This window comes from Streptomyces sp. NPDC057287 (genome assembly GCF_042667905.1).
Lineage (GTDB): Bacteria > Actinomycetota > Actinomycetes > Streptomycetales > Streptomycetaceae > Streptomyces.
The window spans coordinates 537110-647297 of the sequence record NZ_JBHUYV010000002.1 but is presented as its reverse complement, the minus strand read 5'-3'; the positions used below and the strand labels follow the sequence as shown (position 1 = coordinate 647297).

General features: G+C 71.0%; 110 protein-coding genes, 1 tRNA gene and 4 pseudogenes (2 of these 115 cut by a window edge). 50 read left to right on the top strand and 65 right to left on the bottom strand.

Features of this window, described 5'->3' with window-relative positions; genetic code table 11:
* Positions 1-358: the end of a class A beta-lactamase gene (gene bla / locus ACFUNE_RS06280; protein WP_383562855.1), read on the top strand. The gene continues 593 nt to the left of window position 1, outside the view; 358 of the gene's 951 nt are visible here — the last part of the coding sequence; the start codon falls outside the window, past its left edge; it ends in the stop codon at positions 356-358.
* On the opposite strand, the gene ACFUNE_RS06275 is transcribed toward bla, so the two are convergent.
* The 3 genes from ACFUNE_RS06275 to hemC all read right to left on the bottom strand — a co-directional run bounded on the left by ACFUNE_RS06275 (position 346) and on the right by hemC (position 2653).
* Positions 346-732 (bottom strand): VOC family protein, encoded by a 387-nt coding sequence (locus ACFUNE_RS06275; protein WP_383562852.1) that lies wholly within the window; start codon positions 730-732, stop codon positions 346-348. The genes bla and ACFUNE_RS06275 overlap by 13 nt on opposite strands.
* A 66-nt stretch (positions 733-798) precedes the next feature.
* The gene (locus tag ACFUNE_RS06270) at positions 799-1242 is read right to left on the bottom strand and encodes an SRPBCC family protein (RefSeq protein WP_383562849.1); all 444 of its coding nucleotides are present in this window, start codon (positions 1240-1242) and stop codon (positions 799-801) included.
* Between the two features lie 475 nt (positions 1243-1717).
* The gene (gene hemC, locus ACFUNE_RS06265) at positions 1718-2653 is read right to left on the bottom strand and encodes a hydroxymethylbilane synthase (protein WP_383562846.1); all 936 of its coding nucleotides are present in this window, start codon (positions 2651-2653) and stop codon (positions 1718-1720) included.
* A 399-nt stretch (positions 2654-3052) separates the two neighbouring features.
* Here hemC and ACFUNE_RS06260 point away from each other — a divergent pair, with 399 nt between their 5' ends.
* On the top strand, positions 3053-3868 hold the full coding sequence (locus ACFUNE_RS06260) for an SAM-dependent methyltransferase (RefSeq protein ID WP_383562843.1): 816 nt from the start codon (positions 3053-3055) through the stop codon (positions 3866-3868).
* 40 nt (positions 3869-3908) lie between these two features.
* Here the strand turns inward: ACFUNE_RS06260 and ACFUNE_RS06255 are convergent, their stop codons facing one another.
* The 3 genes from ACFUNE_RS06255 to ACFUNE_RS06245 all read right to left on the bottom strand — a co-directional run bounded on the left by ACFUNE_RS06255 (position 3909) and on the right by ACFUNE_RS06245 (position 5630).
* Positions 3909-4817 carry a helix-turn-helix domain-containing protein gene (locus tag ACFUNE_RS06255; protein WP_383562840.1) on the bottom strand — a complete coding sequence of 303 codons (909 nt, stop codon included), beginning with the start codon at positions 4815-4817 and terminating at the stop codon, positions 3909-3911.
* Between the two features lie 108 nt (positions 4818-4925).
* Positions 4926-5162, bottom strand: a complete 237-nt coding sequence (locus ACFUNE_RS06250) for a DUF397 domain-containing protein (RefSeq protein WP_383562837.1) — start codon at positions 5160-5162, stop codon at positions 4926-4928.
* A 219-nt stretch (positions 5163-5381) separates the two neighbouring features.
* Positions 5382-5630 carry a hypothetical protein gene (locus ACFUNE_RS06245; protein ID WP_383563087.1) on the bottom strand — a complete coding sequence of 83 codons (249 nt, stop codon included), beginning with the start codon at positions 5628-5630 and terminating at the stop codon, positions 5382-5384.
* On the opposite strand from ACFUNE_RS06245, the pseudogene ACFUNE_RS06240 reads away from it, so the two are divergent.
* Positions 5532-5801: pseudogene (locus ACFUNE_RS06240) on the top strand (ATP-binding protein); the annotation flags it as partial. The gene ACFUNE_RS06245 and the pseudogene ACFUNE_RS06240 overlap by 99 nt on opposite strands.
* An 86-nt stretch (positions 5802-5887) precedes the next feature.
* Here the strand turns inward: ACFUNE_RS06240 and ACFUNE_RS06235 are convergent.
* The gene (locus tag ACFUNE_RS06235) at positions 5888-6520 is read right to left on the bottom strand and encodes an SGNH/GDSL hydrolase family protein (protein ID WP_383562834.1); all 633 of its coding nucleotides are present in this window, start codon (positions 6518-6520) and stop codon (positions 5888-5890) included.
* Between the two features lie 116 nt (positions 6521-6636).
* A complete protein-coding gene (locus tag ACFUNE_RS06230; protein WP_383562831.1) occupies positions 6637-6798 on the bottom strand; it encodes a hypothetical protein in 162 nt (53 codons plus the stop codon).
* A 168-nt stretch (positions 6799-6966) separates the two neighbouring features.
* Between ACFUNE_RS06230 and ACFUNE_RS06225 the strand changes: the two genes are divergently transcribed.
* A tRNA-Trp gene (locus ACFUNE_RS06225) sits at positions 6967-7039 on the top strand.
* A 44-nt stretch (positions 7040-7083) separates the two neighbouring features.
* On the opposite strand, the gene ACFUNE_RS06220 is transcribed toward ACFUNE_RS06225, so the two are convergent.
* Positions 7084-7494 carry an organic hydroperoxide resistance protein gene (locus ACFUNE_RS06220; protein WP_383562828.1) on the bottom strand — a complete coding sequence of 137 codons (411 nt, stop codon included), beginning with the start codon at positions 7492-7494 and terminating at the stop codon, positions 7084-7086.
* Between the two features lie 109 nt (positions 7495-7603).
* Between ACFUNE_RS06220 and ACFUNE_RS06215 the strand changes: the two genes are divergently transcribed.
* The 3 genes from ACFUNE_RS06215 (at position 7604) to ACFUNE_RS06205 (ending at position 10078) form a co-directional block, all read left to right on the top strand.
* Positions 7604-8083 carry a MarR family winged helix-turn-helix transcriptional regulator gene (locus tag ACFUNE_RS06215; RefSeq protein ID WP_383562825.1) on the top strand — a complete coding sequence of 160 codons (480 nt, stop codon included), beginning with the start codon at positions 7604-7606 and terminating at the stop codon, positions 8081-8083.
* A gap of 107 nt (positions 8084-8190) precedes the next feature.
* Complete coding sequence (locus ACFUNE_RS06210; protein WP_383562822.1) at positions 8191-9024, top strand: PP2C family protein-serine/threonine phosphatase; 834 nt, start codon at positions 8191-8193, stop codon at positions 9022-9024.
* Between the two features lie 64 nt (positions 9025-9088).
* Positions 9089-10078 (top strand): MASE1 domain-containing protein, encoded by a 990-nt coding sequence (locus ACFUNE_RS06205; RefSeq protein WP_383562819.1) that lies wholly within the window; start codon positions 9089-9091, stop codon positions 10076-10078.
* A 41-nt stretch (positions 10079-10119) separates the two neighbouring features.
* Here ACFUNE_RS06205 and ACFUNE_RS06200 read toward each other — a convergent pair whose 3' ends face one another.
* Complete coding sequence (locus ACFUNE_RS06200) at positions 10120-11409, bottom strand: D-arabinono-1,4-lactone oxidase (protein ID WP_383562816.1); 1290 nt, start codon at positions 11407-11409, stop codon at positions 10120-10122.
* Positions 11410-11443: 34 nt separating this feature from the next.
* Entirely contained in the window at positions 11444-12250 is an 807-nt protein-coding gene (locus tag ACFUNE_RS06195) for an SAM-dependent methyltransferase (RefSeq protein ID WP_383562813.1), read from the bottom strand.
* 304 nt (positions 12251-12554) lie between these two features.
* Here ACFUNE_RS06195 and ACFUNE_RS06190 point away from each other — a divergent pair, with 304 nt between their 5' ends.
* The 4 genes from ACFUNE_RS06190 (at position 12555) to ACFUNE_RS06175 (ending at position 16879) form a co-directional block, all read left to right on the top strand.
* Entirely contained in the window at positions 12555-12749 is a 195-nt protein-coding gene (locus ACFUNE_RS06190) for an antitoxin (RefSeq protein WP_383562811.1), read from the top strand.
* Between the two features lie 165 nt (positions 12750-12914).
* Positions 12915-14504 carry a sigma-70 family RNA polymerase sigma factor gene (locus ACFUNE_RS06185; protein ID WP_383562808.1) on the top strand — a complete coding sequence of 530 codons (1590 nt, stop codon included), beginning with the start codon at positions 12915-12917 and terminating at the stop codon, positions 14502-14504.
* A 137-nt stretch (positions 14505-14641) separates the two neighbouring features.
* Positions 14642-16477: an FUSC family protein gene (locus ACFUNE_RS06180; RefSeq protein ID WP_383562805.1), complete on the top strand. Its 1836-nt coding sequence runs from the start codon at positions 14642-14644 to the stop codon at positions 16475-16477.
* Positions 16478-16501: 24 nt separating this feature from the next.
* The gene (locus ACFUNE_RS06175) at positions 16502-16879 is read left to right on the top strand and encodes a VOC family protein (RefSeq protein ID WP_383562802.1); all 378 of its coding nucleotides are present in this window, start codon (positions 16502-16504) and stop codon (positions 16877-16879) included.
* Positions 16880-16919: 40 nt separating this feature from the next.
* Here ACFUNE_RS06175 and ACFUNE_RS06170 read toward each other — a convergent pair whose 3' ends face one another.
* The 3 genes from ACFUNE_RS06170 to ACFUNE_RS06160 form a co-directional block, all read right to left on the bottom strand.
* The gene (locus tag ACFUNE_RS06170) at positions 16920-17261 is read right to left on the bottom strand and encodes a hypothetical protein (protein WP_383562799.1); all 342 of its coding nucleotides are present in this window, start codon (positions 17259-17261) and stop codon (positions 16920-16922) included.
* Between the two features lie 36 nt (positions 17262-17297).
* The gene (ctaD, locus tag ACFUNE_RS06165; RefSeq protein WP_383562796.1) at positions 17298-19028 is read right to left on the bottom strand and encodes a cytochrome c oxidase subunit I; all 1731 of its coding nucleotides are present in this window, start codon (positions 19026-19028) and stop codon (positions 17298-17300) included.
* 182 nt (positions 19029-19210) lie between these two features.
* A complete protein-coding gene (locus ACFUNE_RS06160) occupies positions 19211-19762 on the bottom strand; it encodes a GH25 family lysozyme (protein ID WP_383563073.1) in 552 nt (183 codons plus the stop codon).
* Positions 19763-19951: 189 nt separating this feature from the next.
* Here ACFUNE_RS06160 and ACFUNE_RS06155 point away from each other — a divergent pair, with 189 nt between their 5' ends.
* Entirely contained in the window at positions 19952-20608 is a 657-nt protein-coding gene (locus tag ACFUNE_RS06155; protein WP_383562793.1) for an NADPH-dependent F420 reductase, read from the top strand.
* A gap of 175 nt (positions 20609-20783) precedes the next feature.
* Here ACFUNE_RS06155 and ACFUNE_RS06150 read toward each other — a convergent pair whose 3' ends face one another.
* A complete protein-coding gene (locus ACFUNE_RS06150) occupies positions 20784-22133 on the bottom strand; it encodes a radical SAM protein (protein WP_383562790.1) in 1350 nt (449 codons plus the stop codon).
* Between the two features lie 143 nt (positions 22134-22276).
* Between ACFUNE_RS06150 and ACFUNE_RS06145 the strand changes: the two genes are divergently transcribed.
* Complete coding sequence (locus ACFUNE_RS06145) at positions 22277-22819, top strand: SRPBCC family protein (RefSeq protein WP_383562787.1); 543 nt, start codon at positions 22277-22279, stop codon at positions 22817-22819.
* Positions 22812-23342 carry a GNAT family N-acetyltransferase gene (locus ACFUNE_RS06140; RefSeq protein ID WP_383562784.1) on the top strand — a complete coding sequence of 177 codons (531 nt, stop codon included), beginning with the start codon at positions 22812-22814 and terminating at the stop codon, positions 23340-23342. The genes ACFUNE_RS06145 and ACFUNE_RS06140 overlap by 8 nt, the downstream gene beginning before the upstream one ends.
* Before the next feature lie 10 nt (positions 23343-23352).
* On the opposite strand, the gene ACFUNE_RS06135 is transcribed toward ACFUNE_RS06140, so the two are convergent.
* The gene (locus ACFUNE_RS06135; RefSeq protein WP_383562781.1) at positions 23353-24216 is read right to left on the bottom strand and encodes a pentapeptide repeat-containing protein; all 864 of its coding nucleotides are present in this window, start codon (positions 24214-24216) and stop codon (positions 23353-23355) included.
* A 139-nt stretch (positions 24217-24355) separates the two neighbouring features.
* Here ACFUNE_RS06135 and ACFUNE_RS06130 point away from each other — a divergent pair, with 139 nt between their 5' ends.
* Together ACFUNE_RS06130 and ACFUNE_RS06125 are read left to right on the top strand one after the other, a co-directional pair.
* Complete coding sequence (locus tag ACFUNE_RS06130) at positions 24356-24835, top strand: hypothetical protein (protein WP_383562778.1); 480 nt, start codon at positions 24356-24358, stop codon at positions 24833-24835.
* 86 nt (positions 24836-24921) lie between these two features.
* Positions 24922-25149 (top strand): hypothetical protein, encoded by a 228-nt coding sequence (locus ACFUNE_RS06125; RefSeq protein ID WP_383562775.1) that lies wholly within the window; start codon positions 24922-24924, stop codon positions 25147-25149.
* A 154-nt stretch (positions 25150-25303) separates the two neighbouring features.
* On the opposite strand, the gene ACFUNE_RS06120 is transcribed toward ACFUNE_RS06125, so the two are convergent.
* Complete coding sequence (locus ACFUNE_RS06120) at positions 25304-26062, bottom strand: ArsR/SmtB family transcription factor (RefSeq protein ID WP_383562772.1); 759 nt, start codon at positions 26060-26062, stop codon at positions 25304-25306.
* 213 nt (positions 26063-26275) lie between these two features.
* On the opposite strand from ACFUNE_RS06120, the gene rhaI reads away from it, so the two are divergent.
* The 3 genes from rhaI to ACFUNE_RS06105 all read left to right on the top strand — a co-directional run bounded on the left by rhaI (position 26276) and on the right by ACFUNE_RS06105 (position 31108).
* Positions 26276-27442 carry an L-rhamnose isomerase gene (gene rhaI, locus ACFUNE_RS06115; protein WP_383562769.1) on the top strand — a complete coding sequence of 389 codons (1167 nt, stop codon included), beginning with the start codon at positions 26276-26278 and terminating at the stop codon, positions 27440-27442.
* A gap of 57 nt (positions 27443-27499) precedes the next feature.
* The gene (locus ACFUNE_RS06110) at positions 27500-29545 is read left to right on the top strand and encodes a bifunctional aldolase/short-chain dehydrogenase (RefSeq protein ID WP_383562766.1); all 2046 of its coding nucleotides are present in this window, start codon (positions 27500-27502) and stop codon (positions 29543-29545) included.
* 81 nt (positions 29546-29626) lie between these two features.
* Entirely contained in the window at positions 29627-31108 is a 1482-nt protein-coding gene (locus ACFUNE_RS06105; protein ID WP_383562764.1) for a rhamnulokinase family protein, read from the top strand.
* A gap of 121 nt (positions 31109-31229) precedes the next feature.
* On the opposite strand, the gene ACFUNE_RS06100 is transcribed toward ACFUNE_RS06105, so the two are convergent.
* Positions 31230-32288 (bottom strand): enoyl-CoA hydratase/isomerase family protein, encoded by a 1059-nt coding sequence (locus ACFUNE_RS06100; protein ID WP_383562761.1) that lies wholly within the window; start codon positions 32286-32288, stop codon positions 31230-31232.
* A gap of 179 nt (positions 32289-32467) precedes the next feature.
* Between ACFUNE_RS06100 and ACFUNE_RS06095 the strand changes: the two genes are divergently transcribed.
* Positions 32468-34561, top strand: coding sequence for a SpoIIE family protein phosphatase (locus tag ACFUNE_RS06095; RefSeq protein WP_383562758.1), 2094 nt, complete (start codon positions 32468-32470; stop codon positions 34559-34561).
* Between the two features lie 133 nt (positions 34562-34694).
* On the opposite strand, the gene ACFUNE_RS06090 is transcribed toward ACFUNE_RS06095, so the two are convergent.
* The 9 genes from ACFUNE_RS06090 to ACFUNE_RS06050 form a co-directional block, all read right to left on the bottom strand.
* Complete coding sequence (locus tag ACFUNE_RS06090; protein WP_383562755.1) at positions 34695-35336, bottom strand: LAETG motif-containing sortase-dependent surface protein; 642 nt, start codon at positions 35334-35336, stop codon at positions 34695-34697.
* Between the two features lie 202 nt (positions 35337-35538).
* On the bottom strand, positions 35539-36027 hold the full coding sequence (locus ACFUNE_RS06085; protein WP_383562752.1) for a GNAT family N-acetyltransferase: 489 nt from the start codon (positions 36025-36027) through the stop codon (positions 35539-35541).
* Between the two features lie 40 nt (positions 36028-36067).
* Positions 36068-37030: a DUF6397 family protein gene (locus tag ACFUNE_RS06080; RefSeq protein ID WP_383562749.1), complete on the bottom strand. Its 963-nt coding sequence runs from the start codon at positions 37028-37030 to the stop codon at positions 36068-36070.
* Between the two features lie 107 nt (positions 37031-37137).
* Positions 37138-37548, bottom strand: coding sequence for a roadblock/LC7 domain-containing protein (locus ACFUNE_RS06075; RefSeq protein ID WP_383563070.1), 411 nt, complete (start codon positions 37546-37548; stop codon positions 37138-37140).
* Between the two features lie 178 nt (positions 37549-37726).
* Positions 37727-38353 (bottom strand): ATP/GTP-binding protein, encoded by a 627-nt coding sequence (locus ACFUNE_RS06070; protein WP_383562746.1) that lies wholly within the window; start codon positions 38351-38353, stop codon positions 37727-37729.
* Positions 38354-38526: 173 nt separating this feature from the next.
* Positions 38527-39039: a DUF742 domain-containing protein gene (locus ACFUNE_RS06065; RefSeq protein WP_383563067.1), complete on the bottom strand. Its 513-nt coding sequence runs from the start codon at positions 39037-39039 to the stop codon at positions 38527-38529.
* 16 nt (positions 39040-39055) lie between these two features.
* Positions 39056-39493: a roadblock/LC7 domain-containing protein gene (locus tag ACFUNE_RS06060; RefSeq protein WP_383562743.1), complete on the bottom strand. Its 438-nt coding sequence runs from the start codon at positions 39491-39493 to the stop codon at positions 39056-39058.
* Positions 39490-42069: a nitrate- and nitrite sensing domain-containing protein gene (locus ACFUNE_RS06055; RefSeq protein WP_383562740.1), complete on the bottom strand. Its 2580-nt coding sequence runs from the start codon at positions 42067-42069 to the stop codon at positions 39490-39492. Before ACFUNE_RS06055 ends, ACFUNE_RS06060 begins: the two co-directional genes overlap by 4 nt.
* A 76-nt stretch (positions 42070-42145) precedes the next feature.
* Positions 42146-42943, bottom strand: a complete 798-nt coding sequence (locus ACFUNE_RS06050) for an MHYT domain-containing protein (protein ID WP_383562737.1) — start codon at positions 42941-42943, stop codon at positions 42146-42148.
* Positions 42944-43104: 161 nt separating this feature from the next.
* On the opposite strand from ACFUNE_RS06050, the gene ACFUNE_RS06045 reads away from it, so the two are divergent.
* Entirely contained in the window at positions 43105-43704 is a 600-nt protein-coding gene (locus ACFUNE_RS06045; RefSeq protein WP_383562734.1) for a class I SAM-dependent methyltransferase, read from the top strand.
* A 34-nt stretch (positions 43705-43738) separates the two neighbouring features.
* Here ACFUNE_RS06045 and ACFUNE_RS06040 read toward each other — a convergent pair whose 3' ends face one another.
* On the bottom strand, positions 43739-44644 hold the full coding sequence (locus tag ACFUNE_RS06040) for an oxygenase MpaB family protein (RefSeq protein WP_383562731.1): 906 nt from the start codon (positions 44642-44644) through the stop codon (positions 43739-43741).
* A gap of 207 nt (positions 44645-44851) precedes the next feature.
* Between ACFUNE_RS06040 and ACFUNE_RS06035 the strand changes: the two genes are divergently transcribed.
* Positions 44852-45745 carry a hypothetical protein gene (locus ACFUNE_RS06035; protein WP_383562728.1) on the top strand — a complete coding sequence of 298 codons (894 nt, stop codon included), beginning with the start codon at positions 44852-44854 and terminating at the stop codon, positions 45743-45745.
* Between the two features lie 227 nt (positions 45746-45972).
* On the opposite strand, the gene ACFUNE_RS06030 is transcribed toward ACFUNE_RS06035, so the two are convergent.
* From ACFUNE_RS06030 to ACFUNE_RS06020, 3 genes are all read right to left on the bottom strand, one after another.
* Complete coding sequence (locus tag ACFUNE_RS06030) at positions 45973-46515, bottom strand: MOSC domain-containing protein (protein ID WP_383563064.1); 543 nt, start codon at positions 46513-46515, stop codon at positions 45973-45975.
* Positions 46512-46694: a hypothetical protein gene (locus ACFUNE_RS06025; RefSeq protein WP_329237680.1), complete on the bottom strand. Its 183-nt coding sequence runs from the start codon at positions 46692-46694 to the stop codon at positions 46512-46514. Before ACFUNE_RS06025 ends, ACFUNE_RS06030 begins: the two co-directional genes overlap by 4 nt.
* A 108-nt stretch (positions 46695-46802) precedes the next feature.
* The gene (locus ACFUNE_RS06020; protein WP_383562725.1) at positions 46803-47867 is read right to left on the bottom strand and encodes a fatty acid desaturase family protein; all 1065 of its coding nucleotides are present in this window, start codon (positions 47865-47867) and stop codon (positions 46803-46805) included.
* A gap of 258 nt (positions 47868-48125) precedes the next feature.
* On the opposite strand from ACFUNE_RS06020, the gene ACFUNE_RS06015 reads away from it, so the two are divergent.
* The 3 genes from ACFUNE_RS06015 to ACFUNE_RS06005 all read left to right on the top strand — a co-directional run bounded on the left by ACFUNE_RS06015 (position 48126) and on the right by ACFUNE_RS06005 (position 52971).
* Positions 48126-51002, top strand: coding sequence for an SNF2-related protein (locus ACFUNE_RS06015; protein ID WP_383562722.1), 2877 nt, complete (start codon positions 48126-48128; stop codon positions 51000-51002).
* Positions 50999-52291 (top strand): SWF or SNF family helicase, encoded by a 1293-nt coding sequence (locus ACFUNE_RS06010; protein WP_383562718.1) that lies wholly within the window; start codon positions 50999-51001, stop codon positions 52289-52291. The genes ACFUNE_RS06015 and ACFUNE_RS06010 overlap by 4 nt, the downstream gene beginning before the upstream one ends.
* A gap of 98 nt (positions 52292-52389) precedes the next feature.
* Positions 52390-52971 (top strand): N-acetylmuramoyl-L-alanine amidase, encoded by a 582-nt coding sequence (locus ACFUNE_RS06005; RefSeq protein WP_383562715.1) that lies wholly within the window; start codon positions 52390-52392, stop codon positions 52969-52971.
* 134 nt (positions 52972-53105) lie between these two features.
* Here ACFUNE_RS06005 and ACFUNE_RS06000 read toward each other — a convergent pair whose 3' ends face one another.
* The 13 genes from ACFUNE_RS06000 to ACFUNE_RS05940 all read right to left on the bottom strand — a co-directional run bounded on the left by ACFUNE_RS06000 (position 53106) and on the right by ACFUNE_RS05940 (position 61641).
* Positions 53106-54770 carry an MFS transporter gene (locus tag ACFUNE_RS06000; protein WP_383562712.1) on the bottom strand — a complete coding sequence of 555 codons (1665 nt, stop codon included), beginning with the start codon at positions 54768-54770 and terminating at the stop codon, positions 53106-53108.
* Positions 54771-54988: 218 nt separating this feature from the next.
* Positions 54989-55663 carry a lytic polysaccharide monooxygenase gene (locus ACFUNE_RS05995; RefSeq protein WP_383562709.1) on the bottom strand — a complete coding sequence of 225 codons (675 nt, stop codon included), beginning with the start codon at positions 55661-55663 and terminating at the stop codon, positions 54989-54991.
* A gap of 105 nt (positions 55664-55768) precedes the next feature.
* The gene (locus ACFUNE_RS05990; protein ID WP_383562706.1) at positions 55769-55924 is read right to left on the bottom strand and encodes a DUF6131 family protein; all 156 of its coding nucleotides are present in this window, start codon (positions 55922-55924) and stop codon (positions 55769-55771) included.
* Positions 55925-56054: 130 nt separating this feature from the next.
* The gene (locus ACFUNE_RS05985) at positions 56055-56333 is read right to left on the bottom strand and encodes a gas vesicle protein K (protein WP_383562703.1); all 279 of its coding nucleotides are present in this window, start codon (positions 56331-56333) and stop codon (positions 56055-56057) included.
* Complete coding sequence (locus tag ACFUNE_RS05980) at positions 56330-56557, bottom strand: gas vesicle protein (protein ID WP_383562700.1); 228 nt, start codon at positions 56555-56557, stop codon at positions 56330-56332. Before ACFUNE_RS05980 ends, ACFUNE_RS05985 begins: the two co-directional genes overlap by 4 nt.
* A 2-nt stretch (positions 56558-56559) precedes the next feature.
* A complete protein-coding gene (locus tag ACFUNE_RS05975; RefSeq protein WP_383562697.1) occupies positions 56560-57384 on the bottom strand; it encodes a GvpL/GvpF family gas vesicle protein in 825 nt (274 codons plus the stop codon).
* A 22-nt stretch (positions 57385-57406) separates the two neighbouring features.
* The gene (locus ACFUNE_RS05970) at positions 57407-57745 is read right to left on the bottom strand and encodes a gas vesicle protein (RefSeq protein WP_383562694.1); all 339 of its coding nucleotides are present in this window, start codon (positions 57743-57745) and stop codon (positions 57407-57409) included.
* Complete coding sequence (locus ACFUNE_RS05965) at positions 57742-58821, bottom strand: SRPBCC family protein (RefSeq protein WP_383562691.1); 1080 nt, start codon at positions 58819-58821, stop codon at positions 57742-57744. Before ACFUNE_RS05965 ends, ACFUNE_RS05970 begins: the two co-directional genes overlap by 4 nt.
* A gap of 6 nt (positions 58822-58827) precedes the next feature.
* Positions 58828-59826, bottom strand: a complete 999-nt coding sequence (locus ACFUNE_RS05960; protein WP_383562689.1) for a histone H1-like repetitive region-containing protein — start codon at positions 59824-59826, stop codon at positions 58828-58830.
* A gap of 7 nt (positions 59827-59833) precedes the next feature.
* A complete protein-coding gene (locus tag ACFUNE_RS05955; protein WP_383562686.1) occupies positions 59834-60088 on the bottom strand; it encodes a gas vesicle protein GvpG in 255 nt (84 codons plus the stop codon).
* A gap of 1 nt (position 60089) precedes the next feature.
* Complete coding sequence (locus tag ACFUNE_RS05950) at positions 60090-60839, bottom strand: GvpL/GvpF family gas vesicle protein (protein ID WP_383562683.1); 750 nt, start codon at positions 60837-60839, stop codon at positions 60090-60092.
* Positions 60840-60842: 3 nt separating this feature from the next.
* On the bottom strand, positions 60843-61289 hold the full coding sequence (gene gvpJ, locus ACFUNE_RS05945; RefSeq protein WP_383562680.1) for a gas vesicle protein GvpJ: 447 nt from the start codon (positions 61287-61289) through the stop codon (positions 60843-60845).
* Positions 61290-61320: 31 nt separating this feature from the next.
* Positions 61321-61641 (bottom strand): gas vesicle protein, encoded by a 321-nt coding sequence (locus ACFUNE_RS05940; protein ID WP_383562677.1) that lies wholly within the window; start codon positions 61639-61641, stop codon positions 61321-61323.
* Positions 61642-61764: 123 nt separating this feature from the next.
* Here ACFUNE_RS05940 and ACFUNE_RS05935 point away from each other — a divergent pair, with 123 nt between their 5' ends.
* The 5 genes from ACFUNE_RS05935 (at position 61765) to ACFUNE_RS05915 (ending at position 65213) form a co-directional block, all read left to right on the top strand.
* The gene (locus ACFUNE_RS05935) at positions 61765-62199 is read left to right on the top strand and encodes a hypothetical protein (RefSeq protein ID WP_383562674.1); all 435 of its coding nucleotides are present in this window, start codon (positions 61765-61767) and stop codon (positions 62197-62199) included.
* Between the two features lie 2 nt (positions 62200-62201).
* Positions 62202-63221: a PHP domain-containing protein gene (locus ACFUNE_RS05930; protein WP_383562671.1), complete on the top strand. Its 1020-nt coding sequence runs from the start codon at positions 62202-62204 to the stop codon at positions 63219-63221.
* Positions 63222-63330: 109 nt separating this feature from the next.
* Entirely contained in the window at positions 63331-64293 is a 963-nt protein-coding gene (locus ACFUNE_RS05925) for an iron-containing redox enzyme family protein (RefSeq protein WP_383562668.1), read from the top strand.
* Between the two features lie 52 nt (positions 64294-64345).
* Positions 64346-65029: a HemK2/MTQ2 family protein methyltransferase gene (locus ACFUNE_RS05920; RefSeq protein ID WP_383562665.1), complete on the top strand. Its 684-nt coding sequence runs from the start codon at positions 64346-64348 to the stop codon at positions 65027-65029.
* A complete protein-coding gene (locus ACFUNE_RS05915; protein WP_383562662.1) occupies positions 65013-65213 on the top strand; it encodes a CDGSH iron-sulfur domain-containing protein in 201 nt (66 codons plus the stop codon). The genes ACFUNE_RS05920 and ACFUNE_RS05915 overlap by 17 nt, the downstream gene beginning before the upstream one ends.
* Positions 65214-65219: 6 nt before the next feature.
* On the opposite strand, the gene ACFUNE_RS05910 is transcribed toward ACFUNE_RS05915, so the two are convergent.
* On the bottom strand, positions 65220-66458 hold the full coding sequence (locus ACFUNE_RS05910; RefSeq protein WP_383562659.1) for an aromatic acid exporter family protein: 1239 nt from the start codon (positions 66456-66458) through the stop codon (positions 65220-65222).
* 129 nt (positions 66459-66587) lie between these two features.
* Between ACFUNE_RS05910 and ACFUNE_RS05905 the strand changes: the two genes are divergently transcribed.
* Positions 66588-66770 carry a DUF6480 family protein gene (locus tag ACFUNE_RS05905; protein WP_383562656.1) on the top strand — a complete coding sequence of 61 codons (183 nt, stop codon included), beginning with the start codon at positions 66588-66590 and terminating at the stop codon, positions 66768-66770.
* Positions 66767-67381 carry an endonuclease gene (locus tag ACFUNE_RS05900; RefSeq protein ID WP_383562653.1) on the top strand — a complete coding sequence of 205 codons (615 nt, stop codon included), beginning with the start codon at positions 66767-66769 and terminating at the stop codon, positions 67379-67381. The genes ACFUNE_RS05905 and ACFUNE_RS05900 overlap by 4 nt, the downstream gene beginning before the upstream one ends.
* 6 nt (positions 67382-67387) lie before the next feature.
* On the opposite strand, the gene ACFUNE_RS05895 is transcribed toward ACFUNE_RS05900, so the two are convergent.
* From ACFUNE_RS05895 to ACFUNE_RS05860, 8 genes are all read right to left on the bottom strand, one after another.
* A complete protein-coding gene (locus ACFUNE_RS05895; protein WP_383562650.1) occupies positions 67388-68137 on the bottom strand; it encodes a hypothetical protein in 750 nt (249 codons plus the stop codon).
* Between the two features lie 161 nt (positions 68138-68298).
* Positions 68299-68493, bottom strand: coding sequence for a hypothetical protein (locus tag ACFUNE_RS05890; protein WP_383562647.1), 195 nt, complete (start codon positions 68491-68493; stop codon positions 68299-68301).
* Positions 68494-68629: 136 nt separating this feature from the next.
* Complete coding sequence (locus ACFUNE_RS05885) at positions 68630-69511, bottom strand: phosphatidylinositol-specific phospholipase C/glycerophosphodiester phosphodiesterase family protein (protein WP_383562644.1); 882 nt, start codon at positions 69509-69511, stop codon at positions 68630-68632.
* A gap of 251 nt (positions 69512-69762) precedes the next feature.
* Positions 69763-70884 carry an acyl-CoA dehydrogenase family protein gene (locus tag ACFUNE_RS05880; protein WP_383562641.1) on the bottom strand — a complete coding sequence of 374 codons (1122 nt, stop codon included), beginning with the start codon at positions 70882-70884 and terminating at the stop codon, positions 69763-69765.
* Positions 70881-72071, bottom strand: a complete 1191-nt coding sequence (locus tag ACFUNE_RS05875) for an acyl-CoA dehydrogenase family protein (protein WP_383562638.1) — start codon at positions 72069-72071, stop codon at positions 70881-70883. The genes ACFUNE_RS05880 and ACFUNE_RS05875 overlap by 4 nt, the downstream gene beginning before the upstream one ends.
* Entirely contained in the window at positions 72068-73036 is a 969-nt protein-coding gene (locus tag ACFUNE_RS05870; protein ID WP_383562635.1) for an NADPH:quinone oxidoreductase family protein, read from the bottom strand. The genes ACFUNE_RS05875 and ACFUNE_RS05870 overlap by 4 nt, the downstream gene beginning before the upstream one ends.
* Positions 73037-73138: 102 nt before the next feature.
* A complete protein-coding gene (locus tag ACFUNE_RS05865) occupies positions 73139-73738 on the bottom strand; it encodes a helix-turn-helix domain-containing protein (RefSeq protein ID WP_383562632.1) in 600 nt (199 codons plus the stop codon).
* A gap of 94 nt (positions 73739-73832) precedes the next feature.
* Positions 73833-74564 carry a PIG-L deacetylase family protein gene (locus ACFUNE_RS05860; RefSeq protein WP_383562629.1) on the bottom strand — a complete coding sequence of 244 codons (732 nt, stop codon included), beginning with the start codon at positions 74562-74564 and terminating at the stop codon, positions 73833-73835.
* A gap of 213 nt (positions 74565-74777) precedes the next feature.
* Here ACFUNE_RS05860 and ACFUNE_RS05855 point away from each other — a divergent pair, with 213 nt between their 5' ends.
* Positions 74778-75350 (top strand): rhodanese-like domain-containing protein, encoded by a 573-nt coding sequence (locus ACFUNE_RS05855; RefSeq protein ID WP_383562626.1) that lies wholly within the window; start codon positions 74778-74780, stop codon positions 75348-75350.
* A gap of 46 nt (positions 75351-75396) precedes the next feature.
* On the opposite strand, the gene ACFUNE_RS05850 is transcribed toward ACFUNE_RS05855, so the two are convergent.
* Complete coding sequence (locus ACFUNE_RS05850) at positions 75397-76698, bottom strand: alpha/beta fold hydrolase (RefSeq protein WP_383562624.1); 1302 nt, start codon at positions 76696-76698, stop codon at positions 75397-75399.
* A 421-nt stretch (positions 76699-77119) separates the two neighbouring features.
* Between ACFUNE_RS05850 and ACFUNE_RS05845 the strand changes: the two genes are divergently transcribed.
* Entirely contained in the window at positions 77120-77944 is an 825-nt protein-coding gene (locus ACFUNE_RS05845) for an aldo/keto reductase (RefSeq protein WP_383562621.1), read from the top strand.
* On the opposite strand, the gene ACFUNE_RS05840 is transcribed toward ACFUNE_RS05845, so the two are convergent.
* Positions 77937-78347 carry a DUF2087 domain-containing protein gene (locus tag ACFUNE_RS05840; protein ID WP_383563061.1) on the bottom strand — a complete coding sequence of 137 codons (411 nt, stop codon included), beginning with the start codon at positions 78345-78347 and terminating at the stop codon, positions 77937-77939. The two genes, ACFUNE_RS05845 and ACFUNE_RS05840, sit on opposite strands and share 8 nt — an antisense overlap.
* Positions 78348-78427: 80 nt before the next feature.
* Here ACFUNE_RS05840 and ACFUNE_RS05835 point away from each other — a divergent pair, with 80 nt between their 5' ends.
* The 3 genes from ACFUNE_RS05835 (at position 78428) to ACFUNE_RS05825 (ending at position 81600) form a co-directional block, all read left to right on the top strand.
* Positions 78428-79402, top strand: a complete 975-nt coding sequence (locus ACFUNE_RS05835) for an acetylxylan esterase (protein ID WP_383562618.1) — start codon at positions 78428-78430, stop codon at positions 79400-79402.
* Positions 79403-79510: 108 nt separating this feature from the next.
* Positions 79511-80674: a Gfo/Idh/MocA family protein gene (locus ACFUNE_RS05830; protein ID WP_383563058.1), complete on the top strand. Its 1164-nt coding sequence runs from the start codon at positions 79511-79513 to the stop codon at positions 80672-80674.
* Positions 80671-81600 (top strand): PmoA family protein, encoded by a 930-nt coding sequence (locus ACFUNE_RS05825; protein ID WP_383562615.1) that lies wholly within the window; start codon positions 80671-80673, stop codon positions 81598-81600. The genes ACFUNE_RS05830 and ACFUNE_RS05825 overlap by 4 nt, the downstream gene beginning before the upstream one ends.
* 75 nt (positions 81601-81675) lie before the next feature.
* Here the strand turns inward: ACFUNE_RS05825 and ACFUNE_RS05820 are convergent, their stop codons facing one another.
* Positions 81676-82119 carry a nitroreductase family deazaflavin-dependent oxidoreductase gene (locus ACFUNE_RS05820; RefSeq protein WP_383562612.1) on the bottom strand — a complete coding sequence of 148 codons (444 nt, stop codon included), beginning with the start codon at positions 82117-82119 and terminating at the stop codon, positions 81676-81678.
* A 324-nt stretch (positions 82120-82443) separates the two neighbouring features.
* Between ACFUNE_RS05820 and ACFUNE_RS05815 the strand changes: the two genes are divergently transcribed.
* From ACFUNE_RS05815 to ACFUNE_RS05800, 4 genes are all read left to right on the top strand, one after another.
* On the top strand, positions 82444-83805 hold the full coding sequence (locus ACFUNE_RS05815) for an FAD-dependent oxidoreductase (protein ID WP_383562609.1): 1362 nt from the start codon (positions 82444-82446) through the stop codon (positions 83803-83805).
* A gap of 283 nt (positions 83806-84088) precedes the next feature.
* Positions 84089-84709, top strand: coding sequence for an L-threonylcarbamoyladenylate synthase (locus tag ACFUNE_RS05810; RefSeq protein ID WP_383562606.1), 621 nt, complete (start codon positions 84089-84091; stop codon positions 84707-84709).
* A 120-nt stretch (positions 84710-84829) separates the two neighbouring features.
* Complete coding sequence (locus ACFUNE_RS05805) at positions 84830-85021, top strand: DUF6381 family protein (protein WP_383562603.1); 192 nt, start codon at positions 84830-84832, stop codon at positions 85019-85021.
* A gap of 175 nt (positions 85022-85196) precedes the next feature.
* The gene (locus ACFUNE_RS05800; protein ID WP_383563055.1) at positions 85197-85586 is read left to right on the top strand and encodes a DUF2267 domain-containing protein; all 390 of its coding nucleotides are present in this window, start codon (positions 85197-85199) and stop codon (positions 85584-85586) included.
* 3 nt (positions 85587-85589) lie between these two features.
* Here ACFUNE_RS05800 and ACFUNE_RS05795 read toward each other — a convergent pair whose 3' ends face one another.
* Positions 85590-86597: an MsnO8 family LLM class oxidoreductase gene (locus ACFUNE_RS05795; RefSeq protein ID WP_383562600.1), complete on the bottom strand. Its 1008-nt coding sequence runs from the start codon at positions 86595-86597 to the stop codon at positions 85590-85592.
* A gap of 50 nt (positions 86598-86647) precedes the next feature.
* On the bottom strand, positions 86648-87034 hold the full coding sequence (locus ACFUNE_RS05790; protein WP_383562597.1) for an ArsR/SmtB family transcription factor: 387 nt from the start codon (positions 87032-87034) through the stop codon (positions 86648-86650).
* Positions 87035-87131: 97 nt separating this feature from the next.
* Between ACFUNE_RS05790 and ACFUNE_RS05785 the strand changes: the two genes are divergently transcribed.
* From ACFUNE_RS05785 to ACFUNE_RS05775, 3 genes and pseudogenes are all read left to right on the top strand, one after another.
* On the top strand, positions 87132-89141 hold the full coding sequence (locus tag ACFUNE_RS05785) for a heavy metal translocating P-type ATPase (RefSeq protein WP_383562594.1): 2010 nt from the start codon (positions 87132-87134) through the stop codon (positions 89139-89141).
* 17 nt (positions 89142-89158) lie between these two features.
* Positions 89159-89554, top strand: a pseudogene (locus ACFUNE_RS05780) (amino acid permease); the annotation flags it as partial.
* Positions 89554-90285 (top strand): annotated as a pseudogene (locus ACFUNE_RS05775) (arginine deiminase family protein); the annotation flags it as partial. The pseudogenes ACFUNE_RS05780 and ACFUNE_RS05775, both read left to right, overlap by 1 nt.
* A gap of 52 nt (positions 90286-90337) precedes the next feature.
* Here ACFUNE_RS05775 and ACFUNE_RS05770 read toward each other — a convergent pair.
* The 4 genes and pseudogenes from ACFUNE_RS05770 to ACFUNE_RS05755 all read right to left on the bottom strand — a co-directional run bounded on the left by ACFUNE_RS05770 (position 90338) and on the right by ACFUNE_RS05755 (position 95082).
* Positions 90338-91228 (bottom strand): endo alpha-1,4 polygalactosaminidase, encoded by an 891-nt coding sequence (locus ACFUNE_RS05770; protein WP_383562591.1) that lies wholly within the window; start codon positions 91226-91228, stop codon positions 90338-90340.
* A 183-nt stretch (positions 91229-91411) separates the two neighbouring features.
* Positions 91412-92362, bottom strand: coding sequence for an adenosine kinase (locus ACFUNE_RS05765; RefSeq protein ID WP_383562588.1), 951 nt, complete (start codon positions 92360-92362; stop codon positions 91412-91414).
* Positions 92363-92489: 127 nt separating this feature from the next.
* Positions 92490-93869: pseudogene (locus ACFUNE_RS05760) on the bottom strand (alpha-amylase family protein).
* Positions 93870-94323: 454 nt separating this feature from the next.
* Entirely contained in the window at positions 94324-95082 is a 759-nt protein-coding gene (locus tag ACFUNE_RS05755) for an IclR family transcriptional regulator (RefSeq protein WP_383562585.1), read from the bottom strand.
* A 255-nt stretch (positions 95083-95337) separates the two neighbouring features.
* Here ACFUNE_RS05755 and ACFUNE_RS05750 point away from each other — a divergent pair, with 255 nt between their 5' ends.
* From ACFUNE_RS05750 to ACFUNE_RS05735, 4 genes are all read left to right on the top strand, one after another.
* Positions 95338-95688, top strand: a complete 351-nt coding sequence (locus tag ACFUNE_RS05750; protein WP_383562582.1) for a hypothetical protein — start codon at positions 95338-95340, stop codon at positions 95686-95688.
* Between the two features lie 175 nt (positions 95689-95863).
* Positions 95864-95947, top strand: coding sequence for a putative leader peptide (locus tag ACFUNE_RS05745; protein WP_383563052.1), 84 nt, complete (start codon positions 95864-95866; stop codon positions 95945-95947).
* Positions 95948-96226: 279 nt separating this feature from the next.
* A complete protein-coding gene (locus tag ACFUNE_RS05740; protein WP_383562579.1) occupies positions 96227-97690 on the top strand; it encodes a hypothetical protein in 1464 nt (487 codons plus the stop codon).
* Positions 97691-97789: 99 nt separating this feature from the next.
* On the top strand, positions 97790-98530 hold the full coding sequence (locus ACFUNE_RS05735; RefSeq protein WP_383562576.1) for a class I SAM-dependent DNA methyltransferase: 741 nt from the start codon (positions 97790-97792) through the stop codon (positions 98528-98530).
* Between the two features lie 32 nt (positions 98531-98562).
* On the opposite strand, the gene ACFUNE_RS05730 is transcribed toward ACFUNE_RS05735, so the two are convergent.
* The gene (locus ACFUNE_RS05730) at positions 98563-99627 is read right to left on the bottom strand and encodes a protein kinase family protein (RefSeq protein WP_383562573.1); all 1065 of its coding nucleotides are present in this window, start codon (positions 99625-99627) and stop codon (positions 98563-98565) included.
* Positions 99628-99946: 319 nt separating this feature from the next.
* Here ACFUNE_RS05730 and argB point away from each other — a divergent pair, with 319 nt between their 5' ends.
* Both argB and ACFUNE_RS05720 read left to right on the top strand, forming a co-directional pair.
* Positions 99947-100822 carry an acetylglutamate kinase gene (gene argB / locus ACFUNE_RS05725; protein WP_383563049.1) on the top strand — a complete coding sequence of 292 codons (876 nt, stop codon included), beginning with the start codon at positions 99947-99949 and terminating at the stop codon, positions 100820-100822.
* Positions 100823-100870: 48 nt separating this feature from the next.
* The gene (locus ACFUNE_RS05720; protein ID WP_383562570.1) at positions 100871-102004 is read left to right on the top strand and encodes an alpha/beta hydrolase-fold protein; all 1134 of its coding nucleotides are present in this window, start codon (positions 100871-100873) and stop codon (positions 102002-102004) included.
* 1 nt (position 102005) lies between these two features.
* Here the strand turns inward: ACFUNE_RS05720 and ACFUNE_RS05715 are convergent, their stop codons facing one another.
* Both ACFUNE_RS05715 and ACFUNE_RS05710 read right to left on the bottom strand, forming a co-directional pair.
* Positions 102006-103709, bottom strand: coding sequence for an ABC transporter ATP-binding protein (locus ACFUNE_RS05715; RefSeq protein WP_383562567.1), 1704 nt, complete (start codon positions 103707-103709; stop codon positions 102006-102008).
* On the bottom strand, positions 103693-110188 hold the 3' portion of the coding sequence (locus ACFUNE_RS05710; RefSeq protein WP_383562564.1) for an amino acid adenylation domain-containing protein. The gene runs 4403 nt beyond the window's last position; only the last 6496 of its 10899 coding nucleotides appear in the window; its start codon lies beyond the right edge, outside the window; its stop codon occupies positions 103693-103695. Before ACFUNE_RS05710 ends, ACFUNE_RS05715 begins: the two co-directional genes overlap by 17 nt.

Here is a 110188-nt window from a genome sequence, read left to right as displayed (position 1 = left end):
CCGCGACACCAGCACGCCCCGCGCCCTGGCCACCGATCTGCGCGCCTATGCGCTCGGCGACGTCCTCGGCCCGGCCGAACGTGCCCTGCTGACCGACTGGCTCCGCCGGAACACCACCGGCGACGCGCTGATCCGTGCGGGTGCCCCGGCGGGCTGGCTGGTGGGCGACAAGACCGGTACCGGCGGCTACGGGACGCGCAACGACATCGCTGTCGTCAGGCCACCGGACGCCGCGCCCATCGTCCTCGCCGTGCTCTCCCGTCGGGACACCCGCGGAGCGAAGCCGTTGGACGCACTCGTCGCCAAAGCCGCACGCGTCACGTTCGCCGCCCTCGCCCGGGGCGCTCAGGGGCGGTAGCGCAGCGGATGGTCCGCGGGAACCTCGGTCAGGACGATGCGGTGCCCGTCCGGGTCGGCGATCCACATCTCGATCAGCCCCCACGGCTCCCGCAGGGGCGGACGCAGGACGCGCGCCCCGCGCTCCGCCACCTCCTCGTGCGCCGCCGCGCAGTCGTCGACCTGCATCCAGAGCTGCAGCGTCCCGGTCGGCGGGACATCCGAACGCCCCGAGACCTCGAGGAAGCCTCCGCCGAGGAAATACACCGTGCCCCGTTCGGGGCCCGTGCCGAACTCCCGGTAGACCGGCAATCCGAGCATCCGCCCGTAGAAGTCCCGTGAGACCTCCGGATCACCAGGCCTCAGCAATACCCTGCTGCTCAGTACATGCACCATGGTCCGACCCTACGCGGGCCGCCACGACGGAGCAGCGCTCCCCCACCCGTCCGGGAGTCCTGCGGCTCAGGACGCTTCCACCGCGGCCTTGATCCGCCGGCCGAACGCCGGGGCGTCCTTCCGCGCGGCGGCGACTGCGAGTCCGACAAGGAGCTTGCCCGCACGATGGCCCTCCAGGTCGTTGAAGATCCGCACCCTGGTTCGACCATCAGCCAAGGACTCGAGGTCGTAGCCACCTTCCCGTGCCGTGACGAGATTGGTCGACACTTCGTTCCAGCGGATGCGTGTCGGGGCGACGAGTTCGCTGATCCTGAATTCGCGCCGGGTCGTCATACCGGCGTCCTTGACCGTGCTGCGGAACACGGTGCCCACCGCTGTCGGACCGGACGGGGTCTTGGCGATGTCCTGGACACGCGGGCTGAACTTCCCGTCGTTCTCACCGTCCGCCAGGAAGGCGAACACCTCCGCGACGGGACGGTCGATGTCGACCGTCGCCTCGAACCGGGCCATGGGGGTCTCCTCTCGTACGACGGGCGCGGCACACGGCGCGGCACACCCGGGGTGACACTGCCTACCAGGATCCGCGCTCCCCGGCTCTTCGGCAGCCGGAAGGACACATCCGGCAGGCAATCGGGTGCCCAGGACAGCGGCCGGCCGGGGTGTCAGCCCCCACCACCCGCCGTCGTGAGCGGAGCGACGGAGCGGCCTTGCAGTCACCCAGCCGGACGGTTGGCGGCCGGCGACCGCCGGGGCCTCCCCTCCCGCTGGGCCTTGCAGTCACCCAGCCGGACGGTTGGCGGCCGGCGACCGCCGGGGCCTCCCCTCCCGCTTCCTTCCACCGGCCCACCACACACCCGACAGGGTCTGGTTCCGGGGTGACCTCTCGCGGGAGGGCTGCCCAAGCGCCGAGCGGAACAACGGAGTTCATACCGCCGGACGGCCACCGCCGCCCTCCCGCACGCGGTGCGCTCCTCGCGCCCGGGCTTCAGTGGGCGATGGAGTCGATCAGATCGCGTGCGCCCTGACGCAGCAGGGTGACGGCCACGGAGGTTCCGAGCGTGGCCGGGTCGAGCGGACCGGCCCACTCGTGCGCGTTGAGCACGGTCTTGCCGTCGGGGGTGAACACACAGGCGCGCAGCGAGAGGTCGCCGTTGCGATGGGCCGTGGCGTACCCGGCGATCGGGGAGTTGCAGTGGCCCTGGAGGACGTGGAGGAACATGCGCTCGGCCGTGGTCTCCCGGTACGTCCCCGGGTGATTGAGCGGGCTCACCGCGTCGATGGTCCCGGTGTCCCCCTCGCGGCACTGGAGGGCGAGGACGCCCGCGCCGATCGGGGGGCACATCCTCTCCGGGGAGAGGATGTCGCTGATCACGTCGGGGCGGCCGATGCGGTGGAGGCCCGCGACGGCCAGGAGGATCGCGTCCGCCTCTCCGGCAGCGAGCTTCGCGAGCCGCCGGTTGGCGTTGCCGCGGAACGGGATGCAGTTCAGATGAGGGTGCGAGGCCGCGAGTTGCGCGACCCGCCGTACGGAGGAGGTTCCGACGCGTGCACCGTCGGGAAGCTGGTCGAGCGTGAGCCCCTCCGGGTGGACCAGGGCGTCGCGGATGTCGTCGCGCTCGAGGAACGCGGCGAACATCGTGCCGGCGGGCAGCGGGCGGTCGGCGGGGATGTCCTTGACGCAGTGGACGGCAAGGTCCGCCTCCCCTGCGAGCAGAGCGGCGTCGACCTCCTTGGTGAAGGCTCCCTTGCCCTCGACCTGTGCGAGGTCGCCCATCCACTTGTCACCCGTCGTCCGGACGGGGACGACCTCGGTGACGGTGGCGGGATGGCGGGCCGCCAACTCGGTCCGGACGCGCTCGACCTGGGCGAGGGCCATGGGTGAGTCGCGCGAGACGATACGGATCAGCTCAGGGGCGGACATGGCACCCACGATAGACCGCCGGGCTCGCACAGTCGGCATACGACGCGGTCCCGCCCACCCGCTTCAGCACCGTCACGGCACCGGTTCCGGAGCATGGCTCTCTGTCGATTTCCAGCCGCATTGGAACGTCGCTCCGGGCAACCACACGGAGGTTCCACACTATCCCTTCAGCATGACAATCAGACCCCTACCAGCGCGAGTTGCCGCACAGCCGTCCCGGACCCACCACACCGGAACGGAGAGAGCGCGTGCCACACCGTGCGACCTTCAGCCGCATGTGGCCGAATCCGGCCCTGCGGTCCCGCCTCACTCCCCCGAGGACTGTCAGCTGCCCGGCGAGATCCCTAGCATGACTCCTCACGGACACCGACTTCACTCTCTCTGAACCGCGAGGGCTGGATGAGCAACGGGGACACCTCCATTCCGAAGAACATCGATGTGAACGTGCCGAGCGTCGCGCGGATGTACGACTACTACCTGGGCGGCAAGGACAACTATCCCGCCGACCGTGTCGCGTGCGAGCAGTTGCTGGAGGTCGTGCCGAGCACCAAGGTCCTGGCGGTGAACAACCGGCGGTTCCTTCGCCGCGTCGTGCACCACCTGGCGTCCGAGTACGGAATCCGCCAGTTCATCGACCACGGCTCCGGTCTGCCGACCCAGGACAATGTGCACCAGGTCGCGCAGTTGGTGGATCCCCGCGCCAGGGTCGTCTACATAGACAACGACCCCATCGTCCTGGCACACGGCAAGGCCATACTCGAGGAGAACGACAGGACCGCGGTCATCCAGGCGGACATGCGGGACACCGCCGGCATCTTCGGCCACCCGGAGGTGGAGCGGCTCATCGACTTCGACGAACCGGTGGCCGCGCTGTTCGTGTCCGTCATGCACTGCATCCCCGACGAGGACGACCCTGCGGGCCTGGTGCGCCGGGTCGCGGCTCACCTGGCTCCGGGTAGCTTCCTGGTGGTGTGTCAGCTGGTCAGCGAGGACGCCGCGACCCGCGACTTCGTCACGGAGTTCATGGCGAAGAGCACCGGGAACCAGTGGGGTCGGGTGCGCCGGCAGGAGGACGTCCACGGCTTCCTGGACGGCCTCGATGTCCTGGAACCGGGCCTGGTGGAGGTGTCGACCTGGCGTCCCGACTCGGATCTGGCGCCGAAGCAGACGACCCAGGAGTGGATCGAGTACGGCGGCGTCGGCCGCAAGTGGTGACGGGCCACCAGGGGGCGGGACAGGCAGAGGGGGCGGGCGGTCAGCTGTAGCGCTTGAGCGCTTCCCTGAGTATTCCCCTGCTCTCGACCGGACTCGGCGACTGCGCACTGAGCGAGTCCAGGATCCACCTGTACTCGTCCGTGCTCTCCTGCTTGTTCACTGACGTGGCGTTGGTCAGGTGCTCGATGTACGCGACATCGGGAAGCCCCTCCATGGCGAACCGCAGGTACGTGATGGCGTTGCCGGGAGACGTGTGGGCGGTCACCTCGAAGGGTGCCACCTGGACGATCACGTGGGGCAGCTCGGTCATCTGCAGCAGATGGGCGAGCTGCTCACCCATGACCCGGGCGCCGCCCGTCGGGCGCATCAGGACGGCCTCGTCCAGCAGCACCCAGAGCTTGGGCGCGTCGCGCCGCTTCAGCAACTCCTGCCGTCTGATCCGCAGTTCGACTCGGCGCCGGGTGAGCTCCTCCGATTCGAGGGCGTGGCCGGAACGCACCACCGCATGGGCGTAGTCGGCCGTCTGCAGAAGCCCCGGGACGTAGTGCCCCTCATACGTACGGATGGAGGCGGCGGCCTCCTCCAGGCCGACCAGGGGCTCGAACCAGTCCGGCAGCACATCGGCGTAGTTGCGCCACCACCCACGCTGCCCGGCCCTGCGCACGAGATCGATGAACTCGGCCGTCCTGGCGGCATCGGTCACGCCGTAGAGGGCGAGGAGGTCGACGGCGTCGCGCTCCTTGCACGGCGAATGCCCCGTCTCCATCCGGCTGATCTTGGCCGTCGAGCACCGGATGCGGTCCGCTGCGACGTCGGGAGTGATACCGGCTTCCCCCCGCATGCGTCGCAGCTGTGCACCCAGAACCAGGCGCAGTGCCGTGGGACTTGCCCCGGTGGCCGGGGTGAGCGTCGGCTTCGCTGACGGCTGGAGCTGTTCGATGCCGGGCATGCGGACTCCTGAGGACGGGCGTCTTGACGCCAGTGTGCCATCAGGAGCCCCACGCGGGCCCGGCCGATGCGGGAATGCCGTGCCTTTTCTGCTCGTTCCGGCCTGAGTTCAGCCGGTCATGATGTCGAAGTCGCCGTCCCTGACACCCGCCAGGAACGCGCGCACCTCGTCCCCGGTGTACACGAGGGCGGGCCCTTCGGGATGCCTGGAGTTGCGTACAGCCACGTCCCCGCCCGCCAGGAGCGCCATCTCGACGCAGTTTCCGCTGGGGTTGCTGTGATGGCTCTTCCTCCACTCCACGCCGGTCAGGGAGTCGGCGGGAACACCGTTGTCGATCTGCTGCATGCGTTCCATTCCTTGTCGTCGTGCTGAACCGTCCTGGCGTGCTGCCAGGGTCCGCGCCGGGTGAACAGATGTCCCCTGCTCACACCCCTGGGTGCAATTCCGGATGCAATTGCACCCAGGGACGGACGGCGGTGATACTAGTGGCCGTCCAGGATCCACGGCAGCACGAACCGGCCTTCGGCTAAGGGTGATTCAGCGCTCATGAACGCGGAGAGAGCACTACGTCACGGAGCGGCAGCCCCGGCGCCCGAACCTGCGGGTACACGTGCGGATCCGCACGAGGAGCTGGCCCTCGACCTCGGTATCGGGGCGCCCGGGTTCACCACGCGCGGAGTGAGCGCCGATCCCGACAGCCTGCGGCAGGCACGGGTGTTCGTCCGGGAGGCACTCGGGCGGTGGGGCCTGGCGTCCTGCGCGGACGATGTCGGCCTGGTCGTCGGCGAACTGGTGAGCAACGCGGTCTGCCACGGGCTTCGCTCCTCCGCCCAGCACGCCGGGCGGTGCACGGCGCGGCTCGGCCTCGCGTGCCAGGACGGGGAACTGGTCTGCGCGGTGAACGACCCCAGTCCCGACGTGCCCGTGGTGCGCCGGCCGGACGACTCCCTCGAGCGCGGTCGCGGCCTGCGCATCATCGACGCGATGAGCAGCTCGTGGGGATGGTCCCGGCCCACCGGGACGGGAAAGACCGTCTGGGCCCGGATTCCCGTCAGCCGGGCCCCCGCGTGCTACAGCCCGACCAGCGCGGTCCAGGCCTCCGCCAGGACCGCATGCCCGAGCGGGGTGGGGTGGACCCCGTCACCCGCGATGTACTCGGCGCCACCGGCGGCGCGTGCCGCCTGGTTGAGCAGGCCGTCCGCTGCCAGCAGCGTGGCGTCGAACTCCTCGGACAGCCGCCGCACCGTGTGAATCCTGGGGTCGAGGTCCTCACGCCACGCCCACTGCTCGTCCCGTACGGGCACGAGGAAGGGTTCGATCAGGATCAGCTGGGCGTCGAGCCGGTCCCGGACCTGCGTGAGGATCGCACGGTAGTCGTTCTCGTAGGCGCCTACCGAGGTGACGGCGCCGGAGTCGTAGCGGCGCCACGTGTCGTTCACGCCGATCATGATCGACACCACGTCCGGCTTGATGTCCATGGCGTCCTCACGCCAGCGAGCCCGCAGGTCCGAGACACCGTCCCCGCCGACGCCCCGGTTGACGAACGTGATGCCGGCGGCCGGCCGTGCGGACCGCACACGGTCGGCCGCCAGCCGGGCGTAGCCGTTGCCGAGAGGACTGTCCGGTTCCACGAGTCGGCCCACATCGGTGATGCTGTCGCCCTGGAACAGGACGGTTGCCGAGTCGCGCAGGCTGATGGTCACGCAGTGCTCCGTACGGTGAGGATCCAGAGGGACGCCGGAAATGATCCTGCCCACACAGCCGTCCGACATGATCCGGACCGATCCCGCGAGTGTCCGGCACCGCGTCGGGGCCAGGCCTAACGGGCAGCGGCCGGGGCGCGCACCGCACTGAAGTCCAGTGCGCTCTCCACCTCCAGCAGCGTCTCCTCCGCCACCCGTCGCACCTCGGCCGGAACGTCGCCCTGCTCCTCCACCAGACCGGCGTAGATCGGCGCGTCGGATGCCTCTGTGAAACTCACGTGAAACTGCCTATCGATCGGTTATGCCCGCCAATCAGCGGAAACGGGAGCCGAGTGTACGCGTTCCCTTCCAGCCACCGGCGGGCGGACCCGCAGACTGGGGGGGGGCGTGGGCGGCGGAAAACCGGTTGTCGGCACCGGTCGGCCACTGCGAGGCTGTCTCCGCCGAGGGGTGTAGCTCAGAGGCCAGAGCGCCGGTCTCCAAAACCGGATGCCGCAGGTTCGACTCCTGCCTCCCCTGCGTCACCGGTTCCCCACCCGTCGCCGGGTGGGGAACCCGGCCCGCTACTCGATGACGAGCTCGACCTCGATGTTGCCCCGCGTGGCCTTGGAGTAGGGGCAGTAGGCGTGCGTCGCCTCGACCAGACGCCGGCCGGTCTCCCCCTCGAGCGCCTCGGGCAGCTCGACACGCATGACGACCGCGAGGCCGAAACCCGTGTCGTCCTTGCCGATCGAGACCTCGGCCGTCACGGAGACGTCCTTCGTGTCGACCTTCATCTCGCGGGCGACCGCGCTCATCGCGCTGGCGAAGCACGCGGCGTATCCGGCGGCGAAGAGCTGCTCCGGATTGGTGCCCTCCCCGTTACCGCCCAGGGCCGGCGGAAGGGCGAGTGCGAGATCGATCTGTCCATCCGAACTCACTGCCCGGCCTTCACGGCCGTTCGCGGTGGCGGCAGCGGTGTACAGCGCGTCCATGGGGGACCTTCTCTCGTACGACGGTGACCGCGGACCGGCCACACCAAGAGAATTGCACACAATCAAATTGCGCACAACTCAATGACGAGCGGCAAGCTACCCTGGACTCATGACGTCACCACCGACCCCGGCCCCCGACCTCACCGATCTGCCGGACACGGAACTGCTCAGGCTGGACCACCAGGTCTGCTTCTCCCTGCAGGCGGCTTCCCGCGCGTTCGGCGGCGTCTACCGTGAGGCCCTGAGGGACCTGGGCCTCACCTACCCCCAGTACCTGGCCATGATGGTCCTGTGGGAGCACGGCCCTCTGCCCGTCAAGACGATCGGTGAGCGGCTGCACCTGGACTCGGGCACGCTGTCGCCGCTGCTCAAGCGGCTGGAGTCGGCCGGTCTCGTCAAGCGTGAGCGCAGCCCGGAGGACGAGCGGTCGGTCACCGTCCACCTCACCGATGCCGGGGCCGCTCTGCGCGAGCGCGCACTGCCCGTACCCCGCTCGATCCTCCGGGCCACAGGCATGTCGGTCCAGGAGGTGCTCGCCCTGCAGGAGACCCTGGGACGGCTCACCTCGTCCCTCGGGCAAGCCGGCTGACCCTCACCGGCCGGCGGGAGGAGCCGGCGGGGCCCGGTCGGCACAGCACTCGCCGGAGTTCCCACGCCGAAATATGATGCAGGAACTATCGCAACGCGGAGCGGCCCATGAACCGGCGTCGAACTCCCCGGTCGGCGAGCGCCGAGGACCTGCTCAGCACCCTGCAGCACCTGACCGCCAGAGCTCGGCAGGAGGTGGAGCTGCACCAGGCTCGTATGGAACTGGCCCAGGCCCTGCAGCGCAATATGCTGCCGACGGCACTGCCCGCCTTCCCAGGGCTGCAGACCGCCGCTCGCTACGCTCCCGCGCGCGACGGGCTGGACATCGGCGGCGACTGGTACGACGGCTTCGTGCTCCCGGACGGATCGCTGGGCCTCGCCATAGGCGATGTCCAGGGGCATGACGTGGAGGCTGCCGCCTTCATGGGCCAGATCAGGATCGCCATGCGCGCGATCGCCGGCTCGGCCACCGACCCGGGTCAGGTGATGAGCCGTGCGAACGATCTGATCCTGTCGATGGATTCCACCCTCTTCGCCACGTGCTCCTTCCTCCGGCTGGATCCGGAGACACGGGAACTGATGAGTGCCCGCGCGGGTCATGTCGCCTCCGTGTGGGCGACCGCCGACGGACGCTCCGGGATCACCGCCGACGCCGGGGGCCTTCCGCTGGGCATCGAGCTCGGTCAGCACTACCCCGTCACACGGCGCGATCTGGATGTCGACGGCGCGTTCGTCCTGCTCACCGACGGCGTCATCGAGGGACCGTCGCTGTCGATCGACGACGGCCTGGACCGGATAAGGCGCCTCGTGAGCGCATACGCCGGCGCCGATGCCGAGGAGCTCGCCGACCGGGTACTCCAGGCAGCGGCACTCACCGGCCACGAGGACGACGCGGCGGTGCTCGTCCTGCGCCACGACGGCACCCCCGCCGGCCCCGGGTGAGCACGAACCCCGCCGTGCGTGTCACCAACGGCGGGGCCGCCATGAGCGGTGTCTTATGAGATGCGTGATCCGCAGCGAAGAGACCAGACGTCGAGCCATGATCGTTCTGCAGATGCTGGGCATCGCCGCCGCCTACTACGCATCCGGGCAGCTCGGTCTGCGAAGGCAGGTCGAGGTGGAGGGGGCGATCGTCACTCCGCTGTGGCCGCCGTCCGGGATCGCCCTGGCGTCGCTGTTCTATCTGGGCGTCCGCATCTGGCCCGGGATCGCAGTCGGTGCCCTGTTCACCGTCATCTCGATGAGCGACGGCTTCTCGTTCTGGGGCCTCGCTGTCGCCGCGGGGAGCGCTGTGGCCCCGCTCTGCTCCTACCTGGCACTACGAGCGGTGGGGTTCCGCACAGAGCTGGACCGGCTGCGGGACGGGGTCGCCCTGGTCTTTCTGGGCGCCCTGGCCGGAATGATCATCAGCGCCACGACGGGCGCGGGAGTCCAGTTCCTGAGCGGGGCGCTGTCGGCAGCCGATTTCTGGCAGGTGTGGTCCGCCTGGTGGGCCGGAGACGCGATGGGCGTCCTGATGGTCACTCCACTGCTGCTGGTGCTGCGAAGGGCCCGTCCGCCGCGGCTGGACGACCGGTGGGTGGAGGCCCTGGCCCTCGCGGTCGTCACCGTGGTGTCGGCGATCCTCGCGACGAGGAGCCCGCTGTCCATGATCTACCTCGTCTTCCCGGTCCTGGTCTGGGCGGCTCTCCGCTTCCAGCTGGCCGGCAGTGCGCCCTGCGCTCTCTTCATCTCCGTCATGACGATCATCGCCGGTACCGACGGCGTGGGACCGTTCGCCGGCCACTCGGTGCTCGAAGTGATGTTCAACCTGTGCATCCTGAACGGCTGTGTGGCGCTCACCGCGCTCCTGCTCGCGGCGATCGTGACCGAGCACAACAACATCCGCCACGAGACGGAGGTGGCATGCGAGGAACTGGCCGCCCTGGTGGAGGAGCTCGCCCCGCGGCCGTCGGCGGAGGGCTGGTCCGACGAGTTGCGGGGCGATCCGGGCTGATCTCCCCCGACCGGAGCGGGGCCGGCCGATCGGGATGCCCCTCAGGCGGTACGGGGGAAGTGGTGGTCCAGGAAGTCGTTCCGGAAGGTGCCTGCGGGGTCGAGCCGAGCGGTCAGCCGCTCGAAGTCGGCGTAGTGGTCGTACAGCTCCCGCAGGGTGCTCGGCGGAGTGGTGAACACCTTGCCCCAGTGCGGCCTCGCTCCGAAGGGGGCGAGCGCCTCCTCGATCGCGCCGAGGACGGGGGTCACGGCTGCGGTGTCGGGCACCCAGGTGAAGTGGAACGCCACGGAATCCCTGCCCTGGGCCGGGCTGAGCCACAGATCGTCGCCGGCGACGGTGCGGATCTCGCCGATCTGGAGCAGCGGGGAGAACTGCTGCCGGATACGGTCCAGTGCCCGGTAGGCCGGCACGGCGTCGTCCCGGGCGACGAAGTACTCGGACTGCAGTTCCTCGCCGTTGCTCGGGGTGAATTCGAGGCGGAAGTGGGGCAGCCTGGCGTGCCAGGGGCCCGGGACGCCCTGCTGCTGCGTGCAGTGCTCCGGCGCCACACCGGGGACGGGGTGCCTCGGCCCCTCCGCGAGTGTCGCGCCGTGCCACCGGTGCGGGGCGGTGCGCGGCCCGTCGGTCCCGACCCGCTGCTTGAGCCACACCTGGTCGATCGGGCCGCCGTGCCAGCCGGTGAAGAGGCTCACGCTGTAGGCCTCGGACATGACCTCGTCGAACCGGTCGAACAGCCGCTCCTGCGGGAGCCCCTCGTAGACCCACTGCTGGACCTCGAACGCCGGCACGAGGTCCAGGGTCAGCCGGGTGACCACCCCCAGCGCCCCGAGGGACACGACCGCCCCGGCGAAGCCGGCGTCGCCCCGCCTCAGCCACATGAGTCCGCCGTCCGCGGTGACGAACTCGATCGCCCCGACGGCCCCGGCGAGGGAGCGGTTTCCCACGCCCGATCCGTGCGTGCCGGTGGCACAGGCCCCCGCGACGGAGATGTGCGGAAGGGAGCCCAGGTTGTGCAGCGCGAATCCGCTGCGGTGCAGCGTTCCGGTCAGCTCCCCGAAGCGCAGGCCGGCACTCACCGTCGCGGTGCGGGACTCACGGTCGATCTCGATGGTGCGGGGCAGGGCGGCGACGGAGACGAGTGCGCCGCGGGTGTCGGCGACGGTGTTGAAGGAATGGCCGGTGCCCAGTGCTCGCACGGCCGTCCCGGCGGACACGATGTCCTGGAGCTCGGCGACCGAGCTGGGTATGTGGAGCTGCTCCGCGCCGAAGGTGATGTTGCCGGCCCAGTTCGTCTGGCGGGCGGACGGGGCGTGCGCCGAATGATCGATCATGACTCCGGAGCTTACGCTCCGGCCGTCCGCGGGATCAGGGCTTGCGTCCCACACCGCTGACGGCGTGGCTCGGCGGTCCGTCCTGCGCGCTCCGGCCGGGTTCGGGGCGCCATTCCGACGTCCTGACGACGCCCGGCTCCACCAGTTCCAGCCCGTCGAAGAAGGCGGCGATCCGGGCCGGGCCGCGCAGGTGGTACGCGCCCGCGGAATGCGCGTTGTACGCCTCGATCGCACGGTTCATCGTGTCGCTGGTGTCCGTGCCGTCGGCGAGGGCGAGGTAACTTCCGGACGGGAGCGCCCCCATCAGACGGGCGACCAGGGCCCACGGGTCCTCGTCGTCGGGCAGTTGTCCCATGATCCCGAGGAGCATCAGGCCGACGGGCCGCCGGAGGTCAAGGGTCCGGGCCGCCTCCTCGACGACACGGCCGGTGTCGCGCACATCCGCGTCGACGTACGCACACGCGCCCTCCGGGGTGCTGGTCAGCAGGGCACGGGCGTGCGTCAGGACGAGCGGGTCGTTGTCGACGTAGACGACCCGGGACTCCGGAGCCGTCCCCTGCGCCACCTCGTGGGTGTTGTCGGCCGTGGGCAGCCCCGTTCCGATGTCGAGGAACTGCCGGATCCCCGCCTCCCCTGTGAGGAAGCGGACGGCCCGGGCGAGGAAGGCTCTCTGGTCACGCGCGATGCGTGCGACGTCCGGGAAGGCCTGGATGATCATCTCACCCGCCTCGGCGTCGGCGGCGTAGTTGTCCTTGCCCCCGAGCAGGTAGTTCCAGACCCGGGCCGAGTGCGCCACGTCCGTCCGCAGCCGGTCGGACGGTGGCCGTCGGTGATCACTCATGTCGGAAGCCTCACACCCCGTATCGACGGAGCGGTGCCCGCCCGGGGACTCAGTACGGCAGAGGCCGTCCGGACGGCGTTCGCAGATCCAGCGGGGGCGGCCCCGCGGGGGGCTGCGGACGGCGGACGATCTGGATGCGGCCCACGGCCACCACCTCCTCCTGGTAACCCGGTATCTGCCCACCCAGCCGCCCTTCACACGTCAGGGGCACCTCGGACCGCCGGGGCCCTCTCGCGGATGCGGACCTGGCGATGTCCGGTAACCCTGGATGGGTCAGGGAAGCCGAGGGCGAGGAGGATCCGCCATGTCCGCGTTGGACAAGATCAAGAAGATGCTCAAGGGCCACGAGGACCAGGCCGGGAAGGGCGTCGACAAGTCCGGAGACATGATCGACGACCGGACGCAGGGCAAGTACAGCAAGCACGTCGACACCGGCCAGGACAAGCTCAAGCAGCAGCTCGGCTCGGACCGGGACCCGGACAACCCGCCCCGCACCTGATCAACGGACACGCCCGCCCGTCCGGCCCCATGCCCGCGCAGGTGTGGGGCCGGATCCGGGAGCGGATCTCGAGCACACGACCGGATTCCTGTTATCGTCCCCGCCGCACAGCGTCTCCCGAGTGTGGGAAGTGACGGAACGGGATCCCGGAAGAGTGAGCACAGCATGGGCGAGGCACGCGAGACGGCGTTGATCAAGGCGGCGCAGAGGGGCGACACCGAGGCACAGGACCGGCTCGTCGCGTCCTACCTGCCGTTGGTCTACAACATCGTCGGCCGGGCGCTGAACGGCCACGCAGACGTCGACGACGTGGTCCAGGACAGCGTGCTGCGTATGCTCCGCGGCCTGCCCTCGCTGCGCACCCCGAAGAGCTTCCGATCATGGTTCGTGGCCATCACCATGAACGAGATACGCGGGCACTGGCGCGAGCGCAGCACCGGCAAGATGTCCGCGGACCGGATGGAGGACGGGTACGACGTCGTCGATCCCGCCGCCGACTTCGTCGAGCTGACGATCGTCCGGCTCGGACTGACGGGCCAGCGCAGGGAGGCCGCCGAGGCCACCCGGTGGCTGGACGACGAGGACCGCGAACTGGTGTCGCTGTGGTGGCTGGAGACAGCGGGGGAACTCTCCCGCGCCGAGGTCGCGAGCGCCCTCGATCTGTCGCCCCAGCACACCGCGGTGCGCGTCCAGCGGATGAAGGAGCGGCTGGAGGCCGCCCGCGTGGTGGTACGCGCCCTGGCTGCGGACCCCCGCTGCGTCCTGCTCGAAGACCTGACTGCCCGCTGGGACGGGGCGCCGTCGGCTCTGTGGCGCAAGCGTCTGGCGCGGCACGCACGTGAGTGCACGGTGTGCGCGGGGCACCGGTCGGGCCTGGTTCCGGCGGAAGGCCTCCTGGTGGGGCTGGCTCTGGTCCCGGTGGCGGCATCCGTCGCCGGTCCGGCGGCGGACGTCCTGCCGGCAGCGTTCCTGCCCGCCGCCGGCGCCGTGTCCGGTGCCGGACGTGCCGAGCGACGGCGTGACGGGGCGAGGCGCCGCCGCCGCACCACGGTCGTCGCCGGGCTGACGGCGGTCGCGGTGCTGGGAGGCGGCGGGGCGGCCGTGCACCTCTACACGGACGGCACTGGCGAAGACCCCGCGACCGCCGTCACGCCGCTCACCGGGCCGTCGGCACCCGTCAGCGACTCGTCGTCCCCGTCGGCGGCCCCCTCCTCCGCTTCCCCGTCCCCTTCGTCCGCCTCCCCGACACCCTCCGCGAGCGCGTCCCCCTCCGCCTCCAGGAGCCGGAGCGCGTCCCCCACGCCCAAACGGGCGCCGAAGCCACGCACCCCGTCGTCCGAGCCGGCTCCCGCACCGAAGCCCTCTTCGGCCCCCTCTGCCGCCGAAGAGGTCATCGCTCTCGTCAACGCCGAGCGCTCCAAGGAAGGTTGCGGGCCGGTGAGCAGCAACAGCTTGCTGACGAAGGCTGCTTCACGTCATTCCGCGGACATGGTGGCGCGGGACTACTTCTCCCACACCTCTCCCGACGGCACCGACCCCGGCGCGCGCATCACCGCTGTCGGATACCGGTGGAGCACCTACGGCGAGAACATAGCGAAGGGACAGCAGACCGCCGCGGCGGTGATGGACTCCTGGATGAACAGTGCCGGCCACCGGGCGAACATCCTCAACTGCGCGTTCAAGGAGATCGGGATCGGCAGGGAGGACTCGTCCGGCGGACCCGTGTGGACGCAGAACTTCGGCGCCGCCCTCTGACACCTGCGGTCCCGAAACCCGTCACGCGGCGGAAACGATCAGGTAGCACGCCCTCCACGTAAGGGATCTACGCTGGGTCCGAGCCCAGGCCGAAGGCGTCCGCCGGCGACACGACGTCTTCTCCCGCGGACTGGAGCATGGTGACCACGCCTTCTCTCCCCACCGATCGGCTCCCTCCATGGCTCGCCCACGTGCTGCGTGCCCAGCGCGGACCGGTCCCGTGGAACGCGGTACTGCGCGGGGCTCTGGCCGCCGCGCCCTTGCTCATGTCGGTGCTCGCCGAACGGCCGACCGCAGGGGTTCCCGCCGCACTCGGCGCGATGCTGGCCGGCATCAACGACCGGCCCGGCAGCCGCCGCGCCTCGGTCGCCCGGCTGGGGTTCCCCGCTCTGGCGGGCTCGGCGGGTCTGCTGCTCGGCACGGTGATCGCGGCCGCTGTGGGCGGAGGCCGGTCCCTGGTCGTCCTGCCGGTCGTGTTCGGCGTCCTGGGTCTGGTGGCGGGCGCGCTCAGCTCCACCGGGCCTGTCGCCTCGGCGTGCGGCACCCAGGTGCTGGTCGCGGTCGTGATCGGGGCCGGCATGCCGTTGCCGGAGCCCGGCCCGGTCCGTGCGCTGCTGTTCCTCGCGGGTGCGGGATGGCTCCTCCTGCTCAGGCTGCTCCTGCCCTCTCCGGGCGGACTCGGCAACGGGCCCTACCGGCTCGACGGGGAGCGGGAAGCCGTCGCCGCGGTCTACGAAGCCGTGGCCCGCCTCCTGGAGGCCACCGGCGGGCCGGGGGCGCGCGCCGAGCGCTCGGCGCTGAGTGCCGCGCTCGACCAGGCACAGGACGCACTGGCCGGGCCGAGGCTGCGGCGCTGTGCCGGCTCCGCCGCCGAGCGGCGGCTGCACGCGCTGTACGAGGCGGCCTTTCCGCTGGCCGAAGCCGCGACCGCGTTGGCATGGGCCGGGATCCCGCTGCCTGCCAGGAGCACGGAAGGCCCTCACAGGCTGGCGCGGGCCGTGCGCACCGGCGGGCCCTGCGGACCCCTGCGGGCCCCCGCCCGCACGGATGCCGGACTGCGAGCCCTGGACGATGCCCTCCTGCACGCAGCGGCCGTCTTCGACCGCCCCGGGGGACCGCCGCCGGGCAGGCGCGGGGAACGTCCGAACTCCTCCGTCCTCGGCCGGGCGTGGAGCCCGACGGGGCGTGAGTACGGCCTCCGGGTCGCCCTGTGCTGCGCGGCGAGCACGGTCGTGGCGCAATGGCTGCATCACGACCACTGGTACTGGCTGCCCGCCACCACCGTGTTCCTCGTCAAGCCCGATCTCGGGCCGCTGGCCTCGCGGGTGGTGTGCCGTGCCGTGGGAACCGTCGTCGGAGCCGCTGCCTTCGGCGTGGTGGCCCTGGTGCAGTCCGGTCCGTTGCCGCTGGTCGCGGCAGTGGCGCTCTGCGGCGCGCTCCTTCCGGTCGCGACCCGCCACTTCGCCGTGCAGACGTCGGTGGTCACCGTACTCGTCCTGTCCCTCGTCCTCCTGGGCGGTGAAGCGCCCGCCTCCTGGGGACGGGTGGTGGAGTCCCTTCTCGCCTGCGCGACGGTGCTGCTCGTCGGCCACCTTCCGCTGCCGGGGCGGCGGGGCCACACGGTGCGGGCCGCTCTCGACACGGCGGTGGGCGCGGCACACCGCTACCTGGGGCATGTCCTGAACGCCCCGGAGGACCGTGCGGAGAGGGCAGCGCTGCGCCGCGACGCGTACCGGTCTCTGGCGGTGGCGCGAACGGCGATCGACCTGTCCGCGGCCGAACTCCCGCCCGCGGCCAGGCACTCAGCCGGCTCCGAGGGCGTCGCGGGTGCGGTGGAGCGGCTCATCGACACCACGACGGCGTGTGCGGTGCAGTTGGACCGGCCTGCCGCCGAACTGCCCCCGTCGCACGCCGAACTGCTCGCCTCGCAGCTCTCCGAACTCGACCTGGCATGGGCGGTTCCCGCGCGGTGAGCGTCCGACTCTAGGATGCGGCGCATGATCGCTGAACTGCAGTGCGTGGTGCTCGACTGTCCCGATCCGGCGAGACTGGCCGGGTTCTACGCGGCGGTCCTCGGCGGGGAGGCCGACCGGCCCGACGGGCGGTGGGCCCTGAGCGAGGGGTGGGCCACGGTGCACACTCCGGCCGGCCCGGTGCTCTGCTTCCAGCGGGTCGAGGACTACCACCCTCCGCGGTGGCCGGACCCCGACCGCCCGCAGCAGTTCCACCTGGACCTCACCGTTCCCGATCTGGAGCGCGCCGAGGAGCAGGTGCTCGCGCTCGGGGCGACCCTCCTGGACGGGGGTGCGGGAGCGCAGGGCTGGCGCGTCTTCGCGGATCCGGCCGGGCATCCGTTCTGCCTGGTACGCCACTGACGTCGGGCGCCTGGATGCGGGCCAGGCGCCCGGGCCGTCGTCAGCGGCTGATCACTGCCACGGCCGCACAGACGCCGGCCACCGTGCCGACGGTCAGGACGGACTGTGCCACGCAGCGGGCCCTGAGCCGGTCGTAGCGTGCGGTGTACTCGCCCCGGAGTGCCACGGCGCGGTCGGCGATCCTTGTGAGCGTCTCCCGGCAGAGCTCGACCCTGTCCGCCACGTAGACGCGCTCGACGTCGTCCCGCTGGGCCGTGGTGAGCCACGGCAGGGCGTCGGTGAAGCGGCGTGCCTGACGGCGGGCCTGCTCGAGCTCGGCGTTCCAGAGCAGGTAGCCCTCGACCTGGGCCAGGCCCCGGGCACTCTCCTTGTCCGGCTTCACGCGGTCCTCCTCTCCTCGAGCCGTTGTCCCCGGGTGCTATTCCTGCTTGTCCCCGGGCGCCACGGTGACGGACTCGTGAGGGCGGTTCACCGCGTCTTCGAGAGCGCGGATCGAGGGGTAGTGCAGGTCGAACGCAGGCGATTCGGAACGGATACGCGGGAGCGTGAGGAAGTTGTGCCGCGGGGGCGGGCAGGACGTCGCCCATTCGAGCGAACGGCCGTAGCCCCACGGGTCGTCGACCTCGACCTTCTTGCCGTACTTGGCGGTCTTCCACACGTTGTACATGAACGGAAGCATCGACAGGCCCAGCAGGAACGAGGCGATCGACGAGATCGTGTTCAGGGCGGTGAAGCCGTCGGCGGCGAGATAGTCCGCGTAACGACGCGGCATGCCCTCGGCACCGAGCCAGTGCTGCACCAGGAACGTGCCGTGGAAGCCGATGAACAGCGTCCAGAACGTCATCTTCCCGAGGCGCTCGTCCAGCATCTTGCCGGTGAACTTCGGCCACCAGAAGTGGAATCCGGCGAACATCGCGAAGACCACGGTGCCGAAGACGACGTAGTGGAAGTGCGCGACGACGAAGTACGAGTCGGAGACGTGGAAGTCCAGCGGCGGCGAGGCCAGAAGGACACCGGTGAGCCCTCCGAAGAGGAAGGTGACGAGGAATCCGATGGCCCAGAGCATCGGCGTCTCGAAGGACAGCGACCCCTTCCACATCGTGCCGATCCAGTTGAAGAACTTCACACCGGTCGGTACCGCGATGAGGAACGTCATGAACGAGAAGAACGGCAGCAGCACGCCACCCGTCACGTACATGTGGTGTGCCCAGACCGTCACCGACAGGCCCGCGATGGCGATCGTCGCGCTGATGAGACCGACATAGCCGAAAATCGGCTTCCTGCTGAACACCGGGAAGATCTCTGTGACGATCCCGAAGAACGGCAGGGCGATGATGTACACCTCTGGATGGCCGAAGAACCAGAACAGGTGTTGCCAGAGCAATGCGCCACCATTGGCCGCATCGAATACATGTGCGCCGAATTTCCGGTCCGCTTCGAGCGCGAAGAGCGCGGCGGCCAGGACCGGGAAGGCCAGCAGGACCAGGACACCGGTCAGCAGGACGTTCCAGGTGAAGATCGGCATGCGGAACATCGTCATGCCGGGGGCCCGCATGCAGATGATCGTGGTGATGAAGTTGACCGAGCCGAGGATCGTGCCGAAGCCGGAGAAGGCCAGACCCATGATCCACATGTCGGCACCGACGCCCGGGGAACGGACCGCGTCGGTGAGCGGGGAGTAGGCGAACCAGCCGAAGTCGGCCGCGCCCTGGGGAGTGAGGAAGCCGGCCACCGCGATCAGCGAGCCGAAGAGGTACAGCCAGTAAGCGAACATGTTCAGCCGCGGGAACGCCACGTCGGGCGCGCCGATCTGCAGGGGCATGATCCAGTTCGCGAATCCGTTGAAGAGCGGTGTCGCGAACATCAGCAGCATGATCGTGCCGTGCATGGTGAACGCCTGGTTGTACTGCTCGTTCGAGATGATCTGGTCACCCGGACGTGCGAGTTCGGCGCGCATGACGAGCGCCAGCACGCCTCCGACGAGGAAGAACGCGAACGAGCTCAGCAGGTACAACGTACCGATGGTCTTGTGGTCGGTGGTGGTCAGCCACCTGATGATCACGTTCCCCGGCTGCCGACGCCGTACAGGCAGTTCGTCCTGGTAGGCGGCATCGGCCTCCGCCGATACTGAGGGACCCCTCGTCGTCACTGCGGCACTCCTTCGGTCGACGGCCGATTGCGGACTCGGCGACCAGGATGGACTCCCTGCGGCGGAACCGCAGGTCATCTCCGTGCGCACTGCACCAGTGGCTGGCAAAGGACACTCCACTGGCCGATGGTCAGGACCTCCTTGTTGACGACCTCGCCACGCCGTCGGAAGCGGGCTCCCCCTCAGGCCTTGGCCCAGTCGCGCATCGCCTCCCGCGAGGGGAAGTCCGCGACGTTCTTGTCGAGCGGGTCGTCGGTGTACTGATGGATGCGCCAGTCCGCGTCGATCCGTGGCGCCGCCGCCTTGCCGTAGTCGGCGATCCAGAGCCCGTCGCCGGCATACGAACTGTTGTCGTGGTTGATCCAGAACGAGCGGTTGCAGTAGAGCAGGACACGGTGATGCGGCCGCAGCCTTTTCACCTCCCGGATGAAGCGGTCCTTGTCCGCACTGCTCGCGCGCGTCCCGTCACCCGTCTGCTCCCAGTCGACGGCGAGGAGGTCGTCCTCCTTCTCCGGTGTGCTCTCGAGGAAGTACTCGGCCTGTTCCTTCGCGTGCCCGGGCCAGAGGAAGTGATAGAAGCCGACGACACACTCGGCATCCCTGGCCCGTTTCACCTGGCTCTTCAGCCTCGGATTGACATAGGAGCGGCCTTCACTCGCCTTGACGAAGACGAAGTCCAGGCCGTCCGTGCCGAAGTCCGTCTGGAAGGCGCTGACATCGACACCGTGCAGCACAAGCACCACCTCCAAGTGGGGCATTGCGGTTCCGTTTGTCTCTCCGATACGTGCCCAACTGGAACGCCCTCATCCGCCTTGCGACCGCTGAACCGATTCGGCAGACCCGGAATAGGTCTCTCTCCCACGGGGTTGGTGATCCGGCGAGACCCATTACTCCAGGCACTCGGCATCGGAAGGTCGGATTTCATGAAGATCGGCATCATTGGCGCAGGGAACATCGGCGGCAATCTCGCGCGACGGCTCACCGCGCTGGGACACGATGTCTCCATCGCGAACTCCCGGGGGCCCGAGACGCTCAAGGCACTGGCCGAGGAGACGGGCGCCACGCCTGTCACGTCGGTGGAGGCGGCGCGGGGGGCGAGCGTCGTCGTGGTGACCGTCCCCCTCAAGGCGGTCCCGGATCTGCCTTCGGGGATCCTCGACGGTGCGGCGGAGGACGTCGCCGTCATCGACACGGGCAACTACTACCCCCAGCGTGACGGACGCATCGCCGCCATCGAGGACGGGCTGACGGAGAGCCGGTGGACCGAGCAGCAGATCGGCCGTCCGGTGATCAAGGCGTTCAACGGCACGTACGCCGCGGACATCCTGGACAAGGGGCTCCCCCACGGGGCACCCGGACGGCAGGCCCTTCCCGTTGCCGGCGACGACGGCGCCGCCAAGCAGGTGGTGCGGGACCTGATCGACGAGCTGGGCTTCGACACCGTCGACGCGGGCGGACTCGACGAGTCGTGGCGTCAGCAGCCGGGCACACCGGTGTACGGAAACCGGGGCGACGCCGACGCCATCACGAAGGCCTTGGGCGACGCCTCGCCGGAGCGCACCGCCGAGTGGCGCGCCTGACCCACCGGAGGGGATCCCTGCGCCGCGCCGCGCTCCGGGGCGCGGCGCGGCCTCCGTCAGGGACGGCCGGGCGGACTTACGACGGTGACGGCCCCGAATCCCTCGGGCTCCCCGCCGGCCCGCATCCGGCGCCCGCCCGGCGGCCAGGAGCATTGCCGCGCAGGCCGGCCAGGGCTCACCGGCCGGCGGGGAGACTGTCCATGAACGAACTGACGGAGAAGACGGCCTTCCCCGGGCCCGCCGGGCCGTATCCGGGCGGTGACGACAGGCCGTACTCCTCCATGGTCGAGCGATAGGCGTCGAGCAGTCTGATGTGGTATTCGAGCGGCGCCCCGTCGGGGTTCGTCTTCCCCAGGGGCGTCGTGGGCTCGGGACACCAGGTGGTGAATCGCGGGGTGATGCCGTGCGACATGAAGAAGCGCAGGCCCTCGGTGGTCGACGCGATGGCCTCGTCCACCGTCGTGAAGCCGAAGGGCTCTGCCATCTCCACTCCGGCGACGAAGTTGGGGATCACGTTGCGGGCGCCGAACACGTCGGCGGAGTCCAGGATGCGGCGGTGCCATTCGTCGCGCCCCACGTAGCGCTCCTTGCCCGGGCAGTACAGCTCGAACAGCCGACGGTCCCACACCTCGTAGTTGGGGTGGTAGATCTGCACTCCGTAGTCGTGGAAACGCTGGACGTCGTCCTTCGGGAGCGCCTGCGCGACGACCTTGCCGGTCCAGCGACCGGGGAAGCGCTCCTCGATCGCCTTGGCGTACTGCCCGTAGAAGTCGGCCTCGTCACGCCCCTGGAGGTGGGAGGTGATCGCGCCGCCGGTGAGCGTGTACGCGGTGGTCGTCCTCGCTGTGTCGTGGCGGTCGATGATCGCGAGGGCCTCCAGGACCTCCTCGACGTCCTTCACACCCGTGTAGGGACGGCCCGCCGCCTTGTGCTGGCGCCAGTTGTGATTGATGTCGCAGTACTGGCACTCCTCCTTGGCCCCGAAGTACTGGCAGACACGGAAGACCGTGAGATAGATCAGGTAACCCCACTGGATGGTGGGGGCCACCTCCATGACGGACTTTCCGTTGGCCAGCGTGTGCCGGTAGTAGTCCGGCATCGGGGGCAGTCCCACGTCGGAGATGCGCACCCCGTCGAGGTAGAGCCCGAGGACACCGTCGGATCCGGCCGCCACGCGATACGGCGAGGCGGGATTGACCCGCACCGACACGACCGTGCGGCGGAGCCCGTAGGGACCGCCGGTGAGCACGATCTCCTCGGGCGGACGGCGCAGGGCGGCGGCTCCCAGTTCGGGCAGCGTGCCGTGGTCGAACGAGAAGATGAAATACGACTTGGGCTTGATGTCGCCGTGTTCGTTGTCGCTGAGCGCGGAGTCGTCGAACGCCATGCCACCGCGCAACAGGTCCTCCTTGAGGACGGCCTCTCGCGGCACATGGGGGAACTGCTCCATGAGCCGCTCGACCAGACGCGTCCGGTCGCCGGGGGCGGCGGTGCGGGTGGGGCCGGGTTCGCTGGGGCTCGGCATGTGCGGGGCTCCTCGGGTCCGGTGTTCTGGACGGTGGTGCGTGTAGGCCACACTGTCCAACGAACCAGTACCGCCAACCGTTCGCACATGATCCGTCCGGCATCCGTGGGACGCCCGGCCGGCCGAGGACGAGGAGTACGTCCATGCCCCGCACCATGTCCGTATCGGACACCATCCTGATCCGGGCGGCTCCGTCGGCCGTGTACGAACAGGTGAGCGACCCCACCGCGATGGGGCGCTGGAGTCCGGAGAACCGGGGCGCGAGGGTGCTCGGGGAGCGCCGGGGAGCTCATGTCGGCATGGTCTTCGAGGGCCGTAACAAGCGTGGCTCCTTCCGCTGGACGACGAGGTGCACGGTGACGGCCGCCGACCCGGGCGAGCGGTTCGCCTTTCGCGTGCACGCGATCGGAGTGCGGCGCCCTCGACTGCCGGGGGCCATCGCCCTGTGGGAGTACCGCTTCGAGGCCGTGGACGGCTGCACCCGCGTCACGGAGACCTGGACGGACAACAGGCGGGCATGGCCCGACGTTCTCGCCAACATGTTCGATCGAGTGGCGACGCGCGGACACACGTTCGCCGAGTTCCAGCGCAAGAACATCCGCACGACGCTGGAGCGCCTCAAGGCCGCGCTCGACCAGGACGGCTCGGACGCCGACGCTGCGGCGAACGGCCCGCTCCGTGGATGAGGCCTGGGTCCGGCTGGACGTCCGGACCTTCGAAGCGGACCGATGGGCGACGTACAGCGACCGGTGCCGCGCCTCGGGGATCCGGCTGACCACGTTCGCGGAGGAGGGCGACAGCCCGCGGCACCGTCGCCGGCTGTACGAGCTCAACAAGGAGTGCGCCGCCGACATCCCCGGCAGGGGGCCGTTCTACTCGTACGAGGAGTACGTGCGCGAGCGCGTCGACGTGCCCTCCTTCGACGCACGCGGGGTGGTCCTGGCGCTGGCCGGCGACGAATGGGTGGGGATGGCCGCCACCTCCGACCGCCGCGCTCGGGGATACGTCTTCAACGAGATGACCGGGGTGCGGCGCGGCCGTCGTGGCGCGGGTGTGGCCGTCGCCATGAAGGTCCACGGAATGGGCTTCGCCGGGCTGTGCGGGGTGCACCTCGTCCGCACCGTCCACCATGCCGCGAACGCGCGGGTGATCGCCATGAACCGCATGCTCGGCTACGCGGACGCCGCTTGGGACGAATCCGGGATCTGAAGCCCGGCGTTCAGGACGGGCCGGGCGCGCTCGCCGTCCAGTGCGAGGGCCGGGCCAGGGACTCCGGAAGCCGTGTGGCGGCGTTGCCCTTCGCCGCGTTCACCTGGGCCTGGGTGAGGAAGAGGGCTCCGGTGAGATCGGCGTCGGACAGGTCGGCGTCACGGAAGTCGGCACCGATGAGCTCCGCACGGCGCAGGTCCGCTCCACGCAGGTCCGCCGCGATGAGGTAAGCGCCCCGGAGTTCGGCTCCGCGCAGATCGGCACCCCGAAGCCGGGCACCCACGAGGTCGGCACTCCGCCGGCTGCGCCTCCCGGACCGGGGAACGCCGGCGCGTTCGAGCTCACCGGCGCGCAGGAACAGGGCGGCGGTCCGGTCCCTGTGGGCGGACACGTCCAGCTCCGCCAGTTCCCCGGCGGTCAGGCGGGTGAGGCGTTCGGTCGCCTCGAGTGCGTCGCTGAGCTCCTCGCGCATCCCCGCGGCGGACGGCAGGGTGAGGGCTTCGGTGAGGTACCAGAGCAGTTCGTGGAGTTGCCGCATCACCGGGAAGACCTGGAACATCTGCTGGGCGGTGTCGGCGGACGAACGCCAGTCACGGCCCGCGTAGGTCTCCTGGGAGACCTTCTGGCCCGCGCCGAAACAGTCGTACACGGTGCAGCCGGAGAAACCCTCGGGCCGCAGCCGGTCGTGTATCCCGCAGCGGAAGTCGTCCGCCAGATTGGGGCAGGGGGTCCCCGCCTTCTTGTTGATCGCGAAGTCCGCCGACGCGGTCAGTGTCAGTGCGACGCAGCAGAGCCCGAAGCAGTTGGCGCAGTCGGCGCGCAGACCGTTCACCCCGGTGGCGGACGGGAGAGCGGTCGGGTCTTCGTCGGGCACGTGGTGAATCCTCCGGTGCGGCGTCGGTGCGGCGTTGTCCACCAAGCCTACGGGGCGCGGGGAGCGGGCTGGGCAGCCGCTGTCGGTGGGCAGGGGCACACTTGGCGGCGGAGTCCGGCAACGGTGGAGGAGGCGGTACGTGAGTGCGTCGCGGGAGGAGGGATTCGCGCCGGCGACCGGTGACGGTCCCATGGCGCCTGACGCTGCGGGAGACCGTGCCTTGGAGGTGCGGGCCGCCTTCGAGGCGATGCTCCAGATCAGGCGGGTGACCCGTCCGGAGCACCCGGATCCCGAGAGCGTGCCGGCGTCGTGGGAGCTGCGGCAGCCACTGCGTGCCGTGGCGTTGGCGCTGGAGGCCGCCGGGACAGCGGCGTCCGCGGTAGACCTGTCGGGGACGCGGACCGCCACGGGCTATCGCGTGTGCGGGAGCGGAGTTCCCGGCTCGGTGCGGGTCGAGTGGGCCGGTCCGCCGGGCAGTGGGGCCGCCCATGCGGAGGAGGAGGCACTCGCCGGATGCGCCACGGTGCTGCGACGGATGGGCTGGACGGTCCTGTTGTACCGCGGGCCGCGCCGACGACGCTTCCTCGAGGTCGAACCGCCCCCCGGTGCCCGCTCCTGAGCGTCCTTCAGCAGCGGCCGGAAGCGCGTTGTCAGACCCATGAGCGATGCTTGACGGTACGACACCTCTGACCGGGAGATGCTGAGATGCACCAAGCCGAAATCGCCGCGGCCCAGGCGTACATCCGTTTACTGGCGGCCACGCGAGCCGCGCTCGCCGACCCGGACGACGCTCCTCTGTACATGCAGCTGCTCGCCTCCCCGATCGAGGAGGCCGACGAGGCCCTGCGCAGCGCGGGCCTCGTGGGTAACGAGGACAGGCTCTTCGCTCTCGTGCGGCAGCTTCAGCCGAGCCTGACGGGCTCCGGTCGCTGACGGGTTCGGTCGCTGGCGGGTTCCGGTCGCGGTGGGCCCGGGTCACGGCGGGCTCCGGTCGCTGACGGGTTCCGGTCGCGGCGGGTGCCCACTCCCGGGGAGCCGAACGCGCGCATGCCGCTTCCCCGAGGCACCCACCGCGGCGGGCCGTCGGCTACCGGGCGCCGTACAGGAGCGAGCCGGGGGTGGTGAGGAGTTCGCCCGTCTCCAGCCAGGTCTTCAGGCCGGACAGGATCATCGGCCAACCGCCGTACAGCTCCTCGTTCGCTCCCTCGCGCAGCTCGTCGTGGGTGACGGTCAGCCGGCAGGAATCACCTACGGGCTCGATCTCCCAAGTGATCCTGGTCGGGCCCTCGTTCCTCACCTCGTCGCTCCAGAGCGCGACCATGCTCTGGACGAGCTTGCGCGGAGGGTCCACCTCCAGATTCCGCCCCTCGCCCAGTGGGCCGGGAGCGCCGGGAGCGCCCATCTCGAAGCGCGAGCCCTGGGTCCAGTCCGAGGTGACGCGGGCGCCGAAGTTGTACTTGCTCCTGATCTCGGGATCGGTGATCGCCTCCCAGAGGCGCTCGGGAGTGGTGCGGATGTATATCTCGAAGACCCTCTCCATGGCATTCTCCAGTTGGCTCTTGAGGTCGCTGAGCCCGGCCGCCCAAGGCTCCGCGTACTTGCTCACCCACCGGTCGTGGACGAGCCGGATGGGCACCGGATTCAGGAAGTGGAGCTTCTCCCGCCCCCGCCGTCGCGTGACGACCAGGCCTGCCGCCTCCAGCAGCTTGAGGTGCTTCATCACAGCGAACCGCGTGATCTCGAAACGGGCCTCCAGCGCACTCAGTGTCTGCCCGTCCTCGCGGAACAGCTCGTCGAGCAGACTGCGCCGCGTCGGGTCGGCCAGAGCTTTGAACACCGTGTCCATGAGTCCAAAATATGTGACCTTTTGGTCACCTGTCAACGCGGGACGGATGGTCGGGCCGTTCCGGTTCGACCTGATGAATTGATTCAAATGGAGAAGAAACCGACCTGACTGCTTGACGAGCAGCAGTGCCGAAATCTAGCGTACGTTCCAGATGAAACGATTCACATCCTCGATCCTGACAGGTCGCCGGATGACTCTGCTTACGAGGTGTTCATGTCTGATGTGTCGGCCGTCAAGGCAGCTCTGAAGTCCCAGGTCATCGAGACGCCCTCCTGGGGGTACGGCAACTCCGGGACCCGCTTCAAGGTCTTCGCCCAGCCCGGTGTCCCGCGCGACCCGTTCGAGAAGCTGGCGGACGCGGCGCAGGTGCACGCCTATACCGGAGTCGCCCCGAAGGTGTCCCTGCACATCCCCTGGGACAGGGTGGAGGACTACCCGGCGCTGACCCGTTACGCGGGGGAGCTCGGGCTGCGGATCGGTGCGATCAATTCCAACGTCTTCCAGGACGACGACTTCAAGCTGGGTTCGGTCACCCACCCCGATCCGAAGGTCCGCCGCAAGGCCACGGACCACCTGCTCGAGTGTGTCGACATCATGGACGCCACCGGATCGCCCGACCTCAAGCTGTGGTTCTCGGACGGCACCAACTACCCCGGCCAGGACGACATCTCGGTCCGCCAGGACCGTCTGGCCGAGGCGCTCGCCGAGGTCTACGAGCGTCTCGGCGACGACCAGCGGATGCTGCTGGAGTACAAGCTCTTCGAGCCCGCCTTCTACACCACCGACGTCCCGGACTGGGGCACGTCGTACGCCCACTGCCTCAAGCTCGGACCGAAGGCCCAGGTAGTCGTCGACACCGGCCACCACGCCCCGGGCACCAACATCGAGTTCATCGTGGCCTTCCTGCTGCGCGAGGGGAAGCTCGGCGCGTTCGACTTCAACTCCCGTTTCTACGCGGACGACGACCTGATGGCGGGCGCGGCCGACCCGTTCCAGCTGTTCCGGATCATGCACGAGGTGGTCAAGAACGGCGGCCTGAGGGCCGAGACGAACGTCAACTTCATGCTCGACCAGTGCCACAACATCGAGGCGAAGATTCCGGCCGTCATCCGTTCGGTCACCAACGTCCAGGAAGCATCCGCGAAAGCGCTGCTGATCGACGCCGAGGCACTGGCCGATGCGCAGCGCTCCGGGGATGTCCTCGCCTCCAACGGAGTGCTGATGGACGCGTTCAACACGGACGTGCGGCCGCTGCTCGCGGAGGTCCGCGAGGAGCTGGGCCTGGCGCGCGACCCCTTCGCGGCCTACCTCGCCTCAGGCAACCAGGAGCGCATCGCCGCCGACCGCGTCGGCGGGGAACAGGCGGGCTGGGGCGCCTGAGCCCTCTCCCCCGCAGGTCCAGCCGCACCCGCCCGCCCTCTTATCGAAGGAACCCTCATGACGTCCGCGACGCACGCCGAAGTCGCCGCGCTCCTGGAGCGCGCCCACCGGGTCGGCTCCGATCCCCGCAACACCAACTACGCCGGTGGCAACGCGTCGGCCAAGGCGACGGAGACCGACCCGGTCACCGGTGGCGAGGCCGAACTGCTCTGGGTCAAGGGCTCGGGCGGCGACCTCGGCACGCTGACCGAGGCCGGTCTCGCCGTGCTCCGGCTGGACCGGGTGCGAGCGCTCAAGGACGTGTACCCGGGGGTGGAGCGCGAGGACGAGATGGTCACGGCGTTCGACTACTGCCTGCACGGCAAGGGGGGCGCCGCTCCGTCGATCGACACCGCGATGCACGCGCTGGTCCCGGCCGCGCACGTCGACCACCTGCACCCGGACTCCGGGATCGCGCTTGCGTGCGCGGCCGACGGCGAGAAGCTGACCGCCGAGTGCTTCGGCGAGAAGGTGGCCTGGGTCGGCTGGCGCCGGCCCGGATTCCAGCTCGGTCTCGACATCGCGGCCGTCAAGGAGGCCAATCCGCAGGCCGTCGGCGTGGTCCTGGGCGGTCACGGCATCACGGCCTGGGGCGATACCTCCGAGGAGTGCGAGCGCAACGCCCTCTGGATGATCCGTACCGCCGAGACGTTCCTGGAGGAGCACGGCCGGGAGGAGCCCTTCGGCCCTGTGCTCCCGGGCCGGGAGGCTCTGGAGGAGGCCGCGCGCCGGGAGCGGGCCGCGGCCCTCGCCCCGGTGATCCGCGGGCTGGCGTCCACGGACCGGCCCCAGGTGGGGCACTTCACCGACGCGGCTCCCGTGCTGGACTTCCTCTCGCGCGCCGAGCACCCCCGTCTCGCCGCGCTCGGCACGTCCTGCCCCGACCACTTCCTCCGCACGAAGGTCAGTCCGCTGGTCCTCGACCTGCCGGCCGACACGCCGTTGGACGAGGCGGTCGCCCGTCTCCAGGTGCTCCACGAGGGATACCGGGAGGCGTACCGCGCGTACTACGAGCGGCACGCCGCCCCCGACTCGCCGGCCATGCGCGGAGCGGACCCGGCGATCGTGCTGGTGCCCGGTGTCGGCATGTTCTCGTTCGGCAAGGACAAGCAGACCGCCCGGGTCGCCGGGGAGTTCTACCTCAACGCCATCAACGTGATGCGCGGCGCCGAAGCCGTCTCCACGTACGCGCCGATCGAGGAGTCCGAGAAGTTCCGGATCGAGTACTGGGAACTGGAGGAGGCCAAGCTCCGCCGGATGCCTAAGGCGAAGGCGCTGGCCACCCGGGTAGCACTCGTCACCGGCGCCGGGTCGGGCATCGGCAAGGCCATCGCACAGCGGCTCGTCGCGGAGGGCGCCTGTGTCGTCGTCGCCGACCTGAACGCAGAGAACGCGGCCGCCGTCGCCGAGGATCTCGGAGGACCGGACAAGGCCGTCGCGGTGACGGTGGACGTCACGTCCGAGGAGCAGATCGCCGAGGCGTTCAAGGCCGCCGCGCTCGCCTTCGGCGGTGTCGACCTGGTCGTGAACAACGCGGGGATCTCCATCTCCAAGCCGCTGCTGGAGACCACGGCCCGGGACTGGGACCTGCAGCACGACATCATGGCGCGGGGTTCGTTCCTGGTCTCCCGCGAGGCGGCGCGGGTGATGCGGGCCCAGAACCTGGGCGGCGACATCATCTACATCGCGTCCAAGAACGCCGTGTTCGCCGGCCCGAACAACATCGCGTACTCGGCCACCAAGGCCGACCAGGCCCACCAGGTGCGCCTGTTGGCGGCCGAGCTCGGCGAGCACGGCATCCGGGTCAACGGGGTCAATCCGGACGGTGTGGTCCGTGGTTCCGGAATCTTCGCCGCGGGCTGGGGAGCACAGCGCGCGGCGACGTACGGCATCGAGGAGGAGAAGCTCGGCGAGTTCTACGCCCAGCGCACCATCCTCAAGCGTGAAGTGCTCCCGGAGCATGTCGCCAACGCCGTCTTCGCACTGACGGGCGGGGATCTCACCCACACCACCGGCCTCCACATTCCGGTCGACGCCGGTGTGGCGGCGGCGTTCCTGCGCTGACCACGTTCCACCTCGCCGCGCCCCGGGTGCTGTTCCGCGAACACCCGGGGTGCGGCTCTGCCCGGATCGGATGAGAATTCCATGTCTGCGACTTCACGACACGACCCGGTGTTCGCCGCGGTGGACCTGGGCGCCACCAGCGGCCGGGTCATCACCGGCAGGGTCGGGCCCGACGAACTGGTGCTGACCGAGGCGCACCGCTTCGCCAACACGCCGGTCCTGCTCCCCGACGGGCTCCGCTGGGACGTGCTCGCCCTGTACCAGGGCATGCTGGACGGGCTGCGCGCCGCTGCGCGCAGCGGCCCTGTGGCCTCGGTGGGCATCGACACCTGGGCCGTGGACTACGGGCTGCTGGACTCCGACGGATCGCTGCTCGGCCTCCCGTTCCACTACCGCGACGGGCGCAACGCCGAGGCCGCCGCCGAGGTGCTCGGCCGCTTCGAGCCACAGGAGCTGTACGCCGTCGGCGGCCTGCAGCATCTGCCGTTCAACACCGTCTTCCAGTTGGCCGCCCACCGTTCGACGGCTCAGTGGAAGGCGGCCCGGACCCTTCTGCTGATGCCCGATCTGCTGGTGTACTGGCTGACGGGAGAGGTGGGGGCGGAAGCGACCAACGCCTCGACGACCGGCCTGTTCGACGCACGCACCGGCCGCTGGTCCGACACGCTGATCGGGCGGATGGGGCTGGAGCGTTCGCTGTTCCCGACCCTGCGAGAACCCGGCGAGCGTGCGGGCACCCTGCTCCCGCACGTGGCCGCGTTCACGGGTCTGCCGGCGGGGACACCGGTGACGACCGTGGCCTCGCACGACACCGCATCGGCCGTCGCCGCGGTCCCCGCCACCGAGCCCGGCTTCGCGTACGTCTCGTGCGGCACCTGGTCGCTGGCCGGGCTCGAACTGGACGCGCCGGTGCTGACCGAGGAGTCGAGGGCAGCAAATTTCACCAATGAACGCGGTGTGGACGGCACGGTGCGCTATCTCCGCAACATCATGGGGATGTGGCTGCTGGAGGAGTGCCGCCGTACCTGGGAACGCAACGGCACTCCGACGGAGCTGCCGGGCCTCCTCGCCGACGCGGCACGTGCCCGGCCTTTCGGCGCCGTGATCGACCCGGACGATCCGGTGTTCCTGGCACCGGATGACATGCCGTCGCGGATCGACGCCGCTCTCACCCGGACGGGGCAGGGCACACCGGACGGCCCGGGTGGATATGTGCGGTGTGTCCTGGAGAGTCTGGCGCTGGCCCATCGCAGGACACTGCGCGAGGCCGCCGCTCTGGCAGGCCGCGAGCTGACACGGATCCATCTGGTCGGCGGTGGCTCGCGCAACGAGCTGCTCTGCCAGTGGACGGCGGACGCGACCGGTCTGCCGGTGACGGCGGGGCCCGCAGAGGCGACCGCGCTCGGCAACGTGCTGCTCCAGGCCCGGGCCCATGGCCTGGTGGGCGGGCCGGCGCACATCCGCAGGCTCGTCGCCCGCACCCAGCAACTGCGTCACTACACCCCGCAGGGCGGTTCCGGGGCCTGGGACGCTGCAGCGGACCGGCTGGCGGTACGCGTGTGAGGCGGAGCCCCGGCCCCCTGTGCCGGGGTCTCGCGTGCCCGGCGGCGGAGCCGGGCGGGCACGCGGGACCGCGGCCGGTGGGCAGGAACGGGAAACCGCGGCCGGTGGCCGGGCAGATGGATCAGACGGAGGCGAGGCCCAATTCCTGCTCGCCGAGCGGCTCGAAGTGGCGGGCCACGTCGGCGGCGGTGACGTCACCGGCTTCGGCGGGGCTCCAGCGCGGGGTGCGGTCCTTGTCGATGATCCGGGCGCGTACCCCCTCCACCAGGTCGTGGCCGGTGAAGGCCCGGCAGGAGACGCGGAACTCCTGGTCGAGGACGGCTTCGAGGCTGCCGAGCCCCTTGGCACGGCGCACTGCGGCCAGGGTGACCTTGAGCGCGGTGGGTGACGCGCCCAGGAGTTCGACGGCGGTCTCCTTCGCGGCGGGCAGTCCGCTGTTCACCAGCCGGTCGATGATCTCCTCGACGGTGTCGGCGGCGTAGCAGTCGTCGATCCACCCGCGGTGCGAGGCGAGTTCCCCCTCCGGGGCCGCCGACGCGTACCGCCGTACGATGTCCGTCGTCCCGGCGGGTTCCTCGCTCCGGGAAAGCTCGTTGGTGAGGTCGGCGAGGCGGTGCGACGGAACGAAGTGGTCGGCGAGGCCGCACAGAATGGCGTCGGCCGCGTCGACCGCACGGCCGGTCAGTGCGAGGTGCGTGCCGAGCTCGCCCGGTGCCGCGGCCAGCAAGTGAGTGCCGCCGACGTCGGGAACGAAGCCGATGCCTGTCTCGGGCATCGCGACGCGTGAGCGCTCGGTGACGATGCGGACGTCACCGTGGGCGGACACACCCACCCCGCCGCCCATCACGATGCCGTCCATGAGTGCCACGTACGGTTTCGGAAACCTCGCGATCCGGGCGTTGAGACGGTACTCGTCACGCCAGAAGTCCACCGAGGCCCGGCGGCCGGCCCGGGCGTCCTCGTAGATCGAACGGATGTCTCCGCCGGCGCAGAGCCCCCGGTCCCCGGCTCCGTCGATCACGACGGCGGCGACCGCGTCGTCCCCCGCGGCCAGCGTGAGCGCTTCGTCGATACGGCGGACCATGGAATGCGTGAGGGCATTGAGGGCCCTGGGCCGGTTGAGGGTGATGCGCAGGATGTGACCCTCGGTGTGCATCAGGACGGGCTCGTCGTCGTTCATGGTGTGCGCTCCGGTCAGCCGTGGACGGTCTCTGTGTGCCATTCTGCGACGGCGGACGCAGGCTCCTGGCGCCGGGTCCGCCGCTGTAGCGCTGTGGCACTCAGGCATCGCGGGCTCGACAATTGAGATTCACGGGCCGCGACGTCCAGCAGCCCCGCCGGACGACCTCCGGAGCAGGCATGACCGACTCTTCACGGCGAGCAGACGACGAAGCAGCGTCGCGGCTCCGGCTCGAACGGCAGCACGCCGGCGAGACGGGGATCGCGGAGCGCCTCGCCATGAACCGGACCGGCAGCTTCGAATGGGACCTGGATGCCAGGACCGTGGACGTCGACGAAGCCGGGCTGACGGTCTTCGGCCTGAATGCGGCGACCTTCGAGAAGTCCCCCTCGGCCGTGATCGACCTTTTGGACGCGACTGACCGGGCGCGCCTGGAGACCACGATCGACGAGGCGATCTCCAGCGGGAGCAGTTCGTACAGCGTCCACTTCCAGGTGCCCCTGGAGGACGGGACCCGCCAGTGGACCCATGTCCAGGCACGGATCCTGCGCTCCGAGGACGGCCGGGCACACCGCGTCATCGGTGTGGTGCGGGACGCGACGGCCGAAGTCACCCATTCGGCCTTCGTGCTGGACCTGGAAAAACGCCGTCGCCACCAGACCAACGTCGTCGAACGCACCACCGCCGCAATGTCACGCGCTGTGACCGTCGACGACGTCACCGCCGCTCTCACCGGCCCGGGCGGCCTGGTCGGTATCGGCGCGGACGGGCTGGCGCTCGGCCTGGTCGAGAACTCCGCGCTGAGGATCATCGCGCTGAGCGGGGAGTCGGTGGAGGTCCTCGAGGGCCTGGGCTCGGGGCAGCTCGACGCGACGCTTCCCCTCGGGGACACGATCCTCAGCGGGCGCCCCCGGTTCATCAGCTCGCTCGGTTCACTGGTCCGGCGCTATCCCGTGCTCGAACCGCACATCGGCGCGCTGAATTTCAGCGCCGTCGCCTATCTGCCGCTGATCGCTCAGGCACGGTCACTGGGCGGACTCGCTCTGTTCTACCGTGAACGAACGGCGTTCACTGCGGATGAGCGGATCCTCTGTCTGGGGCTGGCCGCCATCGTGGCCCAGTCCCTGCAGCGGGCCATCCTCTTCGACGAGGAGCGCGAATTCGCCACCGGCCTCCAGTCGGCCATGCTCCCGCGGCGGATCCAGGAGATCGAGGGCGGCGAGATCGCGGTCCGCTACCACGCCGCATGGAGCGGGCGCGAGGTCGGCGGCGACTGGTACGACGTGATCACACTCCCCAGGGACCGTATCGGCATCGTGGTGGGCGATGTGCAGGGCCATGACACGCACGCTGCGGCGATCATGGGTCAGCTCCGCATCGCCCTGCGCGCCTACGCCGCCGAGGGGCATCCTCCGGCGACCGTTCTGGCGCGGGCCTCCCGCTTTCTCGCAGAGCTGGACACCGACCGGTTCGCGACGTCGACGTACGCCCAGGTGGATCTCGCCACGGGGGCGGTCCGGGTGGCACGCGCCGGGCACTTCGGGCCGCTGATCAGGCACACCGACGGGCGGGTCGGCGTCCCGCAGGTGCGCGGGGGTCTTCCGCTGGGCATCTCCACTGATTTCCGGGACGAGGAGTACCCGGAGACCCGCCTCGACCTGGTGCCCGGCGAGACACTCGTGCTCTACACCGACGGGCTGGTCGAGGAACCGGGAGCCGACGTGGACGCGGGTGTTGCGGCCCTGATCCATGAGGTGAGCGACGGGCCGGACGGCGCCGAGGCGCTGGCCGACCATCTGTCGGACCGGTTGTGGGAGCGGTGGGGGTCGGGCGACGACGTGGCACTGCTGGTCCTGCGGCGCAGCCCGGACCTCGGGTCGCCGCGCGCTCCCCGCCTGCACCAGTACATCCATCAGGCGGATCCGCAGGGGCTCTCGGAGGCCCGGTCGATCGTGCGTCAGGCTCTGACGGACTGGGACCTGGCCGGTCTGGCGGATGACGCGGAGCTGGTCACGGGCGAATTGCTGGTCAATGTGCTGCTGCACACCGAGGGCGGGGCGGTGCTGACGCTGGAAGTGCTGCCGGAGCCCGTGCGGCGCATCAGACTGTCGGTCCAGGACCGTTCGAGCGTCTGGCCCCGGCGCCGCACTCCGGGCGAGACGTCGACCTCGGGGCGCGGTCTGCTGCTTCTCGACGCGGTCGCGGAACGCTGGGGCATCGAGCCCCGGGGGGAGGGCAAGGCCGTCTGGTGCGAAATCGGCCCCGCGTCCTGACGCCGTGAGGGCAGTGCGGGACTCCGCCTTCGGCAGAGAACGCGACAGGGGCGTACGGCAACGAAGTCGATGCGGTACGCCCCCACCCGGCCCTCCGGTGTTCAATCACCGTCTGCCGGAGTGCCCGGACGCGTCAGTGCTGCGTGCTGCGGCGCTTGCGAACGGACCACAGGATGCCACCGCCGGCGAGGAGAACCGCGAGAGCGGCTCCGCCGATGACGGGTGTGGCCGACGACGAACCGGTCTCGGCGAGGTCCGGCGCGGTGCTGCTCGACTCGGACGGCGCGGGCGCGGCCTCAGTGGCGGTCTCGCTCGGCGTCTCGCTCGGCTCGGGGGCCGAGGTCGGCGGCTCGGTGCTCGGAGCCTCCGAAGGCGTCTCCTCGGTCGGGGTGGGCGACGGGCTGTCGTCCTCGCAGACCGGAGCAGTCTTCGTGTCCTCGACGGAGTACTTGCTGTTGTCCCCGGCCTTGACGACCAGGCGGACGGTCAGCTCCTTGTCGTGCTTCGGGAGCTGGAGCGGCGTCTGCGTGCTGTATTCCCGGCCGAACTGGGTCGTCGGAAGGAGCACGTCGCCACCCACGACGGAGACCGTCACCTCATTGGTGGCGCTGCCCGAGTAGGCCGTCAGGTTGAGCGTCACTTCGGAGCAGGTCACGGCCCAGGTGGGTGTGTGAGCTGCGGCCGGCCCGGCGGAGATGACCCCGCCTGCCAGGCCGACTACCGCGGCGGCCGCGAATGCTCCCGCGCCGCGCCACGATCTCCTGGGTATGGTCATCGATTCTTCCTCCATATGAATGCACCGCTGGAATGGCGGTGGGGCGCACAGTACTGCCCTCTGCCCCAAAGGGCGCACCCGCCCCATGCCTCAGCGATATGCCAACCATGTCCAGAACAGCGCTACTTGTAACATTCCGGACACGCCAGGATGGCCGGAAGCCACTGCCCTCACCGGGACGCCGGAGGTCTGTGAGGTGTCTTCAGAGCGACTTGTGCATGATGTGCAGGCCCACATAGCCCTGGGTGGGGTGCTTGAATCCCTCGGGAAGGGTCCCGATGACCTCGAAACCGAGGGACCGGTACAGCCGCACGGCGTGGGTGTTCGTCTCCACCACGGCGTTGAACTGCATGGCGCGATAGCCCGACGCACGCGCCCAGTTCACGGTGTACTCGCACAGCGCCCGGCCCACACCCCGGCCGGAGTGCTCCGGCGCGACCATGTAACTGGCGCTGGCGATGTGCGAGCCGTTGCCCATGTGATTCCTGTTCATCTTGGCTGTACCGAGCACCGTCCCGGCCTCGTCGACCGCGACGACCGTGCGGTTCGGCTCCGGGAGGAACCACCAGCCCCGGGCCGTGCCCTCACCGAGATCGACCGGGTAGGTGAAGGTCTCCCCCGCGACGACGACAGCGTGGAAGAACGGCCAGATCGCGGGCCAGTCCTCGGGGGTGGCGTCTCTGATCAGCATGGGCCCAAGATGCCTGGTCGCACCGCGCCGTGCAATCGCTTTAACGATCTTCACGCCCGGGCCTGCGCAGCCCGATCCGGGCCAGCAGCGCCCGCGCCGCACCGGGCCTCGCACCGGGGCGGCCCGGCGCCGGGCCGGGCCGCAGGGAAGCGGGCCTGGCCCCACTCACCACCGCTCCGCCAGGCACCGGGCGGAACGCGGGTTCGCATCCGGGTCGCGGGGCAGGGCGGATCTCGCGCGCCCGATCGAGCTCCATCGTCAGATTCACCCGGCGCCACAGGATTTCGTCCGGATCGTCCGCCAGCATCAGCTTCACCACGGCCTCCCTTCCGGCCGGCGACCCCGGTCGGCCGAAGGCGTGATCCGGCAGCACGCGGGCCAGATAGGCACGCTCGTACGGATCCTCCACCACCTCTGCGAGCTGCACCGGATCCAGAGCGGACGCCTGCAGCGCGGCGCGCGCCCACGGGTCCGCCGCACGGTTCAGCAACCGGTCGATCCTGCGCGAACGCCAGTTGCGCGCACGCCAGTCGGTGCCCGCCTCGAGCATGGTGCGCATCCCCGCCGGGCTCTTGGCCGCGACCAGATCGGGTTCCCGCGCGGCGAAGGCGAGGAGCTCGTCCCTCAGATAGAGCCATACCACCGCGCGGTAGCGGTTCAGGTAGAACGCGACCGGTGAGACGCAGCCGATTCGGGCGAGGCCCGTGAAGCGCACGGGGCTGATTCCGAGCAGGGCGGCACCTTCCGCCGTGCCTGCGGTACGCACCTGGTCCCGAAGCGATTCGGGGAACCCGGGCCGTGCGCGCAGCCGGTCGATCTCCTGCCGGCGGAACCGCGGCCTCGCCCCGCCGGTCGCCGGCTCAGCACCGATCAGGCCCAGATGGACGGCGAGATCGAACTCACCGCGTTTCAATGTCAGTTCCTGAGCTGCACGACCTGCCGACACACACTCCGGCTCCGCCGCGCCGGCGGCGGGCCTACGAGTGTCTTCCGTAACGTTCATGGCTTACCTCCCCCGTGAGTCGAATTACTCTGTGTGACCACGGTAGCCGGGGGAGGAAAATGTCGCCGAGCCTGTGGACAACTCCTACTTGTCCGCGGAAGGGCAGGTCAGAGGCGGTCGATACTCTCGACGCCCTGCCGTGCCGTCACACCGAGGTGTTCACCCACGCGATTGACCAACAGGGTCATCTCGTAGGCGACCTGGCCCACATCGGCTTCGGCCGCACTCAGGACGCAGAGGCAGCTGCCGTCGCCCGCCGCCGTCACGAAGAGCAGCGCCTCGTCGAACTCCACCATGGTCTGACGTGCTCTTCCTGCCCCGAAGTGCCGCCCCGACCCCCGGGCCAGACTCTGCAGTCCGGACGAGACCGCCGCCAGGTGTTCCGCGTCCTCGCGGGCCAGGCTCGTGCTGGCACCGGTCACCAGCCCGTCGTTCGAGAGCACCAGCGCGTGCCGGACGTGCTCCACCCGGCTGGTGAGATCGTCAAGAAGCCAGTCAAGTCCCCGGTCCAGCGCCATGTGCTCGTCCTCCCCGTTCATCCGTTCCCCACGTTCCGCGCAAGCCTTGCGCACGGCTCCCCTGCGGGCAAGCGCCTCCCCGCCCCGGAGGCGCTGCTTCGCGCCACGGCCCGACCGCGGTCGAGGGCGTGCTCCCGGCGCACGTCGTGGACCGGGACGACCTCGCCCTGCCCCGGTCTCACCCCGGGCCGGACGCCTGCCCGACCGCGTCGAGGAGCCGCGCGGTGTGCATCCGTCCGGCGTATTCGACCATGCGGATCAGGACCTCCTTCCCGGAGGCGCGGTCGCGCGCGTCGCACAGGACGACTGGTGTCCCCCCGTCCAGATCCAGTGCGCGGGAGACGTCGTCCTCGGCGTAGGTCCGTGCGCCCGTGAAGCAGTTGACGGCGACGACGAACGGGATGCGCCGGTGCTCGAAGTAGTCGACGGCCGGGAAGCAGTCCTCGAGCCGCCGTGTATCGGCCAGGACGACGGCTCCGAGCGCACCCTGCGAGAGTTCGTCCCACAGGAACCAGAACCGGTCCTGTCCCGGCGTGCCGAACAGGTAGAGCGACAGCCCCGAGCGGATCGTGATCCTTCCGAAGTCCATGGCGACCGTGGTGGTGGTCTTCTGATCCACCCCGGCGGTGTCGTCGACGGACTGCCCGGCCTCGCTGAGGAGTTCCTCGGTCCGCAGCGGCCGGATCTCGCTCACCGCGCCGACGAGTGTCGTCTTGCCGACCCCGAAGCCGCCGGCGACAAGTATCTTCAGGGCGAGGGCTCCGGATTCTTCCTCGGCTGGGCTGTCCACATGCTCGGAGGGCATCGATCACTTCTCTCGCGAGTGCCGTCAGTAGGGGCGACAGCATGGCAAGCAGAGGCAGTCACCGAAGCGGGTGAACGGATTTTGACTTATGTGGCCGGACGGGTTCGTCCCGTGCCCGGTCGGAATCGAATTCCTTCGTGAGTGAGCGGTGCGCATGACCGTTACCGGAGCGCTCAGAGCGCCCGGAGGCCGTCGATCACCTCACGCAGGATGCGCTCGTCGGGCAGCAGCGCGGGCGGCACGGGCCTGCTGACCCGGACACAGCCGGCCTCCAGCAGGTCTCCGAGAAGCACCCGCACCACACCGACGGGCAGATCGGCGTCCGCGGACAGTTCCGCGACCGACTGGATCTCCTCGCGGCACAGGGCGAGCAGCGCCCGGTGCTCGGGGCCCAGCAGCGCCTCACCCTGCCGGTCATCCGCGCAGTCGTCGGCCGCCACGAGGGCGATCAGGTCGAACCGCACACCGGTGGGCCCCGGTTGCGTCCGGCCACCGGTGACCGCGTAGGGGCGGACCAGCGGGCCCGCCTCGGCGTCGTACCACTGGCTGCCGAGCGGTACGCCGTACTCGGCCGGGGGTCCGCCGTCGCCGCCCGGAGGTACTCCGTGCTCGCCGCCCGCCGGCACACCGTCCGCGCTCCCCGGTGGACCGCCCGTGCTGTCCGGCGGCACTCCGCCCTCGCTCATCCGCACGTGCCCGTCCTCAGCCCGTCGCCGGTGGTCCGGCGAGCCTCACCGGGGTGGCGAGGTGCTCGCCCACCCGCTTCACCAGGCGGGCCATCTCGTACGCCACGAGGCCGATGTCCGCGAACGCCGTACTCAGGACGGTGAGACAGGAGCCGTCCCCCGCAGCCACGACGAACAGGAAGCCGTCGTCCATCTCGACCATCGTCTGGCGTACGTTCCCGACTCCGAAGTGCCGCCCCGTGCCCTTCGCCAGGCTGTTGAAGCCCGATGCCACGGCAGCGAGGTGTTCGGCGTCCTCGCGGCCCAGCGCATGGGAAGCGCCGACGGCGAGACCGTCGTTGCTCAGGACGACGGCGTGCCGGATGTCGGCGATCCGTGCCACCAGATCGTCCAGCAGCCAGTCGAGTTCGCCGGAGCCTCGGGAAGCCCGTCCGGGCCTCTCGTTCACGATCATGTCTGCTCTCCTTCGGTGTACCGGCGGAACGGGGTTGCGGGCCCGGGGGCGGAGCAGCCGTGGGGGTCGCTCCCCGGCGCTGCCCCGCCACCGCGGACCCAACCGTCGCGGTAGGCGGTCATGCGGTCGCGTGCCAGTTCCGGGGTGCGGCCGGCCACGGTGGCCGACCCGGTGGAATGCTGCTCGTCCTCCTCCCGCTTCAGCTGCTCGCGCAGTTGGGGTACGAGGCTGGCCTGCCGGACACGCCGGGGTAGCTCACCGTCCTCCTCGGCGGAACGCGCGCGCCGGCGGAGGGTGGTCACGGGGGCGGCGCCGGGCCGGGGTTCCGTCCGGCCGCCGGCTTCCGCGCCCGGTTCCAGGGCCGGAACGGCGACGGGTGCGGGGACCGCGACGGGGCGTGGGCGTGGGGGGCGCGGCCCTGCGTCGTCGCCGGCCACGGCTGTCGACCGGGCCGCGGCGTCCGCCGGACCGGCCGACGATCCTTCCGGAAGCCCGTTCCGGAGGCATGCCGTCGGCAGCAGCACCACCGCGGTCGTTCCCCCGTAGGGGGAGGTGCGCAGCTGCACCTTGATGTGGTGGCGGGCGGAGAGTCTGCTGACGACGAAGAGCCCGAGCCGGTCGCTGTCGAAGAGGTCGAGGGTCTCGGACTGCTCGATGCGCCGGTTCGCCTCGTCGAGCAGTTCCCTGCCCATGCCGAGCCCACGGTCCTCGATCTCCAGGGCGTACCCGTTGCCCACCGGCTCCCCGCTGATCCGCACCTTGGTGTGGGGCGGTGAGAACTGCGCCGCGTTCTCCACGAGTTCGGCCAGCAGATGGGTGAGGTCGGCCACGGCCGCGCCCTTCACACCGGCGTCGGGCAGCGCCCTCACCTCCACGCGCGCGTAGTCCTCGATCTCCGAGACCGCCGCGCGTACGACATTGGTCAGTGGTACGGGCATCCGCCAGGCGCGCCCGGGGGCGGCGCCGGAGAGGATGATCAGGCTTTCGGCGTGCCGCCTCATGCGGGTCGTGAGGTGGTCGAGGCGGAACAGGTCACCGAGTTCGCCCGGGTCGTCGGCCCGGCGTTCCATGCCGTCGAGGAGGGCTAGCTGGCGGTGGACGAGGACCTGGCTGCGGCGGGCCAGGTTCACGAAGACCCCGGAGATGCCTCCGGCGAGTTCGGCGCGTTCGACGGCGGCGTCGAGGGCGGCGCGGTGCACGACGTCCAGGGCCTCGCCCACCTGGCCGATCTCGTCGTGGGACGTTCGCCCCGCCGGGGCCTCGGCCCGCACGTCGATCTCCTCACCCGCGCGCAGCCGCCCCATGGCGTGCGGCAGTTTGCGCCACGCGATCTCCAGCGCGCTGTCGCGGAGGCCGACGAGTTCGACGACGAGCCCGCGGCCGATCCGTACGGAGATCACCAGCGAGGCGGCGACTGCGAGGAATCCGAGGAGAACGGCTGCCCCGGACGGGCTGAACAGCGCCCGTGTGAAGGGCCCCGCCCGGTCGGCAGCCCGGGCGCCCGCTCTTGTCTCGATGGCGCGCATCGCCGTGCGCACCGTCGCCGTGTCCCTCTCCCAGGCCGCGGGCACCGCCGTCGCCGCGCGCCTTCCGGGCGGTGCGGCCAGCACCGCGTCCTCGGCCGCCGTCAGCCGCCGATAGGCGCCGCGTTCGTCGAGGGCGCGCCAGGCCTCGCGCCCGGCGGCGGGCAGATCGTCCCCGGCCGCGTCGGCCAGCGTCCGGCGGGTCGCCACGGCGCCGGTGAACAGGCGCAGTTCTTCCCCTCCGAGTGTGCCGGTCAGTACGGCCGACCCCAGCAGCGACTCCTCGCGTGCCAGCATCTCCCCGCTCCTGGCCAGTTCGAGCAGGACCCGGGCCTCGGAGCCCGTTGCGGCGTCCTGGGTTCCGGTCAGGGCGCCCGAGACATCGAAGGCCGTGGTGATCGTCCCGGTGTACCGGGTGTACGCGGTGCGTATCTCGGCGTCCGCCGGCCGGGAGGCGCCGGTCCCCTTCCCGGACATGCCCAGGAGACGGGTGCGCAGGGCGCCCAACTGCTGGGCGCGGTCGAGGAACGTGGTCAGCCGGGCAGCAGCTCCTGCGGGAAGAGTGCCGGCGTCGGCGACGGTGTGTTCGTCACCCAGGCGCAGGTCTTCCAGCGCCGCGTCCGTCCGCGCGGCCCGTTGCTTCAGGGTGGCCGCGTGGCCGGCTCCGGGTGCGGCCAGCTGGCGGAGCGCGGCCGTGCGTTCGCTCTGCAGGGCGCCGACGGCCGAGGTGACCGGAGCCCGCACCGTGCTGTCCACACGCTGGACCTCGCGCAGGCGTGCCACGTCCTGGGCCGTGGTGACGGTGGCGAATCCCCAGAGGGCGAGGAGCGAGACGACGGGCACCATCAGCAGCGAAATGACCTTGGCTCGTACGGTTCGGGGGCGCAGAGGCCCGCCTCGCGGCGGAGGTCCGCCGGGCGTGGGCGGGCCCGCCTCGTGTGCGTGGCGTTCGTCCGCGGGGGCTCCGGCGTGTGCGCGTCGTCCGCGCGGCGGTGTCACGGGCCCGTCTGCGTCTGCGCCGGGTTCCGGGGTCGTCGTGCGGGATGTGCGCATGGCCTCCTCGTTCCGAGTGGGGAGCTCTGTGCCCCGAATGCTGTGTACGACGGGGGAACCACGGGTTCGGGGACCGTCAGGGAGCCCCCGCCCTCGCCGGCCGCTCCGCGGGGGCGTCGTCGGGAGTCGGGGTCGCTGCATGCGAGTCGTGGGCCCGGGCGGCCGGAGAGAGGGCGACGAACGCCGAGGTGAGGAAGAGGTACGACCCCAGCCCCACGGCAAGGGGAAAGATGAACTGCATCACCGTCGCGCCGGGCAGTGCGGATCCCGACGGCGCGACCCGGACTCCGACGGCCAGCATGCCGGTGTAGTGCATGCTGCTCACCGCCGCGCCCATGACCAGGGACGCGAGCGCCACGGCTCCCGGCGACTTGATGTTCAGCGCCGCCCACAGCGCAGCGGTGGCCGCGACGACGGCGATGCCGACCGACACCCCCACCAGCAGCGGGTCGTAGGCGACCGTGCCGTGGAGACGCAGGGCGGCCATACCGAGGTAGTGCATGCTGGCGACGCCGAGGCCGGTGGTGAGACCGCCGGCGAGCAGGGCCCGCGAGCGGTCGCGGCTGTAGCCGACCGTGAAGACGCCCGCCCCCACCACCAGCATGGCGACCAGCAGGCTGAGGAGGGTGAGCGGCACGTCGTAACGGATGTCGGTGCCGGTGACACCGAATCCGAGCATGGCGACGAAGTGCATCGTCCAGATGCCGGTGCCGAGGGCGGAGGCGGCCGTGAGGAGCCAGTTCCGGCGCGAACGGCCGCGGGTGCCGAGTGCGCGCACGGTACAGCGCAGTCCGAGCGCGGCGCCGATCGATGCCATCGCGTACGACAGCACGGGTGTCAGCCAGCCGAAGGTGGCGTGGTCCAGGTGTCCCATGGATCCGGGACGCTAGCCCGCTCCGGGGCGCGTACCAGGGGCGCATTTCGAAAGGTGTTGGGATATGACAGAGAGATGTTCCCGAACGATCGGGCAGCGTTCGAACGTGCGCACCGCCTCGCGTCGTTTCGCTCGGGTGCGGACTGCGCGATCATGTCCCCATGGCCGACGACCAGACGCACGTCCAGGACTTCTTCACCCCGCGGGCAGCAGCCTGGGACAGTCGCTTCCCCGATGACGGCCCGGTCTACGCCGCCGCCGTCGGCGAGCTCGGCCTGCGTCCCGGCGGGGCCGTGCTCGACGCGGGCTGCGGCACGGGGCGGGCCCTGCCGGCGCTGCGGAAGGCGGTCGGACCCGGTGGGGCGGTGCTGGGCGCCGACCTGACACCGCCCATGCTGGACGCGGCAACGCGCGCAGGCAGAGGAACGAGCGGCGCGCTGCTGCTCGCTGATGTCGCCCGGCTCCCGCTGCGCACCGGCGTCCTCGACGCCGTCTTCGCCGCCGGCCTGATCTCGCATCTCCCGCAGCCGGCGCGAGGTCTCTCGGAACTGGCGCGCGTGGTGCGCCCGGGTGGCCGGCTCGCGCTCTTCCACCCCATCGGGCGTGCGGCGTTGGCCGCACGGCACGGCCGGGACGTCTCCGACGACGACCTCAGGGCGAAGCCCCGCCTCGCGCCGCTGCTGGCGGACGCGGGATGGCGACTGGACGCGTACACCGACGAGGACAGTCGCTACCTGGCGCTGGCCGTGCGCACCGGCTGAGCGGTCGCCGTGGCACCGGCGGCCGCCACCCGCCTCACTCGTCCGGTGCGCCCGAGGCCCGTCCGTGCGGCACGGGGCAGCCGCGCACTCCCGGAATGGGGAACGTACCGAGCCGGGCGATCTCGTAGCCCTCCCGGTAGCCCTTGATCTCGGGGTTCTGCCGGGCGTAATGGGCCCTGGAACGCGGCGGCATGAGACGTACGGCGCGTGCTCTCAGACGCAGCGCGCCGCGGGTCAGACCCCGGGCGACGGGGCCCGGCCGCTCGTACCGGAACGCCCGCAGCAGCGAGTCGTCGAGCAGGGCGAGGCTCGCGCTGCGCACGGCGGGCGCCAGCGGCCGCGGGTACCAGGAGCCCATCAGGGCCAGCGTGGCGTCGGAGACGGTGCGCGCTCCCTCGTCCCAGCCGAAGTGCTCGTCCTCGTAGGAGTCCAGGGCGTGCTCGAACTCCTCGTACGTCCGCGGCACGTCCCGGATTCCCATGCGGGTACCGAGCGTGCGGTAGTACGCGGCGAAGGCACGCCGCTCGTGGGCGGACAGCCTTCGCCAGCCGTACCTGTCCAGCCAGCGCTTGGGGGTGACCACGAATGTGCACAGCACATACCGCATGTCGTCGTTGCTGATGTCGTAGCTGCGGTGCATCCGGTTGATCCGGCGGACGGCCGCGCGGCCGTGCTCGCTGTCGAAGCCGTGCTCGACGACGGCGTCGAGCAGGAGTGCGGTGTCGTCGTACCTCTTCTGTGAACGTTCCGTCAGTTCCCCGGTCTCGGCCAGCAGCCGGCCGATGCTGGGGACCGCGTACGTGCGGAACAGGGCGAGTTCGAGGGCGCGGGTGATGTCCCAGGGGAATTCGTAGGTCACGGTGAGGCGGTAGATCTCCAGGAAGTCCCGCTCCGGGTCCAGACGCTGGATCTCCTTCAGCCGTGCGTACCGCTCCACCATGCTGTCCCCCTCGTCGGCCGGTCTCACCACCTTAGGGGTGACCGGCGGACCGGGACCACGGCGCGAGGGGTGCCGTGGCGAACCCCCGCGGCCGGTCGCGTTCTCCGGATACGTGGCCGTTATCCCTTGTCAGGGCCTCGACGACAGGGTTACCGAGTAGTTAAGGTGCGCCGACGGACCAAGCGATCTGGGATGAGGGTGGGTGCTGTGGCAGGGACGGACGACACGGTCGCCGAGGACGACGCGCTGTTTGTGCTGACCGCGGTGCTGCTGACCCCCGCGCAGTTTCCCAGCGTGCTGGGGGACGACTACGTGGCCGCGTGTGCCGCGCTCGGCCTCGAGCCGTACGCCGAGGGGTACGGACTCGTGCTCGGCCAGGACAGCGGGGGCGCCCGCTGGACCGTCGTCGTCGAGGACGTCTCGCTGGTGGCCGTCGCCATCGCCTCGTGGGACTGCGGGATGGAGTACGACCTCTCCCCCGACGACCGCTCGGTCGTCTGCGCCCTCCCGGGATGGCCGCTCGCACTGGCGGTGGCCGCTCCAGGGGTCCCCGAGCCGCACGACCCGGAGCCGGACCCTGATGCCGAGGGAACCGCTCCGGCTCCTCTGACTCCCCCGGACACCGAGGTCTGGGGCGCGGCCCAGCGGCGACTCGGCGCGGACGAGATCGCCCTGCAGTGGTCCGCCTGGCGCGAGCAGATCGACGACGAGACAGCGTTCGGCAGGCCGGACGGTGACGCCCGGGAGGGGCAGCCGGCCGGTGGCGCGACGGAGGACGCCGAGGGCCGCGGCGCCAAGGACGACGGAGACGCGGAGGAGAACGGCTCCGGGCGGCACCCCGGGGTGCGCAAGGTGCTCGAAGCCGCCCTCGCCTACGTGGCGACCCCTCCCCCGCCCGGCCGGATCCGATCGGCGTTCGCCCCCGGCGGTGCCCGCACGCTGCGTGTCGACGGCCCCGGCTGGTCCCTCGTCGCCCGGACCGACGACATCGCTTTCGTCCTGCTGGACGAGGAACCGGGCGAGGTGCTGCCCGTCGGCCGGGGACCGGCGCTCCCGGGACTGCTGAAGTCGCTGGACGAACTGGCGGTCCGGCCCGCCTGAGCAGGTGCGCGAGGGAGCCGTCGACAGTGCCGCCCGTCCGCGCGGCCGACGAGGCCGTCCGACTCGTCCGGCGGAACCGGCACACCGGAAGGGCCGGCGCCCGAGGCGGCTCGGATCCAGAGCGGGCGGGCCCGCTCCTAGGAGGAGATCATCGCCCCGCTGCTCCGGCCCGGGTGTGCGGACCCTCCTGGCCTGCCCGTGACCGGGCGGCCAGGAAGCCCGCGTCGCTAGACCTGCTCCAGCGGCCGGTGAGGTCCGGCGGGCAGCTCGGCTCGTATCGCGTCACCGGGCCGCACGGCTCCGCCCGTCGTCACGACGCCCATGATTCCCGCCCTGCGGACGACGGTGCCGTCGTCCGCGCGGCCGACGACCTGCTTGAGCAGGCCGCTCTGGAATCTGTCGATCTGCAGGCACGGATTCCGCAATCCGGTCACCTCGACGACGGCCTCGTCGCCGAGGTGGAGCAGGGTGCCGACGGGGAGGCCGAGGAGATCGATCCCGCTGGTGGTGACGTTCTCCCCGAGATCGCCCGGCACGACCTCGAACCCCGCCGCCCTCAGCTCGGCGAACAGCTCCTGGTGGATGAGGTGGACCTGACGCAGGTTGGGCTGCGTCGGGTCCTGGGCGACCCGGGAGCGGTGCTTCACCGTGACCCCCGCGTGGACGTCGCCCTCCACTCCGAGCCCGGCCAGCAGCATCACGCCGGCCCTGTTCGGCTTGGTGAAGGAATACACGCCATTGCTGCTCACCGCGGTGACTGTGCTGTTCAGCGCCCTATCTCCTTGCGACTGATCCGGCGGAGCCTGCGCCTCTGTGCCGGGTCGAGCATGAGGTACCCCACCGTGGGTACACCGATGAGGACCAGCAGCGACCACCAGAATCCGATGAACGGAATCAGGACGACTGCCGCGACGACTCCCCCGATGGCGATCTTTGCACCGTTCGACATGATCCGTGCCTCCTCCGCGGCCGGAGCCGCTCCTGGTGAGAGAACGCCTGCGCGCCCCTGTCGGTTCCAGCCGCACGGCCGCATCATCCGGCTCGTCGGCCGGTGGACCTAGCGGAGCGGTTCGCCGACCTCATGCATGTGCTGCAGGGCCTGGCGGTAGGACTCGATGATGCCCGTCTCCGCGTACGGCATGCCGATCGACGCGCAGTGCGCCTTGACCAGGGGCTGCGCGAGCCGCAGGTGGGGCCGGGGCATGCTCGGGAAGAGGTGGTGCTCGATCTGGTAGTTGAGACCGCCGAGCAGCCAGTCGGTGAGGACCGCACCACGCACGTTGCGGGAGGTGAGGACCTGACGCTGCAGATGCCCCCAGCGGTCACCGTCGGGGTCGGGCATCTCCATGCCCTTGTGGTTCGGGGCGAAAGCCATGCCCAGGTGGAGACCGAACAGCGCGTGGTGCACGAGGGCGAAGACGACGGCCTTGCCGGGTGACATGACGGTCAGGAGCAGCGTCGCGTAGAGCGCGAGGTGTCCGGCAAGCAGGACGCCTGAGAGCGCGCGTTCACGAACGGGCTGACGGCGCAGGAACTGGAAGCCGTAGATCTTGAGGGCGATGCCTTCGAGGAGCAGCATCGGGAAGAAGAGACGCGCCTGGTTGCGGGTGAGCCAGCGGGAGAATCCCTCGCGCTGAGCGGCCTGCTTCTGGGTCCAGACCAGGGCGCCGACACCGACGTCGGGGTCCTTGTCTATGTGGTTCGGGTTGGCGTGGTGACGTACGTGCTTGTCGTTCCACCATGCCTCGTTCATCCCGAGGAGCAGATTGGCGTGCACGAGGCCGAGTGCCCGGCCCGCCTTCCGGTCGCCGGTTATCTGGGCGTGGCCGGCGTCGTGCCCGAAGAAGGCCGTCCGAGTCCACAGGACGGCCAGCGGCAGGGCGAGGAACAGGTTCCACCAGGTGTCGCCGAGCAGCACCATGCCGGTGATCACGGCGCCCAGGGCGGTCAGGTTGGCGGCTATGCCCGCCGCGTACCAGCCGGTGCGCCGCTCGAGGAGGCCCTGCCCCTTGACGGTCTTCAGGAGCGGTGCGAAATCACTTCCGGGAGCCGGAGGGTTTGCCGGGCTCTCCGATCCGTCGCGGGTGTTCTGCGCAACGGTGGCTGCTACCGCCTGGGGCATGACGTCTCCGGTTTCTGGGCATCTGCGCTGACCTCGTCAAACGTACGGATGGCGGGCCTGCGGCAGCCATGGCGCCATCACCCCGGTCGTAAGGGGGGAATCCCCCGTGTCCGATGGTGGTGCGGGCTGTACCGCAAGCCTCAGAAGGCAGAAATGAGTGAGGTGGATCACTGGGCATTCCCCCCGGAACGGGCCGCGGGTGGGGTACCCTCGGCGACCCCGGGCTCACTAGTCAAATTTGAGGAATCTGACATCGCTGTGCACAGGCTCCCTGCGGAAACGCTCAACGAGAACTCCGAACTGTCCCGCTGCTCCGCAGTCTTCCTCCCCGCGGATCCGGCCCGTACCGGCCTGATCGCGTTCTGGAATGCGGACGGTAGCACCCCTGCCCTCCGTCCAGGGAGTCCCGCCGAACTGACGGTGGCCGGAACGGACGGCAGCCCTTACGTGGTCCCTGCGTTGCTGATACCGGTGAGGGAGGCGCTGCCGCTCCTGACACGGGCCCGAGCCGACGCTCTGGCCTCCCCGTCCACGGCGTTCTGGGGCGCCGCCGGGGTCCTCGCCCTCCAACTCGTCGCGCGCGGACTTCTGCTGCCGGGACTGAGCCCCCTGGACCACGACGCCTGGCGGGCCGGCCCGCTGACCGCGGACGACCTGGAGCGCATCCAGGTCCTGGCGGCCTCCATGCCTCCCGAGGCGCACGCGGCGCCACTCGAAGGCGACGAGGACGGTCCCGTCATGCTGACCGATCCCGAGCCGCTGCTGCGGTCGTTCCTCGACGCGGTGGTGGACGGGATGCCCCGTACACCGGCGGCCCAGTTCGTCACCGGCACACCGGCGTTCGCCGGACACGCCGCACAGCATCGCCCCGGACTGCGCCCGTGGGCGGCCGATGTCGCGGCCGGTCACGATGCCGGCGTGCGGCTCTCCCTGCGCGTCGAGGTCTCGGGACTCACCGACACGGAGCACATGGACGGAGCCGGGTCCGCTCCCGCGTTCCGCGCGGTCCTGCAGATCCACAGTGTCCAGGACCCCGCTCTGGTCGCCGACGCGGCCGATGTGTGGGCCGACCGCTCCCCCGCGGCGTCGCTGTTCGGTCCGCGCGCCCGCATGGACGCCCTGCTCGCGCTGCGGCGCGCCGCACGGGCCTGGCCGCCGCTGACCCCTCTCCTGTCGGCCGCCGTTCCGGACGCGGTCGAACCGGCCGACGAGGAGGTCGCGGAGCTGTTGGGGCCGGCCGCGAAGGCCCTGGCCGCGACGGGCGTCCAGGTGCACTGGCCCAAGGAGCTGGCGCGGAAGCTCACGGCGCGGGCGGTGATCGGCCTGCGGGACGACGACAGCGGAACCGCGGCGCGGACCGGGTCGGACACACCGTCCTTCCTGTCCGCGGACTCCGTACTCGCATTCGACTGGCGATTCGCGCTGGGCGACAGATCGCTGAGCAGGGAGGAGCTCGACCGGCTGGCCGAGGCGGGAAGACCGCTGGTCAGGCTCCGCGACCAGTGGGTGCTCATCGATCCCGAGGACGCCGAGCGCGCCCGCGGGACCCGGGACCGCAAGGTCACCCCCATCGACGCTCTGGGTGCTGTGCTGACAGGCACCACCGACGTCGACGGCCGCCAGGTGCAGGTGGCCGCCACCGGCCGGCTCGAGCAGCTGCGGGCCAGGATCGCCGACCCGGAGTCGGGTGAACACCGTGCGGTGGGGCAGCCGGAGGCGCTCGCCGCGAGCCTGCGCGACTACCAGCTGCGTGGCCTGGACTGGCTTCACACCATGACGTCGCTCGGCCTGGGCTGCTGCCTCGCCGACGACATGGGACTCGGCAAGACCATCACGCTGATCGCTCTGCATCTGCACCGCCAGGGAGTCGAATCGGCCGCGGGGCCCACACTCGTGGTGTGCCCGACCTCCCTGATGGGCAACTGGCAGCGGGAGATCGAGAAGTTCGCGCCGGGCACAGCGGTACGCCGTTTCCACGGCGCGTCACGCTCGCTGGAGGGCCTGGCCGAGGGCGAGTTCGTCCTCACCACGTACGGCACGATGCGTCTCGACGCGGCGCGGCTGGCGCAGACGCCCTGGGGCATGGTCGTCGCCGACGAGGCGCAGCACGTCAAGAACCCGCATTCGGCGACCGCCAGGCAGCTGCGCACCATCGGAGCGCGGGCCCGGGTCGCCCTCACGGGCACCCCGGTGGAGAACAACCTCTCCGAGCTGTGGGCGATCCTCGACTGGACGACCCCCGGGCTCCTCGGCCGTCTCGGAACGTTCCGCGCCCGCTACGCGAGCGCGGTGGAAGGCGGCAGCGACCCCGCGGCCGCCGAGCGGCTCGCCTCACTGGTCCGGCCGTTCCTCCTGCGACGGCACAAGTCCGATCCCGGCATCGCACCGGAGCTCCCGCCGAAGACGGAGACCGACCGCACGGTCTCGCTCACGGCGGAACAGACCGGCCTGTACGAAGCGGTGGTGCGCGAGACGCTCGACGAGATCTCCGGCGCGGACGGATTCGCGCGGCGCGGGCTGGTCATGAAGCTGCTGACGGCACTCAAGCAGATCTGCAACCACCCGGCGCAGTACCTCAAGGAGGAGCAGCCGCGGATCGTGGACCGTTCGGGGAAGGTGGAGCTGCTGGACGAGCTGCTCGACACGATCCTGACCGAGGGCGCGAGCGTGCTGGTCTTCACCCAGTACGTGCAGATGGCACGCCTGCTGGAACAGCACCTCGCGGCACGCGGGATCCGCACCCAGTTCCTGCACGGCGGCACTCCGGTCGCCGAGCGGGAGGCCATGGTGAACCGCTTCCAGGAGGGCGGGGCGCCGGTGTTCCTGCTGTCGCTCAAGGCAGCGGGCACGGGACTGAACCTCACCCGCGCCGGTCATGTCGTGCACTTCGACCGCTGGTGGAATCCGGCCGTGGAGGCACAGGCCACCGACCGTGCCTACCGGATCGGGCAGACGCAGCCGGTACAGGTGCACCGGCTGATCGCCGAGGGCACCGTCGAGGACCGGATCGCCGCCATGCTGGAGCGGAAACAAGGGCTCGCCGACGCCGTGCTCGGCGGCGGCGAGTCCGCGCTGAGCGAACTGAGCGATGCCGAACTGGCCGAACTGGTCGAACTCCGAGGGGGCGCACGATGAACCGAGGTCACGAGCCGGAGCGTACGTTCGCACCGCTCCCGCCCGCGCAGGGCCGCGGATTCGCCACCTCCTGGTGGGGCCGGGCGTGGCTGAAGGCGCTGGAGGACACGGCACTCGACGGTGCCCAGCTCAAGAAGGGGCGGAGACTGGCCAGGGAGGGAAGGGTCGGCGCCGTGTCGGTGCGTCCCGGCCGGCTCACCGCGGTCGTCCAGGACCGCGATGCCACGGCCTACCGCAGCGATGTGCTGCTCCAGGAGCTGAGCGAGGAGGACTGGGACCGCTTCCTGGACATGGCGTCCGAACGGGCCGGGCACATCGCTGCCTTGCTCGACCGTGAGATGCCCCCGCACCTGGTGGAGGACGCGGCCGCCGCCGGACTCGAACTCCTGCCCGGCATCGGCGACCTGGAGCCCGAGTGCAGTTGCGAGGCCTGGGACCACTGTCCGCATACGGGCGCCCTGTGCTACCAGGTGGCGCGGCTGCTCGACCAGGATCCGTTCGTACTGCTGCTGTTGCGGGGCAGGGACGAGCGGTGGCTCCTCGACGAGCTGCAGTCCCGCAGTGCCGCGCGAGCGGCCGGCGGGCTGGCCAGCACGGTCCCGCCGGAGGGTCTCGCCGAGGGACCGTCGCAGCGGGGGGTGCGGGCCGACGAGGCCTTCGCGGCCCGGGACATCCTGCCGCCGCTTCCGGCTCCCCCGCCCATGCCGGCAGAGCCGGGCCTTCCGCCGTCGCTCGACACGGAGAGGGACCCGGTGGCCGGGATCGACCCCGCCGCGCTGGAGTTCCTCGCCGCGGACAGCGCCGTACGGGCGTTCGCGATGCTGGCGGACGCCCGTGGCGCGCGCCACGCGCAGCAGCCTCTGTCCGCGGAGTTGACACCCGAGCAGGACGCGGTGCGGCTGGCCGCCGACGGCCGGGCCGGCGCCGATGTCACGGCGCGGCTGGCAGCGGCGTCCGGTCGCGGGCCGGCCGGGCTCGCCGTCGCGGTGCGGGCCTGGCGGTTCGGCGGGACGGCCGCGCTGGCGGTGTGCGACGAGGAGTGGCTGCCGGGCCCGGACGAGCTCGCCCGGGCCCGGGCACAGCTCGCCGCCGCGTGGGAGGAGGCCGAGGAGCCCCGAATCAGGGCTGCCGGAAACCGCTGGACGCTGGTCGGGTCCGGTACGCAGCTGCGGCTCGGACGCGACGGGCGGTGGTGGCCGTACACCGAGGAGGGGAGCGGGTGGGTGCCGGCCGGACCCGCGGAGGAGGATCCCGGGGCGGCCCTGGCCTGGGCCCTGTCCGGCCCCTGAGGGGGCGTCACGTACCGTCGGCGCCTGCGCGGAACCGTACGGTGGGGCGGCGCGTGTTGTGCCGTAGAGAGGCCCACGTCCCACGCACGGGAGCACTGATGCAGCGCAGGCGGATTCTCCAGGGCGCCGCGGTCACGGCCGCCGCGGCGCTCCTTCCCGCGTCCGTCCGGGCCGTGGCCGCTCCCACGGCGGAGACCGACTACGCCGGCGCGCAGTGGTTCCCGGCGTCGGCGTCCAACTACACGCCCGCGAGCGGCCCTTCGGCACATGCGGTCGACCTGGTCGTCATCCATGTCGCCCAGCAGACGTTCTCGCAGACGGTCGGCATCTTCCAGAATCCGGCCAAACAGGTGTCCGCCCACTACGTGGTGCGCTCGGGAGACGGATTCGTCGCCCAGTGCGTGCGCGAACGTGACATCGCCTGGCACGCGGGCAGCTGGGACCACAACACCCGCAGCATAGGCATCGAGCACGAGGGCTGGATCGACCAGCCCGCCTACTTCACCCACACGATGTACGAGCGTTCGGCGCGGCTCACCGCGGACATCTGTGACCGTTACGACCTGCCCAAGGACCGCGCCCACATCATCGGCCACCACGAGGTACCGGGCAGCGACCACACCGACCCGGGGGCGCACTGGGACTGGGGGCGCTACATCCGCCTCGTCAACCTGGTCTGAGAACCTGCCGCTCGGCGAGCGGGCGGTGGTGCCAGAGGGAACCGAAAGTGAGTGAGAGCGGGACGCCGGACCTGCAGCCGGCCGACACCTCGGGACGTGGTCGAGGAGAAGCCCGGCGGGGAGTCCGCCTCCCCCTACCCAGGTGGAGGGGTAGTCTCGCCCCCGCCTCGTTTCCGTGTCGGGACTCCGGCGTCGCGCGTCCCGTCCGAACGCCCGTCCCCAGGTGCGCCTTCCGTCCCGTCCTCGTCCACCATCGGCGTCGCCATGGCACCGCCTCCCCGCAGGCGTTCCAGGTCGGAGGAGCGGACCTGGATGACCAGCACGGCTATCAGCGCGGCCACGACGGCGAAGATCGCCGCGGCGACGAAAGCACTGGAGACACCCGAGGTCAGGACCTGGTCGCCCCACGGTGCGGGGAGCTCTCCCGTCCTGCGGAACTCGAGCTGCTGGGCCGGGGTCGCCTCGGCCATGAACCGGGGCACCTGGTCCGTCGCCTCGTTGCGGCTGGCCGTGCCGAACACAGTGACCAGGATGGACAACCCCAGGGAGCCGCCGACCTGTTGAGTGGCGTTGAGGACGCCGGAGGCGGCCCCCGCCTCTCGCGACGCCACCCCCGACACCGCCATCAGCGTCAGCGAGACGAACTGCATGCCCATGCCGAAACCGAACACCAGCACAGGTCCGAGGATGCTTCCGAGGTAGGTGCTGTCGATGTCGGTACGGGTCAGCCAGCCGAGTCCGGCCGCGGCGAAGATCGCACCCGCCACCATGAAGGGTTTGGGCCCCCATCTGGGCAGCAGCTGGGAGGCGAGCCCCGCGCTGACCGCGATGATCGCACTGACCGGCAGGAAGGCGAGACCCGCCTGCAGCGGGCTGAAGTCGAGGATGTTCTGCACGAACAGGGTCAGGAAGAAGAACATCCCGAACATGGCCGCGGCCAGGCTCAGCATCATCCCGTAGGTCCCGGCACGATTGCGGTCCCGGAACATGCGCAGGGGTGTGATGGGTTGCTTCGACCCGCGCTCGACGGCCAGGAAGGCGAGGAGGAACACCACGGCGGCGACGAATGCCCCGATGGTGACGACGTCGCTCCAGCCGTCCTCGGAAGCCCGGATGAATCCGTAGACGAGGAGGACCATCCCCAAGGTGGAGGTGAGCGCGCCCAACAGGTCGAAGTGGCCGGGGTGGCGTTCGGATTCCTTGATGAAGCGGGGTGTGGCGAAGGCGATCAGCAGGCCGATGGGCACATTGACGAAGAGCACCCAGCGCCAGTCGAGCCACTCCACGAGCACGCCGCCGGCGAGCAGTCCGATCGCGCTTCCGCCGGCGGAGACCGCCGCGAACACCCCGAACGCCCGGTTGCGCGCGGGACCCTCATGGAAGGTCGTGGTGATGAGGGAGAGTGCGGTCGGCGAGGCGATCGCGCCACCGACGCCCTGCAGCGCACGCGCCGCCAGCAGCTGCCAGGACTCCTGCGAGAGCCCACCCAGCAACGACGCCAGTACGAAGAGCAGGACGCCGAAGATGAAGACCCTCCGGCGTCCGAGGATGTCGCCCAGCCGTCCGCCGAGCAGGAGCAGCCCGCCGAAGGTCAGGGTGTACGCGTTGATGACCCACGACAGGCTCTCGGTCGAGAAGCCGAGGGAGGTCTGGATGTGCGGCAGGGCGATGTTCACGATGGTGATGTCGAGAACCACCATCAGCTGGCACGAGGCGATGATGAGCAGGGCGATCCCGTTGCCGCCGCCCCGCTTCGGGGATTCGGCAATCGGCGCGGACTTCCCTCGGGATGCTGTCATAGCGTTACGTGCCGTACGAGTAGCGGTGAACAGAAACATTCACTCATCGAACTTAGGACGGACCGGACGGGACCGCCAATCGATCACCGGCCGGCGCCGTGGCAGGCTTCCCGGCCAACCGCTCGACGTCCCGCCGGACATGGTGCGGCCGGCGGGACGGGACGCGATCTGCCATCGGCTCCGAGGAGGCGATCAGCCATCGACTCCCTGGACCGGGGTCAGGTGAAGTTCACGTCACTGCAGAGGAAGTACGTCTGGTCCATGTGCGACGCCTGCCAGATCGTGTAGACCACGTGGCGGCCGCTGAGGCCGGAGGTGCTCACCGGGATCTCGTAGTTCTGACTGGGGCCGTAACTGCCCGTCTCGGCGACCAGCTGGAGATCACTCCAGCTCAGCGCCTCCGTGGCGGGGTCGAATCCATTCCTGGTGACGTACACCTGGAAGTAGTCGGCGCCGTGACTGGCCTGGTCGTACAGCTTCACGGTGAAGTCGTCGGTGATGTCCGTGGTCTTCCACGCACCCACGGCGTCGAGGGCGTCGTACCGGCCGCTCTCCGTCCGGCCACCGCTGCACAGCTGACCGTCGGGCACGGCGGCCGGGAAGTTCCCGCCGGAGCCGTTTCGGTACAGCCCGTTCCAGTTCCAGATGGCGTTGGGATTTGCCTGCCACGCCTGCCAGCACAGGGGGTCTTCCTGCTCCATGGCCGGATTCTGGAAGTCGTCGCCCCAACGCAGCCAGCAGCCGTAGTTGCGGGAAGCCGGGTCGACGACGGAGCCGTGGGCGTTCGCGGTGCCCGTCCACGGGAGCAGGCCGAGGAGGGCGGCGACGCAGACACCGAGGAGGCGCAGCGCCCAGCCACTCACCCTTAAGTTGATGCGATCATGACAATTCATGGTGCGATCTCCATTCGTGGAGGTGGGGGGATCCACCGGCGTGGGAGCGCTCCCGCGCCACTTGGGCATTGCCCCGCCACCCCCACCTCAAACCTGCCCGCGACATCACCAGTAGTGGCGACGACCTCCGACCGCATGCCCCACGGCTCCCAGGATCCACAGGACGAGCCCGATGACGAGCAGGATGATTCCGATGGTCCACAGGATGCCCAGGCCGGTCACCAGCCCGAGGATCAGAAGAATGGCTCCTATGACGATCATGACAGCCTCCGCTCACGGTACCCCCGCACGATGATTGGGGGCATATATGAGCATATGCCTAATTGGGCACGGTGTTCGCAGGTTCACAGTCGCAGCGATGAGCTGGTTGGACCTTCCGGTGCGGCATACGTCAATCCCGCGGCAGGAGGGTCCCCAGCGGGCCGAGGTCCAGATTGAGGTCCTCGGGGCGCACCCCGTGCTGCTCGCAGAGTTCCGCCATCCTCTCGTCGAGCAGCATGAGGGTCGTTCCGATCTCGTCCACCTGGCCGTCGGTGAGGTCCCCCTGGTCGATACGGCGAATGGCCTGTCGCTCCATCAGCTGCCGGAGCAGCTCCACCACGGTCAGCACGAGGGCGACGAGATCGCGCCCCAACTGGTCCGAGTCGACGTCGAGACGTGAGGCGGTCACAGAGGGCCTCCGTCCGCCCACGGGGCAGGAACACGCTCGTTGACGGAGGAGAGCAGGGCGTGGAGGGACAGCCTCACGAGCGGAACGTCCGCGATCGCGATGACCAGATCACCGCTGATCACCACGCCCGTCGCCAGGACCCGGTCCAGCAGGTCGACGAGCGGCACCCCGATGGGGCCGCTCAAGGGCTCGGGGTTGTCCCAGGGCACCACGTCGCGCGGCATCTCTACACCTCACCCACGAAGGAGTACGGCACCCAGGGACCGGAGACGTCGATGCGGGCACCGGTCGTGTCCCGCAGTGTCCGGGTGAGCGCTTCCAGTTCGGTGGTTCGGTGCTTCGCGACCAGGTAGGTGGCGTTGAGCACCTGGAGGCTGCCGTTCTCCTCGAGCCCGGGGGTGTGCAGTCGCAGCCTTCGCCCCGCAGCGGCAAGGTCCTGGAAACCGGAGTCCACCGCCTCGGCGACCCGGAGGGAGTCCTCGTGCCGGCGTTCGCGCTGCGCCTGCACGCCTCTCTTGCGTTCCAGATAGGCGAGGCCTGCTCCGGGAGCCGGCCGGGAGCGCGGGGCGGCATTCTCCGTCCGGAGCGGGGCCGGGTCCGGGGCCGGGTCCGGGGCCGGAGGTGCGGTCGCGTAGACCTTCACCCCCCATTCGGCGTGACCCGCGGTGCGTTCCAGGGCGGCGCGGAAGCGTGTGGCCTCGTCGAGGAGCGACTGCCGGGCCCGCGCCTCGCCGTGGTACAGCGTGGCCAGCGGGAGAGGGACGGTGGGACACGAGGCGGCTGCAGCCGACACCACGTCGTGGTGTGCGCGGGCGTACCGTTCGAGTTCGTCGCGGTCGGACATGCGGGCCTGCCACACCTCGTCGGTGAAGTCCGCCGCCCGGACGGTCTGGACGATCGCGGCCAGCTCGCCGAACGGCAGACGCCGCAGCGGCTCACCGGCCGCGACCCCCGGCAGGCCGGAGAATGCCGCCGGGTCCGGGGCCTCGCACACCGCGAATACGTAGAGGGCGCTCTCGTCCGAAGGCTGTTCGGGTCCCCGCTCCGTCATGTGGCTCGCTTCTCCTTGCTGGTCACTGGTCCGGCGTCTCGTCCGTCTTCGCCTCGAGCGCCTGCAGACGCTCGCGCAGTTCGCGGTTCTCGTCCAGGAGGGAATTGCGCGCGGCACGCGAACTCAGCGCGGGATCCGTCTCCCACCAGTCGATCCCGGCCTTCTTCGCGGTGTCCACCGACGCCACGAACAGGCGGAGCCGAATGGTGAGCAGTTCGATGTCGAGAAGGTCGATCTTGATGTCGCCCGCGATGACGATGCCTTTGTCGAGGACCCGCTCGAGGATGTCCGCGAGGTTGGTGTTCGCCGGTCCCGGGACGGGGTACTGGTACGCCTCCCGCCCGAGGTCGAGATCTGTCACCTCGAGGCCCTCCGCGAACGCCGCTTCCTGGGGGCGGCTTCTTCTTCCTCTTCCTCCGGCTCCTCTTCCTCCGGTTCTTCCTCCTCGGGCTCCTCCTCGTCCTCGTACTCCTCTTCCGGCTCTTCTTCCTCCTCCTCGTCCTCGGGCTCTTCTTCGTCCTCCTCCTCGTCCTCGTCCTCCAGTCCCTCTTCCTCCTCCTCCGGCTCCTCATCGTCCTCGTAGTCGGAGTCCTCGGGCTCCTCGCCCTCTGCCTCCTCCTTCTCCAAGGCCTCTTCGTGCGTCACGGTGACTTCCCCGTCGTGAATCTCACCGCGCCAGCCCTCGGGCTCCTCGTCGGTGAGCGTGACGAACCGTTGGAAGAGTTTGAAGTCGAGGCGCATGCGCCGGCCCTGCACCCGCCACAGGTTGCCCGTCTTCTCGAAGAAGCCCGAGGGGAAGTACTCGATCACCAGGACGATCCGGGTGAGGCTCGGCGCCAGTTCGTGGAAGCTGACGCAGCCACGAGTGGAGCCCTTGGCCCCCTCGGAGGTCCACACGATCCGGTCGTCGGGCACCTGCTCCTGGACCGTCGCCTTGAAGCCGCGCGTGGACGGGCCGATCTTGACCTTCCAGTCGCTCGACATCTCCTCGTCCATCGAGACGCTCTGCACGCCCTTCGCGAAGCTGCCGAACTTGTCGTACCGCGTCCAGTAGTCGTACGCGTCACGCAGAGGCACACCCACATCGAGGGCCTCGATGATGTTCATGGACTTGCCCCCGCCGGACTTGCTCTTGCCCTTCCCGCCCCCGAACGCGTCCTTGGCCTTGTCCACGACCTTGTCCTTGACGTTCCCGGCCTTCTCCGAGACGAAGGCCTTCACCGGTGAGTCACCCTGCGCGATACGCGACACGATCGACGGCAGCGAGCCTCCGTTGTCGGCGATGTCGCCGAGCTGGCCCGTGAGGCCGGTCAGCTTGTCGCCGGCCTTCTGCGCCAGCTTCTCCGTCTGCGCGCCGAGAAAGTTCGAGAACTCTCCGCGGAGACGGTCCATGCCGGACTCGTCCGCCTCGGGTTCATCCTTGTCCGTCCTGGCCATGGCTGCCTACCTCCGCCGTTCGCCGCGCTTGGACGCGGTTCGCTTCGATGACGTCGTCTTCTTGGCTGAAGTGGTCTTACGGGCCGACGACTTCTTGGCAGGCGCCTTCCGGGCTGCCGACTTCTTCGCCGGTGCCGCCTTCTTGGCTGCCGCCTTCTTGGCCGGTGCCGCCTTCTTCGCCGGCGCCTTCTTGGCCGGTGCGGACTTCTTGGCCGCGGTCTTCTTAGCCGGAGCGGTCTTCTTCCCGCCGGCCTTACTGGCCTGGGCCTTCTTCGCTGCGGCCTTCTTCTCCGGGGCCTTCTTCTCAGGCGGCTTCTTCGCCTCGGCCTTCTTGGCGGCCGGCGGCTTCTTCGCCGCCGCCTTCTTGCCGGGCCCGCGCCCGGCTTCCTCGTCCGAAGGCTTGGCCCGGCGGCCACTCGGCCGCGGCTCTTCCGGCTCCTCCCCCTCGTCCTCGTCCTCCTCTTCGTCCGCGTCCTCGTCCTCGTCCTCCTCTTCGTCCGCGTCCTCGTCCTCCTCTTCGTCCTCCTCTTCGTCCGCGTCCTCGTCCTCGTCCTCCTCCTCGTCCTCCTCCTCGTCCTCCGGCTCCTCGTCCTCCGGTCCCTCTTCCTCGTCGTACTCCTCGTCTTCGGACTCAGGCTCTTCCTCGTCGTACTCGCCCTCGTACTCCTCTTCCTCTTCGTCTTCCTCCGCAGGCCGCCCCAGCCGCGCCGTCCGGTCGCTGAGAACGTCTGCCAGCGAGTTCATGCGCCGGTCCGCCGCCGCTGTCAGTGCTTTGCGGCCCGAGTCGAAGACCTCGCCCTTCAGTTGCTCCTGGAGTTCCGCGAACTGCGGCATCTCACCCAGCCTGCGCATGCCTTCGGCAGCGAGCTGGCGGGGTTCCAGGCCGAATCGCCTGCCTGCCAGATAGGTCGCGACGGAGAGTGCGAGGCGGCCCTTCTTCGTCCGGCCGAGCACGTATCCGCCCACCAGGGCTGCCGCGAGCGTCGCCTTCGTCTGATCTTCCATGAGTGAGTCACCTTCGATGGTTCGGCAGGGGGCGGACTCGTGCGGCATGAAGCCGGTCGAGCAGCGCCTCCTCTTCCCGTTCGAACTCCTCCAGGCCGACGCTGCCGTCCTCGAGCTCCTGATTCAGCGCGGCGAGCTGCGCCCGGATCACGCCTGGATCGTGGAGCTCGCGGTCGGCGACGTCGTTCACCTTCTCCGCCACCCAGACGACCCCACGGACCGGCGCGAGGGGCAGCATGAGAAGGCCGGTGAACAGTCCCATGTCAGCTCCCTGCGACCGGGGTCCGGAGAGTGCGGGAGGCGACGAAGCTGTAGCAGGGCAGCGGTCCCGCGACGCGGAGTTCGACGTGTTGGCGATGTGTGTCGGCGAACCGCTGGACCGTGGCCCGGAAGGTGTCGCTCGCGCTCCGGTCGACGAGGAAGGACACGTTGAGCGCACAGCCCTGGACCTCGGGGCCGGCCGACACCGCGCGAGCCATCGGCGTGAGTTTGTGGAGGATCTTCCTCCCCGCCTCGGCCGCCCGGCGTGCCAGAGCGGTCGCCACGGCCTCTCCGAGTCTGACGTTCGCCTCGTAGTCGGGGCGTCGGCGGACCGCCTCACGCAGCCGCCGCACGTTCTTCTCTTCGGCGATGACGGCCGCGAGCGAGTCGTGGGCGGGCAGCGCCTTGAGATTGATCTCGACTCCGCCGTCCAGGTAGCTCAGCGCGGCGACGTGTTCCGCCTGCGATCCGGCGAGCTGGGCACGCACCGAATCCTCGTCGGGCGCGATGGCCCCGAACCGCATGGGCAGTACCGGACCGCTGTCCGAGAGGCGTAGCAAAACATCCTGATGCGCCATCAGATCGCGCCTTCGGGCGCGTAGTTGAGGTGGCGCATCGCTCACGACAGCGGAGACCTGCCCGTCACGGACGATCCGCAGCGCGGCCGGTGGACCGCCCACACCGACCGCGTCTGCCGGGAGCGAATCCTTCGCCGGGATGATCGCGTAGACGTACACACCGTTCTCGGTCACGGCTCACGCCTCCACGCGTCGGCGTCGGCTCGACCCGTCGCGCGCGGGTGCCCGGCGCTTCTTCGGACGCTCTTCCCGCTCGTCGTCCTCGTCGTCGCCGCTCCCGACCGCCTTGCGCACCGAGTCGCCGACGGACTCCGCCGCCTTGCGGACCTTGCGCTTGCCGACCGACTTGGCGACGCCGCCGCCGAGCAGCTCGGGGATGGTGGTGCTGCCCGAGTCGCGCTCCAGGTCGAGCCGGTTGCACGCCTCGGCGAAGCGGAGGTAGGTGTCCACACTGGCGACGACGATGCGCGCGTCGATCTTGAGGATCTCGATGCCGACCAGCGAGACCCTGATGAAGATGTCGATGACCATGCCCCGGTCCAGGATCAGTTCCAGGACGTCGTAGAGCGTGCCCGCCCGGGGCGGGCACGGGGCGACTTCGTCTGCGTACATGGTCGTGGTCATGGAACGTCCTTCCGGATGGGGGGCGAATCGGTCATTCGTCGGCGGACCCTCGCCGGTAGCGGCGGACCCTGCTGTACTCCGTCAGCTCGCCCCGCTCATCGATCTGCACCTCGTAGGAGGCCAGCAGGCTCGTCGTGTCCGGGATGCGGGCCACTTCCAGCACGTCGACGACGACGCACCATCCGTCGTCCTTCCGCCGCACGGCCGACACACCCTCCGCGGGGTGGCAGATGAGCCTTTCCAGGCTCTCGCAAGCAGCACGGGCAGCGTGCTCGGGGCCGCGTCGGGACGAGGAGCGGGGAGCTGCCGTTTTCGTGGTCTGCCCTGTGCGGGCACGACGATTCTCTGCCATGCAATCCAGTCTGATCAGGATCGGCTCCGCCGCATCTCGAAGAGGAGCGGGACGGACCGAGGCGCTCACCCTTTCGGCGTTCCGGCGGGACGCCGGCCGCGGGACGCGTGCACAGTCGTAGACATGAACGAGAGCGGTGGACCCGATGAGGAACACGTACGGCCGTCCGGGGCCGGCGACACGACGGTCGAGGCGCTCGGAGCGCTGACGGAGGCGCTGGAGAAGGTCGAGCGTGCCCGGGGGCAGCTCTACGGGTTCCATCAGCTCACGGGCGGTGCGGACCTCACTCTGGACCGCGCGGTCGAACTGCTCCGGATGGGTGGACACGCGGAGCTGGCCGACCTCGTGGAGCGGGAGATCGTGGGTCGCAACGTCGTCCCGGGCCGATGGACCTTCCAGCTCGTGGAGGCGTACGACGACACGTACTACCGGCCGTTCGTCGAGGTCGAGGAACGGGTCCGCCGGGAGCTCGTAGGAGGGCGGCGCCACATCTACGAGGCGGAGATGAAGGAAGCGCGCCGGACGCACGGACACCCTCAGCACACCGCTCGGCCCTGACGATGGATCCGGCAGAGGCACTGCGGCGGATCGCGTTCCTCCTGGAGCGGTCCCGGGCGGAAACGTACCGGGTGAAGGCCTTCCGTACGGCGGCGGCCGCGATCGACTCCATGGACGGCCAGGAGGTGGCCGAGCGGGTGGCGCACGGCTCGCTGGAGACGGTGCGCGGCATCGGGCCCAAGACGGCCAAGGTGATCCGTGAGGCAGTGGGAGGCGCGGCGCCCAGCTATCTCGCGTCGCTGGAGGAGGAGGCGACTGCGCCTTTGGCTACGGGTGGTGAGGCTCTCCTCGCCGCCCTCCGGGGCGACTGCCACCTGCACTCGGACTGGTCCGACGGCGGCAGCCCGATCGCCGCGATGGGCCGGACGGCGATCGAGCTGGGCCACGAGTGGGCGGTGCTCACGGACCACTCCCCCAGGCTGACCGTGGCCAACGGGCTCTCGACGGAGCGTCTGCTCGAACAGCTGGCCGTCATCGCGGAGCTCAACGCCCGGTGGGCGCCCTTTCGCCTGCTCACCGGAATCGAGTGCGACATCCTGGCCGACGGCTCGCTCGACCAGGACCCCGAGGTGCTGGAGCGGCTCGACGTGGTGGTCGTCTCGGTCCACTCGAAGCTGCGCATGGACAGGTCCGCGATGACGGAGCGGATGCTCACGGCCGTACGCAGCCCGCACGCTGACGTCCTGGGGCACTGCACGGGGCGGCTCCTCGGCGGAAGGACGCGGCCCCAGTCCGAGTTCGATGCCGAACGGGTCTTCGCCGCGTGTGCCGAGGCGGGTACGGCCGTGGAGATCAACTGCCGCCCGGAGCGGCTCGATCCACCGCGCGCGCTCCTCCGGCAGGCGGTCGCCTCGGGGGCGCTGCTCTCGATCGACACGGACGCGCACGCGCCGGGTCAGCTGGACTGGCAGGCCTACGGCTGCGCGCGGGCGGAGGAGTGCGGAGTGCCCGTGGAGCGCGTCGTCACCGCCTGGACCGTGGAGCGCCTCCTGGACTGGACGACGGCGAAGGCACGCAGGTAGGCCGCTTCCCGGCTGCGCCGGGCATGACGGGCCGGTCGCGGCGGTCCGGCGTACAGTCGATCACGGTTGTCCATGTGACTCCGGGGCATGCCGGGGCAGGAGGAAAGCCATGTCAGCTCACCGCACAGGCCCTTCTCTTCCGCGAGCGCGCGGAGTGCTCTCAGCAGGCGTGACCGGCTATCTGCGGGACGACGGCGCACTGCCGGATCCGGCGACCGCCCGGACCGCCGAACCCTACGGCGATGATCTGCAGCTGGCCCTCTACGTGTGCTACGAGCTGCACTACCGGGGCTTCGCCGGGGTGCGCCCCGAGCTGGAGTGGGACCCCCCACTGCTCGCGGTGCGCGCCGCGATGGAAGACCGCTTCCTGGCCGCTCTGCGGCACGACGCCCCGGTGACCGCCGACCTCGACGACATCCTGGACGGTCTCCTGCTGGAACCCGTGCACGGCAGCGGCGTTTCCTGGTTCCTCCAGGACCAGGGCGAGTTGCGCCATCTGCGTGCCTATGCGACGCAGCGCTCGCTGTACCACCTCAAGGAGGCCGACCCGCATGCCTGGGTGCTCCCCCGCCTCTCCGGCCGCGCCAAGGCGGGCATGGCGGCGATCGAGTACGACGAGTTCGGTGCCGGGCGCGCGGACCGGGTGCACGCCCGGCTCTTCGCCGGCCTCATGGGCGATCTGGGCCTCGACACCGCGTACGGACGCTACCTGGACGAGGGGTGCGCACCCATGCTGGCCCTGGTGAACCTCATGTCGATGTTCGGCCTGCACCGCAGGCTGCGCGGAGCACTGGTGGGCCATTTCGCGGCTGTCGAGATCACCTCCTCCCCCGCGTCACGCCGTCTCGCCCACGCGATGAAGCGCACCGGAGCGGGCCCCGCCGCGGAGTTCTTCTACACCGAGCACGTCGAAGCGGACGCGGTCCATGAACAGGTGGTGCGCCGCGACGTGATCGGCGGTCTGCTCGACGACGAACCCGACCTGGCGGCCGACATCGCGTTCGGCGTCGCCGCCACCTCGTACCTCGAGGACCGGCTCGGAGACCGGCTGCTGGCGGACTGGCGGAGCTGAACCCCACCCTCCTGATCCGCACCCGCCGACGCCGTATCGAAGGGATCCGCAGATGACCGCAGACCTGGCACAGGACACCCGCCCCACCCGGCTGATGACCCTTCCCGGGGTGTACGCGCCCCAGCACGACACCCGCCTGCTCATGGCCGCGCTGAACCAGGAGGAGATCGGTCCCGGAACCGAGGTCCTGGACGTCGGCACGGGCAGCGGCGCTCTCGCTCTGCACGCTGCCCGCGTGGGTGCGCGGGTGACTGCCGTGGACATCGCCCGGCGGGCCGTCCTGACCGCCCGGCTGAACGCGTTGCTGCACCGTCGGCGTATCACCGTCCGGCGCAGCGACCTCTTCTCGGCCCTGCCGGGCCGGGCCTACGACCTGGTCATCTGCAACCCGCCCTACGTGCCGTCCCCTGTGGGCGGACTTCCCGGGCACGGTGCGGCACGGGCCTGGGAGGCCGGCGGTGACGGCCGGGCGATCCTCGACCGGGTCTGTGAGACCGTTCCGGCCGCGCTGCGCCCCGGGGGCCGGCTCCTCCTCGTGCACTCCGGCATGTGCGACAGCGAGGTGACCCTGCGCCGGCTCTCCGACGCGGGGCTGCGGGCCCGTGTGAGTGACCGCGCCCTGGTCCCCCTGGGGCCCGTGCTGCGCTCGAGACTGCGCTGGCTCCGGGAGACGGGGCTGGTGGGCCACGGGGAGACCTCGGAGGAACTGGTGGTCATCCGTGCCGAACAGGCCTGAACACCCCTGCCGGATCACTCTCGGCGACGAGGGGCCGCTGCTCGTCGAGGGACCGGTGGAAGTCACCTGTCCGGACGGCAGTGTGGCCGTCTCCGACCGGTTCGTCGTGGCCGTCTGCATGTGCCGGCGCAGCCGGATGTACCCGTGGTGCGACACGAGCCACCGACGCCGTTCACGGGACTGACCTCGCTCACTCGCCGAGCCGCAGTCGTGCCACCCTCACGCCGCGGAGTCTGCGGGACATGGCCCGCAGCCGGGGGTGGCGCTCGTGGGCCTCGGCGGAGCGGCGGTCCAGCTCCTCGGCCAGACGCTCCGTGCGCTTGTCGATGTCCAGTTCGTCGAGGATCCGGTCGATCTCCGCGAGCAGCGCGCCGTGCAGCTGCCACTGCCTCGGGTGTTCCTGAACGTCCTCGAGCAGGAGATCCGCGACGCGGTCGCGCGTCGTGCGGCTGCGGGCGAGCGCGTCGGCCAGGGTCTCCTCGGCCTCCTCGCCGCTCTCGGCCATCGGCGTGGTGATCATGACCGCGAATCCCTCGATGGCATCGGACATGTGCCCGAACAGTTCCCTCAGGTCCCTGGCCACGTCTTCCGGGAAGAGCGCCTCGTCGGTGCGTGCCTTGGCGAGGTCGGTCAGTGTGCGGGTCAGGACACGCAGCACCACCGCGCAGATCTCCAGCGTGTCGAGGCCGGTCCGCAGGACGACACGGGAGAGCAGCCCCTGCTTGACGCGGGGGTTGAGCATCAGGCTCTCCTCGGCCTGCCGGAGGGATGCGTCGACCTCCACGATGTCGTGGTCCAGGCGGCGTGCCTCGTGCAGACGCGCGGCGGCTTCCCTCACCGGGTGGTTGCCGCCGACCTCCTCCCCCAGGGCCCGGAACATCGTCCCCATCCTCTGGCCCAGTCCGCCGATGGAGACGCCCGCCGACTCGACCCAGACGGGCGGTGCCAGCAGGAGGTTGAAGAGCAGCCCGACACCGGCGCCGATCAGCGTCTCCAGCACACGCAACCAGGCACTGGCGGCCACCTGCGAGACACCCAGGACGAGCATCGCGCTGATGGCCACCTCGGGCACGAACTCGTTGACCCGGACCACACGTCCGATCAGCAGCGAGGTGAAGATCGTAAGCCCGAGACTCCACCAGCTCAGGCCCACCAGGGCGCTGAATCCACCGGAGATCAGCACCCCGACGACGACGGCGTTCACCCGTCGGATCCCGGTGGTGAGCGTGGCGTAGAGCGTCACCTGGACCACGAGCAGGGCGGTGAGGGGCGCGGTCAGCGGTGAGGGGTGCGGATCGGGCAGGACCCACTGGGCCACCACGAAGGCGATGACGGCCGCCGCCGTCGAACGGAGCGTCTGGACAGCGGCAGGCTCGGTGGTGCGCTGGACGAGTTTGATGACGGGCTCGGGCGTGGAAACTGCAGGCATTCCTAGACGGTGCCCCGAACCGGGACACCCCAGCGCTTCGGGGCCCGGTCGGACTCCGTACGGACGTACGCGCGTGCGCCACCGGACAGCGGCCTCGCGGACGCGGCCACTCGGGGGGATGGTTGACGTATGGCTATCTCACTCACGCCCCCCGGGGAGACGCCTCCCGCCGAGGGCTGCATAAGCGAAGCACACGTCGAACGCGCCGACGGGGGGATCTGGGAGCACCCCTTCTTCTGGGCAGCCCTGGTGCTGCTGGGCTCGGCCGTCGTCGCCGGGTACTTCATCGCCCGCATCTTCGGGTTCACGTGAGCTCGCGAAGGACCCTGGACGACCTACTGGAGCGGCACGGCACCACGTACGCGGACGAGGCGGGGATCCGGCTGCGGGACACCCCTCAGCCGTTGTACCAGCTGCTCGTCCTGAGCCACCTGCTCAGCGCCCGGATCCGGGCGGAGATCGCGGTGGCCTCGGCACGGGCGCTCTTCTCGCACCGGCTGCGGACGCCACGCCGCATGGCCGACGCCACGTGGCAGGAGCGAGTCGACGCGCTGGGCGAGGGCGGCTACCGACGGTACGACGAGCGGACGTCCACCCAGCTCGGGGAAGGGGCTCTTCTCCTGCTCGACTCGTACGGAGGGGACCTGCGCCGCCTGCGCCGGGAGGCCGACGGCGACGCGGACACCCTGCGGGCGGGTCTGCGCCGCTTCCCCGGGATAGGGCCGGCGGGCGCCGACATCTTCCTGCGCGAGGTGCAGACGGTGTGGCCGGAGACGGCCCCCCACCTCGATGCCAAGGCTCTTCAGGGCGCGGAACGGCTGGGGCTGCCGACGGATCCGGACAAGCTCGTCCGGCTGGCGGAGGGCGAGGATCCGGCTGTCCTCGCCGCCGCACTGGTGCGGAGCGCGCTCGACAAGGGCTGAGCCCGCTCAGCCCGTCGGCCCCCTCTTGCCGGGCTTGGTCGAGCGCCCTTCCACGAGCGCTCGCCGGATATGGGCCGCGGCAGCTCGCGCGTGGTCCGTGGTCGCCGTCCGGTCCGCCACCGATGTGACGAAGCGGTGGGTGGGACGAAGGCACTGGCCGCACGGCGTGTCGGTGGTGATCAGATAGCCGTCCTCGCACTGGGGGTTGGCGCAGTGGCCGGGGCCCACGAGCGCCTCGGCCACCTCCTGCGGTGCCCAGCGGCGCCGGCCGTCCTCGTCCTTCTCGTACAGGGCGTGGGACCAGCGGACGTTCCACCGGCGCTCGAGCCGCTCCAGGAGCTGGTCGGGAGTGCGCCGGCCGAGCTCCTGGTGGATGAGGTCGTGCACGGTGCGCGGGTGGCGGTGGCCCAGCGCCTGCACCAGCGGTTGCGGAAGGGCCTGGAGGATGTAGCCGACCGGGTCGCCGCCCGCTCTCCGGCGCCACTCGCGGCAGGCACAGGGGCCCTCGGGCGGAAGCCTCCGCTGGCAGCGGCCGCACCGGCCCCGGCACTCCGAACAGAGTCCGTCGTCGAGCCCGTCCAGGTGGGGTGCGGGGGCACGGCCGCAGTCGCGGCAGCAGGCCGCGCAGGGACCGCAGAGGCGCTCGTCACCGTACTTCGTCGTCCACTGCCGCTGCTGGCAGCGGCAGCACAGGGCGTTGTTGCAGTACTCGTGGTGGGCGGCGCCCGACTGCCGTCCGGGGGGCGGGAATGACATTGCTGCGTTCTCCAGGTGCGTGGCGAGGAGCGGTCAGGTCCAAGCCATGTCGACGAAGCGCGCGCAGGGGCCCTCGGACGACGGTATCGCCCCGGCCGGGTCCCGCACGGCGCTGTGCCATGTTCGGTCGACATTCTCCCGCACCCGGACGGTGCGTGGTGTCAGGGCCGCAGGCCGCTGACGACGTCCGCGGTGGCGGTGATCCCTTCGTGGATGGTAGGGGCCATGCTGGTGCCCGCCAGAAGGAATCCCAGCATGGCGCAGACGATCGCGTGCGAGATCTTGAGCCCCCCGTTGCGCAGGAAGATCGCTGCGAGAACCAGCAGGAGCAGCACCACTGAGATCGAAACGGCCATGGCCAACCTCCTCCGCCGCGCCGGAATTGCGGCATTCGGCCGCCAGTGTGGCGCAGCGGGGAGGCCGTTCGGCACACCGGCGTGTCCGCCGAACGGGTGTTGACGCACGGTGACCGGATGCGCTGCCCGACGTGGGTCAGCTGTTCCGGCGGCTGTCCGGCGCACGGCGGCGGAGGAACGTTTCGAGTCCCGCGAGATCATCGGTGTTGAGGTGGTCGACGTCCGCGGCGACCAGCTCGGTCCATACGGCGTCCCGCTCCGGACCCGCGAGGTCGGGCGTACCCCAGAATCGGACCCGTTGCCCGCTCGCGTGGGCCGCCGCGACGAGCGTGCGCAGCCTGTCGCGCTCGGCGGTGGGGAAGGGGCCGGTCCCCCGCCAGCCGAAGCTCGTGGCCCAGTTGCCGCTGATGAGGGGGATGAAGGAGGCGGGAGCAGCGGTTCCGAGGTCCTCGGGCCTGCCGTCGTAGAAGGCGTACCGGGTGTTCTGCGCCTCCATCGGGGCCCGGGCGGCGCGGTCGCCCGAGACGACCGGGGTGACCGCGCCGGAACGGACCCGCCCGTGGACGGAGCGGCTGAGGATGTGGTGGTAGCGGCGGAGCACCCGGTCGAGCGCGCGGTAGGTGGCGGCACCGTCGGTCTTGATGTCGATCAGCAGTTGCAGGGGCTCGGGGTACCCGGCGTGAACGGTGCCGTGGTGAGCGCGGACCCGGGCCAGCAGGGGGTCGAGGTAGAGCGAGACGAGGGTGCGTGAGGGGTCGAGGCTCTCGGCCTCGTGGGCGACCAGCAGTTCTCCGTCGACGAGGAAGACGTCCGCCTCGACGCTGGTGAATCCGTGCGCGAGCGCGTCGTGGAGGGGTCGCGGGTGCAGGTAGTCGTTGTGCGCGTGGGCGCGGGCCAGAGGGCGTGGGCCGCTGGGGCGGGCGGGCGCGGCGGCGGCTGTCCGGGCGGGGACGAGGACGCCTGCGGCGGCGGTGGCGAGAGCGGTGGTGACGACTCCGCGACGGGTCAGGTGTGCCATGCGGTCTCCCTGAAGCGGTCGGGTTGGCAGAGCGGGCGTGGGGACGCGACGAGTATGGGGGCGCGGATGCACCGAAAGGCAGGTACCTGCCAAGAGTTGAACCTGTCGTCGTCCGCGCGTCGGCTGTGCCCCGCCTGCTGTTCCCCTGCCCCCGCCTCCGGCCTGTCCCGCCCCTGCCCGTCCTGTCCAGCGCCGGACAGGACGGAGGCGGGGGTACTCGCGATCGCGTGTACCCCCGCCTCCGTCCCGCCTCACGGAGCGGGAAGCTCCACCAGCCCGGCGACGGACTCGCGATGACTCCCCGCGGTTCCGTACGCGATCGAGTCGGCCTTGGCCCGCTTCAGATACAGGTGAGCGGGGTGCTCCCAGGTCATTCCGATCCCACCGTGCAGCTGGACGCACTCCTCCGCCGCGTGCACCGCGACCCCGGAGCAGTAGGCCTGCGCCACCGCCACCGCGAGCGGGGCGTCCGGGCTGCCGGTCGCCAGCGCGTCGGCGGCGTTGCGGGCGGCGGCGCGCGCGGAGACGACCTCCAGCCAGAGCTGTGCCATCCGGTGCTTGAGCGACTGGAAGGAGCCCACCGGCCGGTTGAACTGGTGGCGTTCACGGGTGTGGCGGACGGTCTCGGTCAGGCACCACTCGGCGAGTCCGAGCTGCTCCGACGCGAGCAGTCCGGCGCCGGCCAGCAGTCCCCTGCCGACGGCCTCGGCCGCGGGACCCGCCTCGGCGAGCCGGGTCCCGGTGGCCCCGGCCAGGGTGACCTTCGCGAGCGGACGGGTCAGGTCGAGCGCGACGAGCGGCTCGACGGTGACACCGTCCCCGCCTGCCTCGACCGCGTACAGGCCCTCGGCGGTGGGGACCAGCAGGACGTCGGCGGCCGCCGCCTCCGCGACCCCGGCCACGGTCCGCTCCAGGGTGCCGGTCATCGCCCCCGCGCCGTCGGCGGGGGACGTGGCGAACGGCAGGGCGAGAACGGCGATCCTGCGGCCCGCCGCCAGTTCGCCGAGGAGTTCGGCCGCCGGCCCGTCCTGGGCGCCCAGCGCGAGAAGGATCTCGGTCGCGACCACGGCACTCGTCAGGTACGGGGCCGGGGCGACGCTGCGGCCCAGCTCCTCCAGGACCACCGCGGCTTCGCGGTGGGTGGCTCCCTGTCCGCCGAGCTTCTCGGGCACCAGCAGCCCGGCTGCCCCGATACCCGCGGCGAGCGATTCCCACAGCCGCAGGTCGTACGGCGTGTCGGACTCGATCCCGGCGATCACGGTCGGCGCGTCGGCCCGGTCGGCGAGCAGCGAACGCACGGCGGACCGCAGGTCCTCCTCGGTCTCCGAGTAGAGCAGGTCGGGCGCCTGGGCGGCTTCGGTCTGTGCGGTCATCGGGCAAGATCCTTCCAGGCGACGTCCTTGTCGTTACGCGGCTCGACGGGCAGTCCGAGGACACGCTCGGCGACGATGTTGAGCAGGACCTCGCTCGTACCGCCCTCGATGGAGTTGCCCTTGGACCGCAGATAGCGGTAACCCGCGTCGCGTCCCGTGAAGTCGACGAGCTCCGGGCGGCGCATGGTCCAGTCGCCGTACAGCAGGCCTTCGTCACCGAGGAGTTCGACTTCGAGCCCGCTGATCTCCTGGTTGAGGCGGGCGAACGCGAGCTTCATCCCCGAGCCCTCGGGGCCGGGCTGTCCGGCGACGAGCTGCTGGCGGAGCCGCTCACCGGTGAGCCGGGCGACCTCGGCCTCGACCCACAGCGTGAGCAGCCGCTGGTGGAGGTCGTGGGTGCGCAGCTCGGGCTGTTCGCGCCAGGTCTTCGCGACGGTGCCGATCATGCCTCCCTCACGGGGGATCCGGGCCCCGCCGATGGAGACGCGCTCGTTCATCAGGGTGGTCTGGGCGACCTTCCAGCCGTCGCCGACGGGGCCGAGCCGCCTGCTGTCCGGGATGCGTACTCCGGTGAGGAAGACCTCGTTGAACTCGGCCTCGCCGGTGATCTGGCGCAGCGGCCGTACCTCGACGCCGGGATCGGTCATGTCGCAGATGAAGTAGCTGATGCCGCGGTGCTTGGGGACGTCCGGGTCGGTGCGGGCGATCAGGATCGCCCAGCGGGCCACATGGGCGCTGGACGTCCAGACCTTCTGCCCGTCGACCACCCAGTCGTCGCCGTCCTCGACCGCGCGCGTACCCAGCGCGGCGAGGTCGGACCCGGCGCCGGGCTCGCTGAAGAGCTGGCACCAGACCTCCTCGCCGATCCACAGCGGCCGCAGGAAGCGCTGCTTCTGCTCGTCGGTCCCGTAGCCGAGGATCGTCGGGGCGGCCATGCCGAGGCCGATGCCGATGCGGCGGGGATCGTTGTCCGGGGCGTCGGCGGCGGCGAGTTCGGCGTCGACGACGGGCTGCAGTGAGCGCGGCGCGTCGAGTCCCCCCAGCCCGACGGGGTAGTGCACCCAGGCCAGGCCGGCGTCGAAGCGTGCCGCGAGGAAGTCCGCGCGTCCGGTGGTCGCCGGCGGGTGGGCCGCCAGCAGTTCCTGGGTGAGACCGCGGATCTGTGCCGCGTCGATCGGGGTGCTCATCGGGTGCCTCCTGACGGCAGGACGACGATGCGGCCGGTGCTGGTCCCGTCGGCGACCCGCTGGACGGCCCGAGCCGCGTCGGCCATGGGTACGCGCTCGCTGATCAGCGGCTTGATGACGCCCTGCGCGGCGAGCTCGGTGAGCTCGTCGTGGCAGGCGCGGACGGCGGCGGGGTCCTTGGTGTTGTAGAGACCCCAGTGGAGTCCGGCGATCGAGTAGTTCTTCACCAGGGCGTGGTTGAGGCCGGGTGCGGGGATGGTGCCGCTCGCGAAGCCCACCACGACGACACGGCCCTCGAAGGCGATGCACTTGACCGACTTGGCGTAGGCGTCACCACCGACGGGGTCGTAGACGACGTCGGCGCCGCGTCCGCCCGTGGCCTCCTTCACCGCCGCGACGATGTCCTCGCTCCGGCGGTCGATGACCAGGTCGCAGCCCAGTTCACGGGCGATCGCGGCCTTCTCCGGTCCGCCGACGACCCCGATGACGGTCGCACCGGCGGCCTTGCCGAGCTGGACCGCCGCGCTGCCGACGCCACCCGCGGCCGCGTGCACCAGCAGCGTCTCGCCGGCCTGCAGGTGTGCGCGCCGGTGCAGGCCGAACCAGCCGGTCTGGTAGCCGATGTGCAGCGCGGCGGCCTCCGCGTCGTCCAGGGCGTCGGGGGCCGGGAGCAGGGCCGCCTCGTCCGCGACGACGTACTCGGCGAATCCGCCCCGCGGAAGTGCGGGGGTGGCGAGCACCCGGCGGCCGTCCTCCGTCTCGCCGCAGATCTCCACACCGGGGGTGAACGGCAGCGGGGGCCTCACCTGGTACTGGCCGCGGCAGAGCAGCGCGTCGGGGAAGTTGATGTTCGCCGCGCGCACCTTGAGCAGCACCTGCCCGTCCCCGGGCGTCGGCCGGTCCGTCTCCTCGAGCTCCATCACCTCGCTCGGCTCGCCGTTCCGGTGCACTCGCCATGCCTGCATGAGGGGCCTCCACAACACTGTCGGCATTACCACTGCTCCGGCGCATACTAAGCGGTCGCTTGCCGGTCTGGGAACACCTCTCGCCTGTCGGTCCGGGACCGGTCACGACCGCTTCGGTCTGGCCCTCACATGCATGCGCTCGCCCTGCGGCCCGAACAGGCTGAGGAACTCGACCGGCTCGTCGCCCGCCGGCCCGAACCAGTGCGGCAGCCTGGTGTCGAACTCGGCGGCCTCACCGGGGGCCAGGACCAGGTCGTGCTCGGCGAGCTTGAGGCGCAGCCGGCCGTTGAGGACGTACAGCCACTCGTACCCCTCATGGGTGCGCTGCTCGGGCACCTCCGTGCAAGGGGCCTCCTGGATGACCTTGTACGCCTGGAGGCCGCCCGGCCGGGCGGTGAGGGGCAGGGAGGTCTTCGTTCCGTGGACGATCGGCTTCGCCTTGACCCGGGGATCGCCGACCGGTGGCGCGCCGACGAGATCGTCGAGCGGCACCTCGTGCGCCCGGGCGATCGGAAGCAGCAGCTCCAGGCTGGGGCGCCGCCCGCCCGATTCGAGGCGGGAGAGGGTGGAGACGGAGATACCGGTGGCCTCGGACAGTGCGGCGAGCGTCACGCCCCTGTCCTTGCGCAGTCGGCGCAGCCGCGGGCCGACCCCGGTGAGTACGGCGTCGAGCTCGGGGTCGTCCTGGTTCTGTTCCTTCATGCCACCCATTGCAGAATCGGCAATGCCGTTTGTCAATCAGCTGCTCCGGCGCGACGGACGGCCGGACCGGCGAAGGCTCCGCACCGGGAACGGCTCAGCGGGGGAACACCTCGAACGTGACCGCCGGGCGGCCCCCGAAGCGCTCGGCCGCCGCCCCGGTGGCACCCGAGAGGAACGTGCGGCAGTAGGCCTCCGGGTCCTCGTCCGTCAGCACCTCGATGTACGTGCGGTGGGCCAGCAGCGACTGGACGGACCGTTCGAATCCCGGTGTCGCGTCGACCGCGTGGGTCGGCCGGTCCGTCCCCGCGACGGCGACCCAGCGCACCCCGTCCCACGGCTCGAGGCCCTGCTCGCCGAGCTCGGGGAAGATCCAGCGGTTCCCCGCGTCCCCCGCGGCGTCCAGGGTGGCCCGGCCGACAGCACGGTGGTCGGGGGTGTTCCAGGCGACGCCGCCCCAGGTGTCACGTTGATTGAGGGTGATGATCAGCTCGGGCCTGTACCGCCGGACGGCGGCGGCGATGTCCCGGCGCAGAGCCGTGCCGTACTCGATGACACCGTCGCGGTGGTCGAGGAACTCCACGGCCGCGACGCCCACGGCCGCGGCGCTCGCCCGCTGCTCCCGCTCACGCAGCGGGGCGCACTCGCCGGGGGCGATCGTGTCGATCCCGGCCTCGCCGCGGCTCGCAAGGAGGTAGGTGACCTCGCGCCCCTCGTCCGTCCAGCCTGCCACGGCGGCGGCGCAGCCGTACTCGAGGTCGTCGGGATGGGCGACCACCGCCAGCGCCCGGTTCCAGTCCGTCGGCATGGGTTCCAGCTGCTGTGTCATGCCCGGCACGCTATCCGGCGAACAGTGACGGACACGCGCATTGCGGGAGCGGTTCGGGGCAGGGGCCAAGGAGTTGCTCCAGCCGGACGCGCGGTGCGACCGTTCGCGCCGAGCCGGAGCAAAATACCCCCAGGGGTAATATTCACCGTCCGGGCGACGGGGTGAATAGGACCTTGGACCGCCCCCGCTCCGGCGAACGAAAGGAACCCGCTCGTGATCAGCCCCGCTTCCCTCTCCCCCTCCGAGGCCGCGGCTCGCCTGGAGGAGTTCACCGTCATCGACGTGCGGGCCCCCGGTGAGTACGCGTCCGGCCACGTGCCCGGCGCCCTGAACATTCCGCTGGACCGGCTCACCGAGGCGGTGCCCGCCCTGAAGTCGGCCTCCGCCCGGGGCTCCCTGCTGGTGGTGTGCGCTTCCGGCGTACGGTCCACCAGGGCCTGCGAGATCCTCGCGGACGCCGACATAGACGCCGCCACCCTGACCGGCGGGACATCCGCCTGGGAGGGCGACGGGCACGGACTGGACCGCCCGGTGGGCGCCCGGGCGACCTGGCCGATGGAGCGCCAGGTGCGCCTCGCCGCCGGTTCCCTGGTGGTGGCCGGCCTGGTGGTGGGCCGGCGCCTGCCGGCGGCGCGGTGGCTGACGGCCGGCATCGGCGCCGGCCTCGTCTACTCCGCGGTGAGCAACACCTGCGGCATGGCCGCCGCCCTCGCGAAGCTCCCGTACAACCGCGCGCCGCGATCCGCGGCGGGCCTGGACGAGACCCTGGACGCCCTCCAGGGCTGACCGCCCAGGACGCGCGGACGCCCCGGCCCGAGCCGGACGGCGGACCCTAGCGGTCGCTCTCGCCCCGCACGAGATCGAGCAGCCGGTCCAGCACGCGGGCACCGCCCGCACGCACACCGTCGTGCTCGTACTCGCTGGTCACCCACGTGCGCAGGCCGCGGATCGCGGACGCGGTCCGCAGCGCGTGGGCGGTGTCCACGTACATGTCGTCGTGGTAGACGGCGGCTGCCACCGGCACCTCGTTGGCCGCGAGGCGCCCGGCGTCGTACAGGGCGGGCCAGTCGGTCCGCGCGGCGAGCAGCTCCGCCGTCCCCCGCAGGGGGCGCAGCGCGGGATCGACATCGAAGTGCCAGGGGTGGATGCTCTCACCGGTGAAGAGCACGGGGCCCTCGCCCGCCAGTGCGGCGGCGGCGTCGAACTGCGGGAACTCGGCCCGGACCCGCTCGGCCGACCAGTCGGTGGGCCGGGCGCCCTGTCCGTAGATCGGCTCGTGCATCAGGGCGTACAGCGGGTGACCGGCGAACGAGGTGGCCGTGCGCATGGCCTCCTGGAAGGCGTCGGACAGCTCGTTCCCGTGCGGCCCGGCCACGAACGCGTTCTCCAGCAGGTAGTGCAGCTGGTGGCTTCCGTTGCCGGTGCCCAGCATGATGCCGAGGGACTGGAACCCCTCGGGCGTCAGCGTGTGCCCGGCGCTGTCCGGGCGGTGCTCGGCCAGGTACGCCGCGATGGCACGGGCCCGGGCGACGTCCTTGGGGTAGCGGGCGTAGTGCGCCGCGACCTTCCGTTCGATGCGCGGGTACGCGGCCCGGTAGACGTCGTCGGCGTGTGCGTCCAGGGAGGGCAGTCCCCCGGTGATCAGGACGGCTTCGAGGCCCTCCGGGGCCTCGGACAGATAGCGGACGGCGCAGAACCCGCCGAAGGACTGCCCCAGGACGGTCCAGGGGGCGCCGCCGGTCAGCCGGGGGCGGATCAGTTCGCAGTCGCGGACGATGCTGTCGGAGCGGAAGTGGGCGAGGTAGTCGGCCTGCTCGCGCGGGCCGCCTCGGAGCGGCAGCGTCTGTCGGTTGGCCGGGGTGGACAGACCTGTGCCGCGCTGGTCGAGGAGCAGCACGCGGAACTCCCGCACCGCCCGGCCCAGCCAGGCCTCCGTGCCTACGAAGCGCCGGGCGCCGAAGCCGGGGCCTCCCTCCAGATAGACCAGCCACGGGAGCCTCTCGGACTCCCTCCCGCTCGCCACGGCCTCACGGCCGAAGATCTCGATCGTCTCGCCGCCCGGATCGTCGTGGTCGAGGGGGACCGTGAACCGCCGGTCGGTGAGGACGATGCCGGGCTGGCGATAACTGTTCAAGAGAACTCCTGTATCCGGTGTTTCCCGGACAGTTCAGCACACCGCCGTGACCCGGTCGGCCCCGGCCCGTACGCGTTCCGCGATCGCGGCTCCCACCGTGCGCCCACGGCCTGCCGGGGCTGCGGGCATCCGCCTTCCGGGACGGACGCGGCACGTCGGGGCGATCGGTCGGCACGGTCCGGTGAGGTAGCCGTCGGCGCCCGCGGACGAGTCGCCCGGAGCAGTGGACCCGTGGCGCGCGGGCGTCCGCGGAGAGAAACCCTCACCCTCCGGTCAAGGGTGAGACAAACCGCTTCGCCGGACACGCGGAGCACCCCCAGCTTCATCGGCGCTTGCCTTTAACCCGCGTGTGCAATTATTGTTTACGCCAGTAATCATCGAACGCGGATCGATTCGGTCCGGCACCACGAGAGGCCCCACCATGCCCACGGTCCCCACCGTCACGCTCAACAACGGCGTCACGATTCCGCAGCTCGGATTCGGCGTCTTCCAGGTCCCCGACGACGAGACCACCGCCGCGGTCACCGCCGCGCTGGAGGCGGGCTACCGCTCCATCGACACCGCCGCCGTCTACGGCAACGAGGCAGGGGTCGGCCGCGCGCTGGCCGAGTCGGGGCTCGCCCGCGAGGAGCTGTTCGTCACGACGAAGCTCTGGAACGCGGACCAGGGGTACGACGCCACCCTCGCCGCCTTCACCGCCAGCCTCGCCGCGCTCGGCCTCGACCACGTCGACCTCTACCTCATCCACTGGCCCACTCCGGCCCGCGACCTCTACACCGACACGTGGCGCGCCCTGGAGAAGCTGCTGGCCGACGGCCGGATCCGGGCCGCCGGTGTCTCCAACTTCCAGCCCGCGCACCTGCGGCGCCTGCGCGAGGAAAGCTCCCTCGTCCCCGCGGTCAACCAGATCGAACTGCACCCCGCGCTCCAGCAGAGCGAACTGCGCGCCGCGCACGCGGAGCACGGCATCGCGACCGAGGCGTGGAGCCCCCTGGCGCAGGGAGCGCTCCTGGACGACCAGCTCCTCGTCTCCCTCGCCGAGCGTCACGGGAAGACGCCGGCCCAGGTGGTACTGCGCTGGCACCTCCAGCTCGGCAACGTCGTGATCCCCAAGTCGGTCACACCGGCGCGCATCCGGCAGAACATCGATGTCTTCGACTTCGAGCTGTCGACCGCCGACATGGACGCGATCGCGGGTCTGGACCGCGGCATGCGCACGGGCCCGGACCCCGACACCCTCAACTGAGCCGGATCGGCGGGCCGCCGGGCCACCGGGGTCGGGCAGGCACGCGGGCCTGCCCGGCGGCCTCCGCGACCACGAACGGGTCGGCCTGATGCCTACCGGCCGAGCCGGTAGCCGATGCCTCCCCGGGGCGCTCCAGGAGGCCCGCGGCCACGAGGTGCCGGCGCAGGGTCGAACAGTCCGCGTGCACAGTGGGCAGGGCTTCGTCGACTTCGCGTTCGGTGTGGACCCGTCGCGCGCGAAGGGCGCTCGCGCAAGATGCTCCAGCAGCTGCGGGCGACGGGCGGGCTTCCGCCGGATCGCGGTGAGGCGCCCGCCCGAGAGGAGCGCGGCGACCTGGTGTGAACGACGAGGTTCCGTATCGGACATGCGGGAGCCGCCCGGCCGCCCACGGGGCTTTGCGCACCTCGAGAGGCCTGTCGACTTCCGGGCCGACCGTCGTACGGTATGACCATTCATTCACTGTGCGACTGAAGGCGGCCCCGCATGGCCCTGTTCGACATGCCCATCGATGAACTGCACGCCCACCGCAGCCGGTCGGTGGAGCCCGAGGACTTCGACGCGTTCTGGTCGGCCACGCTCGACGAGGCCAGAACCCATGACCTGGACGCCCGATTCGAGCGGTGCGCCGATCTCGGGCTCGTCACCGTCGACGTCCACGACGTGACGTTCGCCGGCTTCGGCGGCCACCCCGTCAAGGGCTGGTTCGTCGTACCGGCCGGGGCGACCGAGCCCCTGCCGCTGGTCGTGGAGTTCATCGGATACGGCGGCGGCCGGAGCCTGCCCCACGCACACCTGCTCTGGGCCTCGGCGGGCATGGCCCACTTCGTGATGGACACCCGCGGCCAGGGCAGCGGCTGGGCCCCGGGCGACACCGCCGACCCCGTCGGCTCCGGGCCCTCCCTGGCCGGGTTCATGACCCAGGGCATCGAGGACCCCGCGACGTACTACTACCGGAGGGTGATCACCGACGCGGTGCGCGCCGTGGAGGCGGCCCGCTCGCACCCACTGGCCGACGCGTCCCGCACCGCGGTGTTCGGCGCGAGCCAGGGCGGCGGTCTCGCGCTCGCGGCCGCCGGGCTGATCCCGGACCTGACGGCCGTCGTGGCGGACGTACCGTTCCTGTGCGACTTCCCCCGGGCGACCCGGATCACCGACCGCAAGCCGTACCGCGAGATCGGCGACTACCTCAAGACGCACCGGGGACGGGCCGAGCAGGTCAACCGGACGCTCGCCTACTTCGACGGGGTCCACTTCGCCGCGCGCGGCCGTGCGCCCGCGCTCTTCTCCGTGGCTCTGGAGGACCTCACCTGCCCGCCGTCGACGGTGTTCGCCGCCTACAACGCGTACGCGCACGCCGAGAAGGAGATCGAGGTGTACGACTTCAACGACCATGAGGGTGGCGGCCCGTTCCAGCACGCGCTGCAGCTCGAGCGGCTGCCGCAGATGCTGAAGGCCTGATCCCCGGACATGGCCCGGACCCCTTGACCTGCTTCGCGCGCGGAGCCTAGGTTTCCCGGGGAGAAAGCGCTTGCTATCCAGCAAGTGCCCTCCTCTCCGTTCGAAGGGGTGTTCGTCACGACCAGCAATCCTGCGCGCCGAAAGCCGGTGCGGGTCGCGATCGTCGGCACGGGTGCGATCGCACGCGTCAGCCATCTGCCCGCGCTGACCGCACTCGCCGCCGGGCAGCCCCTGGAGATCGTCGCCGCGGTAGATGTCGACGCGGCCTCGGTCGAGGCGTTCTGCACCGACGCGGGCATCACCCATCCGTACACCGACCTCGACAGGATGCTCACCGAGCAGCGCCCGGACCTGGTCACGCTCGCCACCCCGCCCCGGTTCCACCGCGACCAGACCGTGGCCGCACTGCGCGCCGGGGCGTGGGTGTGGTGCGAGAAGCCTCCCTGCCCGTCCCTGGAGGACTTCGACGCGATCGAGGCGGCCGAGGGTTCCCGGGGTGACGGCCCGTACGCGGCGATCGTGTTCCAGCACCGCTTCGGCTCCGGATCCCGCCACGTCCGGGAACTGCTCGCCGAACAGGCCATGGGCCGGCCGCTGGTGGCCCACTGCCAGACCACCTGGTACCGGGACGCGGCCTACTACTCTGCACCCTGGCGCGGCAGTTGGAGCAGTGAGGGCGGCGGTCCCGCGATGGGACACGGCATCCACCAGATGGACCTGCTGCTCGATCTGCTGGGGCCGTGGGCGGAGATCAGGGCCATGGCGGGGCGCCTGGTGCACGACGTGGAGACGGAGGACGTCTCCACCGCGCTCATCCGCTTCGGGAACGGCGCGATGGCCACCGTGGTGAACAGCGTGCTCAGTCCGGACGAGGTCAGCCGGATCCGGATCGACTGCGAACGTGCCACGGTCGAGCTCACCCATCTGTACGGGCACCGGAACGCCGACTGGCGGATCACGCCGGCCCCGGGGGTCACACCTGAAGAAGCGGACGCCTGGCGGGACTTCGGCCCCGATGTGCCCAGCTCGCACGAGGCGCAGCTGAAGGGCCTGCTGAAGGACCTGCGGGCCGGACGGCGGCCGAGGAGCAGCGGTGCGGACGGCCGCAAGAGCCTCGAGCTGGTGGCCGCGCTCTACAAGGCGGCCTTCACCGGAGGCACCGTGCGGGCGGGCGAGATCGCCCCCGGTGATCCGTACTACGGCGCGCTGCACGGAAACGCTCCCGGCTGGGCCCCCGAGCCGCTGACGAGGGCGACGGAGGTCCCCGCATGACCACGGCCCTGGAACTCGTCCACCACCACGGCGATCACCTCTCAGTGACCACGGCGGAGAGCGGAGTGGAGCTGCTGCGCTACGTGTACCGGGCCGAGGACCCGTGGGAGGCGCCGAAGCCGTACATCCACCCCCTGCGCACACTGTCCGGCCGGGTCGTGACCGGGTACCGCCCCAACGACCACCGCTGGCACAAGGGTCTGCAGATGACCGCCTCGCATCTGTCGGGCGCGAACCTGTGGGGCGGCAACAGCTACGTGCACGGCCAGGGGTATCTCGCCCTGCCGGAGCGCGTCGGCTCCATGGCGCACGCCCGGTTCGACGAGGTGTCGGTGCACGACCACGGCATCCGCTTCGCGGAGCGGCTGACCTGGCACCCGCGCAGCGGCGCGCTCTGGGCCGACGAGACCCGGCGCATCGAGGTCCACGATGTCGACGAGCAGGGCGGCAGCTGGGCACTGACCTGGTCGTCCGCGATCACCAACCGCCGCGCGGAGCCGCTGCGGTTCGGCAGCCCGACGACGCACGGCCGTCCCGGCGCGGGGTACACCGGACTGTTCTGGCGGGGACCGCGCGCGTTCCGTGACGGGCGGATCGTCGCGCCGCACGCGGAGGGGCCGGACCTGATGGGACAGCAGGCCCCCTGGCTCGCGTACGGCGGGGAGCACGACGAGGCGGACGGCCATGCGACGCTGGTCTTCGTGCACGCCCCCGAGAACGACCATGCGGGGGCGAGCGGCGAGCATCCGTCGCACTGGTTCGTGCGCAATTCCTCGTTCGCGGCGGTCGCCCCGTCGTTCGCCTTCCACGACGAGCTGGTGCTCGACCCGGGTGCGACCCTGACGCGGCGCTACCGGGTGGTGGTGGCGGACGGCGCATGGGAGCGGGACCGGATCGCCTCCGTGGTCGGCGGACTCTCCTGGTAGAGGCCCGGCCGAGGGGCCCGGGCCGGGCGGGTGCGCATCTCATGCGGCCCGTCCGGCCCTGTCGCGGTTGTCGCCTCAGCCCTTTCCGGACGGAGTGAGGACGAACACCGGGATCTCCCGGTCGGTCTTGGTCTGGTAGTCGGCGTAGTCGGGGAACGCCTTGACGGCGCGATCCCACCACAGGGCCTTCTCCTCGCCCGTGACCTCACGGGCGACCATGTCCTGCTGCACGGTCCCGTCGCGCAGCTCCACCTCGGGGTCGGCCTGCACGTTGTAGTACCAGACGGGGTGCTTGGGAGCTCCGCCGAGGGAGGCGACGGCGGCGTAGTCCCCGCCGTGCTCGACCCGCATGAGCGGCGTCTTGCGGAGCTTGCCGCTCCTGGCGCCGCGCGTCGTGAGGAGGATGACGGGCATGCCGCGCATGGTGGTGCCCTGTGTCCCGCCGGAGCTCTCGATCAGCTCGACCTGCTCACGGACCCACTTCGTCGGGCTGGGCTCGTACTCGCCCTCGATCGGCATGTCTCATGTCCTCTCGTCGGAGTGCTCCGGTCAACGTGCCCATCATGGCTCCGCCGGGAAAGCGGGGCACGCGATGACATCGGCGTACAGCCTGCCCGCCACAGGCCGTCTCATTCTCTGGACCCACGTGAGACGGCCGAGGAGGGTTTCGCTCACAGAAATCGGGCCCTTTTCAAGACTATATGTCCAGTTATTTGCGTAATATCCCATCGCCCCGCTCCTGGGACCAGTGGGGACAGGCCGTACCGTGGGGGCAGCGGAGTAAGCCAAGCCTTACCCCGCTGCACTCTGCCCGTGTTCGTCCGCCCTAAGGAACAACACTCCATGACACGCCCCGTCCGCGTCGCCATCGTCGGAGCCGGTCCTGCCGGAATCTACGCAGCGGACGCGCTTCTCAAGTCCGAGGCCGCCCAGGAGCCGGGCGTTTCGATCGACCTGTTCGAGCGCATGCCCGCGCCCTTCGGCCTGATCCGGTACGGGGTGGCCCCCGACCACCCGCGGATCAAGGGCATCGTCAAGGCGCTGCACCAGGTCCTGGACAAGCCGCAGCTGCGACTGTTCGGCAATGTCGACTACCCCAACGACATCGGCCTGGACGACCTCCGGTCCTTCTACGACGCCGTGATCTTCTCGACCGGTGCCGACGCCGACCGCGCCCTGGACATACCCGGGATCGAGCTCGAGGGCTCCTACGGCGCGGCGGACTTCGTCGCCTGGTACGACGGGCACCCGGAGGTTCCGCGCACCTGGCCGCTGGAGGCCGAGAAGGTCGCCGTGCTCGGTGTCGGCAACGTGGCGCTGGATGTCGCGCGCATCCTCGCCAAGACGGCGGACGAGCTGCTCCCGACCGAGATCCCCGCGAACGTCTACGACGGCATCAAGGCGAACAAGGCGCTCGAGGTGCACGTCTTCGGCCGACGCGGTCCGGCCCAGGCGAAGTTCAGCCCGATGGAGCTGCGCGAGCTGGACCACTCGCCGAACATCGAGGTCATCGTCAACCCCGAGGACATCGACTACGACGAGGGCTCGATCGCCACCCGTCGGGAGAACAAGCAGGCCAACATGGTCGCCTCCACGCTGGAGAACTGGGCGATCCGGGATGTCGGCGACCGCCGCCACAAGCTGTTCCTGCACTTCTTCGAGTCCCCGGTGGAGGTCGTCGGCGAGGACGGCCGCGTCGTCGCCCTGCGCACCGAGCGCACGGAGCTGGACGGCACGGGCAACGTCAAGGGAACCGGCCGCCACACGGACTGGGACGTGCAGAGCGTCTACCGCGCCGTCGGCTACTACTCGGAGGAGCTTCCGAAGCTGCCGTTCGACGTGGTCTCCGGCACCGTCCCGCACGCGGCGGGACGCGTGCTGACCGGGGACGAGCCGATGCCTTCGGTGTACGTCACCGGGTGGATCAAGCGCGGCCCGATCGGCCTGATCGGGCACACCAAGGGTGACGCCAACGAGACCGTGGCCTGCCTGCTGGAGGACCACGCGGCCGGCCGGCTGCCCGAGCCGGCGCAGCCGGGGTCCGACGCGATCGTCGACTTCCTGGAGCAGCGTGGTGTCCGGTACACCACCAAGGAGGGCTGGCACCGCCTCGACGCGCACGAGCAGGCACTCGGCGCCGAGCAGGGCCGCGAGCGCGTCAAGGTGGTCGAGCGCGCGGCCATGCTGGACGCGTCCGGAGCCTGACGGCCACAGCCCGTCCCGCGCCCCCGGAACCTCTCTCCGAAGAGGCTCCGGGGGCGCGGTACTGTCCGGGGCTTCCGCACCCGGGACGAGAACGGCAGGCGACCGCCGCGGCCCGGGCCGTGCCACCGCACGACCGCGCCCGGCATCATCCGGCCTCCCCGCAGGGGGACTCCCTGCCCTGCGCACGCACGTCTTCGGCCCCTTCCGTGGGGCCGCCGCGGCCCCGGCGCCGCACGCACGCCTGAAGCGGAACGCGGTTGCCCCGAGGCCGTAGACTCGCCGGATGGCCAAGTACTTCGACGTGCACCCCGAGAACCCCCAGCGCCGCACCATCACCAACGTGGCGGAGAGCATCAGGTCGGGCGCACTCGTCGCGTATCCGACCGACTCCTGTTACGCCCTGGGATGCCAGCTGGGCAGCCGTGACGGCATCGACCGCATCCGGTCGATCCGGAACCTCGACGACCGCCACCACTTCACCCTGGTCTGCCAGAACTTCTCGCAGCTCGGCCAGTTCGTCCAGGTCGACAACGACGTCTTCCGGACGATCAAGGCCGCCACGCCCGGGAGTTACACCTTCATCCTCCCCGCGACCAAAGAGGTGCCGCGCCAGCTGCTGCACCCGAAGAAGAAGACCGTCGGCGTCCGCATCCCGGATCACACCGTCACGCAGGCGCTCCTGGCCGAGCTGGGTGAGCCGCTGCTGTCCAGCACGCTGCTCCTGCCGGACGAGGAGGAGCCGCTGACGCAGGGCTGGGAGATCAAGGAACGTCTCGACCATGTCGTGGACGTCGTGCTCGACTCCGGCGACTGCGGCACCGAGCCGACCACCGTCATCGACTTCTCCGGTGGGGAGCTGGAGGTCGTACGCCGGGGAGCGGGCGACCTGACCCGGTTCGAGTAGCGCGCGCCCCGCTCACGGCCGCGGTCACTCCGCGCTTCCGGCACCCTCGCTGAGATGCGCGCACCCCCGGGTGGCTGGTTTCGTGGAGGAGTCCGCTCCGCCCATCGCCAGGGAGTGATCATGAGCGAGTCAGACGACGTCCGGACGCGTCTGCAGCAGATGCGCGGCCAGGCAGAAGACCTGGAGAAGGCTGCTGAGAAGGCCACCGACCCTGCGGAACGACAACGCCTCGAGGACGAAGCACACCGGCTCGAGTCCCGGAGCGTGCAGTTCAGCGGCATGGCGAGCGGAGACATCTACCCCATGCAGTAGGAGCGGGCGCGACTCCGGAAGCGGAGGACCGGGACCCGGCTTGCCCTCACCGGAATGGCATGTTAAGACCGGAATTGAGGTGACAAGCGGTGGATACGCGGAGGGCGGGGCACGGGCTTCCCCTCCCCCGTCCCGCTCTCCGCCCGCGCTCCGCGAAGGGGACTCCGTGACGTACATGCGATGGCAGCCGTTCCTGGAAGCCGTCCAGGAACGCGGCGAATATCCGTCGGCCCTTGAGGCGGAGCGCGCGTCACGCGTGGTGCTGGCGCTGCTCGGCGCGCACGTCGTCGGCGAGGAGCGGAACGAACTGGCGGCCCGGCTCCCGGAGACGTTCGCACTGATCCTCCTGAATCCGCTGCAGGCCGCCGAGCCCCTCAGCGCCGAGCGGTTCGTCCGAGCGGTCTCCGCCTGGATCGAGGGCGCGAACGAGCAGACCGCGGCGTGGGACACGAGTGCCGTTCTCAGCGTGGTGGCCGATGCCTCGGGCGATGAGCTGCTGGAGCGCATCCTGCTGCAACTCCCCCCGGGCTACGACCTCTTGTTCGGCCACCCCGTGAACGGCTGACGCTCAGCCCAGGCCGGCGATCCTCGCGAGCCGCCCCATCGACTCCACCAGCGCGTCACGGTCGTACGTGCTCGTGGTGACCAGCACCTCGTCCGCGCCGGTCTCCTTGATCACCAGCTCCAGCCCGGCCCTCACCGTCTCCTCGGTGCCGGCGAGGTGACCGCGCAGCCCGCTCTCGAAGAGCCCCCGCTCCTTCTCCGTCATGGCCAGGACCTCGATCCGCTCGGCGGGTGCCAGCGGCGGGAAGGAGCCACGGGTGCGCGAGTACGCCATGGACCAGGCCTCGGGGACCAGCAGCCGCCGGGCCTCCTCCTCCGTTGCAGCGACCGCGACGGTGCCCGCCACGATCACATAGGGCTCCCGCGCCCAGGCGGAGGGGCGGAATCCGGCGCGGTACTCCTCGACCGCCCGCACCAGCTTGTCGTGACCGCGGAGATCTCCCACGACGAGCGGCAGACCGGCGGCCGCGGCGATGGCGGCTCCTTCACCGGTCGCCAGGACGTACGGGGGGATGTGCAGACCTTCGGCCGGACGGGCGTGGACCTGGGGATGAGCCCGCTGCGTGCCGTCCAGCCATCCGAGGAGCTCGGCCAGCTGCCCGGCGAAGGCATCGGCATCCTCCTTGTCCCGGCCGAGGGCTCTGCGAATCCCGTCGGTGAAGCCGACCGAACGTCCGAGCCCCATGTCGATCCGGCCGGGGAAGAGCGAGGCGAGTACCCCGAACTGCTCGGCCACGACGAACGGCTGATGGTTCGGGAGCATGACCCCGCCGGTCCCCACCCTGATGGTCGAGGTCGCCGCCGCGACGGCGGCGGCCAGCACGGTGGGCGCCGAGCCGGCCACACCGGGAACGCTGTGGTGCTCGGACACCCAGAAGCGGTGGTAACCGAGGGTCTCGGCCGTGCGGGCCAGCGTGACGGTGTCCCGCAGCGCCTGCGGGTCGCCGTACCCCTCGCGGGTGCGGGAACGGTCGAGGAAGGAGAACCGGGTCGATGCGATGAGAGAGCTCACGCTTGGTTCAACGCCGCGCGCGCTCCCGGATTCCCCGTACCGGCGGACCGTCAGCGCCCCGGGGCCGCCACCGCCGCCTCGACGGGCGTGTCGCGAAGGCCGAGGCGGAGGTGCTCCACGTGGTAGAGGGCCTGGTCGAGCAGTTCGGCGACGTGGTGGTCGTACAGGGCGTACACGATGGACCGCCCCTGGCGCTCGCCCGTGACCAGCCCGAGGTTCCGCAGCAGACGCAACTGGTGGGAGCAGGCGGACGGCTCCATCTCCACCGCTTCGGCGAGATCACCGACCGCGCAGGGGCCTTCCTGGAGGCGCGCCAGAATCCGCAGCCTCGAGGGCGTGGCCAGCGCCTGGAGGGTGGCGGCGACACCCGCCGCCCCCACGGCGTCCAGGCGCTCGCGGGTGGTGGCGGTGCTCTGCTCGTCGCGTCCGTGGCCCATGCGTCCCATTCTACGGATGACACATGAAGACCTGTTCATATATTCCTGTACGGTGAGGGTGTCGCCGTTCCCGCCGCCCATGAGGGGTCGTTCCGTCATGCCCACCGATGTCCTGCCGCGCCCCTCGCGCACCGCCGCCGATGACGGTGGCGACGGTGTCCCCCGGCGCCGCACGCGCGTCCTCGCCCTGACGGAAGCCCGCTGGGCGGGTGCGGCCCTGGTGCTGTTCCTGCTCGCACTCCCCCTGGAGCTCACCGGCGCCCCGGCCTGGGCATGGGGCCCGCTGTACGCCCTCGTGTACGCCGCCGGCGGCTGGGAGCCGGCCCTGTCGGGACTGCGGGAACTCCGCGGGAAGGTCCTCGACGTGGACCTTCTGATGATCGTGGCGGCGCTCGGTGCGGCCTCGATCGGGCAGGTGAGGGACGGGGCCCTGCTGATCGTCATCTTCGCGACCTCCGGCGCCCTGGAGGCGCTGGCCACCGCGCGGACCCGGGACGCGGTCCGCGGCCTCCTCGACCTGGCGCCGGCCACCGCCTCCCGCGTGACAGCCGCCGGCGGTGAGGAGACCGTCGCCACCGGGGACCTCGTGGCCGGCGACGTCATCCGGATCCGACCCGGTGAACGCGTCGGCGCCGACGGCCGGGTCCTCGACGGCGCGAGCGACGTCGACCAGGCGACCATCACGGGCGAGCCTCTCCCCACGCCCAAGCACCCCGGGGACCAGGTGTTCGCCGGAACACTCAACGGCACGGGCACACTGCGGGTGGAGGTCGAGCGCGACGCCTCCGATTCGGTCATCGCCCGCATCGTGGCGATGACCGAGGAGGCCTCGCGGACGAAGGCCCCCACCCAGCTGTTCATCGAGAAGGTGGAGCAGCGCTACTCGCTCGGCATGGTCGCCGCCACCCTGGCCGTCTTCCTCGTGCCCCTCGCCTTCGGCGGCGACGTGACCGGGAGCCTGTTGCGCGCCATGACGTTCATGATCGTGGCCTCCCCCTGCGCGGTGGTGCTGGCCACCATGCCGCCGCTCCTCTCCGCCATGGCCAACGCCGGGCGCCACGGCGTCCTCGTCAAGTCCGCCGTGGTCATGGAGCGCCTCGGGCAGACCGACGCGGTGGCGCTCGACAAGACGGGCACCCTGACGGAGGGCACGCCACAGGTCACCGGCGTCCATCCGCTGCCCGGCACCGGGCTGTCCGAGGACGCGCTGCTCGCCCTTGCCGCCGCCGCCGAACACCCCAGCGAGCACCCGCTGGCCCGCGCCGTCGTGAGCGCCGCCCAGGAGCGGGATCCGGCCCTGCCCGCTGCCTCGGACTTCGCCTCGGCGCCCGGTACCGGAGTCACGGCCACCGTCGACGGACACCGGATCGCGGTCGGCTCCCCCGCCCGCCTCCTGCGCGAGGACGCCACCCCCGGTGGCACGCGGGCCGCCGTCGCGGTCGCGGAAGTGGAGGAGACGGGGCGTACCGCTGTGCTCGTCCTGCGCGACGGCCTGCCGGTCGGCGTTCTGGGAATCGCCGACCTCATCCGTCGGGACGCCGTCGCCACCGTCGCCGCACTGGCCCGGCAGACCGGCCGATCCCCGATGCTCCTGACCGGTGACCATGCCCGCGCCGCCGCCCGGCTGGCCTCCGAGGCAGGCATCACCGACGTACGGGCGGACCTCCTCCCTCAGGACAAGGCGGCCGCCGTGCGGGCGCAGGAGCAGGCCGGGCGCCGGGTCCTGGTCGTGGGCGACGGCGTCAACGACGCGCCCGCCCTGGCCGCCGCACACGTCGGGATCGCGATGGGGCGGGCGGGTTCCGACCTCGCCCTGGAAACCGCGGACGCCGTCATCATCCGCGACGAACTGGCCACCGTGCCCGCCGTGGTGGCCCTGTCCCGGGCGACCCGCAGGCTGGTCGTACAGAACCTGGTCGTCGCCGGCGTGTTCATCACCGCCCTCGTCGTCTGGGATCTCGTCGGCCATCTGCCGCTCCCCCTGGGTGTCCTGGGACACGAGGGCTCGACCGTCGTCGTGGGCCTCAACGGCCTCCGGATGCTGCGCGAATCGGCCTGGCACCGTGCCGCCCGGCACAGCACGCACGCGACCCTGCCCCTCACCTGACACGCCCCCGCCGTCGGCTGGAGGAGGCGGTCGGGACCTGGGGGCAGGTCTTCGTGAGCGTGGGGCTGATCGTGTCCGTGCTCGGCGCCTACCTCGCCTGGACGCTCATGGCGGCGGAGGTCCTCTTCGTCGCCGCCAAGGACGACGACATGCCGCGCTTCCTCCGCCGCGCCAACTCCGCCGACGTGCCCGTGCCGGCGCTGCTGATGACGACCCTGCTGTCGCAGGTCGTCCTGGTCATCACCCTGCTCTCGGACGACGCCTTCAACTTCGCCCTCGACCTGACCAGCGCCCTGTCCCTGATCCCGTTCCTCCTCGCGGCGGCGTTCGCCCTGAAGATCCTGGTGCGCCCCGACGAACTGACCACGGGGAAGCGGGGCCGGCGCGACCTCGTGGTGAGCGTCCTGGCGACGGGGTGACGCTCAATCCCCTGTACTGGCCGGCGCGTCACGACGAGACGCTGCTGATGAAGGCCGTCTACCGCTTCCATCCTGACTTCACCGCGTCCACGGTCTGGTGGGGCGATCCGGAAGTGGAGTGGGGCCAGGCCACCTTCGAGGGCGGGGACATCATGCCGGTCGGCAACGGTGTCGTCCTCATGGGCATGAGCGAACGCACCTCACGACAGGCCATCACCCAGGTCGCCGCCGCCCTGTTCGAGCAGGGGGCCGCCGAACACGTCGTGGTCGCGGCGATGCCGAAGCTGCGGGCGGCCATGCACCTGGACACCGTCTTCACCTTCGCCGACCGCGACATCGTCACCGTCTACCCGAAGATCATGGACGCGGTCCACACCTTCTCGCTCCGACCGAGCGACAGGGCACCCGGCGTGGAGGTCGTCGACGAGGGATCACGCCCCTTCACCGACGTCGTGGCAACGAGCCTCGGCCTGCCCGCACTGCGGGTGATCGAGACGGGCGGGGACGTGTACGCCTCGGAGCGACAGCAGTGGGACAGCGGCAACAACGCCGTCGCCCTCGAACCGGGAGTCGTCTTCACCTACGACCGCAACACCCAGACCAACGATCTGCTGCGCGCCGCGGGCGTCGAGGTCATCCCGATCGTCGGCGCGGAGCTGGGCCGCGGCCGTGGCGGCGGACACTGCATGACCTGCCCGCTCATCCGCGAGCCGGTGGACTTCTGATCCCCGCCGAGGGCGTGGACGGACCGCGAGGGCGCACCGGGCCGACCCGTGCTCAGCAGGACCTGTACACGTATCCCTTCTCGCCCGCGGGGAGTACGTCGAGGTCCCGCAGGACGAGGGAGATCCTCTCGCCCCACGCGGAGCAGGCCGCGCCGAAGCCCACGTCGCCCTCTCCCTCGTACTCGATCGCGAAGACACGGCCGTCGTAGGCCTCCGCGTACGCGCCGCATTCGTCGAACTGCGCGCACTCCTCCGTCACCGCGAAGTCGAAGCCGATGCCGGTGTGCCGGTCGAGCAGGTCGGTGGTGTTCTTCTGCCCGATCGCGAGGCCCTCACTGTGCGCCCGTGTGGCCAGGGCCGTCGCGAAGGCGGCGTTGTGGGCCTCCGTGAGCCTGCCCTTCGAGCGTTCGAAGGAGTCGAGGTTGTCCGGCTCCACGGCCTGGAAGCCGCTCTCGGCGCAGCCGTCGATCCACTCCCCGACGATCTCGGTGAGCTGGGTTCGCCTGGCGGGCGTCGAGGTGTCCAGGAGCACCTCGTCCCACCCCTCGTCGATGACCAGCTCCCCTTCCTCGTCACGCAGCAGGAGGTCGGGGTGGGCGTCCAGCCACCACGCCAGTGCGCCGGGCTGCGTCTGGAAGGCGTTGACGTAACAGACGTTGTACAGGCCGGCAGCCGGCTGGTCCTCACGGTCACGGGACACCGCGCGGACCCCGTCGGGCGGCCTGTATCCCCCGCCGATCTGGTAGTCGAACCCCATGCCTGCCGTCGGCAGGAGCACATCGGCGGCCCGCGTCCGCCGCTCGGGCCCGGCGTCCTCGGCCGCCCCACTCGCAGCGGTGCAGCCCACCAGCACGCCCGCGCCGAGGACGGAGGCGAGGCCCGCCGCCACGCCGGTCACCACTCGCCGACGGCGGAAGAACAGGGAAGGGGTGCGGCCGGCCACACGTACTCCAGGTGTCTGGGATCCGGAAGGGGATCTGTACATCCTCCGGCACCGCCCCGCTCCGGGATCCCCCGGGGCACCCTCGGGGCGCGGCGTGCAAGGAGTCGGGAATCCGGCTGGGTTGCGGACGGCCGTGGCCGCGAGGTGTCCGCGGGCCGTCCGGGACGACAAGGATTCGAATGTCTACGCAGTCTCTCCGGCGGCCTGCGTCCCGTGTGTCCCTCGCTCCTTCTCCACCTCGGCGACCCGGGCGAGGAGATCCTCCCTGCCGATGGCATCCGTGCGCGTCGACGGCACGGTGCAGGCGTAGGCACCGGCCACCGTCCCGTACAGGGCGCAACGGTCCGGGTGTTCAGCGTTCAGCCGGCCGAAGAGGAAGCCCGAGGCGAAGGCGTCGCCGGCGCCGTTGGAATCCACCACCGGAGCGGGCGGGCCGACGGCGGGTACGTGCGTGAGCCTGCCCTCGTGGAGCAGGTACGCCCCATCGGCTCCCGCGGTGGCGACGACGGTCCGGGCCCTTCCCCGGTCGGTGATGTCACGCATGGTGCGCTCGGGGTCGGCCAGGGCCGTGGTGGACAGGAACACCAGGTCCGCCTGGAGGGCGAACGGCTCGTGGTAGCCGTCGGCACCGTCCCAGTCGTGGAGATCGGTGGAGATGGTCACTCCGGCCTCGCGGAGCACCGGCAGGGTGAAGACGCAGGGCTGGGTGATGACGACGTGGGCGTGGCGGGTGACGGCGGCGAGTTCGCGGACCGTCGACTCGTCGAACCGGTCCGAGTCCCCTGCCCGGTCGGCGTCGTACAGCGACAGACGGCGCCCGTCCGGGCCGACGAGGTTGACCGCGCGCTTGGTGCCGCCGGGTGACAGGACCTCGGTGAGCGGGATTCCCCGGTCACGGTGGAGTGCGCGGACCAGCTCCCCCTCGTGGTCGTCACCGATCATGTCGAGGTGGTGGGTACGCAGGCCGAGGGCGGTCAGCCCCAGCGCGACGAAGTCCCCGCTCTGCCCTCCCCGGGTCTCGATGCCCGGCCGGATCATGTAGCTGTCGGCGAAGGGGAGCGGGAGTTCGGGGACGTGGACGATGGTGTCCACGCCCGCGCCGCCCAGTACGAGGACATCGGTCTGCTGCCGCATGAAAGTGGTGGTACCTCTCGGCTCGGGTGGTGTCGTCCGGTGCACGGCCCGGCGGCCGGTTCCGGCCACGACGCGCAGGACGAGGCGTGCCCGTCCCGCGACGTCGATCCGTGGTGGGTCCGGCGGGTCAGCCCGCCTGGGCACCGGTGTGCAGGGCCAGCGCCCCGCGGGCCGGCAGGGTCGCCCGGACCGTGCCGTCGTCGCCGACCACGACGGTGTTGCCGTCGCAGCTGTCGGGCGAGGCCACGGCTACGTTGCAGTAGGTGCCGCCGGGCAGCGAGGTCGTGAGGGTTTCGTCCAGTGCGCCGTCACCGTTGTTCAGTGCGACGAATCCCTTGTCACCGCGGCCGAAGGCGATCGCGCTGCCGCCGTTGTCCCACCAGTCGGTCAGCTCGGCGGAGTCCACCTCGTTGCGGAAGCCGACCAGGCCGGTGATCGCCTGCCGGGCGTGCGTGTCCGTCCAGCCGCCGTCACCGCTCGGCGGACCGGCGTCCTTGTCCGACCACTCGTAGCCCGAGTACACGTTCGGGGAACCGTACGGCGAGGCGAGCATGAAGACGTTGGCGAGGATGTAGGCCTCACCGTCCTTGTACGTCAGCGTCGAACCGTTGCGCTCGGTGTCCCAGTTGTCGACGAACGTGCGGGCGGAGGCGCTGCTCAGCTTGCCGTCGGCCACGGATTTCAGCTGTGCGATTCCGCCGTCCTGGAACGCGCTCCTGAGGTGGCCCCCGTAGCGGAATTCGTCCACGTCGCCGCTGCCGGTGTACTCCTCGGGCTGCACGGCTTCACCGCCTCCGTGGATGACCTCGGAGACCCAGAATCCCGGGTCGCCCATCTTCGCCTTGACGGCCGCGACGTCGTCGGCCGCGATGTGCTTGGCAGCGTCGATACGGAACCCGTCGACCCCCATCGACCGGAGGTCGTCGAGGTACGCGGCGATGGTGGAACGCACCTCCTCCTTACCGGTGTCGAGGTCGGACAGCCCCACGAGTTCGCAGTTCTGCACGTCTCCGCGGCTCGTGTAGTCCTTGATGGCGGTGCGGCAGGAGTGGAAGTCGGAGTCCTGGAAGTACCCGGGATAGTCGTACTTGCCTTAGGCGGTCCCGCCGGTACCGGTCCCGGAGCCGGCGGCCATGTGGTTGACGACGGCGTCCGCGACGACCTTGACCCCGGCGGCGTGGCAGGCCTTCACCATGGCGGCGAACGCGTCGCGGTCGCCCAGCCGGCCCGCGATCCGGTAACTGACCGGCTGGTAGGACGTCCACCACTGGTCGCCCCGGATGTGCTCGGTGGCGGGGGACACCTGCACGTAGCCGTAACCGGCGGGGCCCAGCTGACCGGTGCAGGCGGACGCGACCTGCGCGTACGGCCGCTCGAACATGGTGACGGTGACGGTCTTCGCGCCCGGCGGTGTCGCCTCCGACTGCCAGGGCGCGAGGATCGTGAGGCCGGTGACGGTCATGACTCCGGCCAGCGTTCCGCCGATCAGGCGGAATCGGTGCTGCATGTGCGGCTCCTTCGACGACAGGGCACGGCTGTGCCCTCGAAGGCAGCCACGCGCCGGGCTGCCGTGGGGGGAACGGATGGGAGCCTGCCGCTCCGTCCGCACCGTCGTCAAGGACTTCTGCAAGGCCTTTCAGATTCTTGCGCAAGTCCCGTGTGCCGTGAAAGTCGGCCATCTGCCAAGCTCTTGCCCACCCCTGACGCATCGGCACACCAGCCTCGGCTGTCTCCCCCGTTCCGCGCCAGACCCCTCCGCCGCCGGCCGGGGCGCGGTCGCGAAGAGGGAGCGGACGGACCCCGCGGCGCTGCGGACCGGCGTCATCGAGGGCTCGGCGTCGGCCCTGGTGGAGCCGCGGGCGATGTCCGGGGCGATCTCGGCGCCGTGGTCGGCACCCAGGGCCGCCCTGCCCTCGTCCGGAGGGCGCGGGGCCGCCGGTCCGGAAGCGCGGGGCCGCTGGTCAGAACGGCGGCGGCAGGAGCCCCGCGGCCTTCCTGAGGGCGGCGGCATGGAGCGTGAGCTCGGGTTCGCCGCCCCGGTCCGCGGGCATCGACGCCATCAGGGCGAGCCGGTCCCGCCAGCTGTTGCCGGCCAGCGGCACGGCGACGGCGTTCATGCCCGGCACCGACTCGCCTGCACTGTCGGCGCGGCCGAGGGTACGGATTCCGGCCAGTTCGGAGAGGAGCGCGGCCCTGGAGGTCAAGGTACGGCTGGTGACTCCGGTCAGCCGCTCCTCCGGGTAGAGCGCGCAGACCTGTTCCGTGGTCAGTTGGGCCAGCAGCACCTTCCCGGCCGAGGTGGCGTGCGCCGGGTGGGCTCGGCCTGCTTCCAGGACGGCACGCACCGGGTGCGGCGACTCCCGGCCGTCCGTGATGACGACCTGGTCGCCGATCAGGGAGGCGGTGCTGATCGTCTCTCCGGTGGCGGCGAGCGCCGCGTCCAGCACCACGTGCAGCCGTGCCCTGATCTCGGGTCCGTAACCGGCCGGTCGTCCCAGCGTGACCAGCTCGGGTCCTGCGGAGTAGCCCCGGCCCGAGGCGTCGCGGGTGGCGAAGCCGCGCGACTCCAGCGTGCTGAGCACGCGGTGTGCGGTGGAACGGGCCACATCCAGCTCCCTGGCCGCGTCGGTGACCGACAGGGTGTCATGGGTGAGGAACAGGCGCATCAGGCGCAGCCCGGTGTCCAATGACTCGATGATGTAGCTCCTGGGGTCGGCCACGGGGTCCTCTCGGTCGCGTCACTGGGGCCGTGTTCCGGTGCGGCGCCCGCACCCATGATTCCGGGCCGGTCGCACAGCCGGGGAACCGGCGTCCGCCATCGGCGCCTCGCCGCTGCCGGTGCGTGACTCGTCCGGGGCCGGAGGGGATGCCGAAGGCAATGTCGACAAGCGTTTTCCGCGGTTGCTTGAGGGGCTGCCAGGAGGGAAGACGCAGGGCACCAGAGCCCGTCGGCGGGCCCGGAAGCGGAGGTCTTGATGCTGTCCCACAGACTTGAGCGTGGTGTCCTGGTCCTCACCGTGCAGGAGGATCCCGGGATCGGCGGACGGGCCGAACTGGCCTCTGAGATCGTGGCGTTCATGCGTGCCCACCGTCCGGCACCCGTGCTGGTGGTCATCGATGAGCCGGCAGCCACACCTGCCACGGCCAGCGCGGTCCTGCGCGCACACCGCCAGTGCGGCACCTGGGGCGTGCTGATGTCCGCCGCCACGCACAGCGCCCCCGTCCGGCGCCTCCTCGAGGCGTCCGCCGACTCCGGGGGCGCACGACTGGTCGTCCACCCCCGCGTCGATGTGGCCATCAGCGCCGCGTTCAAGGCCGCGGCCTGACCTTCGGAGGGTGAATGCGGCAGGGGCGCCGTGCGGCGTCCCTCACCGGGGCAGGCGTCGGCAGCGGGAAGAGGGGGCCGGCCCCGGATCCCGCTCCTCCCAGGCCGCTTCGGCCGACTCCTGTCGGTCCGCCTGGTCTTGACCAGGCGTCAGCAGTGCTGCTTGGATCATCCGCATGAAGCGCTGCCAGGAACTCACGCGACGACGCCACGTCGATCTCGTGCGTACCGCCGGCGCTCTCTGTCTCCACGCGGGCTGACGGCGCGGGCGGCTTTCGCTCCGCCCCCTTCTGCGCACCGGATCCGCCGCCGTTCACCCACCGGTGAACGCGCGTGCACGCCCGCCGGCCGGTGCTGCCCCGACGACGCTCCCGCCCTCCGCGGGGCGCGCATCCGTCTGCCCGCGCTCTTCCGCCCGACGCACGCGTGACCGGGCGGTCTCCCGGACAACTCGTGTGTTTCTGAACGGCGTTCGGCCTCCGCGCGTCCCGCCCCCCGCCTCTCCAGGTGCGTCCGCACTCCGAAAGGACAGTCCCGCCGTGTCCCTCTCCCACACTCGCCGCCCATCCGCCCGGTGGAAACCCATCGGTGCTCTGATCGCGGCCCTCGTCATCGGCTGCGCCGGCGCCGCCTCGGCCGTCCCCTCCGCGCCCTTCGGGCCGACGCCTCCGCACAATCCCTACGCGGGGCCCGACGGCACCGCCACCATGCACGGGGACTCGGGCTCCTCCGACACCACACCGCTGGCCGGACCCGGCGCCGGCACCCTCGCGTCGTCGCGTACCGCCCTCGCCTCCGCCTGCCCGACCGTCCTGGTGGGGGCCGACGGCTACCCCGTCGCCCTCTGCACCCCCATCTTCGGCCAGGTACCCACGGTCCATCTGCTCGATCCGGACGACGGGTCCTCCCTGACCTCGCTGAAGCTGACCAAGGGCTCGCTGCTGGGCGGTGTCTACGCCTACATCGACCATCAGGACCGGCTGGTCGTCGCCGACGGCAGCCGCAGCCTGCTCCGGGTCGGCCACCACCGGAACGCCGGGGGCGACTGGAGCCTGACGGTCGACCGGAGCCTCTCCCTGGCCTCCGTCATACCCGAGGACGACGCGGTCACCGGTCTGGCGCCCGACTGGGACGGCCGTGTCTGGTTCGCCACCGGTGGCGGCGTGGTCGGGACCGCCGACGACACCACCGGCACCGTGAAGGCCCTCTCCCTGCCCGCCGGGGAGCGCATCGCCAACAGCATCTCCACGGTCCCGGAGGGCACCGCGGTCACCACCACGCACGCCACCTACCTGCTGACCGCCGAGGCCGGGACGCCGAAGATCATCTGGCGCAAGGCGTACGACCGCGGCTCCGCCCGCAAGCCGGGCCTGCTGAGCTGGGGCAGCGGATCGACTCCCACGTTCTTCGGCCCTGCCCGGGGGACTGAGTACGTCGCCGTCGTCGACAACGCCGATGCCGCGGCCAACCTCAAGGTGTACCGCACCTCCGACGGTTCGGACGTCTGCTCGGTCCCGGTGCTCAAGGCGGCGAAGGGCCCCGGGAGCGAGAACTCCCCGGTGGGCGTCGGCCGCAGTGTCTTCGTCGCGGGCACCTACGGCTACCCCTACCCGGCCGTCCCCGAAGGCGCGGGCACCAGCGTGCCGGCCTCCGCCGACTTCGCCGGCGGCCTCTCACGGGTCGACGTACGGGCGGACGGAACGGGTTGCACCCTCGTGTGGGACAACGCGCTGCGATCGGCGGCGGTGCCGAAGCTCTCGACGGCCGACGGACTCCTCCACACGGTGGTGCGCGACCCGCTGATCCCAGGCACCAAGGGGACGAGTCTGCTCGACCCCTACCGCTACGTGCAGATCGACCCCGACAGCGGACAGGTCACCCGCTCCGCGAGGGTCGGGGTGGGATCGCTGTACGACACGCTGCAGATGGCGGGCACGATCACTCCCGAGGGCGCCTATCTCCAGGGCACCGTGACCGGGGTGCTACGCATCACCGCGCAGTGAACGGACCGTGGCGGGCGGGGACGATCCTGTCCGCCACGGCCTCCGGCGGCACCGGGAATTCGCTGGACGTGCCTGCGGTCGGCGGTGGAGGGTGCCGGAATGCAGCAGAAGGACGTCTGGGACGCCGATGTCGCCCGGCACTACGACACGCCCGGATCCGGCATGTTCGCGCCGGAGGTTCTGGGCCCGTCCGTGGAACGACTGGCGCGGTTGGCCGGGGCGGGGGCAGCGCTCGAGTTCGCCGTCGGAACCGGCCGGGTGGCCGTTCCGCTCGCCGCGCGGGGAGTTCCGGTCGTCGGCATCGAGTTGTCACCGCCGATGGTGGAGCGGCTGCGCAGCAAGGTGGACGAGACGGCGATCCCCGTGGTCATCGGCGACATGGCGACCACGGCGGCACCCGGGGAGTACACCCTGGTCTACATCGTCTACAACGCCATCTCCATGCTGCTCACCCAGGCCGAACAGGTCGCGTGCTTCCGCAACGCGGCGCGCCACCTCGGTCCCGGCGGCCGGTTCGTGGTCGAGCTCTGGACGCCCGAGCTGCGCAAGCTGCCCCCGGGCCAGTCAGCCATCGTCTGTCAGTCCGAACCGGGCTACATCGGGCTGGACACCTACGACGTCCTGCGCCAGCACGTCGTGTCGCACCACTTCCGGTTCGAGGAGACCGGGCAGACCCAGCTGTTCCGCAGCCCGCATCGCTACGTGTGGCCGTCCGAACTCGACCTCATGGCCCAGCTGGCCGGATTCGAGCTGGAGACCAGGCATGCCGACTGGGCGGGCGCGGAGTTCACCGCCGAGTCGCCCTCGCACGTCTCCGTCTACCGGATCCCGCCGAGGTAGCCCTCGGCGCGCCACCCGCCGGGGTCGAGAGGTCAACACCCGAGTGCCCGCTCGACTGCCGCCGCCGGGTACGGTGTCCGCTTGCTCTCGGTGAGCAGACGGCGGTGGAAGGAGTTGAGGACGACGGCTGGACGGGCGTACCGGTCGATGACGGCCGTGAGCCCGGGCGGGATGCCGCCAGGCCGTCGCCCCGCGACCCAGTCGTGCAGGAAGACCTCACGTGCCGTGTCACCCCGCACGCCGTCGAGCACGTGGTGGTGGAGCAGATGGCTCACGACGTAGCCGTGGTCGTACGCACGGTGGTCCGAGAGGAAGGTGGACTCGTCCGCCGAAAGATCGAAGCGGGAGCTCAGGGCAAGCCCGAAGTCGGCGAAGTAGAGCTGGTGGCCATCGGTCAGGATGTTGGCGAAGTGGGCGTCGAAGTGGACGAGTCCGCGTGAACTCATGAAGGCGGCTCCGTCCGTCAGGGCATCCTCCACCCAGCGGTAGGGCGAGCCGTCCCCGCCTTCCAGCGCGTCGGTTCCCCGGCGGTCGGCCAGCCATTCCGCGAGTGTGTGCGGCACATGTTCCAGAAGGAGCACCAGGCTGTGCGAGGACCGGCCGATGCCCTCCAGCCGGTCACGGACGGCCGGTGATCCCTCCCAGTGCGCGACGGCCCCCTCCAAGCCCCCGAATTCGTCGGTGAATCCTTCAGGAGGGGAATCGGGCAGGACCCGCCAGTGGTACATCAGCGGGAATCCCGCACAGGCGTCTCCGAGTACCCAGTTCGTGGTCATGGTGTGCACGGCAAGCTCCCGCCAGGCACCGAACCCGGCCGAACCCACCCCGTACTGATAGAACATCGGCAGTTCGAAGATGTTCGCCGTCGACCGAGCGTTCTCCGGCCGCAACTCGGTGTCCGTCAGAGGGATCCGCTTGACGAAGACGCGCGTTCCGTCGAGGTGCAGCTCTGCCGACCTGCCGCCGATGCCGGACCCGAGCGGGTCAGCGGCTGCCACGACCTCTCCCAGCCGGTGGTCGCTCAGCAGGGAGAGCTGGGTGCTCACGTGCGCGTAACCGGCCAGGCGCGCGGCGCGGAGCGGCGTGTGGTCCGGCATGGACGGCTCCTCGGTGCCCGGGCAGGGCTTCGGCAACCCCGTGTGCGGCACCGACCCTACGCTGCAGGTTCAGCCACTCCCGCCCCTGCTCGCTGCTTTCGGCCGCCGTCCACCCCTCGCCCGACCTTCATTAGGTTAGGCTAACCTCTGCCGTGCCGAGTGGTTCTCGGGAAGAGAACCGCCGCCGGTCGCACGCCAGTTGGACGACCGGACCGATGCGCACCGCGCGAACGGGGTGGGGACAGGGATGAGACCGGCCTTCATGAAGCAGCCGGACGCGGATACGTCCACCGGGTCGCTCCGCCGTCCGGAGGAAGTGATGCGCGGGACGGTCGTCGTCAAGTTCGGCGGCAACGCCATGGTGGACGAGACTTTGCAGCGGACGTTCGCCGAGGACGTGGTCGAGCTGTGGCACGCGGGCCTTCGCCCGGTCGTGGTGCACGGCGGTGGCCCCCAGATCAGCGCGATGCTCGACCGTCTCGGCCTGAAGACCCGCTTCGAGGCAGGCCTGCGGGTGACCACACCGGAGACCATGGACGTGGTGCGGATGGTGCTGGCCGGACGCGTCCAGCGCGAGCTGGTCGGCCACATCAACGCCCATGGACCCTACGCCGTGGGCATGACGGGTGAGGACGCGCACTCGATGACGGCGGTCCGGCGTCCGGCTTGGGTGGACGGCCGCCCCGTGGACATAGGGCTCGTCGGAGACGTCGTGGACGTGGATCCGGCCATGCTGCGCACGCTCCTGACGCAGGGGCACATCCCGGTGGTCTCCCCCGTGGCGCGCGGCGAGGACGGGCAGGTCTACAACGTCAACGCCGACCTCGCGGCGTCGGCCCTGGCCGTGGCTCTCGGAGCCGACCGCCTCGTGATGCTGACCGACGTGGAAGGGCTGTACGCGGACTGGCCGCACAGCACGGACGTGATCGAGCGGGTGACCACCGACACGCTTCACACGCTGCTGCCGACGCTGACCAGCGGCATGCTGCCCAAGATGGAAGGCTGCCTGCGGGCCGTCCGGGGCGGTGTGCCCAGGGCGCACGTACTCGACGGACGCGTGCCGCACGCCGTCCTGCGCTGCGTCCTCGAGGAGACCGCCCCAGGCACCACCGTGGTGGCCGGCAGCGGCGAGGACGTGGCTGCCGGTCCGGTCCCGGACCCGCGCTCGACGCGGTGCCACGTCGCCGCCATCTGACGGACGGGGCTCCAGTCCCTCACTTCACCCAACCACAAGGAGACGTTCATGAGCCGGTCCACCGAACGGGTCGGCGCCGCTGACGTTCCCGCCGCCGGTACGGATGACGTGTTCGCCCGGTTCGGGCTGTCAGGCGTCCCCGGCACCGAGGCCTTCTGGGCGGCTGTGCGGGCTCCCGCATCGGTACCCGCCGACGACGGCGGCTGGGTGACCTTGTTCCTCCGGCAGGGGTCACCGGCGAGCATCGTCTTCGAGAGCTGGTCGGATCCCGTGCCTCTGCGCCGCTGGGGCGACACCGACTGCTGGTACGCCGAGGTGCGCATGCCCGCACGGCTGCGGGTGACCTATCAGCTGCTCGCGCGCGACGCCGTGTACGCCGATCCGCTCAACCCGGTCGGGGCGGGTGGCGACCGGTCCGTCTTCGCGACGCCGGACGTTCCGCCCCAGCCGCACTGGCCGGACATCGGGGCCGACGACGTGCTGCCCGTCCCGCGCACCCGGATCCGTTGGGCGGGCGGCCGACTGGGCGGGCGGCGGACCGTGCGCGTCCACCCGGCGGGCGGTGGCGGGCCGGTGGTCCTGCTGCTCGACGGGGACGACTGGCTCCACCTCCATCCGGCCATGACCGCGTTCGACTCCGCCGTCGCCGACGGCGCGATGCCCCCCGTGACCCTCGTCTTCCTGCCGGCCAGGGACCGCGAGGCCGAATTCGGGTGCCGGCCCGCCCTGTGGGAGGCGGTCCGGGACGAACTGCCGCCGCTGGTGGCGGAGACCGGCGTACCCGCCGACTGGGACCGTCTGGTGGTCGCCGGGCAGAGCCTCGGCGGCCTGAGCGCGATGTACGCGGCGCTGGAGTTCCCTGACCTGGTGTCCCGTGTCGCCTGCCAGTCGCCGTCGTTCTGGTGGGCCCCCGGGGCCCCGGACCTTGCGGACCCCCTGGGCGGGCCGGTCGGCGGGGCGATCGCCGCGCGCCTGCGGAAGGGCCCGGACCTGTCCGGGCTGCGGATCGCGTTCGATGTCGGGGAGCACGAGACGCGGATGCTCCCCCACTGCGGGACGGCCGAGGCCCTCACCCGGCAGGCGGGCGCGACCGTGCGTGTGTCACGGTCGCCGTCGGGTCACGACCGGGCGGGCTGGCGGCACGCCCTGCTCAGGGATGTCGCCTGGGCCGTGGCCCGGTAGATCACCGGGCCACGGCCCGGCAGTAGTCCTCGTCGGAGGCGAGGAGATGACGATGCGTGTCCTCGGCCGTGACGACGCCGTCGTCCAGGACGAGGACCCGGTCGGCCGCGTCCAGCAGAGCGGGGCTGCTGGTGAGCACGAGGGTGGTGCGGCCCTTGCGCAGTTTCGCGATGTTCCGCGCGATGAGCTGTTCGGTCACCGCGTCGACCGCCGTCGTCGGGTCGTGCAGGACCAGGACCTCCGCGTCCGCGGCGAGGGCCCGCGCCAGGGACAGCCGCTGGCGCTGGCCCCCGGAGAGGTTCGCGCCGCGGTCGCGCACGCCGTGGTCGAGTCCCTCACGGTGGAGGGCCACGACATCGGTCAGCAGCGATGCCTCGACGGCCTCGGGAACCATCGCGCTGGTGCCCGAAGGATCGATGTTCGTGCGGAGACTGCCCTCGAAGATCTCCCCGTCGTACGGGTTCACAAGCATGTGCTCGCGCAGCGCCTCGACCGACAGGTCCGCGATCTCCCGTCCCCCGACCCGCACCACGCCTCCGTACTCACGGGGCGGGACGTTCGCGGCCAGGACCGACGCGAGATCGGCAGCCGCGCGCGGCCGGTAGGCGGCGATCGCCACGAACTCGCCGGCACGCACCTGGAACTTCAGCTCGTGCAGGGAGCCGTACCGGACGCAGTCGATCTCGAGGTCTCCGCCCGCCGCAGGGCGCTCATGGCCCGGGTCCGTCAGGGGCGGCGCCGAGAGCACCAGTGCCATCCGCTCGGCCGAGGCGCGGGCCATCATCACGTACTTCGGCATCTCCGAGAACATCTTGAGCGGTTCCATGATGAACTGCGCAAGCCCGACGGCCATGACGAGCTCGCCGACGGTGATCCGTCCCGCGAACGCCAGCCAGCCCGCGGTCAGCGTCACCGCTGCGGCGAGCACCGCGTTGAGGGCTAGCGCGGTGCCCGCGTACACGCCGTTCACCTTGGCGACGGTGATCGCCTGGTGTCGCGCCTCCGTGCTGACCTTCCGGTACGACACGAACGCCGCGTGGTTGCCGCCGAAGCCGTGCAGCGGACGCAGGCCGGAGATCAGGTCGGCGACCTTGGCCCCCGCCCGTGCCACTCTGGCCTGCTGTTCGCGGGTGCTGGCGCCGATCCGCCTGGACATCACGCTCAGCACCGAGAGGATCGCCACCGTACCGACGATCACCAGCAGACCGAGCCGGATGTCGGCGAGGCCCAGCGCGACCGACGCGACCACCACCGCGACCAGCGAGCTGACCAGCAGGGGCACCACCTCGACGATGTCGGCGGTCTGGTCGGCGTCCTCGGTGGCGATGGTCAGTACCTCGCCGGACTTCAGGTCGACGTCCCTGGCCACGGGCTGGAGCCCGCAGGCCGCCACGCGCACCCTCCAGCGGTGCGCCTCGGTCGTGTTGGCCTTCTGCAGGACCCGCATCCCGAACCGCCACGACAGCGAGACGGTCGTGATGATCACGGCCAGCGCGGCGATCGACAGGCCCAGCGAACCGAGGCTCCGGTCCTGCATCGTGAGTTCGACGATCAGGCCGAGCGCGATGGGGAAGGCCGTCTCTCCCGCTTGGTAGAGACCCATGAGGACGGTGCCCCGGACCACCGCGCCGGCGTTGCGACGCAGGGCGGTCCGGAGGATGTCGGCCCCCGGGCGGGGCCGCTGCGGATCAGGTGTTGTCTTCAAGGTGGCGCGCAATCGCTTCCGGGGTTCGAAGGGTGAGCAGGTCACGGATCGTGACCACAGGACCGTACTCCCGGCGGAGCAGCCCGATCAGCCGCACCGCCAGCATGGAGTGCCCTCCGAGGGACACGAAGTCGCTGACCGCGCTGACCTCGTCGTCGTCGAGGTCCAGCGCCTCGGCGAAGAACTCGCAGACCACGATCTCCGTCTCCGTCTCCGGGCCGCGCTCGGCTCCCGTGGTCAGGACACCGAGCGGTCTGGCCTCCGGCAACGCCTTCGTGTCGGCCTTGCCGTTCACGGTGAGGGGGATGGCGTCGACCTGGGCGTAGTGCGTCGGGCGCAGGAAGTCCGGCAGCGCCGCACCCACCTCGGTGGCGACCGCCGCCAGGTCGGAGCCGCCCAGCACGAGGTAGGCGGCCAGCCGGTACGCTCCGTCGACCTGCGGGTCCGGCTGCGCGACCGCGGCGGCGAACCGCACGGCCGGGTGAGCCGCGAACGCGGCCTCGACCTCGCCGAGTTCGACCCGGTGTCCCCGGATCTTGACCTGCTGGTCGGTGCGGCCGAGGTACATCAGGTTGCCGTCGGGCCGCCGGACCACCAGGTCCCCGGTGCGGTACATACGCACGCCGGGTTCGCCGAAGGGACAGGCGACGAAGCGGTCCGCCGTCTGGGCGGACTGTCCGAGATAGCCCCGGGCGATGCCGATGCCCGACACGTACAGCTCGCCGGGGACCCCGTCCGGCAGGGTGCGCAGCCACGGGTCAAGCACGTACACCTCGGTGTTGTCGATCGCCACGCCCACCACCGGATCCTGGCACTCGAAGGTGCCGACGCCGAGGGTGTTGATGGTGTATTCGGTGGGCCCGTAGAGGTTGTAGCCGACCGTCCCCCCGGTCTCCGCGAGCCGCTGCCACAGGCCCGGGGTGACGGCCTCGCCGCCGAGCAGGACCAGCGCCGGACGTCGCCCGGGCGTGTCGAGCAGACCCTCGGCCACCAGTTGCTGCGCGTAGGTCGGGGTCACGTTGATGACGTCGATCCCGTGCTCCAGGCAGTAGGCGACCAGCCTGGGCGCGTCGCGGCGCAGCTCCTCGTCGCAGATGTGCACCTCATGGCCGTCGGCGAGCCACAGCAGCTCCTCCCACGACATGTCGAACGCGAACGAGACGGTGTGCGCGATCTTGAAGATCCGGTGCCCGTGTTCCGCCAGGACCGGTTCGAAGATCCGGCGCTGATGGTTGATCAGCATGTTGGTGAGTCCGGCGTACTCGGTCACCACGCCCTTGGGCCTGCCGGTCGATCCGGAGGTGTAGATGGTGTAGGCGGGGTGCCGCAGGCGGTGCGGGGCGTCCGGCGCGAAGGTGACGACCGGCTCGGCCGCGGGCAGGGGCCGGTCGAGCTCGATCAGGTCGCCGGTCAGCCGGGGTGAGACGGCGCTCACCGTGAGGATCACGTCCGGGCGTGCCGCGTCGACGATCGCCGCGATCCGCTCGTCCGGGTGGTCCAGCTCCAGCGGCACGTAGGCGGCCCCGGTGCGCAGTACGGCGAAGAGGGCCACGATCGAGTCGAGGGAGCGCGGGATCGCCAGGCCCACGGTCGTCTCCGGGCCGATACCTCGCAGGGCGAGTACACCCGCCACGGCACGGCTGCGGTCCCTGAGCTGGGCGAAGGTCATCGTCGCGCCGTCGGCGACGAGGGCGGTCCGCTCCGGTGCCCGGCCGGCCGCCCCGTCGAAGCGGTCGACGACGGTGTCCGTGCCGATGTCCGTGCGCCCCGCGGGTTCGGGTGCCGATCCGAGGCCGGGCAGCGCGCCGACCGGCCCCGTGGAGCGTGCCAGGTCCCGGAGCACGCGGAGGTAGTCGTCGAGGAGGCGGCGGGCCTTCCCGGAGTCGTCGTCGCGGTGCTCCAGCTTGACCGTGAGCCGGTCGCCGGGGGTGACGACCCAGGTGAACGGGTAGTGCGTCGAGTCGTCGGCCTTCACCGCCGTGATGCCGTGCCGGGCGTTCATCTCGGCGAACGCGTCCAGGTCGAGGAAGTTCTGGAGGACGAAGAGGTTGTCGAAGAGGGTGTCGTGGCCGCTGGCCCGCTGGATCTCGCCGAGCCCCAGGTGCTCGTGGTCCATCGCCTCGACCCGGGCGGCCTGGACGGCGGCGAGGTACTCCCGGACCGTGGCGTCGGGCCGTGCCCGTGTCCACATGGGCACGGTGTTGAGCAGCACACCGACGATGCCGGAGAGGTCCTCGCCCTCCCGGCCGGAGACGGTCACGCCGAACACGGCGTCGCTCCGTCCCGTGTGCGCGCCGAGCAGCAGCCCGAACGCGCCGGTCAGCAGCGTGTTCAGCGTGACGCCGTGTGCCTTGGCCGTCTCCCTCAGGAGGTCCGACCGCTCGGCGGAGAGTGTGTGCACGAGCGCGCGCGGCAGCTCGTCCGGGAGGGACGGCTCCGGTCCGGCGAGGAGCGTCGGGCCGGTGAGACCGGCCAGGTGCTCCGCCCAGAAGCGCTCCGACACGGCGGGATCCCTGGCGTCGAGCCTCCGGGCGTAGTCCTCGAAGCTCGGTGTGGCCGGGGCCGCGTCGGGTGTCTCGCCCGCGAGGACGGACCGGTAGGCGTCGAACAGGTCCCGCAGCAGGATCTCGCGGGACCAGCCGTCCCACAGCAGCAGGTGGTAGCTGAGCAGGAGGCCGTCGCCTCCGCCGGGGAGGCGGACGAGGGTCAGCCGGATCAGGGGCGGCTCGCCGGGGTCGAATCCCGTGTCGCGGTCCTCGGCGCGCAGGGCGTCGATGTCCGCGTCCGTCCGCAGCTCGACCGTGCGGACGCCGACCCGCCGGCCGGCCTTGAGGACCTGGACGGGGTTTCCGTCGTCGTCGGTGGTGAAGCCCGCGCCCACGACCGGGTGCCGTGCGATGACGTGGGTCATCGCCTCGGAGAGCGCGTCGGCGTCCAGGCGCCGGTCGAAGGTGAAGTAGCTCTGTGCGACGTAGTGTCCGGCGGTGCCCGCCATCTGGGCCTGGAAGTACAGGCCTCGTTGGAGCGGGGTGACCGGCGCGGTGCGCTCGGCCGTGGCGGAGGCGTCCGCAATGCGTTCGAGCGCCTCCCGCCAGTGGCCGGTCACCTCGTCGGGAATGCCGTCGGCGAGCGTGAACGCCGCGTGCAGGCTGCCGGTCGGCTCGTCGATCCACGCGTTGACCTCGACGGCGTACGGGCTTCCCTGATCCCCGCCCGAGATGTGCAGTGCCTGGGACTCGCTGCCCCGGCCGAGGTAGTTGAACAGCACCTGCGGGCGGGTCTTCAGCAGGGGGGCCGTCTGCGGGTCGAGATATCTGAGCCGGCCGTAGGCGACGTGCCCGTGTTCGTCGGGCTGCCGTTCGGCGACCTCGCGGGCCGCCTCGACGGGGTCCGTGTGCGCGCTGAGGCGCACGGGGGCGATGGAGGTGAACCAGCCGACCGTGCGGGTGTAGTCGTGGTGTTCCCGTGCCGGGACCCTGCCGTGCCGCTCCAGCTCCACGGCGAGATCGGTGGGCGTCTGCTGCACGTGCGTCAGCGCGGTCCGCAGCGCGCCGCACAGCAGCTCGGTCAGCCCGATGCCGAGCGCCGCGGGCGCGGTGCGCGTCACCCGGTCGCTCACCTCCGGTGCGAGCACGACCGTGCTCTCGCGGGGCCTCTCGGCCACGGGCAGGAGCGCGGGTGCCTGGAGCGTGGTGATCCAGTGGCCGAGGTCGTCGGTCCCCCGGGCTGACGGGGAGTTCAGGGCTTCGGCGTACTCGGCGTACGACGTGGTCGGCGGTGGGAGCGTCGCGCCGCGCAGGACGGCGGCGAGGTCGTCCAGCAGGACCAGCCAGGAGACGGAGTCGACGGCCAGGTGGTGCACGGTGACCACCAGGGTCCGGCGGGACTCCAGCCACGAGAACGCGATGACGTCCCCGGACTCGGGATCGAGGCGTCCGGCCGCCTGGTTCGCCGCGGTCGTCGCGTCGGTATCCACCGGTACGACGGTGACCGCGCGGGCGGGCTCGGTGCTCAGGTTCCACACGCCGTGCCGCACACGCAGTCGCAGCCGGAGCGCCGGATGAGCCGCGACGACTGCCTCCGCCGCGCGCTCCGCTTCGGCGAGACCGGTGCCCTCGGGCGCCACCAGGGCCCTGGCCTGGGCGAACCGCGCGAGTGAGCCGCCCAGTTCCCGCTGCCGCAGGATGATCGGCGTGGGCATCAGCGGGCCGTCCTCCTGGACGGCGGGCCCCGGCACGGCGGCCCGGGGTGCCTCCGATGTCAGGTGCTCGGCGAGCGCGCGCGGCGTCCTGAGGAGGAACACGTCCCGGGGAGCGATCGGCAGACCGAGCGCCCTGGCCCGGTTGATGACGGTGATGGCGACGATGCTGTCGCCCCCGGCCGCGAAGAAGTCGGTGTCACCGTCCACGGCGGGGGCGCCCGGCAGCGCCTCGGTGAAGATCCCGACCAGTCCGGCGAGCGCGGACCCGCTCGCGGCGACCGGCGTCCCGCCCTGCGCGGCGCGCTCGGCCAGGGCCTTCCGGTCCAGCTTTCCGTTGACCGTCAGCGGCAGGGCGTCGACCGTCAGCACCCGGCCCGGAATCATGTGCACGGGCAGCTTCGCGGACAGGAGGTCGGTGAGGTCGCCCGGCACCCCGCCCACGACATGCGCGACGAGGTGGTCGCCGCTGTCCGCGACGGTCACCGCCACGTCGGTCACCCCGTCGAGTTCACGGATCGCGGACTCCACCTCGCCGAGCTCAATACGGAACCCCTTGAGCTGCACCTGGTCGTCTGCGCGGCCCGCGAACTCCAGCTCCCCGTCGAGCGTGCGGCGGGCGAGGTCGCCCGTGTGGTACATCCGGGAACCGTCGCGGGCGAAGGGGTTCGCCACGAACCGGCCCGCGGTCAGCCCGGGCCTGCCCAGGTAGCCGAGGGACACCTGGTCGCCGGCGACGTAGATCGCACCCACCTTGCCGGGTGGCACGGGCCGCAGCCGGTCGTCGAGCAGATAGGTGGTCAGGCCGGGGACGGGGCCGCCGATGGGGCTGACGTCGCCGTCGAAGTCCTCGTCGGTGAGCACCCGGTGGGTGACGTGCACCGTGGTCTCGGTGATGCCGTACATGTTGACCAGCTCCGGCGAGCCGGTGCCGTGCCGCTCGACCCAGCCGCGCAGCCGGGCGAGGTCCAGCGCCTCACCTCCGAAGATGATCCGGCGCAGCGCGGGGAGGGGCTCCCCCGCGTGCAGGTCGGCCTCGACGAAGCGGTAGAAGGCCGAAGGGGTCTGGTTGAGCACGGTCACCCCGCGCTCACGCACCAGCCGGTGGAAGTCCACCGGGGAGCGGGTCAGGCCGTACTCCGGCACCAGCAGCTCCCCGCCGTGCGCCAGCGCGCCCCACAGCTCCCAGACCGCGAAGTCGAAGGAGTACGAGTGGAACTGGACCCATACGTCGTCCGGGCCGAAACCCATGCCGGGCCGGGTGTTCGCGAGCAGCGTCACCACGCTGGAGTGCGGGACGACGACACCCTTGGGCCTGCCGGTCGAGCCGGACGTGTAGATGACGTACGCGGGGTCGTGCCAGCCGGCTCCGGCCGTCTCCGCTGCCGGCGCGTCCTCTCCCGGCAGGTCCTCCCCGAGCACGAGTACGCGCGCCGGCGTCCCTGGCCCCCGGCCCAGCAGCCGCGTGAAGCGCTCCCGCTGCTCACGGTCGACGAGCACGACCTGCGGGGCGGCGTCGGCCAGGATGTACTCCAGCCGTTCGTCCGGGTAGGCCAGGTCGAGGGGTACGTAGGCCCCGCCCGCGGCGACGACGGCGACCAGAGCGACGACCTGCTCCGGTGAACGCGGCACGGCGACGGCGACGCGCCTGCCAGGCCCGACACCGGCCGCGCGCAGCACCGATGCCAGCTGGTCCTTGGCGTCGGCCAGCTCGCCGTAGGTCAGCGACCGGGTTCCGCCGTCGAGCGTGCAGTGGGTGACGGCGGTGGCCTCCGGGGCACGGGCCGCGGCGGCGTCGAACAGGCCGCCCAGGGTTGTGGGGGCGATCCGCGCGGGGCGCGGGGCCGCGTCGTGCCGCAGCTCGTCGATGCGGGTGTCCGGCCCGGTGAGCAGGCCGGCGAGCGTCCGGCTGAACGTGCCCAGGAGCGCCTGTGCGCTCGATTCCCGCAGCAGCTCGGCGTCGTAGATCAGGTTGAAGCGGAGGCGGCCCTCGGGAGTCCGCTCCACGACCAGGGTCAGCGGGTAGTGGGGAGCGCCCTCGTTCACGATGCCGGTGACGGCCAGCTCGTCGCCTGGCCGCCGCAGAGCCTCCACGTCGGTCGCGACGTCGAAGACCACCAGGGTGTCGAAGAGGGCGCCGCCGCCCATCTGGCGGCCGATTCTCGCGAGGGAGACGTGCTGGTGCGCCAGCACCGCGCTCTGGTGCTCCCGCACGGAGGCGAGGAGCTCCCGGGCCGTGGTGGTTTCCGTCCAACGGGCTCTGACCGGAATGGTGTTGATG

Coding starts and splice junctions, on each gene's coding strand:
- ACFUNE_RS06275 (WP_383562852.1), bottom strand. CDS start 732: ATGGTGCATGTACTGAGCAGCAGGGTATTGCTGAGGCCTGGTGATCCG.
- ACFUNE_RS06270 (WP_383562849.1), bottom strand. CDS start 1,242: ATGGCCCGGTTCGAGGCGACGGTCGACATCGACCGTCCCGTCGCGGAG.
- hemC (WP_383562846.1), bottom strand. CDS start 2,653: ATGTCCGCCCCTGAGCTGATCCGTATCGTCTCGCGCGACTCACCCATG.
- ACFUNE_RS06260 (WP_383562843.1), top strand. CDS start 3,053: ATGAGCAACGGGGACACCTCCATTCCGAAGAACATCGATGTGAACGTG.
- ACFUNE_RS06255 (WP_383562840.1), bottom strand. CDS start 4,817: ATGCCCGGCATCGAACAGCTCCAGCCGTCAGCGAAGCCGACGCTCACC.
- ACFUNE_RS06250 (WP_383562837.1), bottom strand. CDS start 5,162: ATGCAGCAGATCGACAACGGTGTTCCCGCCGACTCCCTGACCGGCGTG.
- ACFUNE_RS06220 (WP_383562828.1), bottom strand. CDS start 7,494: ATGGACGCGCTGTACACCGCTGCCGCCACCGCGAACGGCCGTGAAGGC.
- ACFUNE_RS06215 (WP_383562825.1), top strand. CDS start 7,604: ATGACGTCACCACCGACCCCGGCCCCCGACCTCACCGATCTGCCGGAC.
- ACFUNE_RS06210 (WP_383562822.1), top strand. CDS start 8,191: ATGAACCGGCGTCGAACTCCCCGGTCGGCGAGCGCCGAGGACCTGCTC.
- ACFUNE_RS06200 (WP_383562816.1), bottom strand. CDS start 11,409: ATGATCGATCATTCGGCGCACGCCCCGTCCGCCCGCCAGACGAACTGG.
- ACFUNE_RS06195 (WP_383562813.1), bottom strand. CDS start 12,250: ATGAGTGATCACCGACGGCCACCGTCCGACCGGCTGCGGACGGACGTG.
- ACFUNE_RS06190 (WP_383562811.1), top strand. CDS start 12,555: ATGTCCGCGTTGGACAAGATCAAGAAGATGCTCAAGGGCCACGAGGAC.
- ACFUNE_RS06185 (WP_383562808.1), top strand. CDS start 12,915: ATGGGCGAGGCACGCGAGACGGCGTTGATCAAGGCGGCGCAGAGGGGC.
- ACFUNE_RS06180 (WP_383562805.1), top strand. CDS start 14,642: ATGGTGACCACGCCTTCTCTCCCCACCGATCGGCTCCCTCCATGGCTC.
- ACFUNE_RS06175 (WP_383562802.1), top strand. CDS start 16,502: ATGATCGCTGAACTGCAGTGCGTGGTGCTCGACTGTCCCGATCCGGCG.
- ACFUNE_RS06155 (WP_383562793.1), top strand. CDS start 19,952: ATGAAGATCGGCATCATTGGCGCAGGGAACATCGGCGGCAATCTCGCG.
- ACFUNE_RS06150 (WP_383562790.1), bottom strand. CDS start 22,133: ATGCCGAGCCCCAGCGAACCCGGCCCCACCCGCACCGCCGCCCCCGGC.
- ACFUNE_RS06145 (WP_383562787.1), top strand. CDS start 22,277: ATGCCCCGCACCATGTCCGTATCGGACACCATCCTGATCCGGGCGGCT.
- ACFUNE_RS06125 (WP_383562775.1), top strand. CDS start 24,922: ATGCACCAAGCCGAAATCGCCGCGGCCCAGGCGTACATCCGTTTACTG.
- ACFUNE_RS06120 (WP_383562772.1), bottom strand. CDS start 26,062: ATGGACACGGTGTTCAAAGCTCTGGCCGACCCGACGCGGCGCAGTCTG.
- rhaI (WP_383562769.1), top strand. CDS start 26,276: ATGTCTGATGTGTCGGCCGTCAAGGCAGCTCTGAAGTCCCAGGTCATC.
- ACFUNE_RS06110 (WP_383562766.1), top strand. CDS start 27,500: ATGACGTCCGCGACGCACGCCGAAGTCGCCGCGCTCCTGGAGCGCGCC.
- ACFUNE_RS06105 (WP_383562764.1), top strand. CDS start 29,627: ATGTCTGCGACTTCACGACACGACCCGGTGTTCGCCGCGGTGGACCTG.
- ACFUNE_RS06100 (WP_383562761.1), bottom strand. CDS start 32,288: ATGAACGACGACGAGCCCGTCCTGATGCACACCGAGGGTCACATCCTG.
- ACFUNE_RS06095 (WP_383562758.1), top strand. CDS start 32,468: ATGACCGACTCTTCACGGCGAGCAGACGACGAAGCAGCGTCGCGGCTC.
- ACFUNE_RS06090 (WP_383562755.1), bottom strand. CDS start 35,336: ATGACCATACCCAGGAGATCGTGGCGCGGCGCGGGAGCATTCGCGGCC.
- ACFUNE_RS06085 (WP_383562752.1), bottom strand. CDS start 36,027: ATGCTGATCAGAGACGCCACCCCCGAGGACTGGCCCGCGATCTGGCCG.
- ACFUNE_RS06080 (WP_383562749.1), bottom strand. CDS start 37,030: ATGAACGTTACGGAAGACACTCGTAGGCCCGCCGCCGGCGCGGCGGAG.
- ACFUNE_RS06075 (WP_383563070.1), bottom strand. CDS start 37,548: ATGGCGCTGGACCGGGGACTTGACTGGCTTCTTGACGATCTCACCAGC.
- ACFUNE_RS06070 (WP_383562746.1), bottom strand. CDS start 38,353: ATGCCCTCCGAGCATGTGGACAGCCCAGCCGAGGAAGAATCCGGAGCC.
- ACFUNE_RS06065 (WP_383563067.1), bottom strand. CDS start 39,039: ATGAGCGAGGGCGGAGTGCCGCCGGACAGCACGGGCGGTCCACCGGGG.
- ACFUNE_RS06060 (WP_383562743.1), bottom strand. CDS start 39,493: ATGATCGTGAACGAGAGGCCCGGACGGGCTTCCCGAGGCTCCGGCGAA.
- ACFUNE_RS06055 (WP_383562740.1), bottom strand. CDS start 42,069: ATGCGCACATCCCGCACGACGACCCCGGAACCCGGCGCAGACGCAGAC.
- ACFUNE_RS06050 (WP_383562737.1), bottom strand. CDS start 42,943: ATGGGACACCTGGACCACGCCACCTTCGGCTGGCTGACACCCGTGCTG.
- ACFUNE_RS06045 (WP_383562734.1), top strand. CDS start 43,105: ATGGCCGACGACCAGACGCACGTCCAGGACTTCTTCACCCCGCGGGCA.
- ACFUNE_RS06040 (WP_383562731.1), bottom strand. CDS start 44,644: ATGGTGGAGCGGTACGCACGGCTGAAGGAGATCCAGCGTCTGGACCCG.
- ACFUNE_RS06025 (WP_329237680.1), bottom strand. CDS start 46,694: ATGTCGAACGGTGCAAAGATCGCCATCGGGGGAGTCGTCGCGGCAGTC.
- ACFUNE_RS06020 (WP_383562725.1), bottom strand. CDS start 47,867: ATGCCCCAGGCGGTAGCAGCCACCGTTGCGCAGAACACCCGCGACGGA.
- ACFUNE_RS06010 (WP_383562718.1), top strand. CDS start 50,999: ATGAACCGAGGTCACGAGCCGGAGCGTACGTTCGCACCGCTCCCGCCC.
- ACFUNE_RS06005 (WP_383562715.1), top strand. CDS start 52,390: ATGCAGCGCAGGCGGATTCTCCAGGGCGCCGCGGTCACGGCCGCCGCG.
- ACFUNE_RS06000 (WP_383562712.1), bottom strand. CDS start 54,770: ATGACAGCATCCCGAGGGAAGTCCGCGCCGATTGCCGAATCCCCGAAG.
- ACFUNE_RS05995 (WP_383562709.1), bottom strand. CDS start 55,663: ATGAATTGTCATGATCGCATCAACTTAAGGGTGAGTGGCTGGGCGCTG.
- ACFUNE_RS05990 (WP_383562706.1), bottom strand. CDS start 55,924: ATGATCGTCATAGGAGCCATTCTTCTGATCCTCGGGCTGGTGACCGGC.
- ACFUNE_RS05980 (WP_383562700.1), bottom strand. CDS start 56,557: ATGCCGCGCGACGTGGTGCCCTGGGACAACCCCGAGCCCTTGAGCGGC.
- ACFUNE_RS05975 (WP_383562697.1), bottom strand. CDS start 57,384: ATGACGGAGCGGGGACCCGAACAGCCTTCGGACGAGAGCGCCCTCTAC.
- ACFUNE_RS05965 (WP_383562691.1), bottom strand. CDS start 58,821: ATGGCCAGGACGGACAAGGATGAACCCGAGGCGGACGAGTCCGGCATG.
- ACFUNE_RS05960 (WP_383562689.1), bottom strand. CDS start 59,826: ATGGAAGATCAGACGAAGGCGACGCTCGCGGCAGCCCTGGTGGGCGGA.
- ACFUNE_RS05955 (WP_383562686.1), bottom strand. CDS start 60,088: ATGGGACTGTTCACCGGCCTTCTCATGCTGCCCCTCGCGCCGGTCCGT.
- gvpJ (WP_383562680.1), bottom strand. CDS start 61,289: ATGACCACGACCATGTACGCAGACGAAGTCGCCCCGTGCCCGCCCCGG.
- ACFUNE_RS05940 (WP_383562677.1), bottom strand. CDS start 61,641: ATGGCAGAGAATCGTCGTGCCCGCACAGGGCAGACCACGAAAACGGCA.
- ACFUNE_RS05935 (WP_383562674.1), top strand. CDS start 61,765: ATGAACGAGAGCGGTGGACCCGATGAGGAACACGTACGGCCGTCCGGG.
- ACFUNE_RS05930 (WP_383562671.1), top strand. CDS start 62,202: ATGGATCCGGCAGAGGCACTGCGGCGGATCGCGTTCCTCCTGGAGCGG.
- ACFUNE_RS05925 (WP_383562668.1), top strand. CDS start 63,331: ATGTCAGCTCACCGCACAGGCCCTTCTCTTCCGCGAGCGCGCGGAGTG.
- ACFUNE_RS05920 (WP_383562665.1), top strand. CDS start 64,346: ATGACCGCAGACCTGGCACAGGACACCCGCCCCACCCGGCTGATGACC.
- ACFUNE_RS05910 (WP_383562659.1), bottom strand. CDS start 66,458: ATGCCTGCAGTTTCCACGCCCGAGCCCGTCATCAAACTCGTCCAGCGC.
- ACFUNE_RS05905 (WP_383562656.1), top strand. CDS start 66,588: ATGGCTATCTCACTCACGCCCCCCGGGGAGACGCCTCCCGCCGAGGGC.
- ACFUNE_RS05895 (WP_383562650.1), bottom strand. CDS start 68,137: ATGTCATTCCCGCCCCCCGGACGGCAGTCGGGCGCCGCCCACCACGAG.
- ACFUNE_RS05890 (WP_383562647.1), bottom strand. CDS start 68,493: ATGGCCGTTTCGATCTCAGTGGTGCTGCTCCTGCTGGTTCTCGCAGCG.
- ACFUNE_RS05885 (WP_383562644.1), bottom strand. CDS start 69,511: ATGGCACACCTGACCCGTCGCGGAGTCGTCACCACCGCTCTCGCCACC.
- ACFUNE_RS05880 (WP_383562641.1), bottom strand. CDS start 70,884: ATGACCGCACAGACCGAAGCCGCCCAGGCGCCCGACCTGCTCTACTCG.
- ACFUNE_RS05875 (WP_383562638.1), bottom strand. CDS start 72,071: ATGAGCACCCCGATCGACGCGGCACAGATCCGCGGTCTCACCCAGGAA.
- ACFUNE_RS05870 (WP_383562635.1), bottom strand. CDS start 73,036: ATGCAGGCATGGCGAGTGCACCGGAACGGCGAGCCGAGCGAGGTGATG.
- ACFUNE_RS05865 (WP_383562632.1), bottom strand. CDS start 73,738: ATGAAGGAACAGAACCAGGACGACCCCGAGCTCGACGCCGTACTCACC.
- ACFUNE_RS05860 (WP_383562629.1), bottom strand. CDS start 74,564: ATGACACAGCAGCTGGAACCCATGCCGACGGACTGGAACCGGGCGCTG.
- ACFUNE_RS05845 (WP_383562621.1), top strand. CDS start 77,120: ATGCCCACGGTCCCCACCGTCACGCTCAACAACGGCGTCACGATTCCG.
- ACFUNE_RS05835 (WP_383562618.1), top strand. CDS start 78,428: ATGGCCCTGTTCGACATGCCCATCGATGAACTGCACGCCCACCGCAGC.
- ACFUNE_RS05825 (WP_383562615.1), top strand. CDS start 80,671: ATGACCACGGCCCTGGAACTCGTCCACCACCACGGCGATCACCTCTCA.
- ACFUNE_RS05820 (WP_383562612.1), bottom strand. CDS start 82,119: ATGCCGATCGAGGGCGAGTACGAGCCCAGCCCGACGAAGTGGGTCCGT.
- ACFUNE_RS05815 (WP_383562609.1), top strand. CDS start 82,444: ATGACACGCCCCGTCCGCGTCGCCATCGTCGGAGCCGGTCCTGCCGGA.
- ACFUNE_RS05810 (WP_383562606.1), top strand. CDS start 84,089: ATGGCCAAGTACTTCGACGTGCACCCCGAGAACCCCCAGCGCCGCACC.
- ACFUNE_RS05805 (WP_383562603.1), top strand. CDS start 84,830: ATGAGCGAGTCAGACGACGTCCGGACGCGTCTGCAGCAGATGCGCGGC.
- ACFUNE_RS05800 (WP_383563055.1), top strand. CDS start 85,197: ATGCGATGGCAGCCGTTCCTGGAAGCCGTCCAGGAACGCGGCGAATAT.
- ACFUNE_RS05790 (WP_383562597.1), bottom strand. CDS start 87,034: ATGGGCCACGGACGCGACGAGCAGAGCACCGCCACCACCCGCGAGCGC.
- ACFUNE_RS05785 (WP_383562594.1), top strand. CDS start 87,132: ATGCCCACCGATGTCCTGCCGCGCCCCTCGCGCACCGCCGCCGATGAC.
- ACFUNE_RS05765 (WP_383562588.1), bottom strand. CDS start 92,362: ATGCGGCAGCAGACCGATGTCCTCGTACTGGGCGGCGCGGGCGTGGAC.
- ACFUNE_RS05750 (WP_383562582.1), top strand. CDS start 95,338: ATGCTGTCCCACAGACTTGAGCGTGGTGTCCTGGTCCTCACCGTGCAG.
- ACFUNE_RS05745 (WP_383563052.1), top strand. CDS start 95,864: ATGAAGCGCTGCCAGGAACTCACGCGACGACGCCACGTCGATCTCGTG.
- ACFUNE_RS05735 (WP_383562576.1), top strand. CDS start 97,790: ATGCAGCAGAAGGACGTCTGGGACGCCGATGTCGCCCGGCACTACGAC.
- ACFUNE_RS05730 (WP_383562573.1), bottom strand. CDS start 99,627: ATGCCGGACCACACGCCGCTCCGCGCCGCGCGCCTGGCCGGTTACGCG.
- argB (WP_383563049.1), top strand. CDS start 99,947: ATGCGCGGGACGGTCGTCGTCAAGTTCGGCGGCAACGCCATGGTGGAC.
- ACFUNE_RS05720 (WP_383562570.1), top strand. CDS start 100,871: ATGAGCCGGTCCACCGAACGGGTCGGCGCCGCTGACGTTCCCGCCGCC.